The sequence below is a fragment of the Siminovitchia fortis genome (assembly GCF_003605365.2).
GTDB classification, from domain to species: Bacteria; Bacillota; Bacilli; order Bacillales; family Bacillaceae_C; genus Siminovitchia; species Siminovitchia fortis.
This window is the reverse complement of sequence record NZ_QYTU02000001.1, coordinates 113,552-228,123: the sequence shown is the minus strand read 5'-3', so window position 1 is coordinate 228,123 and position 114,572 is coordinate 113,552. Positions and strand designations below refer to the sequence as shown.

The following is a 114,572-nucleotide window of genomic DNA, read 5'->3' as shown; positions in this document are numbered from 1 at the left end:
TCTTCCCTATCAGGTGGCGGGGAAAACCGGTACAGCCGAAACATCCGTGATTCATGAAGGGCAGCAGCTTCATCATAAATGGTTTGCGGGTTATTTTCCATTCGATGACCCGCAATATGTGCTGGTTACTGTAAATATGGATGTGCCCGGCGATCAGGGCGGGGTCAATCCGCTGTTTGCAGATATTGTGCAAATGATTTATGGCCAAAAGCAAACCGAAGTTGATCACGCAGTGCCTTCCGGGTGAAAAATGGGTGCATGTTTTCCCTTGTCCATGATATTATAGGTTCAATGACGGGGGGGATTTTTAATGCCGATTGATTTTAAAGATGATAAATCACGCTCTTCTCTCCGTGCAAAACGGAGGAAAACGAATATTATTTTAAACACGCTTATTGCGGTAGTCATCATTTTGATTTTGCTTGTCGGTGGTTCCATTTTTTTCGGAGGAAGCGATACTGATAAAGAGCAGGCGGAAAGCAAGCCGAACACCGAGGAGGCAAAGCAAAATGATCAAACGTCTGATGAAAAGAACGTACAGACCGATGAAAATGAAGATGAGCCGGATGCCGAAGAAGATAAAGATGAAGAAGGAAAATTGGAAGAGTCGGAAAGCGATGAGCCGAATGTTGAGAAGGTCCTCGTCAATCCGGCTTGGAAACCGATTGGGACTGAGCAGGTGAACGGCCATCAATCTTCCTATAACATGGGAACAACCGACTGGAATGAAAAGCTTAAGGCTGCTGCCTATGCCGTAGATATTCCTGTTGACAACATGACGGCCTGGTGGGTCACAGGCGGAGATAATCCTGAAAATCAGGCCGAATTGACAGTATCCGCTAAGGGCAGCGATGAAACATACCGCGTCTATATCGAATGGGTAGACGGTGAAGGCTGGAAGCCTGTCGAAGTAAAAAAATTGATACAGAATGATAAAAGATAAAGACAAGGGAGTTTAAATAATAATGAAAATAGCAGTTATCGGGGCGATGGAAGAAGAGGTTGAGCTTCTTCGTGAAAAAATGGATGTCCAAATGACAGAAGTGATTGCTCATTGTGAGTATTTCATCGGAACGTTACACGATAAAGAAATCATCCTATCAAGATCAGGGATCGGAAAAGTAAATGCTGCCATGGCTGCAACCATTCTATTGGATCGATACAAACCTGATGCAGTGATCAATACAGGTTCTGCAGGTGGATATAATCCTGAACTCAAAATTGGCGATCTTGTCGTTTCAAGCGAAGTTCGCCATCATGATGTCGATGTGACTGCTTTCGGTTACAAATACGGCCAGGTTCCTCAGCTGCCGGAGGCTTTTAAGGCAGATGGAAAAATGATAGAAGTTGCCGAGACTGCAGCACGTTCGGTTGAAGGGGTCCAGGCGGTCAGGGGACTGATTGCCACTGGCGATACGTTTATGAGCGATCCAGAAAAAGTTGAATTTGTCCGCGGGAAATTCCCGAACATACAGGCAGTGGAAATGGAAGGGGCAGCGATTGCCCAAGTGGCCCATCAATTTGACATTCCATTTGTCGTCATCAGGTCCCTATCTGATATTGCCGGCCAGAAATCGGAGATCTCATTTGACAAATTCATTGAAACAGCCTCAGTCAACTCAGCAAACCTTGTCATGGAAATGATAAAGGGGCTGGAATAAGAAAAGCGGAAGGCGCGCAGCCTTAGGCGACAAGCACAAGACGAATTTTGATGAGGGAGCTTTTCAGCCACCACAGCAATTCGGCTTGATCCTTTCGCCGATGGCGCCTGGAGCTGGACATATCACATCATCATTCCTTATAAATGTTTCGTTCAAATTTTATACTTTCCTTACCTTAAATAATGGAAAGCCGAAGGGTCAGGGGGACACCTTCGGCTTTCCTTTTATTTAGTCATGCTGAGAAACTCTTCGACATCTTTTATACAAAGATCAACGCCGGCCTGCCAAAACTCTTCTTTCGTCAGATCCGCTCCCAGATGTTTTTTCGCCAGTTCTTCGACCGTCATTCTTCCGGTGTCTTTCAAAAGTGAAATGTACTTTTGTTCGTATTCTTTCCCTTCCTTCTTCGCATGGGCGTATATGCCGAGTGAAAATAAATACCCGAACGTATAAGGGAAATTATAGAAAGGGACATCCGTAATATAAAAATGAAGTTTGGCCCCCCAAAAATGCGGGTGATACAGTCCCAATGAATCCGCATAAGCTTCTTTCTGCGCAGCTTCCATCATTTCATTCAGTCTTGCGGTGCTCACCATTCCTTTTTTGCGCTCTTCATAAAAGCGTGTCTCAAAGAGGAAGCGGGAATGGATGTTCATGAGCAGGGCAATGGAATTTTGTATTTTGCTTTCAAGAAGCGCAAGCTTTTCCCCATCATCTTTGGCCAGTTCAAGCGCTGCATCTGCGACAAGCGTCTCTGCGAAAGTCGAGGCAGTTTCAGCTACATTCATTGCATAATGGCAATTTAAAGGATGGACATCTTTCATAGCATAAGTGTGGAAAGCATGCCCCAGTTCATGAGCAAGAGTTGAAACATTATCGTATGTGTCTGAGTACGTCATGAAAATTCTGGACTGATCGCTTAAGGGAAAAGATGTACAAAAGCCTCCCGGACGCTTTCCCGGCCGGTCTTCGGCTTCAATCCACCTGCCTTCGAATGCCTTTTCGGCAAAACGGGCAAGCTCGCTGCCAAACTCCCCGAAATGACGAATGATAAAGGAGGCGCCTTCCTGGTAGCTATACGCTTTTGCAGATTCTGTTACAGGAGCATCCAGGTCATACCAATTCAGTTTGTCAACTCCGAGCAGGCTCGCTTTTCTTTCAAGAAATTCAACAAAAGGTTTCTTGTTGTCAGAAATCACCTTCCACATAATGTCCAGCGTTTCTTTGCTCATCCGATTGTATTCCAATGCTTCTTTCAAAACATCATTCCAGCCGCGTTTTTTATAAACGGCCAAGCGAAATCCGGATAGGTGATTTAACGTGGCGGCAAGCAGTTCCGCTTTCTCACCCCAAGCTTTTTCCCATTCATCGAACACTCTTTTCCTTACTTGCCTGTCATGGCTTGATAACTTATTTTGGGCCTGGCCGACGGATAGATGGACTTCCTTGCCATTTTCTTTAAAAGGAATGTTCAGTTGGCTGACAATCGCATCATACATCTCTTCCCAGCCGTGAAAGCCGTCCACAGCCAAATCGTTGATGAGGGCCTCTTCTTCTTTTGACAGTTTCTCAGCCGCCTGCCTGCGTCTTTCATTTAAAACGAAATGCAGTTCCTTCAAATGATCCTGTTCAATCAGCCTCTGCCAAACGGAGTCATCAATTTGCACAAGGGCCTTATCGAGATGGGTCACTGCCGTATTGAATTTCGAAGCCAATGAGGTCACAATTCCCCTTAGTTCATTCGCTTTTACATCGCCCATATTTTGTGCCTGAAGGCATGATACGAATGATTCGGCTTGTTCAAGGCCCAAATCGGCCTTTTGAAATTTTTCCAATATAGCGGCTAACCCTGTATCTTTGCTGCTTGCAGCATCCCAGTCCTTTATGCTTTTTTCAAACGAATGAATGTCTTCTTCCACTTTCTCAAGATGAGCATGAAATTCTTTGGATGAACTGCCGCCAGGGAAAAAATCATCGAGATTCCAAGTCATTGAATATGTAATTGGCGTCAAAGGGATTCTCCTCCTTTAGAATTTCTTTTATTATATGATAATCATCCTGTTTTTCATAACAAAGCCTTATGAAAAGAACTATTTTGGCAAGACAAGCAATTGTCCTTTTTCCTCATCATATACATGTAACCAGCGGGTCATTACATCAGGGGGGTGAGGAATTGTCGGGAATTCTGACGGCTATCGGCTTGCTATTTAAAGAACTGGTCTTTCTTGTGTCATATGTAAAAAATAATGCATTTCCTCAGCCGCTTTCTCCGGAAGATGAGAAAAAGTACTTAATGAGAATGGCTGAAGGGGATGAAGAAGCACGAAACATATTGATTGAACATAATCTCCGGCTTGTCGCCCACATCGTAAAGAAGTTTGAAAATACGGGGGAAGACTCGGAAGACTTGATTTCCATCGGCACCATCGGACTGATCAAGGCCATTGAAAGTTATTCGTTCGGAAAAGGAACAAAACTTGCGACATATGCGGCCCGCTGCATAGAAAATGAGATTCTTATGCACTTGAGGGCGCTGAAAAAGACGCGCAAGGAGGTTTCTCTCCATGACCCCATCGGCCAGGATAAAGAAGGCAATGAGATCTCTTTGATCGATGTATTGAAATCCGATGCGGAGGATATTTTTGATACGATTCAACTGAATATGGAGCTGGAGAAAATCAAGGAATATATCGATGTATTGGATGAAAGGGAAAAGGAAGTGATCATCGGCAGATTCGGGCTGAATCTCGAAAAGGAACGGACACAGCGGGAAATAGCCAAAGAACTCGGCATTTCAAGAAGTTATGTTTCCCGGATTGAAAAGAGGGCTCTGATGAAAATGTTCCATGAATTTTACAGGGCTGAAAAAGACAAGATGAAAAATATGAAGGGCGGACAAAAAGGAGATTAAGAACAAAGGCGGAAGCGCCTGTTTATCGACGTACAGGCTGGAGCGCGTCTGACGAGATAAAGGAAACACGCGCAGCGGAGCGGAGCGATGTTGACTTATCGTAGGAAGAGCGTGAAGTCTGCTAGTCGATAGGCGCTGGCCGCCTTAAAGCGCCACGTCCTGTGGCGCCGGCGGCACTAGGACCTCCTTGTCCGTCGGAGCCGGACGCAGCTTTAAGTAACAAATAAGTTACTCACAATCTGAGCATTTTATAACACTTAATCACAAAAAAAGCAGGGGGAGGTATGGGATATTTGCCGGGAAACAATTACGGATGCATTCAATATGAATTGGAAGTGCAGCGGATGATTTATGAAGGCGGAGCTATTTTTCAGGATTACCTCTTAAAAGAAAAGAAGGCGGAAAAGAATATGGAGGATGAAAGGAAATAAATATTAGGAAAAAGCCAGTTTCGCGGCCAAAGCGAAACTGGCTTTCATTATACCTTTTTCAATGTAAATGTGCTGATCATGAGAAGTGATAGAACGAGAGTGATAAACAAGAATGAAAACGGTGGGAGGTAAGGGACTGCCAAGTAACTGAGAGTAAGCAGGCAGCCTGCTGCAGTAATGGGAAGCCCGGTAAAAAAGCCGTTATTCTCGGAAATATTGAACCTTGCAAGACGGAAAGCACCACAGCCTATATAAAATATTGTAAAAAAGACGCCCGGGAAACCAAACAAATTCAAAATTCCTTGGTATAATAACAAAGCAGGTGCTACACCGAAAGAGATAATATCACTCATGGAATCAAGCTGTTTTCCCAGCTCTGATTCGATTTGAAGCTTTCTTGCAGCCATTCCGTCAAAACGATCTGCCATTGCTGCCAAGAAAATAAGCAGGAGGCTTAAATGAAGCTGGCCCTGTATCCCGGCGACGATGGCGAATCCGCCCAGTCCCATGTTCACGAATGTCAGGACATTGGCCGTTTGAGCTTTCAATTTTTTTATGGTGTGATCGACGACATCGGACAGAAGCATAACACTCCTCCTTTTTGGTAAAATAGATATTTCTATATAATTATATGACTTCTTTTTCATAAAGTTAAGCATAAATTTTTAGTTTTGTTTGGGGGCAATGAGATTGAAAGCGGCTCTATATCGCTTTTTTATTGAACTAACGAATGGACCTTTTACATCGGCAGCAATAAGGAAATTTACAAATTCCCGGATGAGCAGGCCGTTCATCAAATCCTACGCTGCCTTCTATCAAATAAATAAGGAAGAGTTGGCAAAAGACATCCATGCATATCCAACTTTGCATTCCTTTTTTACAAGGCGCCTGAAAGAAGGGGCAAGAAAAGTCGATCATATACCGGACAGTGTCGCAAGCCCTGTGGACGGTATAATAGAAGATGCCGGTACCATTACGTCCGGCAGGGAAATCATTGCAAAGGGAAAGTCATATTCTATCGCTGAGATGCTTGGCGGCAAGCTTCAGGCTGAAAAGTATGAAGGCGGCACGTATATCATTATATACTTGAGCCCTTCCCATTATCACAGAATTCACAGCCCTGTGAGCGGAAGAGTGGTCAATTGCTACTCTTTGGGCAAAAGATCGTTTCCCGTCAACCGGCTTGGATTAAAATTCGGACGCTCCGTTTTGGCGAAAAACTATCGGGTGATCACTGAAATTTCTTCTGAGAAAACGACGGTAGCCCTGGTAAAAGTGGGAGCCATGCTCATTAATTCTGTCGTTGTTACGAACAGAAAGCATGAATGGAAAAAAGGAGAGGAAGCCGCCTATTTTTCCTTCGGATCCACGGTACTTCTTCTATTCCAAAAAGGGGCCTTTGTTCCAGGTGATCTTATGAAGCCGTCCTGTGAAATCCGGATGGGTGATCCGCTTGGACGGTTAACTGGAGGGAAATAAAAAGCACCTGGGACAGGTGCTTTATTGTCAACAGGAAATTTTTGAACGACGAGCCAATGAGCGTCTTTCTATTTCGGATTCCATCAGACTGATGAATTCGGGGCATAAATTCAATTTTTTTGCTTTAAAGTAAGTTTCAATCAATAATTCATCGGATAACCTTTTCATCAGCTTCACCTCCATGAAAAATTCACGTTCTAAAGCTTGGCGGTTTTGAATAAAATGATAGGTTCTTTTATTTGTAACTTCACTTTAGCAAAGAAAGCCCCGTGGAACAAGCGTTCCTTTATCCACAACATGCGGTGGATAACTTGTGGTTAATTTGTTTATAACAAGATGGAAACCGTTCGTTGATACCTTTTTTCGTGTTCATAAAGTTACCCACAATTTGGATGGGTGTTGGAATTTGTCGAAAAGTTTAGGCAATATATTTCTTCTTGTAATATTTTGAAACTCATTGGCAGATTTAATAAGATGGAAATATGATGAAATCATAATGGGGTGCACAAGTTGTTGAAACGATTTTTACCAAATGAGTATGTTAAAAGTATTTTTTCAATCAACCCGGCTGTTTTAAAAGAAAAGGGGATTAAAGGCATTATTACGGATTTGGATAACACGCTTGTCGAATGGGACCGCCCGTATGCCACCCCCGAACTGATTGATTGGCTGGAAGAGCTGAAGAACCATGACATGAAAGTGACGATTGTGTCGAATAATAATGAAAAAAGGGTAGGGGCCTTCTCCAATCCATTGAATATCCCGTTTATTCATAGAGCCAGAAAACCTTCAAGGAAAGCTTTTATGCGGGCCGTTAAAGAAATGGGTTTGTCACGCGAAGAGACTGTGATTATCGGGGACCAGCTGTTGACCGACGTATTCGGAGGGAAGCGGGCCGGATTTTATACGATTCTCGTTGTCCCGGTTGCCCAGTCAGACGGTTTTTTCACGCGCTTTAACCGGATGGTGGAAAGAAGGATCATGGCTTCGTTCAGACGCAAGGGTTTAATTAATTGGGAGGAATAAATGTGAACAATGAACATTGCATCGGCTGCGGTGCAGCCATCCAGACCGACAGGCCGGGCGAACTCGGGTATACTCCGCGTTCCGCGTTGGAAAAAGAAGAAATCATCTGCCAAAGATGCTTTCGGTTAAGACATTATAACGAGGTGCAGGATGTGGAGCTGTCGGATCAAAGCTTTCTCGATATCCTGCATGCGATCGGCAAGACAGAGAGCCTGATTGTCAAGATCATTGATATATTTGATTTCAACGGAAGCTGGATTCCCGGCCTTCAAAGATTTGTCGGCAAAAATCCGGTTCTTTTGGTCGGCAATAAAGTGGACCTTCTGCCAAAATCGACAAACAAAAATAAATTGTCCAACTGGATGAAAAAACAAGCGAAGGAATTGGGACTCAGCCCTTTGGATGTATTGCTTGCCAGTGCAGAGAAAGGCCACGGGATCCGGGAAGCGCTTGTTGAAATCGACCATCTGCGCCAGGGAAAAGATGTGTATGTTGTCGGCTGTACAAATGTGGGGAAGTCGACATTCATCAATCGCGTCATTAAGCTCGCTGCAGGCGGGAAGGATGTCATCACCACCTCGCATGTACCGGGCACAACATTGGATATGATTGAAATTCCGCTGGATGACGGAAAAAACTTGGTCGATACGCCCGGCATCATCAACCATCATCAAATGGCACACTATGTAAGTAAAAAAGATTTAAAAATCATCACGCCTAAAAAAGAAATCAAACCGCGTGTCTATCAATTAAATGAAAAACAGACACTATTCTTCGGAGGGCTTGCAAGGCTTGATTACATAAACGGTGGCCGAAGGTCTGTTGTTTGTTATTTGGCCAACAGCATCGATATCCACCGGACCAAGCTTGAAAAGGCGGACGGGCTGTATGAAAAGCACCTCGGCGAGATGCTGCAGCCGCCCGGAAAAGAGGAGCTTGATCATTTTCCGGAGCTCGTCAGGCACGAATTCAAATTAAAGGATGAGAAAATGGATATCGTCTTTTCGGGGTTGGGCTGGGTCACGCTGAAAGAGCCCGGAGCACAGGTTGCGGCGTATGCCCCAAAAGGCGTTTCGGTCTTATTAAGGCCTTCGCTTATTTAATATATAGACAGGATGATTGGATTGAAAAAACTATATGGCGTCATCGGGGATCCGATTGCCCACTCATTATCACCGGCCATGCATAATAAAGAATTTAAGGAGCTTGGAATAGATGCACACTACCATCCTTTCCGCATAGAAGGAAAGGATTTGAAAACCGCCGTAGAGGGAATGAAAGTGATAGGGATTGACGGCTTTAATGTCACGATCCCGCACAAAACAGCCATTATACCATTATTGGACAAAATCGACCCGCTTGCCGGGGCAATCGGTGCAGTCAACACAGTTGTCAGGGAAAATGGTTTTTTTGTCGGCTATAACACCGACGGCGCCGGGTTTGTGGAGTCTCTCAAGGAGGACTGGAAGAAGGATTTGGCTGGGGAACGTACCTTAATTATTGGTGCCGGTGGAGCGGCAAAGGCCATCTATTATACACTCTTATCCATCGGGGTTCAGCGGGTGGATATAGCTAATCGTACAATTCAAAAAGCAGAAGCTTTAATTTCAGGCCAGCCATATGATGCCGATTCAAAAGCACTGACATTAGAAGAGGCAGAAGCAAAGGTCGGGGAATACTCCCTGATCATACAGACGACTTCCATTGGGATGGCCCCCGAACTAAATAAAAGCCCCATTTCATTAAAAGGAATCAGTGCATCTGCTTTTGTTTCCGACATCATTTATAATCCGGCGGAATCACTGTTCCTTAAACAGGCACGACAAAAAGGGGCCAAAACACAAAACGGCCTTGGCATGCTCGTTTATCAAGGAGCGTTGGCTTTTGAAAAATGGACAAATGTAAAACCGGATGCCGCACGCATGAAACGGACTTTGACTAACATCTTGGGAGGATCGCCATGCTGACTGGAAAGCAAAAAAGATTTTTACGATCAAAAGCGCACCATCTCCAGCCTATTTTTCAAGTTGGAAAAGGCGGGGTAAACGAAAATATGATCAAACAGATTAAGGATGCTTTGGAAGCCCGGGAGCTGCTCAAAATAAGCATTCTCCAAAACTGTGACGAAGACAGGGAGACCGTGGCTGAGGAAATTGTCAGAGGTACTGATGGTGAACTTGTACAAATCATCGGAAGGATCATCGTTGTTTACAAGGAATCCCGCGAAAACAAACAAATCGAGCTTCCGTCGAAGGGCTGATCCGGATGAAAAGGAAAATAGGCATTTTGGGAGGGACGTTTGATCCTCCACATCTGGGGCATCTGATCATTGCAAACGAAGTACTCGATCGTTTGGGGCTTGATGAGGTAAGATTCATGCCTAATCATGAACCTCCACACAAAGAGCGGCACAGCGGGACGTCAGTGGAAAATCGCCTGGACATGCTGGAAAGGGCCATCGATGGGCATCCGAAATTCTCTATAGAAACAATAGAATTAAATCAGGACGGGCGCTCCTACACATATGATACGATGAAAACCGTAAGGGAGAAGAATCCGGATAATGACTATTTTTTTATTATCGGAGCCGATATGGTGGAATTTTTGCCCCACTGGTATAACATTGAAGAGTTGGTCAAGCTTGTTCAGTTCGTAGGCGCGAATCGCCCGAATTATAAGTTGGAAAGTCCCTATCCGGTTCAGTTTGTGGAAGTCCCCATGATTGAAATTTCTTCCTCCATGATCAGGGACCGGGTGAAAAAAAGGATGTCCATAAAATATTTATTGCCGGATCAGGTTATTCGTTATATAGAGGAGAATCATTTATATGAAACGTGAACAAGCTTTTACTATAGTCAATGAAAAAATAGCGGGGCCGCGATACGAACATACAATCAGAGTCGCGGATACGGCTGAAAAGCTTGCCGTCAAATATGGGGAGGATGTTGAAAAAACGGTCTTGGCTGCGATTTTTCACGATTATGCCAAACTGCTTCCTATAAATGAGTTGAAAAAAATCATTGCCGATTACAAGCTTGATTCCCGCTTATTGGACTACCATCCCGAACTGTGGCATGGCCCTGCAGGAGCTGTACTTGTCCGTGAAGAAATAGGAATAGACGACGAAGACATTTTCAATGCGATCCGCTACCACACAACCGGAAGGGCAGGCATGACGCTTCTGGAAAAAATCATTTATATTGCGGATTATATTGAACCGGGCAGGCAATTTGAAGGTCTTGATGAAGTCAGAATGCTTGCAGAAACAGATTTGGACGAAGCTTTGAAAAAATCTCTTGGCAATACGATTAAATTTTTAATCGACAAATCTGTCCCTGTTTTTCCTGATACATTTGAAGCGTATAACGATATGATTAAAAAATAAGGAGGAGTTAAAATTTGGATTCAAAAGCACTTTTAAAAACGGTGGTAAAAGCTGCCGATGACAAAAAAGCGGAAGATATCGTTGTCCTGAACATGCAGGGGGTTTCGCTCATTGCGGATTATTTTCTCATCTGCCACGGGACATCGGAAAAACAGGTGCAGGCGATTGCACGGGAAATGAAATCGGCTGCAGAGAAAACGGGCCTGGATGTCAAGAGGATAGAAGGCTTCGAGGAAGCGAGATGGGTTTTGATTGACATGGGCGATGTGATTGCCCACGTGTTCCATAGAGATGAAAGAAGTTATTACAATCTTGAGAGGCTTTGGGGAGATGCGCCGATTGAAAATATCCAAAAGGAATTGGCTCCGTGAGTTATGAACAGATGGCGTATGTATATGACCACTTGATGGCTGATGCGCCGTATGAGAGCTGGGTCCGGTATTTATGCGGGGAAACGGAGCGCTTTCAGGCACCCGGCAGCCGGGTGCTTGATTTAGGCTGCGGAACGGGAGAGCTGTCCATCCGCCTGATCAAGCGGGGATTCGATGTGACAGGAGTGGATATGTCAGAGGATATGCTGGCTGTTGCGGCTGAAAAAGCAGCTGAAGAAGGCGTGGTTTTTCCCTTATTCCAACAGGATATGAGCAAGCTCGGGGGATTGCCGGAATGCGACATTGCCACCATATTTTGCGACGCCCTCAATTACCTGTCAAAGCCCGAAGAAGTGAGGGACACCTTCCGTCATGTACACCGGCATTTGGCAGCGAACGGTATGTTTTTATTTGATGTTCATTCCATTTATCAGATGGAACAAATTTTTTCAAACCAGACATTTACGTGGAATGAGGATGAAATTGCCTATATATGGAACTCTTTTCCAGGAGAAGATCCCCATTCAATTGAGCATGATTTGACCTTTTTTGTTTTAGACGAAGAATCAGGACTGTATGGCCGGATCGATGAGTTTCACAAGCAGAGGACCTATCCGGTGAGTGATTATTTGGATTGGCTCCATGAAGCCGGATTTGATGTTCTTTCCGTCTCCGCAGATTTTAGCAGTGACCCTCCGGAAGAAACGTCGCGGCGCATCTTTTTCTCATGCAGAAAAAGATAGGGGGAGGAGTGTCACGTCCTCGAAAAAGCTTACGCTTTTTCTTCGTGCGATGTAATGCTGCCGTAGCTTTCCTTATCCTGTGGCTTCGGCGGCACTAGGACATCCAGTCCGTCGCCGCCGGCCCAGCTCCCCGCAGTTGCCGCAGCCCAACTGCAAGGTTTAAAAATTTTATAAAAAAACAGAAGGGATTTTGCTTTAAATATAGAATAAGTTATGAGTTGAATTTTTTCTGGATATGAAATGCTTCATCAGCAAATTTTTTATGTGTGGCACGGAAAAGTTTTTCAAACATCTCCCCTTTTTCCTGCTCCAATACAGCAATTCCTTCCCCTGTAATACCTCCTTTGACACAAACTTTCTCCTGCAAGGCGGGAAGGGTATAATGTTTTTGCTTTAAAAGCTCTCCCAGTCCGATCAGCATGTTTTCCGCAAGCATGGTTGCCGTATCTTCATCAATTTTCGTTTCTGAAGCAGCCGCCTCAATCAAGCTTCTTGTCAAAAAACTGATAAAAGCAGGACCGCAGCTTACAATATCCGACGAAACCCGAATAATGCTTTCGTTTATTTCAAGCGGGACGGATACTTTGGATAACATCTCCCACAATTTATCTTTCCAATGATTTTCACATTTATTTCCAAATGTAAACAAAGATACTCCTGCCAGAGCCCTGTTTGTGATGCTTGGAATGATCCTTGCACACGATGCATCAACCATTTCTTCCAGCCACGTCACCTGAATGGGGCTGGTGATCGACACAAGACATTTTTCCCGACTAAATAAAGCGGCTTTTTCTTTTATCAAAGAAATGATATCTAATGGCTTCACACAAATGAAAATAATGTCCGATTGCTTGATCACTTCATCCGGGCTGTTTTCCACCGTGATGCTCTTATAGATATGTTTAAGCCTGTCAGCTTTAGATTTTGTCCGATTTGTAACAATGAGATCCGAAGGAGAAACCGCTCCGCCAGTGATCAGGGCCTCTAGAAGAATGGTTCCCATGTTTCCTGTTCCTATAATTCCGACCTTCATGCTGTTCCCCCCTTCAACTTTTCTATTCCTGACAATGTATGCTTTAGCAATTAAAAATATTCATATGAGAAAGGCAGGCAAGTTGAAATGATTTGGCTGGAAAAACATAAAACGATATTAATTAGCGGTGTTGTGGCTGTACTCGCGGTTTTTCTTTTTATAAGCAAACCTAAAGATGAAATGGAGGCTAAGAATGCAGCGGCATTGCAGACAGTGATGGAGGAGAAGGCCGAAAAACCTATTGAAGAGGAGGAGGAGGTTGAAGCGGGACCCGTTTTTGTAGATGTAAAAGGGGCTGTTTCTCTTCCGGGGCTTTATGAGGCGAAAGAGGGCGACCGGGTTCTCGATGCCATCGAACACGCCGGAGGGCTATTGGAAACCGCCGATGAAAAGCAGATCAACTTTGCTCAAAAAGTGCACGATGAAATGGTCATTTATGTACCGGAAAAAGGTGAGACCATCGAGGATGCTCCACCCGTGATGGCAGCCCCTTCAAGCGGGCAGACAAATGGGAAAGTGAATATCAATCGCGCTGAGTTATCGGAGCTTGAGACCCTTCCGGGAATCGGTCCGGCAAAAGCACAGGCAATTATTGATTACAGGGAACAGCAGGGGCCTTTTAAAAAGGTGGAAGACATACAGAATGTATCAGGAATCGGTGAAAAAACATTTGAAAAACTGCAGGAGTCGATTTCTGTCAATTGACTGATGTGGAGATAAGCCGATAAACTAAAGAAAATGTCAAAAAAGGGAGCAGCTTATGGAAAGAATATCGTGGAAACAATATTTTATGGCTCAAAGCCATTTATTATCATTCCGAAGCACTTGTACGAGACTTACGGTCGGCGCCACCATTGTCAGGGATAACCGGATCATCGCAGGTGGATATAACGGATCGATCGCCGGCGGTGTCCATTGTATTGATGATGGGTGTTATGTCATTGACGGGCATTGCGTCAGGACGATCCATGCCGAAATGAACGCGATCATCCAATGTGCAAAATTTGGGGTTCCGACCGATGGAGCGGAAATTTACGTGACGCATTTCCCTTGCCTCCAGTGTACGAAAGGGATCATCCAGGCGGGAATCAAAGCAGTCTATTACGCAGAGGATTATAAAAATCATCCGCATGCAATCGAGCTGTTTGGGGAAGCCGGCGTCCATACGGAACAGGTGCCGCTCGACCGTGACATCTTTATGAAATTTGCCTATGCAAATGAATAAGAACGGTGCATGACGGTCCCATCACAATCAATCGAAAGGAGGAAAAAATGTCTGGAAAGTGGGTTTACATGGCGCTGGCAGCTTTTACCGGCGTCCTGCTTTCTTTTGAACTTCATTTGATTCCCATCCTCATATCATCATTAGGGATGATCAGGGTTATTCATCGTGAAAGCTTTAAATTGCTTACCCTTTACATTACATGTATGCTGTTTTTCTATTTTGTCAGTGAACGCGTGAAAACAGCAAACGTTTCCCAATACGAATCCCCTGCTAAAATTCAGGCGGTTGCTCTGACATTCAAAGAATATCCGCAAATTGACGGTAATCGGCTGAAAGCCGTTGCAATAACCCCGGATAAAGAAAAATTTATGCTCCTATATAAAATCCCTTCAGAAAACCAAAAAAATGACCTGATGCACAATCTGCGTTCCGGATTGACCTGTATCATGGACGGTCAATTGGTGCGGCCCGAAGCAAATCGAAATGAGCATGCTTTCAATTATGAACTATATTTAAAAAGAATGGATATCCACTGGATTTTCGAGCCGGACAGCATCACCGCCACCGATTGTCATTTAAACAAGGCATCTCCTGCAGGCGTTTTGCAAAATATGCGGGCATCAGGCATTCAGACGATTGAAAACAAATTTCCGGAAAAGCTCGCTTCATATGCGGCTGCACTTATTTTTGGTGAAAGATCGCTCATTTCGGAGGAGGCCGACCGTTCCTATAAACAGCTTGGAGTCGTGCATTTACTCGCCATATCCGGTCTTCATGTCGGCATTATTGCCGGGAGCGCCTTTTTTCTGTGCATAAGGTCAGGCATGACAAGAGAGTCTGTCTTTTGGACACTTTTCATTTTTCTGCCGGGATATGCAGTCCTAAGCGGCGGAAACCCTCCCGTCATCAGGGCAGTCATTATGGCCATCCTGCTTTTGTCCTCAAAAAAATGGCGTCTGCCGCTGTCCACATTGGATATTTTTTCGCTTAGTTTCATTTTATTCCTGATTTTTGACCCCTTGCTGATTTATCATATCGGTTTTCAGCTCTCCTACGCCGTCACCTTTGCTTTGACATTATCATCAGGTTACTTTTTCCGCAAAAATGAGCAAGCCCTTTGGCAAATGATAAACATATCGGTAGTTTCCATGCTATCTTCTTTACCTGTCCTCTCTTATCATTTTTATGAATTTTCTTTGATCAGCATTGCGGCAAATCTCCTTTTTGTCCCGTTTTATACACTTATACTTTTGCCCGCTGTTTTCATCCTTTTTGCCATCTCATTTACGGGCTCTCCAATTTTTAATATGGCTGCTGCGGTAGTCGACCGGGTTGTACAACTGTCGGAAAAAATAGCATCCGCAGCCGGCTCCTTGCCATTTTCAGTTATATTGACGGGAAAACCATCGACTTTGGGCATGATTTTCATTGTAAGCGGCATCCTTGCTTTTTTCGTTCTGAAGGAAAAAAGGATCCATCCACTGAAATGTGCGCTGCCCCTTATCTTCATTTTAATTTGCCATTCTGCCATCCAGAAGTATTCGGCTTATGGAGAAGTGGTTTTCATTGACGTGGGACAGGGCGACAGTATTTTGATCAAGCTTCCCTATAACCAAGGAATTTACATGATCGATACGGGCGGACAGCTCAGCTTCCCTGTTGCCGAATGGCAGGAAAGAAGGAAGCCGTTCAAGGTGGGAAGAGATACGCTGATTCCTTTTTTAAAAAGCAAAGGGATCAGCCGGATTGATAAACTGATTCTGACCCACAGTGATGCCGATCATATCGGAGCGGCCGATGAACTGATCGGAGAATTGGAGATAGGAGAAATATTAATCAGCCCAAATTCCTGGATAAAGCCGATCATGGCGGATGTCGTAAATAAAGCCTTCAAAGAAAAGATAGCAGTGAAAGAAGTAAAAGCTGGGTATGGGTGGGAAAACAAATCAGGATCATTTCATTTTATTTATCCATTTGATGATGAATATGAAGGGAATGATGATTCACTTGTCCTGTATGCATCGTTTGGGAGGATTGACTGGCTTTTTACCGGCGATTTGGAAAAAGGCGGAGAAGAGGAAGTACTATCAAGATACAGCCGGCTTGATATTGATGTCTTAAAGGTGGGGCATCATGGGAGCAGGGGCTCGTCCAGCGAGCCATTCATTCAAATGATAAAGCCTGAGTATGCGATCATTTCAGCGGGAAAATCGAACAGATATGGGCATCCCCATGCTGAGGTCCTGGAAATTTTAGAGGAAGAAAATATCCGAATATTCCGGACCGATGAGCACGGGGCGATTCACTATCGGTTTACATCCAAAGGGGGAACCTTTAAGACGGTGCTGCCATATGATAGTGAGAGAAATCCTTAAAGGAAAAAGAAGAAGCTTGCGAACCGCAAACTTCTTCTTTCTTGGAGTTAAAGAAAGTTTAAAATTTTACTGAATTTTCTCTTGAAACAAAGGTTACGTAATGTCCAGCTCCAGCGCCTAGCCTCGCAAGGATCAAGCTGCTTCCCTGTTCGCTTACGAACTGTTCCTCGGAAATCGTCTTGTTTGCCCGCGCTGAGCAAGGCGCTTGCGCTTTTCTTAATGAATAATTGCATGATTGCGGCAAGGCCGCTTTTCGATTACTTCCCAAGCACTTCGATTACTGTACCAATCACAAAAATGGCTGTGAAGAATACAAATGATACAACGAAGCCGACCCCGGAATCGATGGCATCATTGCGCTTGGACTGTACATTTTGTTCAAATTCGAATTCAGATTCTCTCACAACTACCCCTCCTATTTCCACTATAGTATAGATGAAGCCTTAAAAAAAATCCACTTTCCTTTTACCTCTGTTGACAAGAGTTGACACATATACTTTTATTGCTTGTGGTCAAACTATCCTTACGGCACGTTACTCCGCTTTTGGATAAGTGTCCTAGGCCTTATTCAGAAGCGTTCAATATAGATCAGGGGGCTTTTTCCTTCGGGTAAAGTCCCCATTGCCTCTTGTCAAAACTCTTCACTTTCCTTACGATGAATATATCCATGAAAGTTGGGAAAGTGAGAAGAATGTCGTATGAGTATAATGAAAAACATTAGAAACAAAACATTTTCGCCAATATACTTATTATACGGAAAAGAATCCTTTTTAATCAATGACGTTAAACAAAAACTGATGGCGAACGTGTTAACGAATGGCAGTGAAGAATTTAATTATTCAGCCTATGATCTTGAAGAAGTACCGGTGGAGCTTGCAATAGAAGATGCGGAGACTTACCCATTTTTAGGTGAAAAAAAACTGGTTATCGTACATAATCCTGTTTTTTTGACTGCTGTGAAGCAAAAGGAAAAGGTGGAGCATGATCTGAAAAGGCTGGAGAAATATGTAAGCGACCCCGCCCAATATACAGTAATGGTTTTCATTGCCGATTACGAAAAGCTGGATGAGAGGAAAAAAATCACTAAACTTCTCAAGAAGCAGGCGGAAATTTTGGAGGCCAAGCCGCTGAACGAGCCCCAGTTAAAAAATTGGATCAGGGAACGTGCTGCTTTCCATCATGCCGAAATAGAGGAACCGGCTGTCGATACATTAGTTTTCATGACAGGCAATGACTTGATGGCCCTTAATGAAGAACTGATAAAGCTGTCTCTGAATGCAGGCGAAAAAGGCTTGATAACCGAAGAAATGGTCAAAAGGCTTGTCTCACGATCTTTGGAACAGAATGTATTTGCTTTGACAGAGAGCGTCGTCAAGAGGGAAAGTGGTGAGGCCCTTCGCATCTATTTTGACCTGATGAAGCAAAACGAGGAGCCGATTAAAATACTCTCCCTTATTGCCGGACAGTTCAGGCTTATATATCAGGTGAAGGAATTGACAGGCCGGGGATACAGCCATAAACATGCCGCCGGCTTGCTGAAAGTGCATCCTTACCGGGTAAAATTGGCAGCAGGCCAAGCCCGTTCTTTTTCAAACGAAGAACTGAAGGCAATCATCGATTTGATTGCGGAATGCGACCTGAAATTAAAAAGTGGAGGACTGGATCGATCCGTTGCGGTGGAATTGCTGTTGATGAAGATCATGCAAGAAAAATAGAAAAACGACCTGTTGAAGGTCGTTTTTTGATTAAGCGCCAATTGCACTAAGTTTTTTAGCCAAGCGAGCTTTTTGGCGGTTGGCTGTATTTTTATGAATGATTCCTTTTGTGACAGCTTTGTCCAATTGCTTGACTGCATTTTTGAAAAGATCTTTCGCGTTTTCATCATTTTGTGCAGCAGCAGTTTCAAACTTTTTGACGGCTGTACGCATTGCTGATTTAAATGCTGCATTTTGTTCGTTTTTATATTCATTGATTTTTACACGTTTAATCGCAGATTTAATGTTTGGCATTTCGTTCACCTCCTGCAGACCATTCGATTTGCCCATTCGTTATCCAATAGAACAAGAGTATTTTACCAAACGGGCTTCAATATTGCAATATTAAATGATAATCCGTCTTGCCTTTGTGAATGAATCATCCCATGAACGGAGAAGATGAATGATAAGACGACCAGCGAGGAGGAATCTTGTACATTGAAAGATAATGAATTGGATTTAAGCCGGTATAACGTCAGGACTGATTTGGCAAAAGAAGCATTTGAAATGGCTGTCGGCCAATTGGAAAAAAAGGGGCAGCGTGAAGTAAACGGAGTCATGGTGGAAGAGCGGGATCGGGACGGGGTAAAAATCTCCTCTGTTAAAATAACCCCCGAAGGTGAGGAACAGATTGGAAAAAAGGCCGGGAATTATGTAACGGTTGAGGTGCAAGGGATCAGAAGCCAGGACACTGTCCTTCAGCAAAAGGTGCAGGAAATTTTTGCAGCGGAATTCAGCCGTTTTTTAATGGAGCTGGGCCTGCCAAAATCAGCGAGCTGTCTTGTTGTCGGCCTTGGCAACTGGAATGTAACACCTGATTCGCTTGGACCGAGAGTGTGTGAACACTTAATTATTACGAGGCACCTGTTTGAACTTGAGGTGCAGAATGTTGACGAGGGCTATAGGCCAGTCAGTTCCATTTCCCCTGGAGTGATGGGGATCACAGGAATTGAGACGAGCGATATCATTTTTGGGGTAGCCGAAAAATCAAAACCGGATTTTATTATAGCGATCGATGCGCTTGCATCCCGTTCTATTGAAAGGGTCAATTCAACCATCCAAATTTCAGATACCGGTATCCACCCGGGCTCAGGGGTCGGCAACAAAAGAAAGGAACTGAGCAAAGAGACGTTGGGGATACCGGTAATCTCCATTGGTGTGCCGACAGTGGTCGATGCCGTAACCATTACAAGCGATACGATTGATTATATTTTGAAGCACTTCGGAAGGGAAATGAAAGAATCGGGTCAGCCTTCAAGATCGCTGGCGCCGGCGGGCCTGACATTCGGCAAAAAGAAGAATCTTACGGAACAGGATTTGCCGGGCGAGGACCAAAGGAAAACATTCATGGGAATTGTCGGGATGCTGGATGATGAAGAAAAAAGAAGGCTGATCCACGAGGTACTGGCACCGCTTGGGCATAACCTGATGGTTACGCCAAAAGAGGTGGATGTATTTGTTGAAGACATGGCTAATCTGATTGCTGCAGGTTTAAACGCAGGGCTCCATACGTCTGTCGATAAAAAAGATGCCGGATTTAAAACCCGGTGATGGACTTCGGTGATGGACTTCCCGGTTCTATTAATGCTCTCACTTACATAAATAATTAATAGAGTAAGCTCCAGACGGAGGTGAGGCGGTTTGGTTAAGTTTATGTTGAAATTTCTGCTTTTGGCGCTTGTCCTGTTTGTGGGAGTCTTTATCGGCATGGAAAAAGCCCACCAGGGAATGCAGGGCATGAAAGGGTATGAAGATACGGCGCTTCCGCCTCCGGTCCATATAAGCGAGAGTGAGGATGGGAAAATCGAGGCTGCCTTTTTGGGGAATGAAATTGACCATGCAGAGGAATTTGCCAAGAAAAAGAAAGAACTGGAAGATATTGAAACTTACAATTTTTTCTCTTCCATGGGAAAAGCGCTGTCTTCATTTGTAAAAGAGACTGCGAAATTTTTGATAGATTTTATTATGAACCTTTTTAAGGGCTAAATGTTTGATTCACATGAAAAATTGCGCATATTCTTATATGTGCTTTTTTTTGTGAATTGAGAGTGGGGCTGATATAATCTAACCTAGTGGACATGTGCCTATCAACAGGAGTGAGAAAAATGAACCATACTGACAGACAGAAAAGACAAGAAAAAATCCGCAACTTTTCAATTATTGCCCACATCGACCATGGGAAATCCACTTTGGCTGACCGCATCCTTGAAAAGACAGAAGCCCTGTCCTCAAGGGAAATGAAGAACCAATTGCTGGATTCCATGGATCTGGAACGGGAGCGGGGCATAACAATAAAATTGAATGCAGTCCAATTGACATATAAGGCAAGGGATGGAGAGGAGTATATCTTTCATTTGATCGATACTCCGGGGCACGTCGATTTTACGTATGAAGTATCAAGAAGCCTGGCTGCCTGCGAAGGAGCCATCCTTGTTGTTGATGCTGCGCAGGGCATCGAAGCCCAGACACTTGCCAATGTATACCTGGCGCTGGACAATGACTTGGAAATTGTCCCTGTCATCAATAAAATCGACTTACCGGCAGCTGATCCTGAAAGGGTCCGGAAGGAAATTGAAGATGTCATCGGTTTGGATGCGTCAGATGCAGTGCTCGCCTCCGCAAAAGCGGGGATCGGGATTGAAGATATATTGGAGCAGATAGTCGAAAAAGTACCGGCGCCCGCAGGGGATTCCGAGGCTCCCTTGAAGGCCCTCATATTCGACTCGCTTTATGATGCCTACCGGGGAGTGATTGCTTCCATCCGGGTAATGGACGGCACAATCAAGGCCGGTGATAAAATCCGAATGATGGCAACAGGCAAGGAGTTTGAAGTGGCCGAGGTCGGCGTTCATGCGCCAAAGCCGATGCTCGTCGATGAATTGACTGTCGGGGATGTCGGCTTTGTGACCGCATCGATCAAAAACGTGGCTGACACGCGTGTGGGGGACACGATCACAGGCGCAGCGAATCCCGCGGATGAACCGCTTCCAGGTTACCGGAAAATGAATCCGATGGTTTTCTGCGGGCTTTATCCCATCGATTCGGCTAAATTCAACGATTTGAGAGAGGCCCTCGAAAAGCTTGAATTGAATGATTCGTCCCTCGAATACGAGGCGGAAACATCACAGGCGCTCGGCTTCGGATTTCGCTGCGGCTTCCTGGGCCTTTTGCATATGGAAATCATCCAGGAGCGGATCGAACGCGAATTTAAAATCGACTTGATCACCACTGCCCCCAGTGTAATATATAAGGTTTACATGAATGACGGGACGCAAGTTTCGGTTGATAACCCCGCCAATATGCCGGATGCGCAGAAAATAGACAGGGTCGAAGAGCCGTATGTAAAAGCATCGATGATGGTGCCGAATGATTATGTAGGGGCCGTCATGGAATTGGCACAGGAAAAGCGGGGGCATTTCGTAGATATGCAGTATCTGGATGAAATCAGGGTAAATGTCGTCTATGAAATTCCACTTGCAGAAATCGTCTATGACTTCTTTGACCTTTTAAAATCCAACACGAAGGGCTATGCTTCGTTTGACTACGAACCGATTGGCTACAAACCGTCCAATCTTGTGAAAATGGACATTTTGTTAAATGGAGAAAAGGTAGATGCCCTCAGCTTTATTGTCCATAAAGATTTTTCCTTCGAACGCGGAAAAGCCATTGTGGAAAAATTGAAAGAACTGATTCCGCGCCAACAGTTCGAGGTGCCTGTCCAGGCGGCAATCGGCCAGAAGATCGTCGCAAGGTCCACCATCAAGGCGATGCGGAAAAATGTTCTGGCGAAATGTTACGGTGGAGACATCTCCCGGAAACGGAAACTTCTTGAGAAGCAGAAAGAAGGGAAGAAACGGATGAAGCAAGTGGGATCCGTTGAGGTTCCGCAGGAAGCATTCATGGCTGTCTTAAGAATGAATGATTCCGGGTCTAAATAAGACGCAATCAGCCCAATTTTCGCCAATCAAGTTGAACAAGGTCGTGAAAAAAATGTATTCAGCCTATATCCATATACCTTTTTGTGAGCATATATGCCACTACTGCGATTTTAATAAATTTTTTATGCACGGCCAGCCGGTGGATGAATACCTCGGAATGCTGGAAAAAGAATTCGAATTATATAGAGACCGGTTTCCGGATATGAGACTGAACACTATATTTGTGGGCGGCGGTACGCCAACTGCCTTGAACGAAAGACAGCTGGACGCGCTTTGCTCCGCAATTCGAAAACACCTCCCTCTATCTGAAAATGGGGAATTCACTTTTGAAGCCAATCCCGGTGATCTTACCAAAGAAAAACTGGAAGTATTATCAAATTATGGCGTCAACAGACTCAGCTTTGGCGTCCAATCGTTCAATGATGAACTGTTAAAAAAAATAGGCCGGTCACACGAAGTGGAGGATGTCTACCGTTCTATCGACCAAGCCCGGCAGGCAGGATTTTCAAATATAAGCATCGATTTGATTTACGCATTGCCAGGCCAGGCGATGGAAGACTTTTCAGATACTCTCAAAAAGGCCATTGAACTGGATCTTCCGCATTATTCGGGTTATTCCCTCATTGTTGAGCCGAAGACGGTCTTTTATAATTTGTTGAGAAAGGGAAAGCTTAATTTGCCGGGGGAAGACCAGGAAGCGGCAATGTATGAAATATTAATCGAACAGATGGAAAAAAGCGGTTTGCAGCAATATGAAATAAGCAATTTTTCAAAACCGGGTTTCCAAAGCATCCATAACCTTGTTTATTGGAACAACGATGAATATTTTGGTTTTGGCGCCGGTTCCCATGGATATGTTAACGGTATACGGTACTCAAATTACGGGCCTTTGAAAAAATATATGGAGCCATTAGGGAAGGGCCTTCTCCCGATATTCGAAAAACATGAAGTGACGGATCGGGAAAAGATGGAAGAAGAGATGTTTCTCGGCTTAAGAAAAAGGACAGGAGTCAGCATTTCCCATTTCAAAAAGAAGTTTTCAATCAATCCAAAGGAATTATTCCAAAAGCAGATCGAGGATTTGAAATCTAAAGGCTGGGTTGAAGAGAAGAACGACAATATTCGACTGACTCACCAAGGCCTTTTTCTTGGAAATGAAGTGTTTCAAACGTTTCTTATTTAATCAAAAGCCACTTGTAAAACGAGTAATTATTCGTTGACATCAATGGGTCATTTTGTTACTTTTATATTAGATTTAGCACTCACTGGTACAGAGTGCTAACAGAGGTGATGAATGGTGCTTACAGATCGTCAACTACTCATACTGCAAGCCATTATTGATGATTTTATCAGGTCTGCCCAACCCATCGGCTCGGGGAAATTGTCGAAAAGGGAAGAAATAAATCTAAGTTCGGCAACGATCCGCAACGAAATGGCAGATTTGGAGGAGTACGGATACATTGAAAAAACCCATACTTCATCGGGGCGTATACCGTCTGAGAAGGGGTACAGGTATTACGTTGATCATCTATTGGCGCCGGAAATGCTCCGTGCCCACGAGAGACAGCTGATCCATTCCATCTTTGCAGAGAAGATTTATGAGCTCGAAGATATTGTACAGCGATCTGCCAGCGTTTTGTCAGAGCTGACAAACTACACCGCCATACTCCTTGGCCCTGCAGTCAAGGAAAACAAACTGAAGCGCATGCAAATTGTTCCGCTTTCCGGTGAAAAAGCGGTTGCCGTCATCATAACGGATACCGGCCATGTGGAAAACAAGATATTTTCCCTGCCGGAAAACTATGCGCCAGGAAATGTTGAGAAGCTCGTCAATATTTTGAATCAAAAGCTTGCCGGAGTGCCGATTTCGGAATTAAAGGCTAAAATTGAGTATGAAGTGGCAGAAATTTTGAGGCAGAATATCCATCAATACGATAAGCTGCTGAAGTCTATTTTAAAAACACTGGATATGCCGGGCAATGAAAAAATATTTTTCGGCGGAAAGACAAATATGTTAAATCAGCCGGAATTCCATAATATTAATAAAGTCCGGTCATTGATGAACATGATCGAAAAGGAAGAGGGGATCTATGAGCTTTTCAAGCATATTCCCCATGGGATACATGTAAAGATCGGAAAAGAAAATAAAAACATGGCCATGGAAGACTGCAGCCTTATAACCGCAACTTACTCCATTGGACAAGAGCCTGTCGGAACAATTGCCATTTTGGGACCCACCAGGATGGAATATTCCAGAGTGATCGGCCTGCTTGACTTTTTAAGCAGGGATATGAGCGAAGCATTAACAAAAATGTTTAACGAAAGTTAGGCGAAAAAGCTAGAATGGGAATTAGCGATTTGCTAATTTCCCTTCTTTATTGAAAAAAATCCGTCTGTACGTCGATGGACAGGCGCTTACGCTTTTCTTTTAAGGAGGTGAAGACATTGCACGAAGAATCTAAAGAAACGTTAAAGCCGGAAGATTTGAATCAAGAAGATACGGCAATAAATAATGATGTTAAGCCTGAAGACCAAAGCGGTCAAGAGAATGAACAAGCTGACAGCATCCAGTCTCCTTCAGATCGAGAAGATGAACGGGAACAAGAGCTGGCAAGTAAAATCAAGGAGCTCGAAGCACAGCTTGAAGAGAAAGAAAACCGCTATTTGCGTCTGCTTGCAGATTTTGATAATTTCCGCCGCCGTACCAAGCTTGAAAGGGAAGCGGATGAAAAATATAGAGCACAGCACTTGATCACGAATCTTCTTCCTGCAATTGATAACTTTGAAAGAGCCATGCAGATCGAACCTGATAATGAACAGACAAAAGCGCTGCTTGAAGGAGTTGGAATGGTTTATAGAAGCATCATTGAAGCTTTAAAGACCGAAGGTGCCGAGCAAATTGAGGCAGTTGGCAGCGAGTTCGATCCAAACCTTCACCAGGCGGTCATGCAGGCCGAGGAAGATGGAACAGAAGAAAATATCGTGTTGGAAGAATTCCAAAAAGGATATATATTGAAAGATCGAGTCATCAGACCAGCAATGGTCAAAGTGAGCAAATAGCCAGGTACATATTGTTAAGGAGGTTATGTGAGCATGAGCAAGATCATTGGTATTGACTTGGGAACGACAAACTCATGTGTGGCAGTGCTTGAAGGCGGGGAACCGAAAGTAATTCCAAATCCGGAAGGAAACCGTACATCCCCTTCGGTCATTGCTTTTAAAAATGGTGAGATTCAAGTTGGGGAGGTTGCGAAGCGCCAGGCCATCACCAACCCTAATACAGTCATATCCATCAAACGCCATATGGGTACGGATTATACGGAAGAGATTGAGGGGAAAAAATATACGCCCCAAGAATTATCGGCGATGATCCTTCAATATTTGAAATCATATGCCGAAGACTACCTGGGCGAAAAAGTGGAAAAAGCAGTCATCACTGTTCCGGCTTATTTCAACGACTCACAGCGTCAAGCTACGAAAGATGCCGGCAGAATTGCCGGCCTTGAAGTAGAAAGGATCATCAACGAACCGACCGCAGCGGCACTTGCATACGGACTGGAAAAAACAGATGAAGACCAGACGATTTTAGTATATGACCTGGGCGGCGGTACATTTGACGTTTCCATTCTTGAACTGGGCGACGGCGTATTTGAAGTGTTGGCGACAGCCGGAGATAACCGCTTGGGCGGAGATGACTTTGACCAGGTCATCATTGATTACCTTGTACAGGAATTTAAGAAGGACAACGGGATTGATCTTTCCCAGGATAAAATGGCTCTGCAAAGGTTGAAAGATGCTGCGGAAAAAGCGAAAAAAGATTTGTCTGGAGTTACGCAGACTCAAATTTCACTTCCGTTCATCACGGCTGGAGAGTCAGGACCGCTCCATCTTGAAGTGACGTTGACCCGGGCGAAATTCGAGGAAATGTCATCCGGACTTGTGGAAAAAACAATGGCTCCTACACGCCAGGCTATCAAAGATTCCGGAAAAACAGCCTCGGAGATTGATAAGGTCATCCTTGTCGGGGGTTCTACACGGATTCCGGCTGTTCAGGAAGCGATCCGCAAGGAAACTGGCAAAGATCCCCATAAAGGGGTGAATCCGGATGAAGTAGTGGCAATGGGTGCGGCCATTCAAGGCGGCGTATTGTCCGGAGACGTTAAAGATGTGGTGCTTCTTGACGTCACACCGCTATCACTTGGAATTGAAACAATGGGCGGTGTCTTCACTAAATTGATCGAAAGAAATACAACGATCCCGACATCCAAGCAGCAGGTATTCTCCACTGCCGCCGACAACCAGACAGCTGTTGATATTCATGTACTGCAGGGTGAGCGTCCGATGGCTGCAGACAACAAGACGCTCGGAAGGTTCCAATTGACTGATATTCCGCCCGCGCCCCGCGGCATTCCGCAAATCGAAGTTAAATTCGATATCGACAAAAACGGTATCGTGAACGTAAGCGCCAAAGACCTTGGAACCGGCAAAGAGCAGAACATCACAATCAAATCTTCTTCAGGCCTTTCAGAGGAAGAAGTTGAGCGAATGATCAAAGAAGCCGAGGAAAATGCGGAAAAAGACAAGAAGCGCCAAGAAGAAGTGGAACTTAGAAACGAAGCTGACCAGCTGATCTTTACAACAGAAAAAACTTTAAAAGAACTTGAGGGTAAAGTGGACGAAGCGGAGGCCAAGAAAGCAGAGGAAGCAAAAGATGCATTGAAGGCCGCAGTTGAGAAGAATGACACAGCTGAAATCCGTGAGAAGAAAGATGCCCTTCAAGAGATTGTCCAAAACCTTTCCGTCAAGCTGTATGAAGAAGCTGCGAAACAAGCGCAAGCCCAGCAGGGTGGCGGGGAAGAGGCAAATACCGCCGGAGACGACAACGTCGTTGATGCGGAATTTGAAGAAGTTAACGATGACAAAGAATCAAAATAAAAATGCTGCCAAAGTCAAAGCCCGCTGCACGGGCTTTGACTTTTATTTCATTATCCGGAATAAGCGTGTTTCTTCTTTCATTGTATAAGTCAAATATGGTAAAATGAACGCTATGTGAATAATTCGGGAGTGTGGAAACATGAGCAAAAGGGACTATTATGAAGTGCTTGGCGTATCGGAAAACGCTTCTAAAGATGAAATAAAAAAAGCCTATAGAAGGCTCTCAAAAAAATATCATCCGGATATAAACAAAGAACAGGGCTCTGACGAAAAGTTCAAGGAAATAACGGAAGCCTATGAAGTGTTAAGTGATGATCAAAAAAGAGCCCAGTACGACCAGTTCGGACACGAAGGACCCCAAGGCGGATTCGGCGGGTTTGGAGGCGGAGCGGATTTTGGCGGCTTCAGCGGATTTGAGGATATTTTCAGCACCTTCTTCGGGGGAGGCCGCAGGGATCCCAATGCGCCAAGGCAGGGGGCTGATTTACAGTATACGATGACACTCACTTTCGAAGAAGCCATCTTCGGAAAGGAGACTGTCATTGAAATCCCCAGGGAGGAAACATGTGACACTTGCAACGGATCAGGTGCAAAACCCGGGACAAATCCAGAAACCTGCCATCATTGCCACGGAACAGGCCAGTTGAACATTGAACAGGAAACACCATTCGGAAGGATCGTCAACAGGAGAGTTTGTCAGCATTGTCATGGAACGGGTAAAATCGTCAAAGAGAGATGCGGCACATGCCATGGGGAAGGAAAAGTAAAAAGAAGGAAAAAAATCAATGTCAAGATACCCAAAGGGATTGACGACGGCCAGCAGATGCGTGTGGCGGGCCAAGGGGAGCCGGGCGTAAATGGAGGCCCTCCCGGGGATCTCTTTATCGTCTTTCATGTAAGGCCGCATGAATTTTTTGAGCGGGACGGGGATGACATCTATTGTGAAATGCCGATTACTTTTGTCCAGGCTTCACTCGGTGATGAAATAGAAGTCCCGACACTCTATGGCAAAGTAAAGCTGAAAATACCTGCAGGCACCCAGACTGGAACGAGATTCAGGCTGCGTGACAAAGGTGTACAAAATGTACGTGGATTCGGAAAAGGCGATCAGCATGTACTCGTTAAAATTGTTACCCCGACGAAGCTGAACGAAAGGCAAAAAGAACTGCTCCGCGAGTTTGCGGAAATAAGCGGGAACGCGCCTGATGAACAGGACGAAAGCTTTTTTGGAAAAATGAAACGTGCTTTTAAAGGCGATTAAGAATGGAGCAGTCAAATGCATTGGACTGAAATCAGTATACTTACTGCAAATGAAGCGGTGGAACCGATCAGCCATATTTTATACGAGGCGGGCGTCAGCGGATTGGCCATCGAAGACCGGGCCGACTTTTTGCGGGTAAGGGAAAACCGGTTTGGGGAAATATATGAACTGGACCCCAATGACTTTCCTGAACAAGGAGTCATCATCAAAGCTTATCTTCCCAAAACTTCGAAACTAAATGAGACACTGGATAGAATCAAACAAAATATTTCAAACCTCAAAGAGTTTGGCATTGACATAGGAGAGAATAAAGTCAACCTTTCTGATGTCAAGGAAGAAGATTGGGCAACAGCCTGGAAAAAGTATTATCATCCTGTAAAAGTCTCAGACCGCTTTACAATTGTCCCGACATGGGAAGAATATACGCCGGAAGAGGATGAACTGATTATAGAACTTGACCCTGGCATGGCATTTGGAACTGGAACGCATCCGACAACGGCCATGTGCATACAGGCACTTGAAAAGACCGTGAAAAAGGGCGACACCATCATTGATGTGGGGACTGGTTCCGGGGTATTGAGCATAGCAGCCGCATTGCTCGGCGCAAAGGAAGTAAAAGCGCTGGACCTGGATGAGGTGGCTGTGGAAGCGGCGCGCCAAAATATTTCTCTGAATCATGTGGATGAAACAGTAACGGTTGAGCAGAATGACCTTTTAAACGGAATCACTGAACAAGCGGATGCCGTTGTTGCAAACATATTGGCTGAAGTGATCATTTCCTTTGCCGATGACGCCGCGAGAGCAGTTAAAAAGGGCGGCTTTTTCATAACCTCCGGCATTATTGAGCAAAAGTTTGATGATGTGAAGGTGGCGCTTCAAAAGGCAGGCTTTACAATTGAAGAAACGATTAAAATGAAAGATTGGGTCACATTTATTGTCAGGCGTTGAACTAGAGGTGAAGAAATGCAGCGGTATTTTATAAATGAGCCGTTTAATGGGCAGACAACGGCCGTTATTTCCGGTACAGATTTCCATCATATTACCCGCGTCATGAGAATGAAGCAGGGGGATCCCCTTTATGTGGTCTTTGGCAGTGGAGAGGCCGGAATAGGAATTATAGAAGGAATTCGTGATGCCAGCGTAGAAATCCGGATTGCGCAATGGGAGAAAAAATCAAATGAGCTCCCGGTTTACGTGACGATTGCGAGCGGGCTGCCCAAAGGGGATAAATGGGAGTGGATCATTCAAAAAGGGACGGAACTGGGCGCTTCACAATTTGTCCCTTTCATTGCTGCCCGCTCCGTTGTAAAATGGGAAGAGAAAAAAGCCCCGAGAAAGCTTGAGAGATGGAAAAAAATAGCGAAAGAGGCGGCAGAGCAATCCCATCGCCAAAAGCTTCCGGAAATTTCGCAGCCTTTTTCATTCAAACAGCTTCTTGCATTGGGGGACAAATTTGACCATAGGGCGGCTGCATATGAGGAAGCGGCGAAAAATGGAGAAAAAAGCGGCTTGGCACATATGCTTTCTTCCGCTGAACCCGATAGCCGTATTTTGTTGGTTTTCGGTCCGGAAGGCGGGTTTGAAGAAGAAGAAACGGAGCAGCTGCAAGCTCATGGTTTTGATTTGGTCGGGCTGGGCCCAAGGATTTTAAGGACGGAGACAGCTCCATTATATGCATTATCCGCTGTTTCCTATCATTTTGAATTAATGAGGTGATCTAATGTCTCTCGTGGCATTTCATACATTAGGCTGCAAAGTCAACCACTATGAAACGGAAGCCATTTGGCAGCTGTTTAAACAAAATGGATATGAACGGGTGGAATTCGAAGAGACCGCTGACGTTTATGTCATCAATACATGCACGGTCACCAATACAGGTGATAAAAAAAGCCGCCAGGTAATCCGCCGTGCGATTCGTAAAAACCCTGATGCCGTCATTTGCGTGACAGGGTGTTATGCCCAAACATCACCGGCGGAAATCATGGCGATTCCCGGTGTAGATGTCGTTGTCGGGACACAGGATCGGGTAAAAATGCTTGATTATATTGAGCAGTATAAGAAAGAACGCCAGCCGATCAATGGCGTAGGCAATATTATGAAAAATCGGGTGTATGAGGAATTGGATGTTCCGTCATTCACCGACCGTACGCGCGCTTCCCTGAAAATTCAGGAAGGCTGCAACAATTTCTGTACGTTCTGCATCATTCCTTGGGCGCGCGGACTCATGCGTTCCCGCGAACCGCAGGAAGTCATCCGCCAGGCACAGCAGCTTGTAGATGCAGGGTACAAAGAAATCGTGTTGACCGGCATTCATACAGGCGGTTACGGGGAAGACATGAAGGATTACAATCTGGCCGCTTTGCTCCGGGATTTGGAAGCAAACGTAAAAGGGTTGAAAAGACTCAGGATTTCTTCCATTGAAGCAAGCCAGTTAACAGATGAGGTCATTGATGTCATCGACAGATCCAATCTGGTTGTAAGGCATTTGCACATCCCGCTCCAATCCGGTTCAAATACCGTTTTGAAGAGAATGCGCCGCAAATATACAATGGAATTTTTCGCCGAGCGCCTGGAACTCTTAAAGAAAGCATTGCCTGATCTGGCGATCACCTCTGATGTTATCGTCGGGTTTCCTGGTGAAACAGAAGAAGAATTTATGGAGACGTACAATTTTGTAAAAGAACATAAATTTTCAGAGCTGCACGTTTTCCCTTATTCCATGAGAACGGGGACACCGGCAGCCAGAATGAAGGACCAGATCGATGAAAGTGTGAAGAATGAGCGCGTTCACCGCTTAATCGCGCTTTCCGATCAATTGGCAAAAGAATATGCCTCAAGATTTGAGGACGAGGTTCTTGAAGTCATTCCGGAGGAGCCGTTCAAGGATGATCCTGACAGCGGCTTATATGAAGGGTACACGGACAACTATTTAAAAGTTGTGTTCCAAGCGGCCGAAGAAATGGTCGGCAAGCTCGTCAAAGTCAAAATAACAAAAGCGGGATACCCATATTGCGAAGGGCAATTTGTTCGTGTAATGGATGAAGATGCCCCGGCTTCTATGGTAGTATAAATGAAACTGCAGCGATGGCTGCAGTTTTTTTCAACAATAAAAACCAGGAGAGGATATAAGATGATTCCAAATAATATGGCCCAGATGATAGATCATACTTTATTAAAACCTGAGGTGACAAAGGAACAGATCTTAGCTTTGTGTGAAGAAGCCAAAGGACATCAATTTGCCTCCGTTTGTGTCAATCCGGCTTGGATTGAAGATGCGGCAGCCCTTTTAAAAGGAACGGATGTCAAAGTTTGTACGGTCATCGGATTTCCGCTGGGAGCCTCTACTCCTGATGTAAAAGCATTTGAAACGAAAGACGCCATTGATAAGGGCGCGCAGGAAGTGGATATGGTGATCAATATCGGAGCATTGAAAAGCGGAAATCTGGCCCTTGTTGAAAACGATATCCGGGCTGTCACGGCTGCAGCGAAAGGGAAGGCGCTTGTCAAGGTGATCATTGAAACATGCCTATTATCTGATGAAGAGAAAAAGGTTGCCTGTAAAATTGCAAAGAAAGCCGGAGCCGATTTTGTTAAAACCTCGACGGGCTTTTCAAACGGGGGTGCAACAGAACGGGATGTGAAGCTCATGCGTGAAGCCGTCGGCAGCCAAATGGGAGTGAAGGCATCCGGAGGTGTCCGCTCACATGAGGACGCTGTAAAGATGATCAATGCCGGAGCAACCAGAATAGGGACAAGCTCTGGTCCAAAAATCGTCAATATGCAATGAATTGCCGAACGGAAAAATTGGGGCCGCGTTAATTGCCGGCCTCCATTTTCTTTAGTATACTATAAATGTAAACGCATTCATTCTTTTTAATAGAAGGGGGAGGCTTATGTATACATTTTTAGCAGGGATTGTCCTTTTAATACTAGGGTATTTTACCTATGGAAAATTTGTTGAAAAGGTTTTTGGTGTGAAAGAGGAACGGGCTACGCCTGCATATGTAAATGCTGATGGCGTGGACTATATTCCGATGAGCACCTCCAAGAACTCTTTGATTCAGCTTCTTAATATCGCCGGTACCGGTCCTGTTTTCGGTCCGATCATGGGGGCGCTTTACGGACCCGTGGCTTTTATCTGGATTGTAATCGGGGCCATTTTTGCCGGGGCTGTCCATGACTATCTGACCGGCATGATTTCCATCCGCAACCGCGGAGCTCATTTGCCTGAACTTGCCAGCAAGTTTTTAGGAAAAGTGATGAAGCATGTCGTCAATGCATTTGCGGTCTTGCTTCTTCTTTTGGTTGGTACTGTTTTTGTTTCAACACCGGCAAGCCTTCTTCATGTTTTAATGAATGGGAAGGTTGCGCTCGGGATAATTATCGCCGCCGTTTTCTTTTACTATATTTTGGCTACATTGATGCCTATTGATAAAATTATCGGGCGTCTTTATCCTTATTTCGGGGCGCTGCTTTTAATCAGTGCAGTTGGAGTGGGAATAGGGATGGTAGTAACAGGGGCACCAATCCCTGAACTGTCTTTGCAAAATTTCCATCCTGATCATTTGCCGGTTTTCCCATTAATCTTTTTCACGATTACTTGCGGAGCGCTCTCCGGCTTCCATGCAACACAAACACCGATCATTTCGCGTACGACACAGAAGGAAAAACAAGGCCGTAAAATTTTCTACGGTATGATGATTGCGGAAGCCATCATTGCAATGATCTGGGCCGCTGCAGGAATGAGCTTATTTGGCGGTTATGATGGGTTGAATGATGTATTGGCAGCCGGCGGTCCTGGTGCAGTTGTAAGTGAGGTTTCTGTTGCAATGCTCGGAGCGATTGGCGGTACGCTTGCTGTCCTCGGAGTTGTCGTTCTGCCGATTACCTCAGGGGACACAGCTTTCCGAAGTGCCCGCATGATCATTGCAGAATACTTTAATATTGCCCAGAAGAAATTCAGCAGCCGCTTGTGGATTGCTGTCCCGCTCTTTGCCATTTCGGTTGTGCTGACACAGATCGATTTTAACGTACTTTGGAGATATTTTAGCTGGGCAAACCAGTCGACTGCAGTCATTGCTTTGTTTGTAGGAGCGATGTATCTTTACGTGGCAAAGAAAAATTACTTTATTTCGCTGATTCCCGGGACATTTATGCTGATAATGGTCATCACATATATTTTAAATGCGCCAATCGGCTTTAATCTTCCAATGAATGTTTCTTGGATAGGCGGCTTTATCGGCTCCGCCATACTGGTGGCCCTCTTCTTTGCTGCAGCGAAGAAAAACCGTGCAAATAATCTTCCGCTTGAAGACGATATCTCTAATTGGAACAGGGTGGCGTAATGGGATGCTGCAGTCCGGAGTATCGCAAAGTGGTCAATGAAAAAGAAGAAAAGGTGAACGAAAAGGGGAGGGAGTCCCTTCCCCCTTATGTCAAGATTCTCAGTGTAGTCATCACTGCAGGCGCAGTTGCGATAGCTGTCATTTTATGATGTTATAAAAACTGTCTAGTAAAAATGCACGTGAATCGCCGCGTGCATTTTTGGGCATAAATTTTCAACGGTTTCATTGTTTCTTTTTATGAAGTTTCATAATGAATCGTCCAAACTGATTGGCAAATGGAAGCACAGCCGCTGAACAAATGATATTGAATATGACACTGGCATGGGCCAGCTGGGTTTCCGGATTTGAAGTCAGAGAGATGCTCCATTCGGCCAAATTAGATATGAACGGCAAAAAGGCCAGCACTCCGATAATATTCAGCCACAAATGTGCATAGGCAGTAAGCCGTGCTTCATTTCCCGCACCAATACCCGCTAATAGTGCTGTGGAACAGGTGCCGATATTGGACCCCATCATAATCAGGATGCCGGTTTCCAGGCTGAAAACGCCTGATCCGATAAAACTCATGGCAATGCCTGTCACAACGGTACTTGACTGGATGACAGCCGTCAGTATAACACCAATCATAAAAGCGGAAAACATACTCCCTTCCATGTGGCCGATCAAACTATGTACATGGCCGATGCTTGTTAAGGGACTGGACAGCCAGCCGAAGCCGTTCATAGAGGCAAAAATAATGCCGATTCCCATAAAAATAAATCCGGTGCTTCTAATTTTGACGCTTCGAAAGAACAGGCAGAAAGTACCGGCTGATAAAAGCGGAATGATGACGACAGATAAATCAAAGGACAGAATTTCTAAAGTGACGGTAGTCCCGATATTTGTTCCAAGCACAATGCCGATCGTCTGGGGAAATGTCAAAATCCTGGCGGATACAAGACCGACGGCAATGACTGTCACGGCTGAACTGCTTTGAAGGATGACTGTCATGAAGATGCCGGCGATCATGCTTTTTAACGGTGTGCTGGTTGCATTCCGGAGCCAGCGTTCAAGTGCGCTTCCCGATAAATTGAAGAGCCCGATTCTCATCCAGGTCATGCCGAGCAAGAAGCAGCCGGCCAATAAAAAAAATAAAAAAATGTAGAGCATGTCCTCACCCCTATTGAATGATATGGGATCAAACCCACGGACATGCGAAAAAATCAAATACCATGCTCAATCCGTTGACCTGAAATAAGTGTTATAATATAATTGCTAAGTACATGGATTTTGTTCCATTGGCATGTGATCGCTACGTTCGGAGGGAGGGAAAGTTAGATGTCAAAAACAGTAGTTCGCAAAAATGAATCTCTTGAGGATGCTCTTCGCCGTTTTAAACGTACTGTTTCCAAAACAGGGACCCTACAAGAATTTAGAAAACGCGAGTTTTATGAAAAACCAAGCGTTAGGCGCAAGAAAAAATCTGAAGCCGCAAGAAAACGCAAATAATAAGAGGGTGGACCAATGAGTCTTCTTGATCGATTAAACGAAGATATGAAGCAGGCGATGAAAAGCAAAGAAAAAGAAAAGCTCTCTGTCATTCGCATGCTCAAGGCTTCATTGCAAAACGAAGCAATCAAGCAGGGCCATAAGCAATTATCAGAAGATGAAGAGTTGACAGTCCTTTCTCGCGAAGTGAAGCAGCGTAAAGATTCCCTCCACGAATTTGAAAAAGCTGGACGTGAAGATCTCGCCCAGAAAATTAGAGAAGAACTTGAATTTGTTAGTAACTATATGCCGGAACAGCTGTCCGAAGAAGAAGTGGAAGAGCTCGTTCGAAAAGCGATTGCTGATACAGGAGCTTCAACCAAGGCTGATATGGGCAAAGTGATGGGTGCCTTGATGCCTAAAGTAAAAGGAAAAGCGGACGGAGCACTCGTCAGCAGGCTTGTCCAACGGCATCTGTCATAAACAGGAATGAAAGCCGGAAAGCTTACGCTTTCCGGCTTTGCTGTTGGGGACCGGTGTTACATAATATCTCTTTCCCGAGGAACCGTCCTGTTTGGACGCCCGACACGGCGTTCGAGCATTTCTTGAAAATTTCAGGTATAATTGGAAGGAGAAACTTTGAAACTTTTTCCCTTGCAAATCGTAATGTAAATGACGGGTTTTTGAAGGGAGGGGATATTGTTGAAAAGGATTTTTGCTTCAGTTTTTCTCATTTTGGCGGGGCTCATATTAATTCTTCCCGTTCAGGCCGAAGGCAAGGAAAAGAATGTATACGTCATCCCGATCAAAGATGATGTCGAAAAAGGCCTTTATGCTTTTTTGGACAGGGCCATCAATACGGCAGAGAAAGAAAATGCGGACCTGATCGTTTTTGATATGAACACTCCAGGAGGCGCAGTGGATGCCGCCCGTGATATTGGAAACAGGATTGCCAATGCGGATGTGAAAACGGTCACATTCGTAAATTCATGGGCCATTTCGGCAGGTTCGTATATAGCCCTTCATACAGATAAAATCTATATGACGCCAAATGCTGTCATGGGCGCAGCTGCCGTCATTGACCAGCAAGGCAACACTGCCGGTGAAAAAGCTGAGAGCATGTGGCTTGCTGCAATGGAAGCCGCCGCGAAAAGGAGTGACCGTGATCCCGAAATCGCCAAGGCGATGGCCAGCAAGAAAATTGATCTTCCTGATTTGAAAGAAAATGGGAAACTTTTGACACTTGAAGCCGACAAGGCGTTGAAGGTGGGCTATTCTGAGGGGACCGTCAACAATATGGATGAATTGCTCAAAGACCTGGGAATGGAGGATGCCAAGGTCCATACGATCAAGCCGGCTTTTGCCGAATCGCTTGCAAGGCTGATTACCAATCCTGTTGTTGTTCCGATTCTTTTGACAATTGCAAGCCTTGGGCTCGTACTTGAACTGTATACCCCTGGTTTCGGACTGCCGGGAGGAATGGGAATTTCCGCATTGCTGCTGTTCTTTTATGGGCACTATGTCGCAGGCTTTGCCGGATATGAATCCATTCTATTGTTTGTTTTCGGGCTCATACTGATTGCTGCGGAAGTTTTTGTTGCAGGTGGAATATTGGGAATCCTGGGAACAGCCGCGGTCATTGGCAGTATGCTGCTTGCGGGTGAAGACGTCATCCAAATGGGAATGTCCATTGTCACTGCCCTGGCACTAGCGTTCCTATTAATTATTATCATGTTAAAGGTGTTTGGTAAGAGAGTGAATATATTTAGGAAATTCATATTAACCGATTCGACGAATACAGAAAGCGGCTATGTCTCAAATGTAAACAGATTGGAATTAATCGGCCACGAAGGAGTAACAGTCACACCGTTAAGGCCATCCGGAACGGTCAAGATTGATGATGAACGACTTGATGTTGTTGCGGACGGCAGCTTTATCGAAAATAACACGAAAGTGAAAGTTGTGAAAGTCGAAGGATCACGAATAGTCGTTCGCCCTGTTTAATGAAAAAATTGAGGAGGAAACTGAATGCTTGGTGCTGAAACGCTGTTTTTATTGGTTATAATCGTAATAGCGATTATTGTTTTATCTGTTTTATTCACCTTTGTTCCGATTGGCCTGTGGATTTCCGCATTGGCCGCCGGTGTTAAGGTTGGTATTTTCACTTTGATTGGTATGAGGCTGAGAAGGGTTATTCCACGGCGTGTCGTTGAACCTTTGATCAAAGCACACAAAGCCGGGCTTCCGGTTGCAACAAACCAGCTTGAAAGCCATTATTTGGCAGGAGGTAATGTGGATCGTGTCGTGAATGCCCTGATTGCTGCCCAGCGGGCAAATATTGAATTGACATTTGAACGTGCCGCAGCCATCGACCTTGCCGGCCGTGATGTTCTCGAAGCGGTTCAGATGAGTGTTAACCCGAAGGTCATTGAAACGCCATTTATTGCAGGTGTGGCTATGGACGGAATTGAGGTTAAAGCAAAAGCAAGGATTACCGTACGTGCCAACATCGACAGGCTTGTCGGGGGAGCAGGGGAAGAAACTGTCATCGCCCGTGTCGGTGAAGGGGTTGTTTCCACAATCGGATCCAGTGACAACCATAAGAAAGTCCTTGAAAACCCTGATATGATTTCCCGCACAGTTTTGGCCAAGGGGCTGGATGCGGGGACTGCATTTGAAATTCTTTCGATCGACATCGCTGATGTGGATATCGGCAAAAACATTGGTGCCCAGCTGCAGACAGACCAGGCCGAAGCGGACAAGAAGATTGCTCAGGCGAAAGCCGAAGAAAGAAGGGCAATGGCTGTTGCCAGCGAACAGGAAATGAAGGCCCGCGTCGAAGAAATGAGAGCGAAAGTGGTAGAGGCGGAGGCGGAAGTACCGCTCGCCATGTCCGAAGCGCTCAAGTCTGGTAACCTTGGAGTCATGGATTATTTATCACTCCGCAACATTGATGCGGATACAGATATGCGTGATTCCATCGGAAGAATGACAAAGCCGAAGGATAATAATAAGCCGGAGTAAGTTTTGTGGCACAATGAAAGGGGGTAACTCCTTTGGAACAGTTTTTGCCGATTATAGTCATTGCTCTAATAAGTTTATTTGTAAATAGGGCAAGTGAGCAAAAAAAGCGGGCTGCCAATCATGAAAAGCCCAGCAGGCCAAATAAAAGACCGGCTCAGCCCAGGCAGCAGGAAAGGCCGGCCCCTCCTGCCAGCAAAAAGCCTGTCCAGGAAAAGCCGAAGCCTGTACTTGCGGAAAGGCCGCGCAGCTTAAGAGAGGCGGCAGAAATACTATTGTCTCAAATGCAGCCTCAGATTGAGGACAAGAAGACTGAGGCTGAAAACAAAATGGAGGAACTCAAAAAAGAGGCGGCAGCTTATAAGGAAAGGGCCCGTGAGCTGCATACAAAATCGGAAGCGGTCAAGGAAAACAAAGAACAGCCGCATATCGAACCTTTTTTCCAACAGAATGATATTGTCAAAGGTATCATCATGTCGGAAGTTCTCGGGCCTCCAAGGGCCAAAAGAAGATACGGCCGGTATTAAAATAAAGTGATGAAACCCCCTTTCAACTCATACATATGAGATGAAAGGGGGTTCTTTTTCATGGCGAAAAAATGGACACACCGATTTCGCAAGTGGGCGACAGAAAAAATGGAGCTGCCGCCCGATGTAATGATGGACCTCCCTCGCGTAACAATCATCGGTCAACTGCACATATATATCGAGAACCATAAGGGGCTTCTTGCATTCTCCGATGAGGAGGTGCGGCTGCTTCTTAAGCAGGGCCAGCTGCTTATAAAAGGGAACTCTTTCGTAATCAAAACAATCCTTCCGGAAGAAATTTTGCTGGAAGGAAAAATAAGTGAAGTCTTGTATTTGAAAGAATAGGAGTGGCACAAATGAAGAACCGTTGGATCACATTTCTGTCAGGAAGGGTACTGGTTAGAGCAGATGGACAAGGATTGGAGCTCCTGCTGAACAAAATGACGAGGGACGGAATTGCCATATGGAAAGTGAAACGGTTTAAGTCGGGTGCCATGCTTTTTTATATCCCGCTTCGAGACATACATAAATTAAGAAAGGCCGCACGCCGTTTTGAATGCCGGATTTCCTTCGTCCGCGGCGAAGGAGCCCCTTTTCTGTGGAAGAGATTGTTTAAAAACAGCGGGTTTTTAGTCGGGATGTTATCATTTATTATTTTAATCACCGTTCTTTCCAACATCACTTGGGGGATTGAGATAAAAGGGGCAAACCCGGAAACGGAACATAAAATCAGGAAGGAACTGACAAAAATAGGAGTCCAGATCGGTACTTCCCACTTTTTGAATCAGGATCTGGAAAAGATCCAGCGTGAATTGACCGAACGGGTTGATAATATTACATGGATTGGTGTTGAGTTGAAAGGGACAACCTTCCACTTTCAAGTAGTGGAAAAAACGGAACCCAAAAAACAGGAAACCCGTTCACCATCGCATCTTGTTGCAACCAAAAAGGCGGTGATAGAAAAGATGTTTGTGGAAAAAGGAAAACCGCTCGTTAAAGTGAATCAATTTGTTGAAAAGGGACAGATCCTTGTTTCCGGAACGATAGGCAATGATGAAGAAACAAAAACAATTCCTGCCCGTGGTGAAGTATGGGGTAAAACATGGTATCAAACACATGCGGAATTTCCGCTGCAGTCAACTTTTCAAGTTTTTAGCGGTGAGGAAAAAAGAACACATGCCTTAAAATTCGGCTCGTTTTCAGTGCCTGTATGGGGGTTCGGCAAGACAGGGTTCAAAAACTACGAGGTGGAAACCGAAGTTCATCCTGTCCGCTTTCTTGGATGGCAGCTGCCTTTAGCCTACGTTGAAAAAACGGCTAGAGCGACGGAGGAATATGAACGTTCACTTACAAAAAAAGAAGCCCGGGAGGCCGGAAGAGAACTGGCAAGAAGGGATCTGGCCAAAAATATTCCTGAAGACGCACGCATCGACGATGAGATTATTTTGCATGAAGAAGTGGAGAATGGTAAAGTTAAGCTGACAATCTATTTCCAAGTGATAGAAAATATTGCAAAAGAAAAACCGGTCACTCAAGGAGATTAACAAATGGCAGATGAATTTATAACAAATCAAATACAACTGGACGGCGATGATGAAGCTCCTGTCTTATTTGGAAATGGCGACAGCAACTTAAAAATGCTTGAAGACGAATTTGGCGTTAAAATTGTGACCCGCGGGGAAACACTGAATGTCACGGGTCCTCCTGAAGCGGCTGCTCTTGCAGAGGAAACGATTAAACAGCTGCTCGCTGTCATAAGGAGCGGCATACGAATCGGGCTCAGGGATACCGCCTATGCGGCCCAGACGGCGAAACAGGGAAAAATAGAGTATTTCTCTGAACTGTATGATGAGGAAATCACCCGCAATGCAAAAGGCAAAGCCATCCGGGTCAAAACGATTGGACAGCGCCATTATATAGAGGCTGTCCGGAAAAATGACCTGGTATTTGGCATTGGGCCCGCAGGTACGGGAAAAACATATCTTGCCGTCGTCATGGCTGTGGGAGCATTGAAAAGCGGCAAGATCAATAAGATCATATTGACCCGCCCGGCTGTTGAAGCTGGTGAAAGCCTTGGCTTTTTACCGGGAGATTTAAAAGAAAAAGTGGATCCTTACCTAAGGCCGCTTTATGACGCCCTCCATGATGTGTTGGGGGCTGAACATACCCAGAGGCTTATCGAAAGGGAAACAATCGAAATTGCACCCCTTGCCTATATGAGGGGGCGGACCCTTGATGATGCATTTGTTATCTTGGATGAAGCCCAAAATACTACCCACGCACAAATGAAAATGTTTTTAACAAGGCTTGGATTTGGATCCAAGATGGTCATAACCGGGGATTCAACCCAAGTGGACCTTCCGCCCGGAGTTAAATCCGGCCTTGCTACGGCCGAAGTCATCCTGCAGGGAGTAAAGGGCATTGCCTTTATTCACTTTGAAGAGGGTGACGTAGTCCGCCATCCTCTTGTAGGAAGGGTCATCAAAGCATATGCACAAAATGAAACAACCCCCGGGCGTTAAGTTCGGGGATTCTTTAATTTGAAGTATAATTAGGTAGTGCCTTTACTCTCCGAAACTGCTATATTTGACATAGGAATGCTTTTTTTTTCAAAAAAGGCGGTGGAGGGGAATTGATGTATTTTCAAAAATATATAAGGAATATACGGAAGATTCTTAGTTATAAGCTGTTTACGGGTCTTGTCTTTTCAGTGCTAGGCCTTTTATTATTTGCGATCCTTTACACGGACGTCAAGCCCGAAACCTATGACATGGAACTTTTTTCTGTCGCTGATAAAACGATCCGCTCCCCGAAAACGATCGAAGATGAAGAAAAGACCGCGGAAGAACGGAATAAAGCCGCGGAAGAAGTCGAAAATGTGTATGTACATAGAAAAGAGGTGGCCCAAAACAGGGTGCTTCTGCTTACGTCCATTTTTGATTTTGTAAATGAAGTGAATAAGGAGGAGTCAGCTAAAAAGAAAGAAGCGGAAGAAAGTAAAGCGGAAAAAGAGGGCTCCCAGCTGGCATCTTCCAAACTCGCATTGTTAAAATCGAAGCTCACGGCCGATGTAACCGAGGATGTGACTGAAACGATTTCAGATCAGACTCTTTTACAGCTGCTGGAAGCTGATCCATCTGAATTGGAAAAAGCAAGGAACATCCTGGTTAGCAATGTGGAAACGATCATGAATGGGAAAATCCGCGAGGATCAAGTGAACAATGTCAGTTCAGACCTTATCGGCAGAATCAAGTCGGCCGGCTTGGAAAAGAATGTGGAAAATGCCTCAATTGAACTTGGAAAATATGCCATAATCGCAAACGAAGTCTATGATCCCAAGCTTACTGAAGAAAGAAAGCAGCAAGCGATGAATGAAGTGGAACCTGTTAAAATATTACAGGGACAGATAGTCGTTCAGGAAGGTCATCTCATTGACAGAGATATTTACCGGCAGCTTGACACGCTTGGGCTTTTGAAAAGCAAGCCGACAATCAAGCCGTTTATTGGACTTGCCATCTTTGTGCTGCTCTTAATCGGTGCTTTATATATCCCTTTTACGAAACTGAATGAGCCTGAAGAAAAGAAGCAGAGCTATTTGCTGCTTTTGGGAATTGTCTTTGTAGGAGCTATTGTTCTGATGAAGATTATCAGCCTGATGGAGGGGCTTGAACAGTATGACATCGCCTATCTGTTTCCCGCTGCGATGGCTCCTATGCTGATCAGAGTCATGATCAATGAGCGCTTTGCCCTGCTCATGGCCATCATTTTGGCTGCATGCGGAAGCATCGTTTTCCATGACGGCATTTCGGGAACAATAGATGTTGAAATTGCGTTATACATTTTATTCAGCGGCCTTGCAGGAATCATGTTCCTGTCGGATAAAAGCGAACGCTTTAATTTGTTGCGTGCCGGCCTGCTCGTTGCCTTGGTCAATGTGCTGCTTATTTTCTTTCTGCAGTTTATCGGAAGCGGCCAGATTACCAATATGGAGTATTTATATTTTATTATTAATGGTGTGGTTTCCGGGATATTGTCCGCAGTTTTGACCATGGGGATCCTGCCTTTCCTTGAAGCCGGATTCGGTATATTATCAACAATGAGGCTGATTGAGTTGTCCAATCCGAATCATCCATTGTTAAAGAGGATTCTCATTGAGGCTCCAGGCACTTACCATCATAGCGTAATGGTGGCCAATTTAGCTGAGTCGGCATGCGAAGCCATCGGTGCCAACGGCCTGCTGGCGAGAGTTGCGGCCTATTACCATGATCTCGGAAAGACAAAAAGACCGCATTTTTTTATAGAGAATCAGATGAACATGGAAAACCCGCATGATAAGCTGCAGCCTGCAACAAGCAAAGATATCATTATTGCGCATGTTACGGACGGTGCCGCGGAATTGAAGAAGCATAAAATGCCGAAGGAAATCGTAGATGTTGCAAAACAGCATCATGGAACCACGCTGCTGAAGTTCTTTTATTACAAAGCAGCGGAAACATCGGATGATGTGGAAGAGTCGGATTACAGGTATCCCGGCCCGAAACCGCAATCAAAAGAAGCAGCCATCATCAGTCTGGCGGACTCCGTGGAGGCAGCGGTCCGTTCCTTGAACGAGCCGACACCCGAAGCAATCAGGTCGCTTGTCGACTCCATTGTCCAAGACCGGCTTTTGGATGGCCAATTGAATGAATGCGATATTACAATCAAACAATTGGAGACCATTAAATCAACATTTTGCGAAACGTTGAGCGGTATTTTTCACTCAAGGATTGAATATCCGGGAAATAAGGAGCAGAAGGTGATGTGAAGATGAATCTGGAAATTGACTTCATTGATGAAACAGATAGTGTGACAGAAGAACAATTAAGGTTATTGGAAGAGCTGTTAAAACTTGCGGCAGAAACGGAAAATGTCGAAGGGGGAAGTGAGCTTTCCGTCACCTTCGTTACCAATGAATCCATAAAGGAACTCAACATGGCGTACAGGGGGAAGGATTCCCCGACGGATGTCATTTCTTTTGCAATGGAAGAAATGGGAGAAGGGGAAACAGAAATAGCCGGTGTTGAAAATCTTCCCAGGATGTTGGGAGACATTGTCATTTCGATTGAAATGGCGGAAAAACAGGCGGAAGAATACGGCCATTCTTATTTGCGGGAGCTCGGATTTTTGACGGTGCATGGTTTTCTTCATCTTCTTGGGTATGATCATATGAATGATGAAGATGAAAAACGCATGTTCAAAAAACAAGAGGATATTTTGAAGAGTTATGGCTTGGAAAGATAAAAATCCATTCTCCTTTGGGCGGCTTGTCGATTCTTTCACCTATGCCATTCAGGGATTGTGGCACGCCGTTAAAACGGAAAAAAATTTTCAAATCCATTTAACCGCAGCCCTGATTGTCAGTATATGCGGTTTTACTTTCCGATTGAGCAAAGTGGAATGGCTTTTTATACTCATCTGTATTTTTGGGATGTTCTCCCTTGAACTGTTAAATTCAGCGATTGAAAAAACCATTGATCTCGTTACAGAGGAAATAAGGCCCTTGGCCAAGCAGGCAAAGGATATGGCGGCAGGGGCCGTCCTGATTTATGCCGTCATAACAGTGGTGATCGGGCTTATCATTTTCATACCGAAAATTGTGGAGCTGTTCCGGTGATGCTGATTCATTGGGCAGTTTTTGTTTTTATTTGAAACCCGATCCCCATTCGGATAAAATAATCTTACATCCTAAGAACAGGATGGACTTGTGGCAATTATCCAAAAATTTATTTAAAAAAAGATAACTTTTTTTATGAAAATGTAGTAAAATTAGAAGTAAGACATGAGGAGAATCATGACATGAAGGAACAATTGATGAAAGAAGCAATAAGCGCCAAGGAGAAAGCGTATGTTCCATACTCGAAATTTCCGGTTGGAGCTGCACTGTTAACGAAGGACGGAACGATTTATCACGGATGCAATATTGAGAATGCTTCCTATGGGCTGACAAATTGTGCTGAGAGAACTGCAATATTTAAAGCGCTTTCAGAAGGTGAAAAAGCTTTTGACATGCTTGCCGTTACAGCTGATTCCGAACGCCCGGTGCCTCCGTGCGGAGCATGCAGACAGGTTATTGCAGAGCATTGTCCAAAAGACATGAAAGTCATCTTGACCAACAGCAAAGGGGATGTGCAGGAGTTTACAGTGGGGGATCTGCTCCCGTTTGCTTTTATGGCGGGTGATATGCATGAATGAAATGGCCGGAGGCGAAAGGGAATTCAAATCGGGTTTCATCTCCATCATCGGAAGGCCGAATGTAGGAAAATCAACCTTTTTAAACAGGGTGATTGGCCAAAAGATAGCGATCATGAGCGATAAACCGCAAACGACCAGAAACAAGGTTCAGGGTGTTTTGACAACTGATGATGCGCAGATGGTTTTCATAGACACCCCGGGTATCCATAAACCGAAACATAAGCTTGGAGATTTTATGATCAAGCTTGCAATCAATACATTCAGGGAAGTCGATCTCATACTGTTCATGATCAATGCTGAAGAAGGGTATGGACGCGGTGATGAATTTATCATCGAGCAATTGAAGAATGTAAAAACTCCGGTATTTCTGGTCATCAATAAAATCGATCAGATACATCCTGATCAGTTGATTGTCTTAATTGAGCAATATAAGGATATGTACCCGTTCAAGGAAATCATTCCGATTTCAGCGTTGGAAGGGAATAATGTCGAGCGGCTTATTCAGCAGATCCAAGAGTGTTTGCCTGAAGGTCCCCAATATTACCCTTCCGATCAGGTGACCGACCATCCGGAAAGGTTCATTGTATCCGAATTGATCCGTGAAAAGGCACTTCATCTTACACGGGAGGAAGTGCCGCATTCAATCGCTGTTGTCATCGATCAGATGAAGCAGGAAGAGAATAAGGATCTTATCCATGTCATGGCGACGATCGTTGTAGAACGTGATTCCCAGAAAGGGATTGTGATTGGAAAACAAGGGAAAATGCTGAAGGAAATCGGGCAGCGTGCCCGGCGGGATATTGAGAACCTTCTTGGGTCCAAGGTTTTTCTCGAACTATGGGTCAAGGTTCAAAAGGACTGGAGGAACAAGTCTACCTACTTAAGGGATTTTGGTTTTAGAGACGACGAATATTAATTGGCTGGTTTAGCAAATTTTACGCAGAATCTTTCTGGGGCTTATAGACAAACATATTCATACAACCATCATAAAGAAAGGCGGGTTTCAAATGTATGAGTTTACTTGGAAAGTTTTTAAGAAGACGGGGAACATTGATATTTACCTGCTTCTCAAGGAACTGGAGAAAGAAGAACACATGATGAATACTCTGCCGATTGCCGACAAGCCCAATGTGATCGATTATCCCGTTTCATGACCGATTCATTTGCTTTTTTTTGAACACCCGATGCAGTATGATACTGTAAAAGGGGTAAGCGATATGTTGGAAAAATTTGAAGGCATTGTAATCAGAACAACGGATTATGGTGAATCACATAAAATAACAGCCATATACAGCAGGGAAGCGGGAAAGATTTCCGCGATGGCAAGAGGAGCCAAAAAAACGAACAGCCGTCTTGCCGCAGTTTCCCAGCTGTTTACATACGGTTATTTTTTAATTCAGACTGGACGCGGCCTTGGCACCATGCAGCAGGGAGAGATCATTTCGCCTTTAAGGGGCTTGAAAGAGGATATTTTTAAGACCGCCTATGCTTCCTATGTAGTTGAGATGGTTGACAGAAGCACCCAGGATAACGAACCAAACCCATATTTATTTGAATTGCTGCATCAATCGCTGAATTATATAAGCGAGGATTATGATCCGGGTATCATCACCCATATTTTTGAAATGAAAATGCTTCAGGTTCTTGGGCTCTATCCGGAAATGAAGAAATGCTCAATATGCGGTGCGACTGAAGGCAGCTTTGGCTTTTCCATCAAAGAAAACGGACTGATTTGCCACCGCTGCCTTGAAAGGGATCCGCATTATTTGCCTATGAGCCAAAATGCGATTAAACTTCTCCGTTTATTTTATTATTTTGACTTGAATCGTCTTGGCACCATTTCAGTCAAGCCGGAGACGAAAAAAGAGCTGAAAAGAGCGATTGATATGTATTACGATGAGTATTCCGGGCTCCATATCAAGTCCAAGCGTTTTTTGGATCAGATGGATTCATTGAAGGACAAGCTGTAAGGCAGAGGTTGACAACCGGCTTCGTTTCGATTATTTTTATTCATAGTACTATAATATATCCTGCTAAGACGGAAAGTAGTAACTGTATCATTCCATTTCAGCGAACCCGGGAAGGTGCAAGCCGGGCATGGTAACTGCAGTGAAGGCAGTCCCGAGCGGGAGACTTAAAGTGGCCGTTTTTACGGCAAATAGGGTGGAACCGCGGGTTAACTCTCGTCCCTATGCTGATGTGAGCATAGGGACGGGAGTTTTTTATTTTACTGAAAGGATGAATGATATGAATATACAGGAAATGATTTTGACTTTGCAAAAGCATTGGTCTGATTACGGCTGTATTTTAATGCAGGCGTATGACGTGGAAAAAGGAGCAGGTACGATGAGCCCCTATACATTTTTGAGGGCAATCGGTCCCGAGCCGTGGAATGTGGCTTATGTAGAACCGTCCAGAAGACCGGCGGACGGCAGGTACGGAGAAAATCCGAACAGGCTATACCAGCATCATCAATTTCAGGTGATTATGAAGCCTTCGCCGGAAAATATTCAGGAAATGTATTTGGATTCTCTAAGAAAGCTTGGGATTGAGCCGCTTGAGCATGATATCCGCTTTGTAGAAGATAACTGGGAGAACCCGTCTTTGGGATGCGCCGGCCTTGGTTGGGAAGTATGGCTGGATGGAATGGAAATCACCCAGTTTACGTACTTCCAGCAGGTGGGCGGTTTGGAGTGCAAACCGGTTTCGGTTGAATTGACATATGGCATTGAACGTCTTGCCTCTTATATTCAGGAAAAAGACAATGTCTTTGATTTGGAATGGACGGATGGATTTACAATCAGGGATATTTTTTATCAACCTGAATATGAACATTCGAAATATGCTTTTGAAACTTCTGACCAGGACCTGCTTTTCACTTTATTCAGCAAGTATGAAAAAGAAGCAAAAAGGCAGATGGATCTTGGACTTGTACACCCGGCTTATGACTATATTTTGAAATGCTCCCACGTCTTTAATCTTTTGGATGCAAAAGGAGCGATTTCAGTAACGGAAAGGACAGCCTATATTTCCAGGATGAGAAATATGGCTCGTCATGTGGCAAAGACTTTTTATGATGAAAGGGAAAAATTAGGTTTTCCGATTTTACAGCACGAGAAGGAGGAATGCAGCCATGAATAAACGTGATTTATTGCTTGAAATCGGTTTGGAAGAAATGCCGGCGAGGTTTATACACGGTTCCATTCAGCAGTTGGAGGAAAAGATCCGAAACTGGCTGGATGAAAATGGAATTGAGCACGGCCGCCTGTATCCTTTTTCCACGCCAAGAAGATTGGCTGTACTTGTAAAAGATGTAGCGGAAGCACAGCAGGATACGGAAGAGGAAGCAAAGGGGCCGGCGAAGAAAATTGCACAGGATGAAAACGGCAACTGGTCAAAAGCGGCCCTGGGCTTCAGCCGCTCGCAGGGAATGTCTCCGGATGACATTTATTTCAAGGAGATTAAAGGAGTTGAATACGCCCATATTAAACGATTTATAAAAGGGGAAAAGACAATTGACCTGCTTGCGCAGCTCCAAAAACTGGTGGAGGGCATGCATTTTCCAAACAGCATGAAATGGGGAAGTCATCAGCTCCGTTACATCCGTCCGATCAGGTGGCTTGTTGCTTTATTTGGCAATGAAGTGATCCCATTCACTGTTGCCGGAATTTCTGCCGGGACGATGACGAAGGGACACCGCTTTTTGGGAAAAGATATTTCGATCAATCATCCTGAAGATTACGAAAAGGCCCTTAAATCCCAATTTGTCATCGCGAATGAAGAGACCAGAAAGCAGAAAATAGCAGCGCAGATAGCGGATTTGGAAAAAGAAAACGGGTGGGTTGTTCCTGCCGAGAATGATTTGCTCGAGGAAGTCACAAATCTTGTGGAATATCCAGCTGCCTTTTATGGGAAATTTGATGAGAAATTTCTGGCTCTTCCGGAAGAAGTGCTTATTACTTCAATGAAAACCCATCAACGCTATTTTCCTGTGAAGGACTCAACAGGGAATCTGCTTCCATATTTTGTTTCAGTCAGAAATGGCGACAAAAGCCATATTGATACTGTGGCAAAAGGGAATGAGAAGGTATTGCGCGCAAGATTGGCTGACGCGGAATTCTTTTTTGAAGAGGATCAAAAGCTTGAAATCCAAGATGCTTTGAAAAAACTTGAATCCATTATTTATCATAAGAAAATCGGTACATTGGCTCAAAAAGTCAACAGAGTTCAAAAAATCACCCAACAATTAAGCAGCCTTCTGGGGTTGTCAGAAGATGAAAAACAATTGGCTGACAGGGCTGCCGAAATCTGCAAATTCGACCTTGTTACAAACATGGTGGATGAATTTCCGGAGCTGCAGGGCGTGATGGGTGAAAAGTATGCCCTTCAGAAAGGAGAAAATGAAGAAGTCGCCAAAGCTGTCAACGAACATTATAAACCGCGCCATGCCCAGGATGGCATTCCTGAATCCCTTACCGGAGCAATTGTCGGAGTAGCCGATAAAATGGATACAATTGTAACGGCTTTTGCTGTTGGCCTGATCCCGACAGGTTCACATGATCCATATGCTTTACGCCGAAATGCAACTGGTGTTGTCAACATATTGAAAGGGATGAATTGGAACATCTCCCTGGAAGAACTTCTCCACTGTGTCATTGAAATTACCAAAGAGGATGTAAACATAGAAACAGAAGAATTGGCGGAAAGTCTCGTTCAGTTTTTTAAACTGCGGATCAAGCATCTTCTTCAGGAAGAAAACATCCGTTATGACATAATTGAGGCGGTAATGGGCGGAGAACTAAATGGCATCCCTGACATCATTGGCCGGGCCGGCACCCTGGACGAACATAAAGATGAAGGAGATTTCAAAGAAACGATTGAATCATTGGCCCGTGTAATGAACATTGCCCGGAAAGCGGAAGATGATTGCGAAGTGAATGCGGCTTTACTTGAAAATAAGGAGGAAAAACAGCTTTATCAGGAATATCAAAAAGTGCTCAATATATTTAAATCTGAAAATAACCCTGAAGGCCGTTTTACAGCACTTAAAAACCTGTCACCGATGATTTCTGCCTATTTTGATCATACAATGGTCATGGCGGAAGACGGCAAAATTAGAAAAAATCGGCTTGCGCAAATGAAAAGGCTCTCTGATTTGATTGGAAGCTTTGCCATAATGAATGAAATTCAGGTGAAATAAACTATGTACCTTTTATGGATGAGATTCTCTTTAACGGTTAAATAGTATATACTAATTCTAATAAGTATGTCTCATTTCATGTCCATAGGTGGTGAGCACGATCGAACTCAGCAAAAGACAGGATAGAATATTGGAAATCGTCAAGGAAAACGGCCCGATCACGGGAGAGCACATCGCAGAGAAACTGAACCTCACACGGGCTACTTTGCGTCCGGATCTAGCCATTTTGACAATGGCCGGGTATTTGGATGCAAGACCAAGAGTGGGATACTTTTATACAGGGAAAACCGGAACACAGTTGTTGGCCGAAAGCATGAAGAAGCTGACAGTCAAAGATTTTCAGTCAATCCCTGTAGTCGTCAATGAAAATGTTTCTGTTTATGATGCCATTGTCACTATTTTCCTGGAAGACGTCGGAACCGTATTTGTAACAGATGACAAGCATCATCTGGCGGGGGTATTATCCAGGAAAGACTTATTAAGGGCAAGCCTTGGCAAGCAGGAGTTATCAACATTGCCGGTTAACATCATTATGACAAGGATGCCCAATATTACGATGTGTGAGAAGGATGATTTGTTGATTGACGTTGCTAAAAAGTTGATCGATACACAGATTGATGCAGTTCCCGTGGTAAAAAAGACGGATTCTGGTTATGAAGTAATAGGCAGGCTTACGAAAACGAATATAACAAAAGCGTTTGTGGCGCTTGCAGAGCAAGAAGGTTAGTTGACATGACGGGAGATGATAATCATGACGGAACCGATGATATATGTAGTGTCAGACTCCGTGGGCGAGACTGCCGAACTTGTTACAAAAGCGGCATTAAGCCAATTTTCCGGGCCGAATGCCGCGATTAAACGCATTCCTTATGTTGAGGAGCCGGAAAATATCGATGAAGTCATTTCATTGGCAAAGATGAACAACGGAATCATTATCTTTACATTGGTCAAACCGGAAATAAGAGATTATTTGGTTGATAGAGCACGGGAATCCAACGTTCATGCCATCGATGTTCTGGGGCCGTTAATGAGGACATTTGAGGAAACGTTTGACAAGAAACCGCTGAACGAGCCGGGTCTCGTACGCAAGCTTGATGCGGACTATTTCAAAAGAGTGGAAGCAATTGAATTTGCTGTTAAATACGATGACGGGCGGGACCCAAGGGGGCTGCTCAGGGCGGATATAATATTAGTCGGGGTCTCCAGGACATCCAAAACACCGCTGTCGCAATACCTCGCCCATAAGAGATATAAAGTGGCAAACGTTCCTGTCGTACCTGAGGTGGACCCGCCGGAGGAATTATTCAAAATAGATCCGGATAAATGCATAGGCTTAAAAATCAGTGCGGAAAAGCTCTATGAAATCCGCCGGGAAAGATTGCTGACATTGGGGCTTGATGATAATGCCATTTATGCGAATATTGAAAGGATCCGCCGTGAAATTGAGTATTTTGACAGGATTGCCGAGAAAATCGGATGCCGCATTATTGATGTAACAAATAAAGCGGTTGAAGAAACGGCCAATATCATTATCAACTTTAAATTAAATAGCCATTGAGCGCTTACGCAGCGCTCTTTTTCGTGATAATTTTTTTCAATCCCTTTCACTGGGCAAATTCGGCAAAATACGCTATAATAAAAATTTGCGTTTATGGAAATTAAAAGGGTTAGAGTTACGGGTAAAGGAATACAATATTTATTGTGATTATATTTAACCCTGTCATCCAATTTTAAAAAAGGGATTAAAAATAAGAAGGAATCTGCGGAGGGATGCAGAATAAATAATTATGCCCATAAAAAAAGGGTGATATTTGTCGACGCGGATGCCTGTCCTGTAAAAGAAGAAATTTCTCAAATCGCGAAAGACCTGAAGCTGGAAGTGTTTTTTATTGCTTCATATTATCATAAGCCTTCCACTGTCAAAGAAGGTGACAATTGGACTTTTGTCGATCCGGACAGGGAAGCCTGCGACCTTTATATCCTGAACCATGCTAAAAGGGGAGATATCCTGGTTACACAAGATATAGGGCTCGCAAGCCTCGCGCTTCAAAAAGGTGTTTATGTCTTTTCACCCAGGGGAACGGAATACAAGGAAGAAACAATAGATACGGCGCTTGATTTTCGGTATTTAGCTGCAAAAGACAGGGAACGGGGGAAATTTTGGAAAGGGCCTAAGCCGTTTAAAGATGAAGACCGTCATCGATTTCTTGCAGTTTTCGATAATTTTTGTCGAAAAATGTTAATTAGTGAATAAAAAGTTATAGATGGGGATGTTTACAAGTGGCTGCAAGGATCCCAGAGGAAAAGATAAGCGAACTCAGGCAGTCTGTGGACATTGTCGATATTATCAATGAATATGTCCAGTTGAAAAAACAGGGAAGAAATTATTTTGGATTATGCCCTTTTCACAGCGAAAATACTCCTTCATTTTCCGTGGCACCTGAAAAGCAGATATATCATTGTTTTGGCTGCGGGGCCGGCGGAAATGTATTTAATTTTCTAATGGATGCCGAAGGCATCACTTTCCAGGAAGCAGCCGCCATTGTAGCCGATAAAGGGGGCATCCCCCTTCAGATCCAGAACACGGATAAAAGGCAAGATGACGGCTATCCTTCAGAGCACCAAAGAATGATTGACGCCCATGAGCTGTTGGGTAAACTATATCATCATTTATTGCTGAATACAAAAGAAGGAGCAGGTGCGCTTCAGTATCTTCTATCGCGTGGGTTTTCAACCGAGGGTATTAGAAAGTTCAAAATTGGCTATTCTTTGCCTGAATGGGATTTGGCCGTGAAATATTTAACCAAACGCGGTTTCGCGGAAGAAGAGCTGGAAAAGGCAGGACTGATTGTAAAAAAAGAAAATGGCGACGGCTTTTTCGATCGGTTTCGCAACAGGGTCATGTTTCCCTTGCTTGATGCAAAAGGCAGGACCATCGCTTTTTCGGCACGAGCTGTGGAAAATGATGATTCACCTAAATATTTAAATACCCCGGAAACAGCCATTTTTAATAAAAGCTCGCTTCTATACAATTACAATGGAGCACGCAGTGAAATCAGGAGACAGGGATATGCGGTCTTGTTTGAAGGATTCGCCGATGTCATATCCGCTGATCAGGCCAATGTGAAAAATGGCGTCGCAGTCATGGGGACATCCTTGACGAATGAACATATTCGTCTGCTGCGAAGGCTGACAGACACAATCATCCTATGTTTTGATTCGGACCAGGCGGGGATTGAGGCCTCTAACCGTGCCGGCTCATTGCTTGTTGAACAAGGAATGGAAGTAAAAGCGGCTATGCTCCCAAAGGGAACGGATCCCGATGACTATATCCGAAAATACGGGGCTGAAAAATTCCGGGCGGATGTAATAGGGAATGCACTGGCATGGACAGCTTTTAAACTTCATTATTACAGATTCGGAAAAAACCTGCAAAATGAAGGAGAAAAGCTGAAGTATATAGAAGAAGTCATGAATGAATTGAGCAAGCTGGGCAATCCCATTGAAAGGGAGCTGTATACCCGGCAGCTGGCTGAGGAATTCTCACTTTCACTGGAAGTGCTTGAGGACCAGCAAAAGAAGCTTGTTCAGGCGGAAGGGAAAAAGCAGCAGAAGCAAACCGGCGGGTTTGCCCAAGTCCCGAAAAAGAGACAAAGTGTGCTGCCGGCCCATTTGACAGCGGAAAGGATGCTGCTGGCCAGGATGCTTCGGGACGAGGAAGCTGCCTATCGAATTATGGAAATGCTTGGAAATCAGCCGTTTTACTATGATGAACACCAGGCAATTATCACTTATTTATTAAGTTATTACGCTGCAGGGAACGATCCGGATCCATTGCTTTTTCTGGATCATCTTCCTGATAAAAAGCTGCGGGCCGTTGTCACCGAAATCGAAATGATGGCGGTGGACAGCGAAGACAGTGAGCAGGAATTAAAAGATTGCGTCAATTATGTGTTGAATCATGCAAAATTGTTAATGATAAAAGAAAAACAATCGGAACAAAGAGAGGCGGAGCGAAGCAATAATGTCCAGCGGGCATTGGAAATTGCTCAGGAAATCATTTCTCTCCGTAATTCATTAAGTATTTAACCGGGTGCGCAAATGTTTGGAAGGAGGGGGACGTATGGCTGAAAAAGCACGTTCCAACGTATCAGAAAATGAACTAACCCTCGAGCAGGCAAAAGAGTCGTTGCTTGAACAAGGAAAGAAGCGGGGGACTTTGACATATGAACGCATTGCAAGCAATCTTGCCCATTTCGATCTGGATTCCGATCAAATGGATGAGTTTTACGAAATGCTGAGCCATCACGGGGTTGAGGTGCTCGAGGAAGACAGTGGTGAGGATGAAGATCCGGATGTGGATGAAATTGAAAAAGAAGACGAAGAAGAATTTGATTTAAATGATTTAAGCGTTCCTCCCGGAGTTAAAATAAACGACCCTGTCCGCATGTATCTAAAAGAGATCGGCAGGGTGGATCTTTTATCTGCCGAAGAGGAAGTGGAGCTGGCCGAGCGGATCGAACAAGGGGACGAAGAAGCGAAGAAAAGGCTGGCGGAAGCCAACTTGCGGCTTGTAGTCAGTATTGCCAAGAGGTATGTGGGACGCGGGATGCTGTTTCTAGATTTAATACAGGAAGGCAACATGGGATTGATTAAAGCGGTAGAGAAATTTGACCATAGGAAAGGTTTCAAATTCAGTACGTATGCTACATGGTGGATAAGGCAGGCCATAACACGCGCCATAGCAGACCAGGCAAGGACAATACGGATCCCTGTCCATATGGTTGAAACCATCAATAAATTGATCAGGGTTCAGCGTCAGCTGCTCCAGGATCTCGGCCGCGAACCTACACCGGAAGAAATTGCGGAAGAAATGGATCTGACGCCTGATAAAGTCAGGGAGATCTTAAAAATTGCCCAGGAACCCGTTTCCCTTGAAACGCCGATCGGCGAAGAAGATGACTCTCATCTTGGGGACTTCATCGAAGACCAGGAAGCCACTTCTCCATCCGATCATGCGGCTTACGAATTGCTAAAAGAACAGCTCGAAGATGTTCTTGACACATTGACCGACAGAGAGGAAAATGTACTCCGCCTCCGTTTCGGTCTTGATGACGGACGCACCCGGACATTGGAAGAAGTCGGCAAAGTCTTCGGTGTGACACGCGAGCGGATTAGACAAATCGAAGCAAAAGCACTAAGAAAGCTGAGACATCCAAGCAGAAGCAAACGTTTGAAAGATTTTCTCGAATAAATTAAGATACAATGCGCCTCCCGCAAATCCCGGGGGCTTTTTTTATTTAAATTTGAGACTTATTTTACTGAATCCATTTTGCTTTTGCAAACCGGGATTTTGGCTCCTTTTGTCGATAGATTTAAAAGAGCTAAATATTATTATTTAAAAATAATGTTTATCTCTCTATATATACTGATTATATGTCATAAAAGATATATTGAAATAGAAAAATTTATTTTAAAATAATATATGCTTGAGAGGGAAAAGAAAAACAGGATATAATATAAAATGAAAGCGGATACAGAAGGCAGGAGGAGGGTAAAATGAATTTTGACTTAACTTCTGAACAAAGTATGATCAGGCGGACAATCAGGGAATTTGCCCGTGAAGAAGTTGCCCCTGGAGCCATAGAACGGGACAGGAACAGCGAATTTCCGAAGGAAGTATTTAAAAAGCTTGCCGATTTGGGGATGATGGGGCTGCCGTTTCCGGAGGAATACGGGGGTGCGGGAGCGGATACCGTAAGTTTTGCGATTGTAACAGAGGAATTAAGCCGGGTGTGCGCTTCGACCGGCATCACCTATTCTGCCCATATATCGCTTGGAGGCGCTCCTCTTTATATGTTTGGGACAGAGGAGCAGAAGAAAAAATATTTAATCCCCATTTGCAGGGGTGATTCTTTGGGGGCATTTGGATTGACAGAACCGAATGCCGGCTCCGATGCGGGAGGGACACAGACAACAGCGGTTCCAGAAGGAGATCACTATATTATTAACGGGAATAAATGCTTCATTACGAATGCTTCGTACGCCAGGCACGTGGCGCTGACGGCCATTACAGGAAGAAAGAATGGAGAAAAGCAAATAAGTGCAATAATTGTTCCCACCGATGCGGAAGGGTTCACTATTATCAATCAATATGAGAAGATGGGATTGCATGCATCGGACACGACTGAGCTTGTTCTGGAAAATGTGAAAGTCGGCAAAGACCATTTGCTGGGAAAAGAAGGGGAAGGCTTTAAACAGTTTCTTAAAACGCTTGACGGCGGAAGAATCGGAATTGGGGCCATGGCTGTCGGAATAGCCCAAGGGGCCTACGATAAGGCCTTGCAGTATGTAAAAGAACGCAAGCAGTTTGGAAGGACCCTGTCCCAGTTTCAGGCTACACAATTCAAAATAGCGGATATGGCAATGAAAATTGAAGCGGCACGGAATATGGTATACAAAGCAGCGTGGCTGAAGGATCAAGGCAGGCCGTTTGCCAAAGAAGCATCCATGTGCAAGTTATTTGCTTCGGAAGTATGCATGGAGATCACAGATGAAGCAGTCCAGCTTCACGGCGGGTATGGCTATATGCGCGAATACGAAGTGGAGCGGATGATGAGGGATGCAAAATTATTGGAAATCGGAGAAGGCACGTCTGAAGTGCAGCGTATGGTTATTGCCAGAGAAGTAGGGTGTTATTAAGTGAAAAGCGCCATTTATATGTCCAAATATCGAAAAAAGTAAAAACTCGGCTGAAAGACTTTCCCTTCCGCTCATTTTCGAGTAGAATGTAGATGTTTGCATAATTTATATTTATCAACTGTTTATTACATAAGGAGGGTAAGTCATGAAACGCAATCCGCTTGTTCCGTATTATTTAATTATGGTTATAGGCCTTGTACTCGTTTTTTTCCTTGGAATTAAAGGAATTGGAGATGCTAAAGAAATCGCAAAAGAAAAAGAAGGCGGCGATCAAGAGCAAGCCGAAGAATTCGATCCGGAGCAATACGCCCAAGGAACATGTATTTCATGTCACGGGGAAAATTTGGAGGGATCAGGTTCCATTCCAAGCCTTCATGGTACAGGACTATCCAAGGACGAAATAGCTGACATTCTTGCCAACGGTAAAGGCAACATGCCTGCCGGATTGGTGCCTGCTGACAATATAGATCAGATGGCGGAATGGATAGCAAACCTGAAATAACTTATTATAAAGTTCTTTGCTAAAAGGCAAAGAACTTTTTTTATAAAGAGGGTGCAGTATCATATGAACGAGAACCAATTGTCAAAACGCCTTCATTGTGTCGCCTCCTATATAAAAAAAGGAATGAAAATAGCGGATATCGGCTCAGACCATGCCTATTTACCATGCTACTCCGTTAAACAAGGCGCAGCTTCTTTCGCGGTGGCGGGGGAAATTGCGGAAGGCCCATTTCAATCGGCCAAAGAGCAGGTTGAAAAAGTCCGCCTGGGCCATCTGATTGATGTAAGGAAAGGCGACGGTTTGGAAGTGGTGCAGCCGGGAGAAGTGGACTGCATCGTCATAGCAGGCATGGGAGGTCCGTTGATAACCCAGATCTTGGATAAAGACAAAGAAAAGCTGGCTGGCGTTTCAAGGCTTATTCTGCAGCCAAACATTGGAGCCGAACATATCAGGCGCTGGTTATTGCAAAATGAATGGGAACTGATAGACGAACAAATTTTGGAGGAAGACGGAAAAATTTATGAAGTGCTTGCTGCTGAGCGGGGAACTCCATACAAACCGTATAATGAGAGTGAATTGTTTCTGGGGCCTTTTTTGCTTAAAAAGAAGAATGCGGTCTTTGTCAAAAAATGGTCTTCCGAGCTTAAGGGGTGGCAAAACATATTAAACAGCATGGATAAAGCAAAGGATCGGCCGGAGACGGAGGAGAAGAAGCGGGAGTTGTTGAAAAAAATTGCAATTGTTGAGGAGGCATTGAGTTGAAATGAAAAAAGTGAACGGCTTTCAAGTCATTGAAATGTTAGAACAGTTAGCCCCCAAAAAATTTGCAATGGAAGGGGATCCGATCGGTTTGTTGGTCGGCACATTAAACAAAAAAATTTCCACGGTGATGACGGCCCTTGACGTATTGGAAAATGTTGTGGACGAAGCGATTGAAAAGAATGCGGAGCTGATCATTGCCCATCACCCTGTCATTTTTCGCCCATTAAAAAGAATCGCACTAGACGAACCGGGGGCGAAATTGATTGAAAAGCTGATCAAGCATGATATTGCCGTCTATGCAGCACACACTAACCTGGACGTTGCCAAAGGCGGGGTAAATGATATGCTTGCAGAGGCCCTGCAATTGAAAGACACCTCTGTGCTCGTGCCTACATATGAAGAAAAAATGAAAAAGCTTGCCGTCTTTGTCCCGGTAGAGCAGGCCAGCCAAGTTTTGGCAGCGCTTGGAGAAGCCGGGGCCGGCTTTATCGGGGAATACAGCCATTGTTCCTTTTCAACAATGGGTACGGGCAGATTTTTGCCGGGAAGCGAAGCGAACCCTTTTATCGGTGAAAAAGGCAAAATGGAGGAAGTTTCGGAGATTAAGATCGAAACGATTTATCCGGAGTCCATAGAGAGAAAAGTTGTCTCGGCAATGATAAAGGCCCATCCTTACGAGGAGCCGGCATATGATCTTTACCCGCTTAGCCTCAAGGGAGAAGAGCTTGGACTTGGACGAATCGGCGAGCTTGCCGAAGAAATGACGCTCCGAGAGTTTGCCGCCCATGTGAAGGAAGCGCTTGATGTTCATGGCGTCCGGGTGATAGGCGACTTTAAGGCCAAGGTGAAAAAAATCGCTGTGCTCGGAGGGGACGGCAACAAGTATTATCAGCATGCCAAGAGGAAAGGCGCAGATGTTTATGTGACGGGTGACTTTTATTATCATACCGGACACGATGCGATGAATATCGGTTTAAATATCGTGGACCCGGGACATCATGTGGAAAAGGTGATGAAAAAAGGGCTTGCCAATTTGCTTGGACAACGGGCAAAGGAACTGGGGTATGATGTCACTTTCATTCCTTCCGAACCGGATACTGATCCGTTCAAGTTTGTTTAAGAAAAGCCAGGACACCTTATCCGGTGTTCCTGGCCTTTTGATTTTAGTTTATATTCAGTTTCGGTTTTCTTATTTTCGGCAAGATCTTCGTTAACGGTACTTTATTTTCACGGGTCCAAGTCTCAGGATCAAGCGGGTTGAACTGCTCGAGGAAAGCGGTGACTTCCTTGACAATCGGCGTTGGTGTGGATGCTCCGGCTGTTACCGCCACTGTTTCCGCACCTTTCAGCCATTCAATATCTATTTCCGAAACGTCTCCCACTCTATATGCCTTTGTTCCCGCAATCTCCTCTGAGACCTGGGCAAGCCGGTTGGAATTGTTGCTCATCGGGTCTCCAACAACTATCAATACGTCTGCTTCACCGGCCTGTTCTGCCACAGCTTCCTGGCGGACCTGCGTAGCGAGACAGATTTCTTTATGTTTTTCGGCATGCGGGTATTTTTCCTGGACCTTTTCCATAATTTGTGCCACATCCCACTGGCTCATGGTTGTCTGGTTCGTCACAATGATTTTATCATTGTTGATATCGAGTTTTTCGACATCCTCCAATGATTCCACAAGATGCACGATATGAGGAGCGACCCCCACAGCTCCTTCCGGCTCAGGGTGCCCTTTTTTCCCGATGTAAATGATGTCATATCCCTCACGCTCTTTTTCCCTGATCAAGTCGTGAGTTTTGGTGACATCCGGACAGGTTGCATCTATAGTGGTCAATCCTTTTTTCTTCGCCAGTTCCCGTACTTCCGGGGAAACGCCGTGAGCAGTGAAAATGACAGTTCCTTTATCAACTTTCTCCAGTATCGACTTTCTGTCCGGGCCGTCAAGTGTAATGATTCCGTCCTCGGCAAATGCGTCCGTCACATGTTTGTTGTGAACAATCATGCCCAAAATATAGATTGGACGCGGCAGCGTCTTGTCCAAAGCGGCATTACGTGCTATGACCATTGCATCAACTACGCCGTAGCAATATCCGCGGGGTGAGATTTTAATAATTTGCATGTATATCCTCCTGACTATTGCCAGGCAAAAGCCTGAAACATTATGCCTCTAATATCATTATATAGAACTGTTGGCGAAAAAGCCAACAGCCGTTCCAGGTTTGAACGGCTGATCAACACTATATATACAGCTTTGGCACTGATTCTCCTTTTTGGGCTGTGCTCATTTCATTCGAAGATTCCTGTTCGTGTTCCCCCGATTCGATCAAGGGCCTGCTTGAGCTTTCTAATTCTTTCTCCTCTTTTTCATTATCATCGGGACTGTCTTTAAAGCCTTTATACAGTTTCCACATCGCGGGAAGGTTACGGATTAGAGGGCCATATTGCTGAACCATCGGCCCGATTTGCTGGGCAGTCCTTAACACTTGCTGAGTGTTGTTTAAGAATGATTGGATGCCTCCGGGGTTGGTCAGTCCCTGTAAAAAAGAACCTCCGCCTGCTTGGGGAGCCCTTGCAAACATTCCTGCTGCAGATCTTCCCGCTTGTGCAGGAACTTGGCGTTGAAACAAACGGGATAACAAGCCGCCCCGGTCCATGCCTTGAGCAGGCGGCATTCCTGGCGGACCGAATAACCCCCCGCCTCCTTGAGGACCGGGAGGCCTGAACAACCCCGCGCCCCCCTGCGGGCCACGTGGCCCGAACAATCCCATGGGCGGTCTGCCGAAATTACTTGGCTGCACGATAATACCTCCTTTCTTTTTCATCTATTCTGACAGGGTATGCACAAGACCAAATTATGTCCTGTTAGGCAAAATATCCGAAACCGTCGCCATTGTTGTAGTTGGTGTATGAATCAATTATAATAAAAGCTTAGCAGGGGATAGCCCTTATGAGCCTTGCGCCAATCGATGGCACAAGCCTGCAAGGCGCTTGCGCTTTTCTAAAAAAGGAGTGAGCCAATGGCTGTTTACAGTTTTGAAGAATACCGATTCAAGCCATATATTCATAAGGCATTAGGCCAGCTGGGTTTCCGGGAACCTACAATGATTCAAAGAAAAATGATCCCGCTTATTTTAAAAGGGCAGAGCGCCATCGGACAATCACAGACCGGATCAGGGAAAACACATGCGTATCTGCTGCCCATTATTCAAAGGATTGATCCCTTACAGCGCCAAGTTCAAGCAGTGATTTTTGCTCCTACAAGGGAGTTGGCAAGCCAGATTTATCAGGAGGCTTTAAAAATCACTGAAGCCAATGAAGGCGAAGAGATTTCCGTGCGAAAATTTACAGGCGGAACGGACAAACAGCGTACGATCGAAAAGTTGAAACAGCAGCCGCATATCGTGATCGGCACTCCCGGCCGGATCCACGACCTTGTAAGGGAGCAGGCTTTATTTGTCCATAATGCTTCTGTTCTCGTTATTGATGAAGCTGATCTATTGTTTGATATGGGCTTTATTCATGACGTGGACCAAATTGCAGGCAGAATGCCGGAAGACCTTGAAATGTATGTCTTCTCTGCTACAATACCGGAGAAGCTGAAACCTTTTTTGAAAAAATATATGGAGAATCCAATATTTGAGCATGCAACACCAAACCGGCTGGCAGCCGAGCAGATTGAACACGTACTCGTTCCTTTGGGGAGCAGGAATAAAATCGGCCTTCTAGGTCAAATACTTCGATCCATCAATCCCTACCTGGCCATCGTTTTTGTGAATACGAAGCAGATGGCTGACCAGGCAGCCAATCAATTAGCCGGGCAAGGGTTAAAAATCGGAAGAATCCATGGAGGTTTGACTCCGCGTGAACGGAAGCGAATGATGAAACAAGTCCGTGACCTGGAATATCAATACATCATTGCGACTGATCTGGCTGCTAGAGGCATTGACATCCCGGGGGTAAGCCACATTATCAACTATGAGCTTCCGAAAGATTTGGATTTTTATATTCACCGTGCCGGCCGGACTGCGAGAGCTGGCAATCAAGGTGTTTCATATACAATATATGAGCCGTCTGATGAAGATGCGATTGTTCGGCTTGAGAAAATGGGAATTCAATTTGGCCATCAGGATGTGCGTGATGAAGAGTGGGTTGATCTTCCTGACCGAAACCGGCGAAAAAACAGGATGCAGCTGAAAGAAAAAGAAAGCGGCACCTCCAAAATTCATGTACGGAAGCCGAAAAAGGTGAAACCGGGATACAAAAAGAAAATGGCCGCCGAAATTGAAAAATTAAAAAGAAGAGAACGCCGTCTTCAAAGAAATAAAAAGAAATAATGGCCGATCAATGGAGAGGATGAGGAAGGTTGTTAAAAATAGGATCTCATGTATCGATGAACGGAAAGAAAATGCTTCTTGGATCAAGTGAGGAGGCAGTCTCATATGGTGCCAATGCCATGATGATTTATACAGGGGCACCTCAAAATACGAGAAGGAAGAAGATTGAGGAGCTGAACATCGATGCCGGTACACTGCATATGAAGGAAAACGGCATCGATGATCTGATTGTGCATGCTCCCTATATCATAAATATTGGCAATACGGTCAATCCCGCTACTTTCGAGCTTGGGGTCAATTTCCTTCGGTCGGAAATCGAAAGGACGGCTGCGTTAGGTGCCAAACAAATTGTCCTTCACCCCGGTGCCCACGTAGGTGAAGGAGCCGACAAAGGAATTAACAAAATCATTGAAGGGCTTAATGAAGTATTGACAACAGACCAAGATGTGCAAATAGCCCTTGAAACAATGGCCGGCAAAGGCTCGGAGTGCGGCCGTTCGTTTGAAGAGCTGGCACAGATTATTGACGGTGTGACACATAACGAAAAGCTGTCAGTATGCTTTGATACATGTCACACCCATGATGCAGGCTATGATATTGAGAATGACTTTGATGGTGTTTTGGAAGAGTTTGACCGCTTGATAGGCATTGACAGAATCAAGGTCGTTCACGTAAATGACAGCAAGAATGAGCGCGGTGCCCGGAAAGACCGTCACGAAAATATCGGATTTGGGCATATCGGTTTTGATGCCCTGGACTATATTATCCATCACCCGCAGCTTTTGGAAGTACCAAAAATATTGGAAACTCCTTATGTAGGAGCAGATAAGAAAAATAAAAAGGCACCTTATAAACATGAAATCGACATGATCAAAGGCCGGAAATTTGATGGAGATCTACTGGATAAAATTACCGGAGAATTGACTGTAAAGTAATGGACAAGCCTGCAAAAGCGGGCTTTTTTCCCTTTCCTGGAGACTATTTGGTGAATTGGATAAATAAATGATTGATTTCCTTGGCTGTTTTCGGTCCTGTAATTTTTGCGATTTCCCGGATAATCTTTGACCGCACATTATCATCAAACAAATCGAAATTTTTTCCACGCAAATAAGCTGCAATTTTTTCAGCCTGGCGCGCTGTCAGTTGAATGTTAAATTCACCGGCATATTTCATCAAATCCTTCCCTGTAATCATATTCATTTTATAATTCACCATATTTTTGATCATTTTCACTTTAAAAACCTCCTTTACCAATACTTATGTGGGATGTCTGTCTGCTGTGCCTTGAAAAAAGGTTTCAGCCATTTACAAAAATGAAAAGTTCCTGTATACTTTTTATTTGTAAATAGGAATGATTCCTATTGGTAAAGGAATGGATAATCAATGATTAGTGAAAAAGTCATAGAAATAAAAAACATCAGTTTTCAGTACGATCGGGAAATTGTGCTGAATCAAATACATTTAACTGTCCCAAAAGGGTCCTTTTTGGGCATAGTTGGCCCGAATGGCTCCGGAAAATCAACACTTCTGAAGCTCATACTCGGCTTATTGCGCCCTGACGAGGGAGAGATTTTATTATTCGGTGAAAAGCAATCGAAATTCAGGCAATGGGAACGCATAGGCTTTGTTTCTCAAAAAGCGAATTCCTTCAATACCGGCTTTCCGGCAACTGTGTTTGAAGTTGTAGCCAGCGGGTTGACAGGCAAACTCGGCTTGTTCCGATTCCTTCGTCCCAAACACAAAAGGGAAATTATTCAGGCAATCGAACAGGTCGGGATGAAAGAATTTATGTATAGGAAAATTGGCGAGCTTTCCGGGGGGCAGCAGCAGCGTGTTTTTATCGCCAGGGCAATCGTTTCCCGCCCTGAAATCCTTATACTTGATGAACCGACTGTAGGCGTGGATGCAAAGAATGTCCAATCTTTTTACAAAATCCTTAAATCTTTGAAGGAACAACGCGGAATCACCCTACTGATGGTTTCCCATGATATCGATGCATTGTTAAGCGAGGCCGATCATGTCGTCTACTTAAACAAGCGGGTACAGTTTTACGGAGATACAGATGAATATAAAAGTATAAGAGGCGAAAGGTTTTCCCTGGTTGACCAGCACGGTTCTTAGATTAATAAAGGTGGATGTTGATTTTGATTGCAGCGATATATGAATATGAATTTTTGCAAAATACTTTTATTACCGGGCTTTTGATCGGATTGATTGCACCATTGCTCGGGACATTTTTGGTCGTGCGAAGGCTTTCCCTTATCGCCGATGCCTTGAGCCATGTCACGCTGTCCGGAATTGCAGCAAGCCTTTATCTCAGTAAAACGACTGCTTTGTTCGCAGGATTCAATCCGCTTTTTTTCGGCATGGGATTTTCCGTAATCGGCTCGATATTGATTGAACGTCTCCGGACTGTCTATTCGCATTACCAGGAGCTGGCCATCCCGATCATCCTGTCGGGTGGTATTGGGGTCGGAGTCATTTTTATTTCCCTTGCTGATGGATTTAACACGGAATTGCTGAACTATTTATTCGGGAGCGTCAGCGCGGTGTCCAGGACGGATTTATGGGTCATTGCCGCTATAAGCATTTTTGTAATGAGCATTGTGATTTTTCTTTACAAGGAATTATTTTTGCTGTCTTTCGATGAAGAACATGCCAAGGCTTCCGGTATTCCATCCAAAGTGATCCATTTTATTTTTATTATCATGATTGCACTTGTCATTGCCGCTTCCATGCGCATTGTCGGGATATTGCTTGTTTCGGCATTGATGACTTTGCCGGTTGCTGCCGGGATGAGGGTCGCAGGAGGTTTTAAAAAGACCATCTTTATTTCGATCCTGTTTGGTGAAACGGCCGTAATCGGGGGACTGGTCAGCGCCTATTACCTTGACCTTGCGCCCGGAGGAACGATTGTTGTCATTTCTATCGCCATATTGCTTGCAGCTATTCTTTATAAGCGCATCTATCATAAAGTACAGCTGAAATTTCATTGAGGTGATATCATGCATATTGCTGAAGCCATCCAAATGGTAAAAGACAGCGGGTATAAATTGACGGATAAAAGGGAGCAGATGCTTGGCATATTTGCCGGCAATAATAAATATTTGACTGCAAAAGAAATTTTGGAATTGATGCAGGGGATTTATCCGAGGGTAAGTTTTGATACAATTTACCGTAATTTGTCCCTGTTTTTGGAACTCGGCATCCTTGAAGCAACAGAGCTTGCAGGAGAGAAGCACTTCCGCTATACGTGCGGGAAAGGCGAGGGGCATCACCATCATTTCATTTGTTTGAAATGCGGGCGCTCCAAAACGATTGATGCATGCCCGATGGCTTATGTTACAGAAGATCTGCAGGGGTATGATATAGCGGATCATAAATTTGAAATATACGGCAAATGTCCAAAATGCAAAAAAGAAGCCGCAAGTTAGGCTTCTTTTCTGATTTTGTTTCCAAACACATTCTCAACCCATTTCTCAGCTTCGTGCCAATTGTGGACCCTGATGACATCTTTAGGGGCGGGTTTCCGGTTATATGGGGTATCGAATAAAATGACGGGAATACTGAGCTCTTCTGAAATAGCGACGGCATTATCATGCTTATCCTCAAAAAATAGTTCAACGCCATGCTTCTTTGCAGTGGAGACCTTATCATGTGTTCCAATCAATTCTATATGGTCGAATTTTAGTTCATGCTGCCGGAACCAGGATTCAGTAACATCATACAGTGCATTTCCTCTTGCGCTGATAAAATACAGCTCGTGCTCGTTACTCCATTTTTGAAGAACCCGCCTTGCACCGGCTGCAATCGGAGATTCCGCATATATTTTAGGTTCAGTACTCATAAACCATTGATATAATGCCTCTTCAGGAATATCCAGGCATTTATTGAGTTCGTATTCTGTCAGGTCATCCAATGTAATGTTCAGGTTAAATGATTCATTTATGAATGGTACTAGCGACGTAGGGCATGTTACTGTCCCGTCAATATCAATGCCGAACCTTCTATGCATACAAAATGACTCCTTTACTGTTTTGTAAAAAAAACTGTTACAATATATTGTAACATACATTCCTCATTCTATAAGAGCATGCAAAAAGCACGGTCTTTTTGACCGCGCTTTTGCATTAAACTTTTTGCTTCTCGGCTTCTTTTCTTTCTTCCTCTTGCTTTTTAAAGTATTCTTCAGCCATTATATCGATTTCTTTTTTGAGTTCTTCAACCATTGTTTCTTCAGGAACTTTGCGGACAGTTTTCCCTTTTTTGAAGAGGAGCCCTTCACCGCGTGCTCCCGCAATTCCGATATCGGCTTCGCGCGCTTCCCCGGGTCCGTTAACGGCACAGCCAAGGACTGATATTTTCAGCGGCGCTTTGATTTTTTGGATATATTCTTCCACTTCGTTCGCGATGCTGATCAAGTCAATTTCAATCCGTCCGCATGTCGGGCAGGAGACGAGTGTTGCGGCATTGGAAATGAGGCCGAAATCCTTCAGCAGTTCCCTTGCCACTTTGACTTCTTCAACAGGGTCGGCACTTAATGAAATTCTCATCGTATTGCCAATGCCTCTGCTTAGAATGGCACCAAGGCCGGCAGCGCTTTTTACTGTTCCTGCAAATAATGTTCCGCTTTCCGTAATCCCCAGATGGAGCGGATAGTCGAAAGCCATGGCTGCTTTTTCATATGCTTCGATAGCCAAATTCACATCGGAAGCCTTTAAAGAAACGATAATATCGTGAAAATCGAGTTCTTCAAGTATTTTAATATGATGCAGTGCACTTTCCACCATACCGTCGGCTGTAGGGTAGCCGTATTTATTTAAAATATGCCTTTCCAAGCTTCCGGCATTGACGCCAATCCGGATTGGTATCCCTTTTTCTTTCGCCGCTTTTACAACAGCTTCAACTTTTTCCCTTTTTCCGATGTTGCCAGGATTGATCCGGATTTTATCAGCACCGCCTTCGATCGCTTTTAATGCAAGGCGGTAATCGAAATGAATATCGACAACCAATGGAATATTGATTCTTTTCTTGATTTCAGAAATAGCATTTGCCGCTCTTTCGTCAGGGCAGGCCACCCGTACGATTTGGCATCCCGCTTCTTCAAGTCGCGCAATTTCTTTTACTGTCGCGTCCACATCATGTGTCTTTGATGTTGTCATGCTTTGGATGATGACTTCATTGCTGCCGCCAATCGTCAAGTTTCCCACTTTTACGGGGCGTGTTTTGGAACGATGTATGATTGTACCCAAAGGTCATTCTCTCCTTTATAAAATATAGAGGCACCTGCCTCTATTTTTAAATCAATACAGGTATCTCACCCTGTTTATTGTATCAATCTTTGCTTAGTATTGACAATAGATTGGCTGTATTTTAGCCACCCTGCCGGCTATAGACAGGAAATTTATATTTCTTATTGGTTTGTATTTCATCAGGCTTCACGCCATTATTCAATTCCTGAAAGTCTTTAATCAGCTGATCGATCGGGACAGGAAGGGGGCCATCATGAATTGATTCCGCTATTGAAATGACTGTATCGCCGGACTCCGCCTTTTTTTCTTTATAGGGCATTGTATTGATCTGTTCCGGGCCGGTGGAACCGTTCATTTCAGATGCTGCAGTGGCAGCTTGGTCAATTGGTAATGTCCCAATTTTTAAATCGTAATAAATGCTGTACATAAAAACGGCGACTGTAATAATTGCTGCGACCTTTTTCAAAATAGATCCCGCCTCTTTATTAAGATGTCCCATATATATGAGACCGAGACGGGCTTTATTCATTGGTCAGTTCTTTTTTTGGGCTTTGGAATAGCTTGAATGGCGGCCAACATAATTCCAGCAACAATTACCAGAGCCAACAGGAAGAAATAAGTCTCCTCAAATTTAAAGAGATGAAGCAAGCTAAAGATGACTATCGGAAGCGTGGCGCTGCATGCTGTCAGTCTCCAGCTCTGCCGATAGGGAAGCTTTCTTCCCAGCCGCTTTGCAATCGGCTCGCCAATACCGGCCAAAATGGTGATGGCCAAAAAAAGAAGGCCGGCATTGAAAATGTATGTGGTAATGACAATAACGATGGTCACCAGGCCTTTTGATCCGGCATCTGAAACAGTTTCTCCATAGTCACTCATTAAATCCTGCCGGAAGATCATATTGTAGAAACCGCCCAGCGATAAGAAGAGTGCTAGAATAAATACATGCTGGATTGACTTGCCGATTGTCAAAAACCTGTATTTAGCAATTTCTTTTGGTGAATACAAGCTTTTGAAAAAAATAGACATGAGTGAAACTTTTCTCAAAACTTTCACGTCCTTCATTGCGTATACTATTTATTTTCGTTCTTCCATTGAATGGATTCAAGCTTTTGAGGAAAGTTTGACAAAAAAGTCGAAAATAGGTTTATATAACACCTTCTTAGCGTATAAAACATTATGTACACGAAAAAAGGGGATACGGATATATGGATATACTTTATTGGTCGATTATTTCTATCGCGATCGTTTTGGCTTTTGTTGGACTTGTCTACCCGGTTATTCCCAGCGTTCTCCTGTTATTGGGCGCATTTCTTTTGTACGGGGTCTTTTATTCTTTCTCGCCGCTGAACTTTCTTTTCTGGACTGTTCAAATTTTGCTTGTAGCCCTGATTTTCATTGCGGATTATCTGGCAAATCTCCTCGGAGTAAAAAAGTTTGGCGGTTCAAAGGCAGGGGTATGGGGAAGTACTATCGGCCTTCTCTTGGGACCGTTTGTTATTCCGGTTGCCGGCATTTTGATTGGCCCATTCATCGGGGCAGTGGCAGGGGAAATATTGGTTAACCGCACGAAATTCCGGCCCGCAGTCAACATTGGCGTAGGGTCTGTACTTGGGTTCATCGGAAGTGTCATAACGAAAGCGGTCATTCAGCTTTTTATGGTTGGATATTTCCTTTTCCTGGTGTTAAAATAGGCAAGCATAAAATTTGAATGCGATATCAATATTTGATAATCTAATGGTGGAATACGATTGAATCGTTCAATGATTCAAAAAAATTACATAGGAGGAGATTTAATCATGGCATACGAATTACCACAGTTACCATACGCTTACGATGCGTTGGAGCCACACATCGATAAGGAAACGATGAATATTCACCACACAAAGCACCACAACACATACGTTACAAACCTGAATAAAGCTGTAGAAGGCAGCGAATTGGCCAATAAGCCTGTTGAAGAATTGATTGCTGACCTTGATTCTGTTCCAGAGTCAATCAGAACAGCGGTACGCAACAATGGAGGCGGCCACGCGAACCACTCTTTATTCTGGAAACTGCTTTCCCCGCAAGGCGGAGGGGAGCCAAGCGGAGACTTGAAAGATGCCATTGAAAGCAAATTCGGCAGCTTCGATAAATTCAAAGAAGAATTTGAAGCAGCAGGTGCAGGCCGTTTCGGTTCTGGATGGGCTTGGCTGATCGTCAATAACGGCGAATTGGAAATCACAAGCACACCTAACCAGGACAGCCCGATCATGGAAGGCAAAAAGCCTATTTTGGGCCTTGATGTTTGGGAGCATGCTTACTATCTTAAATATCAAAACCGCCGTCCTGATTACATGAAAGCATTCTGGAATGTAGTCAACTGGAACGAAGTGCAAAAGCTTTATAACGAAGCTAAATAATTGCTGCGATGATGAAAACGAATCGCCCGCATGAAGCGGGTGATTCGTTTTTTTATTCAAAATTCGGGGAGCGAGCCTTCTCCAGCGATTTTCTTGTGCTTGTCGCCTAAAGCTGCGCGCCTTTCGCTTTTCCTGTTGTCCAGCTCCAGGCGCCATCGGCTCGAGGTCATGAGCCAATCGCTGATGAAGGCAAACTCCGCCTTCTTCAGCGCTCGTCTTATGCTTGTCGCCGCTAAGCAGGCGCCTTCCGCTTTTCCTAGTATAAAACATTTCCTTTCACAAAAAATAGTTTGTGTAAAGGAGTTCTGTCATGGTAAAAAAATTATTGGGAAAAGTGGAAGTGGAAAAGGACCTGGCGTTGCTCCTCCTTATTGGCGGCCTTTATTCGCTGAGCATTGCCTTGTCCAACACGTTTGTAAATATTTATTTATGGAAACAGTCGGGGAAATTTATGGATTTGGCCCTTTACAACTTAGCGATTGTTTTTTTTCAGCCATTAACATTCATATTGGCAGGCAGATGGGCGAAAAAAATTGACAGAGTGATTGTGCTGCGAATTGGCGTTGCATTTTTGGCGCTCTTTTTTTTGGTTGTATTATTTTTGGGAGAAAAAGCGCAGGCTCATCTGATTATTTTGGGGAGTCTGCTCGGAATAGGCTATGGTTTTTATTGGCTTGCATTCAATGTGCTCACATTCGAAATTACTGAACCGGAAACGCGTGATTTTTTCAATGGCTTTCTTGGAACGCTCACATCAGCCGGAGGGGTGATCGGCCCCATATCTGCCGGCTTCCTGATTACCAGGTTCGCCTCCAACATTGGCTACACCATCATCTTCGCCATTTCCCTGATATTGTTTGCCATGGCGGTCATCATCAGTTTCTTCATTAAAAGAAGACCGGCAAACGGGGTTTACTGTTTCGGAAGAGTTGTAAAAGAAAGGAAAAACAATCAAAACTGGAAATATATTACGAATGCACATTTTTTACAGGGATTCAGGGATGGGACGTTCATTTTTATCATATCTGTATTTGTTTTTATTTCCACAGGAAGTGAGCTTGCGCTAGGTACGTTTGGTTTGATCAACTCAGGGATTTCGTTTATCGCCTATTGGCATGCGGGACGTTTGATAAAAAAAGACAGAAGAAAAAAAGCCATGCTTTTGGGGGGGCTCCTTCTGTATTTGTCTCTTTTCCTGATCGTTTTTGAAATGACCTATCCGCGTTTGCTTATCTATGCGGGTGCCATAGCGATCGCTTATCCGATTATGCTCGTTCCATACTTTTCCATGACGTATGATGTCATTGGTAAAAGCTGGAAAGCGGCTGAAATGAGGATTGAGTATATCGTAGTGAAAGAATTATTCTTAAATTCGGGCCGGGTCGTTTCAATATTGTCTTTCATTGCGGCCATCCTGTTTTTCGATGAACAAAAAAGCATTCCCATACTATTGCTGATCATTGGTACCGGACACGGATTGGCGGCTTTGCTGCTTCAAAAAGTGAAAGTCACCCTTTCTCCATAAAATACACCATCTTTTTTCCAAACATTGTAGAAAATAAAAGTTTTTTCTTTTACAATATAAGATACGGATAAGGGAGAAAGGGCTGGAGAAATTGAATAACAATAAGGAAAAGAAGAAGAAAAACCATGTTCCCTTCAGAATGAACATGCTGTTTTTTATTGTCTTTTTGTTATTTTCGCTGTTGATTCTCCGTCTCGGAGTAATTCAGATTGTATACGGTGAAGATGCGAAACGGGAAGTTGAGAGGACGGAGGACATTACCGTCAACAAATCAGTGCCAAGGGGTAAAATTTATGACCGGAAACACAGGCTTGTAGTGGATAACGAGCCGAAAAAGGCAATAACATATACCGTTCCGAATCAATTTGACCAAAAGGAAACACTGAAAACAGCCAAGGAATTGGCCAAGCTGATTCATAAAGATACAGACAAAATCACGGAAAGGGACAAGATCGACTACTGGCTTATGACCCACCCGGACGAAGCTGCCAAAAAGGTCAGCAAGGCTGAACTTGAGAAATACAAAGATAAAAATGATGAATTATATAAGCTTCAACGGGATCGGGTGACAAAAGAAGAAATTGCCAGCCTCACAAAAGAAGACCTTGAAGTACTGGCAATATATCGAGAGTTTACAGGTGGATATGCCCTTACCCAGCAAATTGTTAAAAATGAAGATGTTTCAACAGAGGAATACGCCCAGGTAAGTGAAAGGCTTGCAGAACTTCCGGGTGTTGACACAACGACTGACTGGGAACGGAAATATACCTATGACGATACATTGAGATCGATCTTAGGCAATGTAAGCAACGGCCTGCCGAGTGAAAAAATGGATTATTACATGTCACGGGGCTACAGCAGGAATGACAGGGTAGGAAAAAGTTATATCGAACTTCAATATGAGGATGTACTTCGCGGCCAAAAAGAAAAAGTCAAAAACATTACCCGTTCGGGCTCTGTCATTGAATCAAAAGTCCTCCATGAAGGGCAGCGCGGGAAAGATCTCGTTTTGACTGTTGATATGGAGCTTCAGCGCGAAGTAGACAAAATTATTGAGGAAGAACTGCGCAAAACGAAAATGCGGGGAGGGACGGGCCTCCTTGACCGGGCCTTTGTCACATTGATGGACCCGTATACGGGCGAAATACTCGCGATGTCCGGAAAGCAATATGCTTATGATGAAGAAGAGGGAAGGTACAAGTTCAGCGATTTCGCTTCTGGGAACTTTACCACGTCATACGTAGTGGGATCGTCAGTCAAGGGGGCAACAGTTCTCACAGGGTATATGACTGGAGTAAACACCCCTGGAAAAACTATATTGGATGAACCCATTATCATTAAAGGGTCAAAACCTAAAAGTTCCCATTTTAATCGAGGTGGATATATTTATCTCAATGATCATACTGCTTTAGTCCGTTCTTCAAACGTGTATATGTATAAGACGGCTATTGCCATTGGTGACGGCCAGTACAGAAGAGGGCAATCACTGATCATCGATAAAGAAAAAGCATTTCGGGAAATGCGGGAACATTTCAGCCAGTTTGGCCTTGGAATCCGTACCGGATTAGATCTGCCTGGAGAACAGATTGGCTTTCGGGGTTCTGTCGAAGAGGCCCATGGAGGTAACGTCCTCGACTTTGCCATCGGCCAGTATGATTCCTATACACCGCTTCAACTGGCCCAATATGTATCGACTATCGCCAACGGCGGGTATCGGATGCAGCCGCATATCGTGAAGGAAATCAGGGAACCTTCGGACGGAAAAGAAGAGTTGGGACCGCTCGCCCAGGAAGTGCAGCCGAAAGTATTGAATCGGATTAACGCACAGGATTCCTGGATTCAAAGAGTGCAGGGTGCGTTCTGGGGTGTTTTCCATGAAGCGAACGGGACAGGACGGGCCTTTGCAAGCGAACCGTATCGCCCGGCCGGAAAAACGGGAACGGCAGAAACCGTGGACAGAGGAACCGGCGTCTGGAACCTTTCACTTATAGCTTTTGCTCCATATGAAAACCCCGAGGTGGCAATGTCCATCGTTGTACCTTCTGCTTACGTAAAAGGCGGTTCTCCGAACAATATCAATACTGATATCGGAAAACGGGTGTTAAAAGCCTATTTTGACTTAAAAAATAAAAAAGATGGCGCAGCTTCAGAAGAAACAAATGAAGATGCAGAAGAATAAAGATAAAGCAGGCTCTTTGGAGCCTGCTTTACTCTTTCTCAGGAAGATTTCCTGTGATTGTTTCGGCAATTTCCTGCAGCCCCATTTCGCTTGTAAGCTCATAATCGCCGATTTGAATGGATTGCTGCCATTTCTTTTTGGCCAGATAATCATTGAATTCATTCGCATCTTCAATGATTTCGGCCTTTTCCATCTGCCTGCCCACTTCTTTTGAAGTCATGCCATCGTTAATATTTAAATGCATGACTTTTACAACAGAATTGTCCGGCTTTGCCGCTTTTTCCTTTTTCAGGTCTTCATATTTTTGTTTCCATTCCTTGGCATCCTGCTCAAGGCGACTGTAATCTTCCTGTTTTACCTCGACATAGCCTTCCTTAGGAGGAGCTGCCGCTTCACTCTTCGGGTCAAGGCTTTTGATTCCGAAAAGAATAACTGCAATCACAAGCAATACGGAAGCCACCTGTCTTGTAACACGCCTGTCCATCATATCGTCCTCCCGGAGGCAGACCTGCTGGAATCGATGATTTTTCGGACAGTTTCCGGGGGAAGGGAAGACTGCTTGGAGATCCGCTGCAAATCAATCCCCTGCTGATGCAATGCCAGCACCTGGTTTTTTAAGACTTCGTGGACAACCGGGCTGTCCTTTTCCAATTGGTTATGTGATGGGTGGACGATATGCTTTTCGAGAAGCAGCTCCTCCTCAAGCAGCCCGACCCTTTTTTTCAGATTATGGGAGTCCTGTAAAAGGGTCATGGATAATTCTTCAAGCTCCGCCTCCAGCTCGCTTGTCTTATCTTTCTGAAAAAAGGAAATGATGAAAAGCAGCAAAGATGATGATAATAAAATGATAATGGCTATATTCATAGTTCACCTCGGAAAAAGTTTACATTTCCTTTATAACACAAAGGGGATATTTCAGCCATGCCCGGGGATTCGTTTTCGTGTATTTACTGTTACAAATTTCAAGTTTGCCAATACATTTTTGGCAAATACAGACTGGCATTTCATTTAAAATAATGATATTATATAAAAGTCCTAAGAATAGTGAGAATGCCATGAAGTTTGGAGGGATAGACATGCGTGTAAATATTACATTGGCTTGCACTGAGTGCAATGATCGCAATTATATTTCAACAAAAAACAAACGTAATAATGCTGACCGCCTTGAGCTTAAAAAATACTGCCCAAGAGAAAAAAGGGTTACACTGCATCGTGAAACAAAATAATGACAAAAAGAGCCAGGACACTGAACAAACGGTGGAACTGGCTTTTTTATATAAAAATTTCCGAGGTGCAATGAAGTGGATAAACAATCGTTCAGGAAGAATATGAGCAGCCAGCTGCAGGCAATGGACCGGATGACATATGAACAGTTCTCTTTTATGATAGGTACTTCATTTATCGAAACAGATGTGTGGAAAAACAGCCGGACGATCGGTTTAACAGTTTCGCGTTTTCCGGAAGTTGATACGTGGCAGCTGATCCGCAAAGGCTGGGAACAGGGGAAAAGGATTGTAGTCCCAAAGTGCATACCGGCTACGAAAGGAATGTCCTTCCGGAAAATATCCGCATTTACACAATTGGAAAATTCGTTTTTCGGCTTGTTTGAGCCAATTGAGTCCCAGACGGAAGAAGTTCCAAAAAGTGAGATTGACTTATTGGTCGTACCAGGACTTGTTTACAGCAGGAACGGCTATCGCATCGGCTTTGGCGGCGGATATTACGACCGTTTCCTGGAAGGCTTCCGGGGGAGGACTGTTTCACTTGCTTTTTGCAGACAATTGAACGGAAATATCCCAGTTGAAGAACACGACATTCCAGTAGATAAAATCGTCACTGAAAAAGGCCTGATTGACTGCAAAAGTAACTAAGCGGAATGCATAAAGCCTCCTCACTTTCGAACAATAAGGGAAGGAGGAGTTGCGAAATGAAAAAATTCATCTCAACCGTTATACTGCCGCTTGCTGCGATGACCATGCTTTACAAGTGGAGGTATAAACTTTTAAACATGATTCTTGGTAACGATACGATCAGGAGGATGAGCGTCAGGGCTGCCATGGGTATCCCGGGTGTGCGCTTCCGCCTGATCAGCAGGGCGTTCAGGAGCTGAAAAGACCTCAGGTGAGGTCTTTTTTCTTTACCTTCTACTGATTCCTTTACATTTCCTTTTGCGTTTCGCTATAGTAGAATCACAGCAATATAGCGATATGTGCGAGAAAAGCAGGGAAGGGGAAAAATTTTGACGGAACGTGAGCGGTATTTATTCTGGAAGCTGGTCAATTATTTTATAATAGATCTCGATTACAGGCTTGTTCACATTGATAGAGAGGAAAATGAAATCTGGCTGGAGACCGTCCGCCATAAAAAAGTCGATGTTGTCAGGATTTTGGCGGAGGACACTGACTGGGCCAACTGGTTGAAACGGGATATAATTCAAACGGGCCTGAAGGCGGAAGGGATCCGGAAACAACTGATGAAAAGGGATTTCAATGTACTGAATATTTATGTGTCAGGGCATGCACCGGTTGACGATTATGAATTTGTCATTCAGCAACCCCATGACGTCGAAAACGGCAAAACACATATCCGGACTTTGTTGATGGCAGAAGAGACATTGGATGAATCGCTTGTCCAAATCAACGAAACCTTTGACAGTCCTTTTCAAATCCAGGCAAGTGAATTTTATGATCTATCTCTTACAGATGAATTAAGGCAATCGGCCATTCAAAAAGCTAAAAACCGGGAACGGGAGGAAAGGGAGCTTTTTGAGCATGGGAAACCTTTTTTCACCTATTTGTTCATAGCAGTGCAAGTTTTGATGTTTCTTATTGTGGAAATCAATGGAGGCAGCACAAATGTAGAAACCCTTATTCAATATGGTGCGAAATTTAATCCGCTCATATTGGCGGGTGAGTGGTGGAGATTTTTTACACCGATCTTTTTACATATCGGATTATTGCACCTGCTGATGAATACACTGGCATTGTATTATTTGGGAACAGCCGTTGAAAGGATTTTTGGGCGCTTCCGCTTTTTATGGATATACTTATTCTCCGGTTTTGCAGGTTCGGTTGCGAGCTTCGTATTCACGAGTAACCTGTCCGCCGGGGCAAGCGGGGCCATTTTCGGTTGTTTTGGAGCTCTCCTATATATGGGTGTGATCAATACAAAGCTTTTCTTCAGGACAATCGGCATGAATGTCATCGTTGTGATTATCATCAACCTGATCTTCGGCTTCACCGTTCCCGGCATTGACAATGCCGGCCACATCGGCGGGCTGATCGGGGGCTTTCTTGCTACCGGCATTGTCCATTTCCCCGGGAAAAGAAAATGGGGCCTGCAATCCATCTTCCTGCTTGCTGCTGCGGCTGCAGTTTATTTCATGTTACATTTGGGTTATCACAATGACCGTCCTGATGCTGTAAATGCCAGGGCCCAGGATCAAATTGAAAGCGGTGAGTATGAAGCGGCGTATGATACACTTTCAAAGTTTATATCCGAAGGCAAAGGGGATGCCGTCAGTTATTTTCAACTGGCCTATGCCGAAATCCAACTTCAAAAATATGACGATGCCAGAAAGCATTTGGAAAAAGCGGTTGAATTGGAGCCCGGCTTTCATGAAGCGCATTTCAATTTGGCATTGATTTATTTTGAACAAGGGGATACGAAAAAAGCAAAAGAGCATGCTTCAAAGGCAGAAAAAATATCAGATCAGGAAAAATACCGGGATTTTTTAAAGAAGATAGAATAATTGTATAAAGGTGATGAAATGGACTCGGTCTACGATGTACAGCAATTGTTAAAAAAGTTCGGCACTTATGTTTATATCGGGGACAGGCTGGCTGATCTGGAGATGATGGAAGCGGAAATCAGGGAATTATTCGCTGAACACTTGATTTCGCAGGAAGACTTCCAACAGTCCGTTCTGCTGCTTAGAAAGGAAAAGAACCAAATACACAGAAGACCGGAAGAATGAATGGGCAACTTTTTACTAAAATGTCACCTCAATCGGAAAAATGAACGAAGCTTTTTTGAGGTTTATTACGTCTAAAGTAAGGGTATAGTGCATACGCTGACTCTATGTATGGATGCTCTGTCCGAACGGCAGCAAGTTGATTTTTTACAAGAAACATATTATGATATTTCTTAGCGCTATCATGGTATTTCAATAAATTGGTAAATTAAGCACCATATAGCAAGCGGGAGGTAGGGCATTGAAGAGATTCAAGATTGAAAAAATTTCTCTACCGGTTTTAGCGGCTGTCATGCTTTGGATCAAGACATACGTCGTTTATAAAACAAGCTTCAACATTAAAATCGAAAATGTCATGCAGGAACTCATTCTGTTCATTAATCCTTTGAGCTTTTTGCTGTTCGCGTTCGGGATCGCGCTCTTCTTTAATTCGGAGAAAAATAGAAATCGCTATGTGATCATCACGAGCTTCATAATGGGGTTCATCCTTTATGCAAATGTGGTGTTTTACCGTTTCTTTACCGACTTTATTACATTGCCGGTACTATTCCAGACAAGCAACTTTGCCGATCTCGGAGATAGTGCATTAACGGAAATACATTGGTACGATATCGTTTACTTCATAGATATCATCCTATTGTTTTTGTTTATCAAATATAAACGGAAATACAAGGAATTTGTACCTGTAAAGAAAGTGAAACGCCGTGCGTATTTCCTTGTTGCAGCAGCTTTGCTTTTTCTGAATATCGGACTGGCAGAAACGGAACGTCCCCAGCTTCTGACAAGGACATTTGACAGGGAAATGCTTGTGAAAAACCTCGGCACATATAATTATCATTTATATGATATTTTTCTCCAGTCTAAATCATCCGCACAGCGGGCAATGGCTGACGGCAGTGAACTGGTCGACATTGATAACTATGTAAGGGCCAACTATGTAAAGCCTGATAAAGATATGTTCGGAATTGCGGAAGACAGGAACTTAATTGTTGTCACGCTTGAGTCGCTGCAAAATTTTGTCATTAATAACGACGTGTACGGTGAGGAAATAACTCCGTTTTTGAATGATTTTATCAACGACAGTTATTACTTCGATCAATTCTATCATCAGACCGGGCAAGGAAAAACTTCGGATTCGGAGTTTCTGATTGAAAACTCCTTATATCCGCTAAGCCGCGGGGCAGTTTTCTTTACACACTCGGGAAACGAGATGGATTCCCTCGCAAAGAACTTGGGAGACAGAGGGTACTTTACGTCTGCCATGCATGCCAATAATAAAAGTTTCTGGAACCGGGATATTATGTACAAAGCCATCGGGTACGATCATTTTTATTCCGCGTCGGACTACAATATCACCCCTGACATTTCGGTTGGATGGGGAATGAAAGATATACCATTCTTTGAACAGTCAGTGGACCTGATGAAAGAAATGCCGGAACCTTTTTATACGAAAATGATCACATTGACAAATCATCATCCATTCAGATTGGATGATGAAGACAAGTTCATTGATGAATATGATTCAAAAAGCGGCACCTTGAATCGATACTTCCAGACTGTCAGATATATGGATGAAGCGGTCAAACAGTTCATCCAAAAGCTGAAAGACGAAGGGTTGTATGACAATTCCATCATCGTCATGTATGGCGATCATTACGGAATCTCGGAAAATCATAATGAAGCGATGGCACAGTATTTGGGCAAAGAGGTGACTCCTTTCGTCAGTGCCCAGCTCCAGCAGGTGCCGTTGATCATCCATATTCCGGGCGTGACCGATCAGGGGAAAGGGAAAGTGATATCAAAGGTAGGCGGCCAAATTGACCTTAAGCCGACGATATTACACTTGCTTGGAATGGATACGAAAAAATCCATCCAATTCGGTGAAGACCTGTTCTCTGATGATCATCGGGATTTTGCAGTTTTCCGTGATGGCCGTTTTGTTACAAAAGATTATGTATACGCCGATAATACGTGCTATTCAAAAGAGACAGAAGAGCCAACAGAAGCCTCTTTCTGTGAACAGTATAAAGAAAAGGCAAGATTGGAGCTCGGATATTCGGATAAAATCATATACGGTGATTTGCTGAGATTTTATGAGTCATCCGATTACAGAAGCGACAATATGGATTAAAGAAAAGCTCCCATTCGGGAGCTTTGTTATATAGATTTAGATGAGGAAAGCAGGAACCGTACGGTTCCTGCTTTTTGGGCAAGTTATTCCGGAAAACCTGATTTGATGAAAGTCATGACTGAGAAGAAGCCAAACACTGCCACAGTACCGAATGAAAAAATCAATCCCAATACGTTTCTGTTTTTTAATGCGCCGATTAAAGCGAAAATGCCAAGAATGGCAACTAAGCCAAATATGATTGCTGTTCCCATTTATAAAATCTCCCTTCCGATATATTAAGGAATAAAAAGACTATGTATGAAAATATACGGCTCTTCCATATTTTATAGTTTTTTTGCCTGTTTGTCGAGTTTCAAAAGTGACACTTCTTTGACTTATAATATAGCTTACCCTTATTTGACTCTTTTACCCATTTTCCATAGCTCACTTCTATATTTTAATGGTAAACTTAATTAGAAATGAAGTGAAAGGAGCATGCAAATGAAGTGGAAACAAATACCCCTCGGACCGCTGCAGACAAATTGCTACCTGCTTTTTGACGAAGAAAAACAGTGTATCGTCATTGACCCGGGTGCCAATGGCGAAGGTTTGATCGAATACATTGAACAGGAAGGACTTAAACCTTTGGCGATATGTCTCACTCATGCGCATTTTGACCATATTGGGGCAGTGGAAGATGTACGGAACCATTGGAATATTCCCGTATACATACATGAAAATGAAAAAGAGTGGCTGCTGGATCCTTCTCTGAACGGCTCCGCTCGTCACCCGATGCAGCCGATCGCAGGAAAGCCTGCAGATCACTTTATTCAGGAGGAAGGCACTTTATCCATCGGGCCGTTTACAATGCAAATACTGGAAACCCCCGGGCATTCACCGGGAAGCGTTTCCTACTATTTAAAAGATATAGAAACTGTATTTTCAGGGGATGCCCTTTTTAACGGAGGAATCGGAAGAACAGATTTGCTTGGCGGTGACCACGCCACACTGATCGACAGCATCCATAGTAAACTGCTGACATTGCCGGACCACACAATCGTCCTTCCGGGGCACGGGCTCTCAACTACTATTGAGGATGAGAGAACAAGCAATCCTTATCTATAAAAACAAAGAAAGCTTCCGGATTTTTACGGAAGCTTTCTTTGTTCTTGTTTAGGAAATTATAAAACGCTTAAGTTGTCGATAACTCATTATCTTTTTGTGCTACGTCCGGCTCCAGCGCCTAGCGACTAGCAGACTTCACGCTTCTTCCTACGATAAGTCAACATCGCTCCGCTGTGCTGCGCGTGTTTCCTTTATCTCGTCAGAAGCGCTCCAGTCTGTACGTCGCTAAACAGGCGCTTGCGCCTTTGTTCTTACGACAGTCCGCCGCCAGGCGGCATGAGGAACAGGGTATAGTATGTAAAACCAGCAAAGAATACAGTGAGGTATGCACCAAACACATACATATACATACGTTCTGTCAGGTTCAAGTAGCCAAGCAAAACAAAGAATCCTGTTTGGCCAAGAAAGAGTAAAGCGGTTTTATCCATTCCACCAAGGTAAAACATAACAGTAAAAATTCCAGTCCAAAAACCTAGTACTCTGTACATGCGATCCATAAAGAATCCCTCCTTTGCAGCATGTATTCCATCAAGTTCTTATTATAATGGAAAAACAGTAAAAATGTAAATATATTCGCGGTCCCGATTGTGTCCAATGCGTGATAAAACGAAAGGGTTATTTCATATATTACCCCATTTTCCTTCGTTTAAAAAATTTTTATTTTTTAGCAGGAAAATGACTGACTGTGTCGAATACATCATAATAAGAACTTAAAAGGTGGTGTTACATGATACATGACAATTGAAAGAACAGCCGATTTGCTGATTTCAGAGGCAGTACGGCTAAACGCTTCCGATATCCACATCATTCCGCGCCGTCAGGATTACCTCGTTAAGCTCCGTGTCCACGGGCAGCTGGGCCACTATGGAACCCTTCCGCCAATCGCAGGAGAAAGACTTATATCACATTTGAAATTCATGGCCTCGATGGATATTGGAGAAAGAAGAAAGCCTCAGAGCGGGTCCTGGCAAACACATACCCGCAATACTTTCGTGGCGCTTCGAATCTCCACACTGCCATCCACACTCTCCAAAGAAAGCCTGGTTATTAGAATCTTCCCGCAAAATCACTCTTTTTTCCTTGAAAAAATGTCCCTATTTCCCAAAAGCATGCTGCGGCTTATTTCAATGATGTCCCATTCACACGGGATGCTCATTTTCACAGGCCCGACAGGATCCGGAAAAACCTCGACCATCTATTCACTCGCGGAGTATTGTGCATCCGAGTTGAACCGCAATATTATTACATTGGAGGATCCGGTAGAAAGGCAGAGCGACCAGTTTTTGCAGATGCAGGTCAATGAAAAAGCCGGCATCACGTATCAAGCAGGATTAAAGGCAGTACTGCGCCATGATCCTGACATGATTTTTGTTGGAGAGATAAGGGATGCCGAAACGGCTGAGATCGCTGTGCGGGCAGCGATGACCGGACACCTCGTCCTGACAAGCATGCATACACGAAACGCTGAGGGCGCCGTGTACCGGCTTCTGGAATTCGGAATAAAGCCATTGGAAATTGAACAAACCTTGATAGGGGTCACAGCCCAGCGGCTCGTCTCTTTGCTATGCCCTTTTTGCGGAGACAAATGTTCGAAATATTGTGCCGGGGCCCATAAGATTAAACGGGCAGCTGTTTTTGAGATATTGGAAGGGGAGCGGCTGGAAAGGATTATTCGAATGACTTGGGGATCCACAGGCCCAAAAGACGCCGACTATGTCTACTCATTAAAAAGATTAATCAGAAAGGGGATTGCGCTTGGATATATCTCTCATGAAGAATATCGCCGGTGGATTTTTCAGGAAAGAGAAGAAGCTGAACCTGAAAGATCAAGGTTTTTTTCTGACGAAAATCAGTGAAATGCTTGGTAAGGGTTTCACATTGGGAGAATCTCTTGATTTCCTGGGGCGCACGAATGAAGGGCGTATGGTGATGTTTCAGTCCATGACATACGCCTTACAGTCGGGCCAGCCGATTTACGAAGTATTTTATAAGGAAGGTTTTGACCATCAGACATGCACACAGCTTTATTTCGCCGAAAGGCACGGTTTTCTGGTCACTGCATTGAAAGAATCAGGAGAGTATCTCCTGCGCAAAGATGAGCAGCGCAGAAAACTGATCCGTCTATTGCAATATCCCATCATACTCGCAGCCGTTTTAATCATCGTTAGTATTCTTCTGCAAACTCTTCTTTTACCGCGATTTCAAATGTTCTATGACTCCGTGGGATACAAGCCGAACATCATCCTTCAATTATTTCTTCATATGATGCAGACTCTGCCTCTTTATGCCTTGTCCGTGATTTGTGCAGCCCTTCTCGGGAGCGCTCTTTTTTTCAGGTTGCTGTATAAAAGATCCGCTTTGGAAAGAGCCGTGTTCTTTTCCGGACTTCCGGGCGTCCGAACCTACTACAGGCTTTATCAAACAACCTTTCTGGCAAGGGAATGGAGCTTCTTATTAAAAAGCGGGTTTTCCATCAACGAGATTATCCAAATCATGCTAAAGCAGGATTTCCATCCGTTATTAAAAGAGTCCGCAGTTGAAATAAGAGAGATGCTTACTTTCGGATATTCATTCTCGGAGGCTGTTTCACACCTCGGATTTGTGGAAGAGGAGCTGATGGTCATTGTTGCCCATGGAGAGAAAAATGGGAAGCTTGATGCTGAACTGATGTTTTACAGCCAATTTTGTCTGCAAAGGCTTGAAGAAAAAATCATGAAAGCGTTTTTGGTCATCCAGCCTATTGTTTTCGCTTTGATCGGCTTGGTTGTCATTGCCATTTACCTTTCGATTTTTCTTCCGATGTTTGAAGTCATTGATTCTATATGAAAAAGGAGAGTGTTTTTTGGATGAAAAATTTAATATGGAAAAACGAAAAAGGTTTTACTCTTATAGAAATGATGGTCGTCCTCCTTGTCATTACGGTATTGCTTCTGATCGCCCTGCCGAACATTACGAAACATAGCTCCAATATCAATAAAAAAGGCTGCGACGGACTTAAACAGATGGTGCAGGGACAGGTGGAGGCTTATCGGATGGACAACAAAGAAATTCCCACTGTGCAGCAATTAAAAACAGAGGGATATTTAAAAAATGAAGATTTGAAATGCCCGAACGGCAAATCCCTTTCAATTGATACCACTACCGGAGAGGTAAAAGAGGTGTCGAATTAGAATGGCACTGGGCATCCTGCGTTCAAACAGGGGTTTCACATTATTGGAATCTTTAATTGTCCTGACTGTTGTCTCAGCCGTCCTTCTCTTCGGGATCATCACTGTGAATCCTGCAATGGAATGGATGCAAAAAAGGATGTTCGTTTCCCAGCTGAAGGCAGATCTCTACCATGCCCATTCCCATGCTATCAATAGGAAGGAAAGGGTATCCGTCAGTTTTTCAAAGGGGGACAACCGATATTCTGCCACAGGTGAGTCCAGCGGGGTACTTTTCATAAGGGACGTTCCGCACCCTGTCAAAATTACAGGGGGCTCGTTGAGCCAGCTTCGGTTTCACATCACCCCTGACGGAACGATCAATCATTTCGGCGTCGTGAACTTCGTTCTGGACGATCATCCGATTGATCTCACTTTTCATATCGGAAGGGGGAGGTTTGTTGTTAAGGAATGAGGATGGCTTCACCTTTTTGGAGGGTATTGTTGCGCTTGGCCTTCTATTGCTTGTCATTTCCTCCTTTTTTCCGCTCATGTCGAACATGCTCGGCCATTTAAAGGAGGGGAAAAAAGAGATGACGGCCTACAGACTGATGTACGAACATGCCGAAAGGCACGCGGCCGGCGGTACAATGGGGAGTGCCCGTATTATTTTGCATGATACCGTATTCGACCTAAACATAGAAGAGAACGAAAAAGGAGATTGGAAAGTGTGTGTCGGCTATGAGGAAAAAACTCACTGTGTTGACTGAGCAATCGGGATTTACTCTTTTGGAAGCCATTTTTTCGATATTCATCATCACTGTGATTATGTCACTTTTACCACTCATGTACCATTGGTTTTCGGCAATTGACCGTTCGTTGTCCCCGGAGGAAGATTTTGAATGGAATATCTTCCTCATTCAGCTAAGGGATGAGCTTCGCACAGCCGACAGCTTTAGAAGTGGTTCAAAAGAAAGAATCTACCTTTTGAAGAACAGGATTTCTATAAAATATGAGCGGCACAGCTGGAATATTAGGAGACAGGTGGAGGATAAGGGGCATGAGGTTGTTTTGCAAAATGTGAGAAAGTTCGAAGTGAAGGAAGAAGCACCCATGCTTGCCATCCATGTTGAATTTTTAAACGGAACAAAAGAAGAAGCAAGATTTCTGATGCCGCCAAGAGAGGAGGGGTCAACATTTTCAGTGAACGCGGTTCCGTACTACCCATCACATTGATCATCATTCTGGTGGCGGTATTCGCTGTCGGCCGTGCAGCAGAGTCCTACGTATCGCAATATAGTTACGTAAATGAGATACGGGAGTTTTATAAAAAGGAGATCCGGCGGCAGCTCGTCACGGGAAAACAGGCAGCAATCGAAAATCGCATGCTTAAGGAGAATTCGGAGCCCGCGGCGGAGGAAGGGATGAAAGATCAGGCAGACCGGCAGGATGGGGAGAACACGCTTTTCGGGAAGGAAGAAACAGGGAGTGATCTGGCAGAGGAAGGGCTTGTGCCCGGATCTCAAATAGAGCCGTAAGGGTTCAATTTAATCTGTTTTGGACATACTTCACTTAATGAAGGGATGTGTGAAGATGTCAACGGATGATTATGTGAAATATATGGCCAAGACACTGATCCAGCGTTTGGAAACACCGAAATCCGAAAGAAGGAAGCAGAGGTATGAACGCAAACAGATGAAAGCACCATTCCTGTTTAATTGGTTTGGAATGGTGCCCTTTTCACTGTTGATATCGTTTAAAAAAAGCAGACGGATGATTCGGGGAAAATTAAGCCGGCAATGAATTTAAGTAGAAGATCCCTCCGTTTAATATATCCACATGAACGGAAGGGCTATACTGTTCTTTCAATGCTTTTTTCTCTATAAAATAAGTTTCCGGCTTTTCTTCCACGCCTTCATAGAAATGATCCAACAGCCGTGAATCTTCCTCCCATCTTTTCATGGCGGCATCTGCCCAAGGGTGATCCTTGCTTTGCACTTCGCTTGTCAAATACGACTCAATTCTTTTCAGGCCGCTGACAGGCATGATGATCGGGGAAATAGTAAAACAATAGTCCGGTATTTTGGGCGAAAGTACAATACTGTTCATTTTTTCGTCAAACGATTCAATCAGATTTCCATTGATTAAATTGAGGCCGAAAGATCTGAAAACATCTTTCTTTCTGTCGGAGCAGTATGATATTTTCATATTTACATTAAGCCATGGATGGAGCGCAACGTTTTGTCCTGTCTGCATCACGGGCCTTTCGTAAAGGCGGATATACGCCGCCAATTTTCTTGCGGTTTCAAAGAGCTGATGAAGCCGCGGCGCGCCGAAATGGACGAATTCCCCTTTCACATCCGGCGGTGCTTTTTCCTGGTCCGTAATGAAAGTGACCTTCATCGGGTTCGGAATACCGCCTGTTTTTTCGAGATATGTCCAATAAAAGGGGCGGTTCATCAGTTCTTTATCCATTTCAACCGTCAGCTGTACAGTCAGAAATCCTTGGCCGTTTTCCTCGATTGTACAGCCGGTTGCCATAAAAAACTGTTCAAGATATTGATGTATTTCCCGTTGAAGCATCTGCTGCATCTTCCTTTCTTATCGTATCGGCAAATTCAATCATTGCTGCGAGATTGGCCATTTTCACTTTCATTTCTCCCTCTGACCTCGAAGTTTTGAAAATATCCATCATATGCTCCTCAATGCTTCCGCCGTCCAACTTGGCCAAAATGTCATCAAGCTCTCCCACAACCCGTTCAAACAGCTTTATTTTGTTCGTAAGTAAGTTTACAATATGCTCTTCAATTGTGTTTTTTACAGCGAAATTATAAATATGGACATCGTCTTTCTGCCCAAGGCGATGAACGCGACCGATCCGCTGTTCCAGCCTCATGGGATTCCAGGGCAAGTCGTAGTTGATGACATGGCTGCAAAACTGGAGGTTGATTCCCTCGCCGCCTGCCTCTGTTGCTATAAGCACTTGCACTTGGTTCTTGAATAAATCCCTCATCCAGTCTTTTTTGCTTCGTTTAAAACCGCCGCGAAAGGGGACGGACTTTATCCCGTGCTGCTGAAGGAACCACTGCAGATATAATTGTGTTGCTCTATATTCGGTAAAAATGATCACTTTATCATCAATTTTTTTGATCAATTCCAAGGCTTTTTCCGCTTTGGAATTTCGAGTGACCGCATCGATCTTTTGCTGAATCAATTGTATGCATTTCATGTATTGGGCTGACGGATTTTCTTTTTGCAGCATGTTTTTTAAAGTGAAAAAAACGGCTTCCCTGCTGCTGCATGCTTCCCGCTGGAGCGTCATGATCGAAAATGCAGGCATGGGGATATCAGTTTGGCGCAGAAGGCCGATGGATTCATACAGATCCTTTTCCTCATTGTTGAAATGAATCGGAATCGTCTCGACATGGCGCTTGGTCCATTCAATGCCGGTATCAACCCTCCTGTTCCGGATCATCACTTTATTTACCAGGCTCTTTAAATGTTCATTTTCTTTGGCTGACAGCCTTTTATTTTTATACTTCTCCAAAAAGCTTGATTGGCTTCCAAGATGGCCCGGCTTTAACAAAGAGACAAGGTAAAAGATTTCTTCGATTTTATTCTGGATGGGCGTTGCCGTCAGCAAAAGGCAAAATTTCTTTTTAAGAGACTGCACAAACTCATAATTTTTTGTTCTATGGTTCTTCAGTTTATGCGCTTCGTCAATAATGATCAGGTCAAAGGCCTGCTCGGCGATGATTTCCTTATGGGGGCTCCTTTTCGCTGTGTCAATGGATGACACTACACAGTCATATCGTTCCCAGACATAACTTTTTGTGGCTGCAACGGCATGTATGTGAAATTTTGAATTCAATTCAAAGGTCCATTGGGAAACGAGGGATGCGGGCACCAGAATCAGGGCTCTTTTTACCAATCCCCTGATCATGTATTCTTTTAATACCAGTCCGGCTTCGATGGTTTTGCCGAGCCCCACTTCATCTGCCAATATGGCTTTTCCATTCATGTCCTCTATCACTCTTGCAGCAGTTTCTTTCTGATGAGGCAGAAGGGTTAATTCCGGCAGGTGCTTTGGTGCCACGAGCCCTTCGAAATCGGGAACAAGAAGATGCTTTTCTGCTGTCAAAGACAGATTAAACAGCTTTTGGTCCGCCCATGGCCCGTCCTTTTCAAACCGGTCCAAAAAACCGGGCATCCAATTCCGGTTGAAGTTGACTGTAACAGACATGATAGAACCTCCCGAAGATTTATCAGAAAAAATTTGAAAAGTATGGCAAAGAATGATACGATACAAGTGACAGAAAGCCATGAAAGCCATATACATATTTTTTAGTATAACCATTCTTGAAAAGAATATAGGCGAATGAAGGCAAGAGGAGAGACTGTGACATAAAACAGCGCCGAAGGAGCAAGCAAATCCCGCGAATCTCTCAGGCAAAAAGACTCTTGTCCGACGCAGCTCTGGAGAGTGTTCCACGCAGTGGAGCCACCAAAGGGGAAAGCCGGAACGCACCCGGTCAAACTTTCAGGTGCCAAGACAGAGAAACCTTTTACGGGGCTTTTCTGTCTTTTTTTATGCCCTTATACTGCACAGCAGCAAACTAAAATCCAAGGAGGAATGTAAAAACAATGTCCGAATTAAAGAAGACCCCATTATATCCTTTGTATAAAGAATATGGGGCCAAGACAATCGATTTTGGCGGTTGGGACATGCCGGTCCAATTTTCCGGCATTAAAGAAGAGCATGAGGCAGTAAGAAAGAATGCCGGTATTTTCGATGTATCCCATATGGGTGAAATCATTGTCAAGGGGAAAAACAGTCTCGACTTTCTGCAAAAAATGATGACGAACGATTTTTCCAGGCTTAAAGACGGAGGCGCCCTCTATACGGCGATGTGTTATGAAAATGGCGGTGTGGTTGATGATCTGCTTGTATACAAGCTGAGTGAAGAAGAATATTTCCTCGTCGTCAACGCTGCAAATACCGAAAAAGACTATGAATGGTTAAAGCAACATGCACCTGAAGGCGTCAGCGTTGAAAATGTTTCGGACCAATATGCATTGATCGCCATCCAGGGTCCGAAAGCCCAGTCAATCCTGCAGAAGCTTTCGAAAAATACAAATTTGGATGACATCGGTTTTTTCAAATTCAGGCATGATGTGGAACTGGACGGTGCCCATGCATTGGTTTCCCGTACGGGATATACAGGCGAGGATGGATTCGAGATCTATTGCCAAGCGGATGATGCGGAGAAATTGTGGAGAACCCTTTTAGAAATAGGCAAGGATGAAGGGCTTGTACCGTGCGGTTTGGGAGCCAGGGATACACTGCGGTTTGAAGCGGCGCTTCCATTGTACGGACAGGAACTTTCACCTGAAATCACACCATTGGAAGCGGGAATTGGTTTTGCCGTCAAGTTGAATAAAGAGGCCGATTTTATCGGCAAAGAGGCTTTGAAAAGGCAAAAGGAACAAGGTGTGGAAAGAAGGATTGCAGGAGTTGAAATGATCGACCGGGGGATCCCGAGAAACGGCTACAGGGTTTTTTCGGGCGATAAGGAAATTGGCTATGTCACCTCCGGAACACAATCTCCCACATTGAAGAAAAATATCGGCCTTGTTTTAATCGGCGCTGACTATAATGAAGAGGGAAATGAAGTGGAAATAGAAGTTCGTAAAAAACGCCTGAAAGCAAAAATCATTCAGACACCGTTTTATAAGCGCCCAAAAAAGTAGGATGGAGGAGAATGGAACATGATCAAACATCGTTATCTGCCCATGACAGAGCAGGATAAAAAAGAGATGCTGGAGGCGATCGGAGCGGATTCAATTGATGAGCTGTTTTCCGATATTCCGGAAAAGGTCCGGTTCAAAGGCGAATACAATATAAAACAAGCAAAATCAGAAACGGCATTAATGAAAGAGCTTGCAGGACTTGCAGCCCAAAATGCCGATTTGATAAACAATACAAGCTTCCTTGGGGCAGGGGTATACGATCACTATATCCCGGTAATTGTAGACCATGTAATATCCCGGTCGGAATTTTATACAGCCTATACTCCGTACCAGCCGGAAATTTCTCAGGGTGAACTGCAGGCTATCTTTGAATTCCAGACAATGATTTGTGAACTTACCGGAATGGACGTGGCCAATTCTTCGATGTACGACGGCGGCACTGCTCTTGCCGAAGCGGCGATGCTGAGCGCCGGGCATACAAGACGCAAAAAAGTGCTTGTATCGCAAACCGTGCATCCCGAATCCCGGGAAGTATTGAAAACTTATGCTAAGGGTCAGCATATCGACGTGGTTGAAATCCCGTACAAGGATGGCTTGACAGACATGGAAGCCTTGAAGTCCGAACTCGACAAAGACGTTGCTGCTGTCGTTGTCCAATATCCGAATTTTTTTGGTCTCATTGAGCCATTGAAGGACATTGAACCGCTTGTACATGATGTAAAAGCGCAATTCGTCGTATCCAGCAATCCTCTGGCGCTCGGCATTCTTGCCTCTCCGGGAAGCCTTGGCGCAGATATTGTCATAGGTGATGCCCAGCCATTTGGGATACCGGCAGCATTTGGCGGACCGCATTGCGGATATTTTGCCGTATCGAAAAAATTGATGAGAAAAGTACCGGGAAGACTGGTGGGCCAAACAGTGGACGAGGAAGGAAAAAGAGGTTTTGTTTTGACGCTGCAGGCACGGGAGCAGCACATCCGCAGAGACAAGGCCACTTCCAATATTTGCTCGAACCAGGCGCTGAACGCGTTGGCCGCATCTGTGGCGATGACCGCATTAGGAAAAAAAGGCGTCAAAGAGATGTCCGCCCAAAATATTCAGAAAACGCATTATGCGAAAGAAGCTTTCAGGAAAAAAGGATTTGACCTTCCTCTGGATGGGTATCACTTCAACGAATTCGTTGTGAAGCTTAACAAACCGGTTCATGAGGTGAATGAAAGCCTTCTTGAAAAAGGCATCATCGGCGGTTATGATCTGGGGCGCGATTATCCGGAGCTTGAAAACCATATGCTTATTGCAGTAACAGAGCTGCGGACAAAAGAAGAGATCGATCAATTTATTACAGAATTGGGGGATCATCAATGAGTGAAGTGGTTATGCCGTTAATATTTGAAAAATCCACACCCGGGCGTATAGGGTACAGTCTGCCCGGCCTCGACGTTCCTGAAGCCGATATTGAGCAATGCATTCCATCAGGATATTTGAGGGAAGAGGAACCTGATTTGCCCGAGGTTTCCGAATTGGATATCATGAGGCATTATACCGAGCTGTCGACCCATAATCATGGAATTGACTCAGGATTTTATCCGCTCGGTTCATGTACGATGAAATACAATCCAAAGATCAATGAAGCTGTCGCCCGCTTTCCGGGCTTTGCCCACATACACCCGCTTCAGCCTGAGTCATCTGTACAGGGTGCTTTGGAACTGATGTATGATTTGCAGGAACATTTGAAAGAAATTACGGGTATGGACGAAGTCACTCTGCAAACCGCTGCAGGAGCCCATGGTGAGTGGACCGGCCTCATGATGATCAGGGCTTTCCATGAAGCGAACGGTGATACGGACAGGACAAAGGTCATCGTACCGGATTCCGCTCACGGAACCAATCCGGCATCAGCCACTGTCGCAGGGCTTGAAACCATAACGGTCCGCTCCGGAGAAGACGGACTCGTCGACTTGGAGCATCTTAAGTCGCTTGTCGGGCCGGATACGGCAGCATTGATGCTGACGAATCCAAATACCCTCGGCTTGTTTGAGGAACAAATTCTCGAAATGGCAGAAATCGTTCATGGAGCCGGGGGCAAGCTTTATTATGACGGTGCCAATCTGAATGCGGTCATGTCAAAAGCCCGTCCCGGCGACATGGGCTTTGATGTTGTCCATTTGAACCTTCATAAAACTTTCACCGGTCCGCATGGGGGCGGCGGGCCCGGATCAGGCCCGGTCGGCGTGAAAAAAGATTTGATTCCATTTCTTCCAAAGCCGGTCATCACCAAAAAAGATGATCAGTTTATCATCGACTATGACAGGCCGAACGCCATCGGAAGGGTAAAGCCGTTTTACGGAAACTTCGGCATTAATGTGAGGGCTTATACCTACATTCGTTCAATGGGTCCCGACGGGCTTAAAGCCGTAACGGAATATGCCGTTTTGAATGCGAACTATATGATGAGAAAACTTGCTCCATATTACGATTTGCCGTATGACACGCACTGTAAGCATGAATTTGTGCTAAGCGGATCCCGCCAGAAAAAACTTGGGGTCAGAACATTGGACATCGCCAAGCGCCTGCTTGATTTCGGCTACCATCCGCCAACCATTTATTTCCCGCTCAATGTGGAAGAGTGCATGATGTTCGAGCCGACCGAGACAGAATCGAAAGAAACGCTGGACGGATTTATCGATGCGATGATCCAAATTGCCAAGGAAGCCGAAGAAAATCCTGAAATTGTCCAGGAAGCACCCCACAGTACAATCGTTAAAAGAATGGATGAAACACAGGCGGCCAGAAAGCCGGTTCTGCGTTATAGTAAAGAATAAAGAGAACAGCCTCTTCATGATCGAAGAGGCTGTTTCCATTTTTCTTTTTATTTGCTTTTTATTTTTCCGGTCCATTGTTTAAATCCGCCCTGCAAATGATAGAGCTGGCGGTAACCTTTCCTGTACAGCTGCTGGGCAGCCCTGCCGCTTCGCAAACCGCTTTGGCAATATAAATAAACAGGTTTATCTTTCCTGATCTCTTTCATTCTCATTTTTAATTGAGACATGGGGATATTGCGCGCGCCAAGTATATGCCCTCCCTCATATTCTTTTTGCTCCCGGACATCAATCAGCTGCGCTTTTCTATATCCGGCTCGGAAGTCATCTTGGTTGAGCGTCTTTAAAATTTTTTTCTGCTGAAAATAATTATACAAGGAAAATACAATAACAGCCCCCAAAATAATAAGCAGTGTATAAAGCAATGACAATGTAAAAGCCCCTTTCTAGTATATACCCTAATTCTATTATATTCGGCACAGTACAATGAATCAAAGGTTTTCTCCGTACTTTCCCCTTGGAAAAATGAAGGCCGGAAGGGTCCATACGGCATGTATAATCCGGTTAATCTGTCAATTAAAGAAAAAGTCTAAAATTGTTGAAAAAAATCGGTTTATGGGAGAATTTCCTGCGATCGCTTTGTTTTGCTTTCAAATCCTCGCATTTGGAGATTTGACAAATCGTTATCAATTATTTCTGAAAACACAACATATAGTATAGTTATTTTAAATAAAAATCAATATATTGTGTTTAAGGATTGATTTTCGGGATATAAATATGGTAACTTATCAATGACAGATACATACAAACAGTAAACATTCTTCAAATCGTTTTTATAAAGGAGTTGGCAAAATGTCTGTTGCATTTACAAAAAAACCGAGCTTAAACATAGAGAGGCTCAATGAAGACATCCAATTATTCAAACATGTACATCCGATTACACCCGACATGAAACTCACCCAAAAAGGCGTTTCACGGCTTGTCATGATTGACCGATATGCATATAAGGATACGGAAAAAATCACTCTGTCTGTCGGTGACTTCGTCGTTTTGACCATAAAAGAAGATCCTAAATTTCCGGCAAGAGGGCTCGGATTCATCAAATCAATCGACTGGGAAGAAAAAAATGCTGAAGTTATCGTCGAGGAAGAATTCCTTACTGCGCTGGAAGACGAGAAAGAGAGGGAAACAGGAGTCATTGTCCGCCCGCTCGACATCATTGAGAAGCCGCTAGAAGTCTTTTATGAGCAGATTGCCAAAAGAAATGCAACAGGCCTTGCTTCAGTTGAAAAAACGGAAGAGAAGAGACAGGAATGGTTTCAGAAATTCTATGAAGAGCTTGTCAATTTGAATTTTGTTCCGGCCGGCAGGGTGCTCTATGGAGCCGGTGCAGGAACCGACGTTACTTATTTTAACTGCTATGTTATGCCTTTTGTGGCGGATTCACGCGAAGGCATCTCTGAGCACAGAAAACAAGTGATGGAAATTATGAGCCGCGGCGGGGGCGTCGGTACGAACGGTTCCACTTTACGTCCGCGCAATACACTTGCACGGGGCGTCAATGGTAAGTCATCAGGCTCCGTATCCTGGCTCGACGATATTGCAAAGCTTACGCATCTGGTCGAACAGGGCGGATCCCGCCGCGGAGCCCAAATGATCATGCTCGCGTCCTGGCATCCGGATATCGTGGAATTCATCATTTCCAAAATGCAGAATCCAAGAATTTTGCGCTTTTTAATCGAGAATACAAACGATCCAATCATCAAAAAGCATGCAAAGGATAAACTGAAATTTACTCCGTTGACGCAGGCGGAAGAAGCGATGTACCAGGGAGTGCTTAATTACCGGACAATGCCGGGATATGGCGGATTCAGCGAAGAAATATTCCGCAACGCAGAAGAGAAGCTGAAGGAAGGCGGCACATACTCCGTCCATAATCCTGAATTTTTAACTGGAGCCAATATTTCTGTCTGCATTACGAAGGAATTCATGGACGCTGTCGAAAATGACGGTGAGTACGAGCTTTGCTTCCCTGATGTTGAAAATTACAGCGAAGAAGAAATGAAGGCGTATAATGAGAAATGGCATGAAGTCGGCGATGTGCGTGAATGGAAAAAGCTTGGCTACAAAGTCAGGACTTATAGAAAGATCAAAGCGAAAGAGCTTTGGAATCTCATCAATATTTGCGCGACCTATTCTGCTGAGCCCGGAATATTCTTTATTGACAATGCCAATGAAATGACAAATGCGAGAAGCTACGGCCAAAAAGTTGTGGCAACTAACCCATGCGGCGAACAGCCGCTGGCCCCATATTCCGTATGTAATCTTGCAGCCGTCAATTTGGCCCGGATGGCCGACCGTGAAAATAAGACAGTCGACTTTGAACGATTAAAGCAAACGGTCAAGGTAGGCGTCCGGATGCAGGATAATGTCATAGATGCAACGCCGTATTTTCTCGAAGAAAATAAAAAGCAGGCACTTGGAGAGCGCCGTGTCGGCCTTGGTGTCATGGGATTGGCGGATCTGCTTATTTACTGCGAGAAAGAATACGGTTCGCAGGAAGGCAATGAGCTCGTTGACAAAGTGTTTGAAGTGATCGCTACAACTGCCTATCGCGAATCGGTGGAACTCGCAAAAGAAAAGGGAAGTTTCCCGTTTTTAAATGGGAAAAACGAGGATGAGACAGCGAAACTTCGTGAAGCATTCACCCAAACCGGCTACATGAAGGGCATGCCGGAAGATATCCATGAAGCAATCAAGAAACACGGAATCCGGAATTCACATCTGTTGACAGTGGCGCCAACTGGTTCCACAGGAACGATGATCGGGTGTTCAACAGGACTTGAACCATATTTCTCCTTCACTTATTACAGAAGCGGAAGACTCGGAAAATTTATCGAAGTCAAGGCTGATATTGTACAGGATTACCTGAAGGAGCATCCAGAGGCGGAAGAGGACAGCCTGCCGCATTGGTTTGTAACAGCAATGGAACTGTCTCCTGAAGCCCACGCTGATGTACAGTGTGTCATCCAGAGATGGATTGACAGCTCCATCTCAAAAACGGTCAATGCGCCGAAAGGATACTCAGTGGAACAAGTGGAAGCAGTATACGAACGTTTGTACAAAGGCGGGGCAAAAGGCGGTACGGTCTATGTAGACGGAAGCCGGGATTCACAGGTCCTTACATTAAAAGCAGAAGAAAATACTTCAGAAGAAGAAAAAGACGAGAAACAGGCTGACCGTCCTGTCGTCCTGGTCGATACAATCCAGGACCTCAGGTCCACCAGCGTTACAATCGGTTCTGAGCTCGGAAATACATGCCCTGTCTGCCGAAAAGGACAAGTTAAAGAAATCGGCGGATGCAATACATGTGATAATTGCAATGCACAGTTGAAATGCGGGATTTAAACAAAGGCGCAAGCGCCTGTTTATCGACGTACAGACTGAAATGCGGAAGACGGCCGTTTAGGGGCGACAAGCGCTGGAGGGCAAACCTGTGAAGTCGTTCTTTGACTTCATTGGTTTGACCGAAGCGACCTCGAGCCCCTGCCGTCTGAAGCTAGACACTGGAGCGCTTCTGACGAGATAAAGGAAACACGGCGACGAAGGCAGGCTCAAGCAGCGACGTCCTGTCGCTTCGCCTGCACTAGCACACCCTGTGCGTCGGAGCCGATGTTGACTTATCGTAGGAAAGCTACTACTTGAGATGGCCTCGTGTGATGCTTCCTCGAGTTGGCGTCGTGCAGCTTTGCGACGAGGTGAGCCAAACATCCTCGAATAAGCTACGCCGCAGGAGCACATTAAGCGTGAAGTCTGCTAGTCGATAGGCGCTGGAGCCGGACGATGCATTAAGTGACAAATAAGTTACTCACAACCTAACGGAAAAGCTGGCCGATAAACGGCCGGCTTTTTTCTGCTAAAGCGTTCTTAATATATGCCCTTCCTTAATATCAATATAGAGACAACACGAGGAAGGGCGGCACAAAAAATGGAAATTGACGGCGTATTCTCCGGCGGAGGAATCAAAGGGGTCGCTTTGATCGGGGCATATGAAGTGTTGGAGGAGAGGGGCTTAACCTTTAAAAGGTTGGCCGGAACGAGTGCAGGGGCCATCATCGCATCTTTGATTGCTGCCGGGTATACCAGCAAAGAGATGGCGGACATGATGAAGGAAATGGAGATGGATGATTTCCTGGACCAGAGGAAAACGTTTTTGCCATTTCATCTGGCAAGATGGCTGTTGCTCTATTTCAGAATGGGGTTGTATCGTGGAGATCTGCTGGAGGAATGGCTCGGCAAGATGTTGGCAAAGAAAGGGATTTATACGTTTAAAGACTTGCCGCCTGAAACACTGAGAGTCATTGCCAGTGATTTGTCAACAGGGAGGATGCTTGTTCTGCCGGATGACCTGGAGCAATACGGCATACCGAAGGAAAATTATCCGGTCGCGCGTGCCATTCGGATGAGCTGCAGCATCCCGTATTTTTTTGAACCGGTCAAACTGCGCTCACTCAGCGGTACCAATATCATCGTGGATGGGGGTATATTGAGCAATTTTCCAATCTGGCTTTTTCAAAAGGAAAATCAGAAGCAATTGAGGCCTGTTATTGGCATTAAATTGAGCCACCGTATGGAACAGCAGCCAAAACGAACGATTAATAATGGCCTGCAGCTATTTGAAGCATTGTTTCATACGATGAAAGATGCTCATGACGCAAAATATATTTCGAGAAAACATGAACAAAATATTATTTTTATTCCAACAGAAGAAACATTTGCTGCGGAATTTACTATAAACGAGGAAAAAAAAGAAGCCCTTTTGAGAAAAGGGCGGGCAAGGGCTGAGCAGTTCTTAAAATCATGGACATATTAGTATCCCACTTGGCAGACAGATTAAAATATGGCTCTGTCTTTTTTCTTGCTTTTCTTTCCCTCTATTACAGTCAAGTGGGCAGTCGACCGTCTGCGAAGCGGTCGATTTCGAAAATGGTTGCTTGTTTGCGATGCGGACTTTCGTTTTTTCGCCCGCATTTTGGATTGTTTCGCTGCTCTCGCAAACGCATTTTTCTCTCTGCCGCCTTGGGATCTATTTGTCCAAATCCGGTAGATGATAAATACGAAAGCAACAGCCGCTCCCATAAATAAGATCTGTTTAAATAAACCAACAGGGTTATTTATTAAGTAGGAGCCGAGTCCAATTGCAGCAAAAATGAAAATTCCGCTTATGATCCAATTCCGTGCTTTCAAGAGCGCCACCTCCTCGGGAATAGTGGATATCTTTCCCAAAAAGAACATCCTTTATACATAATCAGTTTTGAGATTTAAGTGAAATGGTCCTCACTTTCCTTTTCCACCAGAAACTATGTTTTAAACGGGGGAAGAGCGTCTTTGCTCGCCTGAGCGGCTGTTTGCCGCTTTTGTTTGATAATTGTACCCTGGACGTTAATCACCCAGGGTTAAATGAACGTATTTATAATATGTCTTTCATTGAAAATTCGAATCTCCGTAAAGCTTCTGAGTAAGTATCTAACTATATTTTACTAAATAAATGTAAATATCACCAGACAAAAAAGCTTTATGAAACAAATTAGACATAAAGGACATGCTATGGATGAGGTGGTTATCATGGAAGAAAAAAATTATTATGCGGTTCCGCTTATCACAATGGCAGTGGTCACAGGGTTTATTGCAGGGGTTTTTGGAAGTCTGTTAGGCTACACAGTATATTACTTGAATTTTACTGAGATTACTCCTGGAGTCATTCTTGCTCCCTGGAACGGCGGTTGGAAGGACGGCTGGGCAGGAATACTGCTGGCCGCTTTATTATATGGACTTGTTTCCATCTTGGCAGCGCTTCTTTATTATGGGACGTTAAGAAAAAGAAAATCATTTTGGTGGGGTGCTGCTTACGGGGTTATATTGTTTCTGTTTGTTTTTTTTGTCCTGTATCCGTTGTTTCCCGGAACGAAGTCATTATTAAAATATGATATCAATTCAATATTGACTGGACTATGCGCTTATATATTGTATGGGGTTTTTATCGGATATTCAATATCCTACGAATACGAGGAATTTATTTATTTAAAGCAGCTGAAGCTGAAACAATGACGAGGTTTATTCATGTTTTTTCCATTCTTTTATGTTAAACTGTTTATGCCAGAATAATCCTATTTTTTCTAGCCTTCAGAAGCCCTGTTTCAAAGGGAAAGAGCTTATATTCAGGGAGAGAATAATAATGAATAAAATTGAAAAAATACGGCGGTATTTCACTGAACTCGACATTGACGGACTTTTAATCTCAAGCCCGTATAATCGCAGGTACGCAACAAATTTTACGGGCACGGCGGGAGCTGCCCTGATTACAAGTGATGCCGCGTATTTCATTACCGATTTCAGGTATACCAGACAGGCGGAAACCCAGGCCAAAGGATATGAGGTGATCCGGCATAGCGGTTCAATCATTGAGGAAATAGCTGAAAAAGCGGAAAAGCACGGAATTGAAAAGCTTGGTTTTGAACAGGATTATGTGACTTATTCTGAATGGATGAAGTTTCAGGAAGGCCTGCAGGCCGAATTGGTGCCGGTGTCTGACCTGATCGAAGAACTGCGCATGATAAAGACGGAAAGCGAAATTGCTGTTATCAAAGAAGCGGCGGATATTGCGGATGCGGCTTTTAAGCATATTCTTGACTATATCAAGCCGGGAACCCGTGAAATTGAAATCGCCAACGAACTTGAATTTTTCATGAGGAAATGCGGGGCAACCTCTTCTTCTTTTGATATCATTGTCGCTTCCGGTTCAAGATCCGCGCTGCCCCATGGTGTGGCAAGTGAAAAGGTGATCGAATCGGGTGATTTTGTCACTTTGGATTACGGCGCGCTGCATAAAGGGTATGTATCAGATATTACCCGGACAGTGGCTGTTGGAGAGCCTTCCGAACGGCTCAAAGAGATTTATCAAATCGTTCTTGAGGCACAAATGGAAGCAGTGGAGAAAATAAAACCGGGCATGACGGGAATTGAAGCGGATGCGATTGCAAGGGACCTGATTTCCGAACATGGCTATGGTGAATACTTTGGCCACTCTTTGGGCCATGGAATCGGCCTTGAGGTTCATGAAGGGCCGGGACTGTCCCCCCGGTCGGAGACGAAGCTGGTGCCGGGCATGACGGTAACTGTCGAGCCGGGTATCTATCTGCCCGATTTGGGCGGGGTCCGGATTGAGGATGACATTTTGATCACCGATTCCGGCAGCGAGAGGCTGACGCACTCAACAAAAGAATTGCTTATTTTATAATTTGCATTGGGAGGCAGTAAGATGATTTCGGTAAATGATTTTAAAACAGGATTGACAATTGAGGTTGACGGCGGGATATGGAGGGTTCTTGAGTTCCAGCATGTCAAGCCGGGAAAAGGAGCTGCATTTGTCCGCTCCAAGCTGCGGAATCTCCGTACAGGGGCCATCGCTGAAAAGACATTCCGTGCGGGAGAGAAAGTGAATAAAGCGCAAATTGACAATAAAAAGATGCAATATTTATATTCAAGCGGAGACCAGTATGTCTTTATGGATCAGCAGACATATGAACAAATCGAGCTTCCTGCCTCGCAGATTGAACATGAATTGAACTTTTTGCTGGAAAACATGGAAGTCCATATCATCATGTTCAACGGTGAAACACTTGGGATCGAATTGCCAAATACGGTAAACCTTAAGGTAACCGCAACGGAACCGGGAATCAAAGGGGATACCGCTTCCGGAGGCTCCAAGCCGGCTACGATGGAAACCGGGCTTGTTGTCCAGGTGCCATTCTTTGTAAACGAAGGGGATACATTGGTCATCAATACTTCCGATGGTTCCTATGTTTCAAGGGCATAATCGCATTAGCTCCAGCCGCGGGTCATCCCGCGGTTTTTGATGGTTTTAAAAAGGTGGGAATAAGCTTGGACGGAATTTTAAAAAAACAGAGGATGCCTTATATCTGTACGCCCTTAACCGGGAAGAACAAAGAGGAAATCATGGATGAGATTGATCTGGTTTTGCCTGAAAAACCGGATATGCTCGAATGGAGAGCGGATTTTTTACATAAATTGGATGACCTTCCGTACGTCTTCTCCGTTCTCGAAGGAATCGCCGAAAAAAGCGATTTGCCGCTTCTTTTTACCATCCGTTCGATTCATGAGGGCGGCCAGCAGATTTCTTTGTCGGAAGAGCAGAAAGTGAAGCTGATTAGTGAAGTTTGCAAAAATGATGCCATCAGCTTGGTTGATTACGAAGTTTCCAGTGATTCTGCCAACATAAAGGAATTGAGACGGGTTTCACAAAAACATGGTAAACAATTGATTCTATCTTATCATAATTTCAATTGTACACCTTCTGAAGAAGAAATAATGAAAAAACTGTTCCTTGCCGAATTTTATGGTGCGGATATTGCCAAGGCGGCCGTCATGCCCGAAACGAAAGATGATGTTTTGAGGCTGCTTCAGCTTACGAACAATGCCGGCAAGGCATTAGATATACCCCTGATTATGATGTCTATGGGGAGCCTTGGCGCTATCAGCAGGATCATTGGCTGGTCGTATGGCTCCATTCTTACATTCGGCTCGGGAGTGAAGGAATCGGCTCCCGGCCAAATTCCGGTCAGGAGGCTTAGACAATTGATTGCCATGTTGAAGGAAGATATGGCTGCAGAATAGGGCGTGTCTAAAACATCAGGCGAAAGAAAGTGCTTTTGTTTTCTTTCGCCTGATGTTGTTTTTTAATCTTGTAAAATTAGGGCTCGTTTTAGTCGGAGGTTGAATTTGAATATATGTCAACTATTTTCTCCGCAACTTCTTCCGGTGATAGATTGTCTGTCAATATGTGGAAATGATGATTATTGTACAAAAGCTTTCGCTCCGAATATAATTCCTTTATCTCGTTTAAATCGCGCCCCTGCAAAACCGGACGGGTTTCAACAAGCTGTTCAAAGCGGTTTTTCCAGGCTTCCCAGGATATATCCAAAAAGATGACAACAGTATTTGCCAGGCATGTTTTCCTTGTCTCTTCGTTTATAAATGCCCCCCCTCCGAGAGAGATCACTTGCCCCTTCCCGCTTGTTTTTAATTCAATGATATTTTTTTCATATGTACGAAAGGCTTTTTCACCATGCTTCTTAAAAATCTCTGTCGCTGTCATTCCAAATTTTTTTTCGATCTCCTGGTCGATATCTATAAAACTCCGGTTCAATTTTTTTGCGGCAAGTTCACCCGCCGTCGTTTTTCCTGCCCCCATAAATCCGATCAGAACAACACTTTTTTTATCAGAATCTTTTCCCATGAAAATGTGCACCTGCTTTTCATTAAACTTAATACTACTATATCACGTTAAGTGAGAGATACGCTTGATCAATTTTTATAAGAGGATGTTCAAAAGTCACCAAATGATAAGCTGCGAATCTCTTCGTTGGCTTGTTTCTCCGCTACTCATGTATTTAAAAGCATACATTCCGCTGCTCGAAACTGCGCCGCCTCGACCTTCTTGCTTCTAATTTGGCAACTTTTGAACACGCACTATAAAGGGTTCCCCCGGCGTTTCTTTGCCATCCGTAAAAGCGGCTGGTCATAATTGAAGCCTGGCCGAATACATATTAGGTAGAAAAGAAGTGTGGGAGAGGGTCGCATTGGAAAATATCATTCGCATCCTGCCAACTGAGATCTCCAAACTAATCAATGTCCTGCCCGATGAAACGAAAGATGGGATAGAAGAGATCCGTCTCCGGGTCAACCGGCAGGTGGAAGTGACTGCAAGGGAAGTGACAAGCTGCCTGCCTTATCTGTTTACACAAAGCGATGCGGAGCAGCTGATCAGCAATTTGGCCGGCCACTCTTTTTATACGTTGGATGAAGAATTGAGAAGAGGCTATATCACGATTGAAGGCGGACACCGGATCGGGCTTGCCGGAAAAGCCATATTGGAAGAAGGCAGGGTAAAGGCCCTGAGGCATTTGGCTTCTTTTAATATAAGGGTCGCCAGGGAAAAAATCGGGGCGGCTGAGCGTTTCATCCCTTTTATATATAACGGGGGATGGAAGCATACAATGATCATCGGACCTCCCCAGACAGGGAAAACAACATTGCTGCGGGACCTTGCGAGAATCGTATCCACCGGCTGCCCAAAAAACCGGATTCCTGCCATGAAAGCGGGAATTGTCGATGAAAGGTCCGAAATAGCCGGTTGTATGCACGGAATACCTCAATTGCAGTTTGGAACACGGGTTGATGTGCTTGATGCTTGTCCGAAAGCAGAAGGGATGATGATGATGATCAGGGCGCTGAGCCCCGACGTACTTATTGTGGACGAGATTGGCCGCAGGGAAGATAAGGAAGCCATCATGGAAGCAGTCAATGCCGGTATTACCTTAATGATGACAACCCATGGAAATGGCTTGGAAGAAATAATAAAACGGCCATTGCTAAGGGAAATCATTGAGCAGCAGGTCTTTCAGCGCTTTATTGAATTATCGCGGAATGATGGCCCTGGCACCGTCGTTTCCATTAAGGACCAAAACGGACAAGTTGTGAGCGCCCATGTTTAAACTGATCGGAGCCCTGCTCATCATCGGAACGACAACATGGGCCGGATTTGAAGCCTCGAGCCATTTGACCCGCAGGCCGAAACAGCTGCGCATCATTAAAGACTCCTTGCGGGCATTGGATGCAGAAATCATGTACAGCCATACGCCCCTTGGGGAAGCTGCAAAAAAAATATCTTTGCAGATGCCTGAACCGGCTGCACGCTTATATGAAATTTTTTCCGAAAAGCTTTCCAAAACGGATGCAGTAGTCAAGTCTGCATGGAAGGAAAGTCTCGATGAGATATGGCATGACACGGACATGAAAGCTGGAGAATATGAAATCCTGATGCAGTTTGGGGAAAGTCTTGGACGGCATGACCGGTACACCCAGCAAAAACAAATATTGCTTGCTGTCACCCATCTTGACAGGGAAGAGTCTGAAGCAAGGGAGAAGCAGAAGAAATACGAAAAAATCATGAAAAGCCTGGGCGTTTTATCCGGACTGTTGTTTATTATCCTGCTTTTTTAAAGGATGGGAGGTTAGATGATGGGCATTGATGTGGACGTGATTTTCAAAATAGCGGGAGTCGGCATCGTTGTTGCTTTTCTGCATACAATTCTTGACCAGGTCGGGAAAAAGGAATATGCCCAATGGGTCACTTTGTTCGGGTTTATCTATATTTTGTTCATGGTCGTCACAATTGTCGATGGCCTTTTTCAAAAAATAAGATCGGTCTTCTTATTTCAATGACGGGAGGGAGCGGCCATTGCCATACTGCAAATAGCGGGCATCGCCCTCATCGCCACTTTCTTGGCCCTTATCATCAAAGAGCAGAAGCCGACATTCGCTTTTTTGCTGATCCTGTTCACGGGATGCGCCATTTTTTTATTTCTTGTCGACCAGATACATGGAATCATTTCGACCATTGAAATTTTGGCTGCAAATGCAGGCATCAATACGATGTATGTAAAAACAATACTAAAAATAATCGGGATTGCCTATATTGCTGAATTCGCTTCACATATAAGCAAAGATGCCGGAATGGGAGCCATGGCGGCAAAAGTTGAATTGGCAGGGAAAATACTCATCCTGGCTTTGGCTGTCCCCATTTTGACTGTTCTGATTGACACCATCATCAACATGATGCCGGTCAGGTAACAGCGTGATATGCGAAAGGGGAAGAGTATGCGGAAAACAATCCAGCTGTTCTTATTCTGCTTCGTCATTTTCACAGGCGTCTCCGCCCAGGCAGAACAGGAGGAAAAATCATCAAATGATATCATCACAGAAATGGTGGATGAACAGATCGAAACGCTGGGAATTGAGGAACTAAGCGGATTTTGGGAAGGCATCATGGATGAATATGGGGGATATTTGCCTGAAAGCCAGAGGGGGACGCTTCTTGAATTTTTAAAGGGAGAGAAGTCCTTTTCCATAAAGGAGTGGTTTCGGGGCATCGCGGCATTTGCTTTTCAGGAGCTGACAATGAATGGAAAGCTTCTCGGAACACTATTGCTTTTGACAACCTTCAGTGCATTTTTGCAATCGCTGCACACTGCATTTGAGAAAGGTTCCGTATCCAAAGTTGCCTATGCGGTTGTATTTATGGTCCTTATTATCATTGCCCTCAACAGTTTCCGGGTCACGGCAGACTATGCGGTGGCGGCAATTGAATCGATGTCACAGTTCATTTATGCTCTGATTCCGCTCATTCTCGCATTGATCTCCTCCTCGGGCGGCGTTACTTCTGCTGCATTTTTTCACCCTGTGTTGATCTTTTTGATCCAGACGAGCGGTCTCCTCATACAAACCGTTGTATTGCCTCTTTTGTTTATGGCTTTGCTTTTGGGGATTGTCAGCGCGTTAAATGAAAATTATAAGGTGACGAAGCTGTCCAACTTGTTAAAAAAAGCGGGCATAGGCATTCTTGGCGCATTCATGGCCGTGCTTCTGGGCGTTATTTCCATTCAGGGGACGGCAACGGCAGTTACAGACGGTGTCGCGATCAGAACTGCAAAATATGTTACCGGCAATTTTGTGCCGGTCGTGGGAAGAATGTTTACGGATGCAGCAGATACTGTATTGACTGCTTCCGTACTGATAAAAAATACAGTCGGTTTGGCCGGGGTCGCCATCATCCTGATGATTGCCGCTTTTCCTTCGGTGAAAATACTGATCATTGTTTTTGTCTATAAGCTTGCAGGTGCATTGCTTCAGCCTGTCGGCGACGGTCCCATTATTAATTGTCTTGATGCGATCAGCAAATGCATGATGTATGTTTTTGCGTCATTGGCAATTGTTTCTTTTATGTTTTTCCTGTGCATAACCATTGTCATTACATCAGGGAACGTTACTATGATGATTCGCTGATAGGGGGGAGCTTCGTGCAGATAATTTCGGAATGGGTAATCAATATCGTCATTTTTATTTTGCTGGCAATGATTGTGGACATGCTCCTTCCGGATTCGGCGATGAAAAAATATGTGAAGCTGGTTGTGGGGCTGCTGTTGATCTCCATTGTCGTAACACCCATATTTAAATTTCTGTCCAATGATTTTGATAAGGCCCTGGATTCATTTTTAAACAGTCAGAGTAATCCGGGCATTGCTTTGGAAAAAACAGCTGAGGAAAAAAAAAGAGAAATAGAAACATCACAGCATGCATATATATTAGAGCAAATGGCTGTCCAACTTAAAGAGAAAGCTGAAAAGGAGATGATTGAAAGTCATGGCATGACCATAACCGATATCGATATATCAAGTACTTCTTCTCCCGCGCAGGATCCGGAAAGCGTTTTAGAGTCTATTAAAAAAATAACGGTCCATATCGAGCCTATGTCGAAAAAAGAGTTGGTGGCCGAGGTGGAGCAAGTTTCAATCCAGATTAAGGACCCGCCGGGTAATGATAAAGCCGGCCGGGATGAAAAGATCAGGTCCACGCTCGCGAGCGAATGGGACGTGCCAGAATCGAAAATAGAATTGGTGGCGAAGGGAGGAACCGGTGATCCATGAGTAAAAATAACGGTCCTCTTGATTGGTTGAAAAGTTTATGGACAGAAGGCACTAAGGGAGATCCTTCACAAAAGAAAAACAATAAATTGTTTTACGTTCTCATTCTTGTGCTTGTGGGTGCGGCTTTAATGATCATCTCCGATTTATGGAAAACGGGGGAAGAAAAAGACTCAATAGCAGCGATGAAAGAACTGGAAGCCGGTGCTGATGATGAAGAAGCTTTTGGGAGAAAAAAGGATTCCGAAAACGGCATGAAAGAATTGGAAAATCAATATGAAAATCAATTGAAAGAAGCTCTTGAGCAAATAGTGGGCGTACATGATGTGACCGTTATTGTAAATGTGGAGGCTACCGAAAAAACAGTCTTGGAAAAAAACCTGACATTAAAAAATCAAACAACAGTGGAAGAAGACAAAGAGGGCGGAACTAGAAAAATAGAAGATCAATCAACTGAGGAGCAGCTTGTTCTGATCAAGGAAGGGGACAAAGAGGTTCCGTTTGTTCTCGAAACGAGAAAGCCGGAAGTTAAAGGTGTCCTTGTGGTAGCCGGCGGAGCCGAAAATATTCAGGTAAAAAAATGGATTGTAGAGGCGGTAACAAGAGGTCTTGAGGTTCCAAGTCATAAAGTGGCTGTCATGCCGAAAAAGTCAAAGGGGGATTCATAATGCTTTTGAAAAAACAGACAGTTTGGCTCCTGACCATGCTGAGCCTTGTCGTGGTACTGTCCGTATATTATGTCACATCCGATCCGGCCAAGAATGACTTGGCAACTGGTGGAAAAGAACAGGCTGCGGATGATATGGCAGCCAGTGATAAAGACATGAAGGTGATCACTGAGGCATCGGGAGACGAGGCCTTTGAGGCTGTCCGGCTGGAAGTCCAGGATAAACGAAGCAAGGAAATAGCAGATTTAACGGCTCAAGTAGCTTCTCCCGATTTGACTGCCGAGGAGAAAAATGAACTATATACAAAAATGCAGGATCTGCAAGCAATGGAAACAAAGGAGAAGACTTTAGAAAGCCTCATCAAGTCTCTTGGATACGATGATGCATTGGTCCGGACGGAAAATGATGAAATGCTCATTACGGTTAAAGCCAAAGAGCATTCCCGGGCAGATGCAGCCCGTATCCTTCAGGTGGTCAGGGAGGAAGTCGGTACACATACAGTTGCCACAGTCGAGTTTCAAACGAAATAGGAAATTGGCGGAGGGGAGGATTCCTGTCCGTCTTTCTTTTTGGCCTTGCCGTCTTGCTGAGCTTGTCGCCCCTAATCGGCCGCCCTTCGCTTTTTCTATTGATTTTTACTATTTATTTCTGTATATTAACCCTGTCGTCGTTGAATTTATATATCTTGTTATATTATGATATTAAGAGCTACTCATAATTTTTAAGGGGTGTCGTGTATGCTGAAGATTCAGGAAATCCGCGAAATTATAAAACTTATTGATCAATCAGACATTGAGGAGTTTGTCTATAAACATGATGGCTCAAAAATCGAATTGAAAAAAAGAGTAAACAGACCTGTTGAGGAGACGGTTCGCTATGTGACAGAGCAGGTTCAGGCACCGCAGCCTGTAATCCGCCAGGAAGCCGCACCTGAAGTGCCTGCGGTGGAAGCACCGGCAGCCGAAGCGACACCGGCACAGGAAGCTGAAAAAAGCAACTTACATAAAATCGTTTCACCGATGGTGGGAACTTTTTATCAGGCTCCCTCTCCCGACAGCGATCCATATGTGAAAGTTGGTTCAGAAGTCACTTCGGATTCCATCGTTTGCATTGTTGAAGCGATGAAGCTGTTCAATGAGATTGAAGCGGAAGTTGAAGGGAAAATAGCGGAAATACTTGTGAAGGATGGAGAGCTTGTAGAATATGGCCAGCCGCTATTTTTAGTTGAGCCCAAGTAAGGAGCGAAATACATGATCAAAAAACTTTTAATTGCAAACAGGGGAGAAATTGCCGTCCGTATCATACGTGCCTGTATGGAGCTGGACATAGAAACAGTCGCTGTTTATTCCGAAGCCGATAAAGAGGCGCTGCACGTGCAGTTGGCGGATGAAGCCTATTGCATCGGGCCTACAGCTTCCAAAGACAGCTATTTGAACTCGGCCAATGTCATCAGTGTAGCCAAACTGACGGAATGTGACGCCATTCACCCCGGCTATGGGTTTTTGGCGGAAAATGCGGATTTTGCAGAGCTTTGCCGCGAGTGCAATATCATATTTGTCGGTCCCAGCCCGGAAGCCATAACGAAAATGGGAACGAAGGATGTGGCCCGTTCAACGATGAAAGCTGCCGGTGTGCCGATTGTACCCGGATCGGACGGAATTGTTGAAACAATGGATGAAGCAAAGAAAATAGCCGGGGAAATCGGATATCCCGTGATCATCAAAGCCACAGCAGGCGGCGGGGGCCGCGGAATCCGTGTGGCCAAAACGGAAGAAGAGCTGATCAAAGGAATTGAAATCACCCAGCAGGAGGCTGCTGTCGCATTCGGAAACCCAGGGGTGTATATTGAAAAATATATCGATGATTTCCGCCATGTTGAAATCCAGGTGCTGGCTGATACCCATGGAAACACTATCCATTTGGGAGAGAGGGACTGTTCCATCCAGCGGAGGCTCCAAAAGCTGCTGGAAGAAACTCCGTCGCCCGCGCTGACACCGGAAATGCGGGAAAAAATGGGGCAGGCAGCTGTAAAGGCGGCAGAAGCGGTTGATTATACCGGTGCGGGAACAGTGGAGTTTATTTTTGACCACAGAAATCAGGAATTTTACTTCATGGAAATGAACACGCGAATTCAGGTAGAGCATCCCGTTACCGAAATGGTGACAGGGATTGACCTAATAAAAGAGCAGATCTATATTGCATCAGGCAAAGAGCTGTCCGTGAAACAGGAAGAAATCGAATTTAACGGCTGGTCTATTGAATGCCGGATCAACGCTGAAAACCCTGAAAAAGGCTTTATGCCTTCAGCAGGGAAAATAGAGATGTACCTGCCCCCGGGAGGCATGGGAGTACGTGTGGATTCAGGTGTATACCCTGGTTATACGATCCCGCCTTACTACGACTCCATGATTGCCAAACTGATCACCTACGGTTCCACAAGGGAAGAAGCCATTGCGAGAATGAAACGTGCGCTTGAGGAGTTCATCATCGAAGGGGTTTACACGACGATTCCTTTCCACCTGCAGCTTCTTGAAAATGAAACGTTTGTAGGCGGAGATTTCAACACAAAGTTCCTGGAACTGCATCCTGTCATGAATAAAAAATAAACCGGAGGTGCTTTTAATGGAAGAAAAATTAACCATGCTTGAAATGACGCAGGAAAACGGCCAAGATTATGGCAAGATTGAAATAGCCCCTGAAGTGATTGAAGTAATTGCCGGTATTGCCGCTTCTGAAGTGGAAGGCGTCGCCCAAATGAGGGGCAACTTTGCATCCGGAGTTGTTGAAAGGCTTGGAAAGAAAAACCACGGAAAAGGAATCCGGGTGGAACTTTCGGAAGAAGGAATCATTGTCGATGTATTTTGTCTGATGAATTTCGGCGTCTCCATTCCGGCCGTCGCCCAAAAAGTGCAGGACAATATCCGCCAGGCATTGCTCAACATGACGGCACTTGAAGTTGAAGAAGTGAATATTCATATTGTTGGTGTGACATTCGATCAAGGCAAACAGGAATCTGAAGAAGAATTTGAGACGGAATAGACCAGGCCAAAGGTGAAACCCCTTTGGCATTTTTAAATGGTGGACCGAATGCTTGTTTTTCTTCTTGTGTGGTAAACTAAGAAAAACCCAAAGGGCACCAAATGCCTATATTAAAGGAGCTTTTTTGATAATGAAAAGAAGAGAAGCGCGCGAAAAAGCTTTACAGGCTTTATTTCAAATAGATATGAGCGGCATTCCTCCCGAAGAGGCTCTGGAGAATGTACTGCAGGAAGGACAATCCGATGGCTTTTTGCAGGATTTGATTATTGGTACTGCCGCCAATTTAAAAGAAATTGACGAAGAAATCAGCCGCTGTCTGAAAAAGTGGTCCATTGACCGCCTTGGCAAGGTTGACTTGAATGTACTTCGGATCGGCACGTATGAATTGAAATTTACCGAAGTTCCTCCAAATGTGGCCATCAATGAAGCGATTGAAGTGGCAAAAACATTCGGAGATGAAAAATCGGGACAGTTTGTAAATGGAATATTATCGAAAATCAAAGGAGAAGAGTAGAAAAGGAGGGCCAACAATGACAGCCGAGTTGATCGACGGGAAAAAAATATCGCAGGAAATTAGAAAAGGGCTTGAAAAAGAAGTAGCTGAATTGACAGCCAAAGGAATGAAACCTGGACTTGCGGTCATTTTGGTAGGGGATAATCCTGCCTCAAGAACCTATGTGACATCCAAACAAAAAAGCTGCAGGGCCATCGGAATGGAATCAGTATTGATTGAATATCCCGCTGATGTCAGTGAAAAAGAGCTCCTTGACAAAATTACGGAATTGAATGCTGATGACAGCATTCATGGGATATTGGTCCAGCTCCCGATCCCTCCGCACATTTCGGAAACAAAAGTCATAGAAACCATTTCCCCGGAAAAAGATGTTGATGGCTTCCATCCCATTAACATTGGAAAAATGATGACCGGCCAAGATACATTTTTGCCATGTACCCCATTTGGTGTCATGGAAATGCTAAAATACATTGGAATCAACCCTGAAGGCAAGCATGCTGTCATCATCGGCAGAAGCAATATCGTGGGGAAACCGATGGGGCAATTGCTGTTGAATGAAAATGCCACGGTCACATATTGTCACTCAAGAACAAGTGATTTGCAGTCTTTTACAAAACAGGCAGATATATTGGTTGCTGCCGTCGGGAGAGCGAAAATGGTCAAAGCGGAACATATTAAACAAGGTGCAGTGATCATAGATGTCGGCATGAATAAAGATGAGCATGGCAAATTATGCGGAGATGTGGACTTTGAAGACGTAAAAGACAAGGCAGCTTATTTAACGCCTGTTCCCGGCGGGGTTGGCCCGATGACAATCACAATGCTGTTGTACAATACAGTGAAATCGGCACAAAATCGTTTAAATGATCGCAATGGCAATTAAATAATAGTAGAATATAAGGTGAACTGGTAGAAAAGCTGTCAGCTATAACAAAGGGACAGCTTTTTTGTTGAATCGCGAAAGGCGGCAGTTTGGATATGAGAAAACCGCAATATTTGACGGTAAAAGCTTTAACAAAATACATAAAAAGAAAATTCGATGCAGATCCCCACTTGGAGCAGGTGTATGTAAAGGGAGAAGTCTCCAACTTTAAAAGGCACTCAAGCGGGCATATGTATTTTACATTGAAAGATGAAGATGCCAGGATCATGGCCGTCATGTTTGCCAGGTTTTCTTCCGGAATGAAGTTTATCCCTGAAAATGGCATGCACGTTCTTCTCAGAGGGAACGTAAGTGTCTATGAAATGAGCGGCCAATATCAAATCTATGTGCAGGAGATGCTGCCCGATGGAATAGGCGAGCTTTTTCTTGCTTTTGAGCAGTTGAAAGAAAAACTTGGAAAAGAGGGGCTGTTTTCACAGGAATCCAAGAAGCCCATACCGGCGTTTCCAAAGGTGATCGGCATTATCACATCCCCGACAGGTGCAGCAATACGGGATATTATCACCACGATCAAACGCCGCTATCCTTTGGGAAAGATACTGGTCATCCCTGCCCTGGTACAGGGGAAAAATGCTTCAAAGTCGATAGCGGATGCAATCCAAAGAGCAAATGCAGAGACCGTCGCCGATGTTTTGATAGTCGGACGCGGCGGAGGGTCCATGGAAGAGCTATGGGCATTTAATGAAGAGATTGTGGCCAGGGCTATTTTTCAATCCGGCATCCCTGTCATCTCGGCTGTCGGCCATGAAACAGATGTGACAATAGCGGACTTTGTTGCCGATCTCAGGGCTGCTACTCCGACAGCGGCAGCCGAATTGGCAGTCCCTCACATTGAAGATCTCATGGAGCAGCTTCTGCAGCGCAAAACCCGGCTTTACCAAGCCATGGGAACTATCATCAAAACAAGGCGCAATCAATTGAATTACATGGAGCAGTCATATATTTTGAGGAACCCGCACAAGCTGTATGAGCAAAAATGGCAGCTGCTTGATCAGAGGAAGGAAACTCTTAACGCAGCGCATAACCATATTATTTTACATAAGAACAGCCGTTATGCAGAGCTGCGGGACAGACTCGCAAGAAACCATCCTTCTGCTCTCGTGGAAGTGAATAGGGAAAGGGCTGCAAGAGCTGAAAAGAGGCTCCAGCAGGAAATGCGTGCGGCCATAAGAGCGAAAATCACTGAGTTTATGGGAAAAACGGCTACGCTTGATGCGCTTAATCCATTAAGTATACTTCGCAGAGGTTTCAATATAGCGCATACGGAAGAAGGAAAACTGGTCAAAAGTGTCCGGCAGGCAGAAATCGGAGATCCATTGATGTTGACACTGGCGGATGGAAGATTATATTGTACAATCGATAACAAAGAAGAGGGTGCGAAAGAATGAGCGGGAAACTGACTTTTGAGGAAGCCCTTGAGCAGCTTGAAATGATCATAAAAAGGCTGGAAGAAGGGGACATTCCATTGGAAGAAGCGCTTGAAATATATCAAAAGGGGATGGAGCTGTCCAAAGCCTGCCATGATAAGCTAAAATATGCCGAGGAAAAATTGACGAAAGTTTTAACAGAGAACGGTGAAGAGGAATTCCATGTCAGTGAGGAGGATCAAGCTTGACGGATACTTTAAATATCTTCATGGAAAAACACAAGGAAATTTTAAACAAAGAATTGAAGAATCGCATCTCCAAGCTCGATACTCCGCCCAAATTGAAGGAAGCAATGGCATATTCCCTTGATGCCGGAGGAAAAAGGATCAGGCCGCTTCTTCTTTTTGCAGTGATAGACTCATTCGGAAAAGATACGGCTGCCGGTCTGTCAACGGCTGCTGCCTTGGAAATGATCCATACTTATTCATTGATTCATGATGATCTGCCGAGTATGGATAATGACGATGTTAGAAGGGGAAAGCTGACAAACCATAAAGTGTTCGGTGAAGGGATGGCTATTTTGGCAGGCGATGGACTCCTGACATTCGCCTTCCAGTTAATCTCCGGGGATCAATATTTGCAAGACGGGCAAAAGGTGGAGCTGCTCCATTTACTGTCCAAATGTGCAGGGCCGGAAGGTATGGTCGCAGGCCAGGTTGCAGATATGGAAGGTGAAAATAAAGAACTCGGCATAGATGAACTGGAATATATCCATACACATAAAACCGGCAAGCTTTTGACGTTCAGTGTTCTCGCAGGAGCCACCATAGGCGGTGCAGACCGCAGGCAGATGGAAAGTTTTGAACAGTTTTCGCACCATTTGGGGCTGAGTTTTCAAATCAGTGATGACATTCTGGATGTGACTGGGGATGAGGAGCTGATGGGAAAGCCGGTAGGAAGTGACACCGGGAGACATAAAAGCACATACCCGTCGGTACTTACACTTAAAGGTGCCAAGGAGCATCTTTCCCTCCACATAAAAGAGGCGAAGAAAGCACTTGGCCAAACAAATTTAAATACTGAAATACTGAGTCGAATCACCGACCTGATAGCCGACCGCACCCATTAATACTAATGTTTGTGTTGAAACACCGGTTATGATATAATTTTACGCAGATTATCGGATGGTGCAGTATTCTAGTCGGCCTACCGGTTCTGAAGGTGAGCCTAAAAATTCACTAAAGGGCACATCGATGAAGTTCCTTGTTCCGGCTTGAGGAGCCCAGCCTTGGGTCGGAGCTGGGAGTAAAGGTATAAGGGCGATCCGCAAAGGCATGTGGGCGTAGACCCTTTTACCGCGGAGGCTTCGCTTTGTTCGGCTGGCTTAAATGCATTGCTCGAAAGCGAAGTATAGACCTGCAACGTGATGAAGGGCATCACTAGCAGCGTAGCCTGCCTTGAGTGAAACATGAGGGGATTATGGTTATAAGAAGGCGGCCCGGTTGGCCATCGGTGCTGTTTTCTTCAGCCCATATGAAATCAGTTTTGCAAAAGAGGCTAGGAACCAGGTTAAAGGC

The 114,572-nt window shown here is 44.4% G+C and carries 130 protein-coding genes and 1 riboswitch (1 of these 131 cut by a window edge); of the genes, 107 read left to right on the top strand and 23 right to left on the bottom strand.

Annotated features, from left to right (window positions below; all coding sequences use genetic code 11):
* The 3 genes from D4N35_RS01255 to mtnN form a co-directional block, all read left to right on the top strand.
* A protein-coding gene (locus tag D4N35_RS01255; RefSeq protein WP_328591052.1) for a peptidoglycan D,D-transpeptidase FtsI family protein crosses the window boundary here: on the top strand, nt 1–247 show its end. The gene continues 1,616 nt to the left of window position 1, outside the view; only the last 247 of its 1,863 coding nucleotides appear in the window; the start codon falls outside the window, past its left edge; the stop codon is at nt 245–247.
* A gap of 63 nt (nt 248–310) precedes the next feature.
* Nucleotides 311–943, top strand: a complete 633-nt coding sequence (locus D4N35_RS01250; protein WP_120068701.1) for a DUF1510 family protein — start codon at nt 311–313, stop codon at nt 941–943.
* A gap of 22 nt (nt 944–965) precedes the next feature.
* Nucleotides 966–1,661 (top strand): 5'-methylthioadenosine/S-adenosylhomocysteine nucleosidase, encoded by a 696-nt coding sequence (mtnN, locus tag D4N35_RS01245; RefSeq protein ID WP_120068698.1) that lies wholly within the window; start codon nt 966–968, stop codon nt 1,659–1,661.
* A gap of 224 nt (nt 1,662–1,885) precedes the next feature.
* Here the strand turns inward: mtnN and D4N35_RS01240 are convergent, their stop codons facing one another.
* Nucleotides 1,886–3,673, bottom strand: coding sequence for a M3 family oligoendopeptidase (locus D4N35_RS01240; protein WP_120068695.1), 1,788 nt, complete (start codon nt 3,671–3,673; stop codon nt 1,886–1,888).
* Between the two features lie 161 nt (nt 3,674–3,834).
* Between D4N35_RS01240 and sigK the strand changes: the two genes are divergently transcribed.
* Nucleotides 3,835–4,572 (top strand): RNA polymerase sporulation sigma factor SigK, encoded by a 738-nt coding sequence (gene sigK / locus D4N35_RS01235; RefSeq protein ID WP_120068692.1) that lies wholly within the window; start codon nt 3,835–3,837, stop codon nt 4,570–4,572.
* Between the two features lie 284 nt (nt 4,573–4,856).
* Nucleotides 4,857–5,003 (top strand): hypothetical protein, encoded by a 147-nt coding sequence (locus D4N35_RS17970; RefSeq protein WP_164876248.1) that lies wholly within the window; start codon nt 4,857–4,859, stop codon nt 5,001–5,003.
* Nucleotides 5,004–5,050: 47 nt separating this feature from the next.
* On the opposite strand, the gene pssA is transcribed toward D4N35_RS17970, so the two are convergent.
* Nucleotides 5,051–5,590 carry a CDP-diacylglycerol--serine O-phosphatidyltransferase gene (gene pssA, locus D4N35_RS01230; protein WP_120068689.1) on the bottom strand — a complete coding sequence of 180 codons (540 nt, stop codon included), beginning with the start codon at nt 5,588–5,590 and terminating at the stop codon, nt 5,051–5,053.
* Between the two features lie 97 nt (nt 5,591–5,687).
* On the opposite strand from pssA, the gene D4N35_RS01225 reads away from it, so the two are divergent.
* Entirely contained in the window at nt 5,688–6,482 is a 795-nt protein-coding gene (locus D4N35_RS01225) for a phosphatidylserine decarboxylase (RefSeq protein WP_430722753.1), read from the top strand.
* Between the two features lie 27 nt (nt 6,483–6,509).
* Here the strand turns inward: D4N35_RS01225 and D4N35_RS01220 are convergent, their stop codons facing one another.
* Nucleotides 6,510–6,650, bottom strand: a complete 141-nt coding sequence (locus D4N35_RS01220; protein ID WP_120068684.1) for a sporulation histidine kinase inhibitor Sda — start codon at nt 6,648–6,650, stop codon at nt 6,510–6,512.
* A gap of 342 nt (nt 6,651–6,992) precedes the next feature.
* Between D4N35_RS01220 and D4N35_RS01215 the strand changes: the two genes are divergently transcribed.
* The 8 genes from D4N35_RS01215 to D4N35_RS01180 are packed head-to-tail and all read left to right on the top strand — an operon-like array spanning nt 6,993 to nt 12,007.
* Nucleotides 6,993–7,508, top strand: coding sequence for a YqeG family HAD IIIA-type phosphatase (locus tag D4N35_RS01215; RefSeq protein WP_120068681.1), 516 nt, complete (start codon nt 6,993–6,995; stop codon nt 7,506–7,508).
* A gap of 2 nt (nt 7,509–7,510) precedes the next feature.
* Nucleotides 7,511–8,611 carry a ribosome biogenesis GTPase YqeH gene (gene yqeH / locus D4N35_RS01210; RefSeq protein ID WP_120068677.1) on the top strand — a complete coding sequence of 367 codons (1,101 nt, stop codon included), beginning with the start codon at nt 7,511–7,513 and terminating at the stop codon, nt 8,609–8,611.
* A 21-nt stretch (nt 8,612–8,632) separates the two neighbouring features.
* A complete protein-coding gene (gene aroE / locus D4N35_RS01205; protein ID WP_120068674.1) occupies nt 8,633–9,475 on the top strand; it encodes a shikimate dehydrogenase in 843 nt (280 codons plus the stop codon).
* Nucleotides 9,469–9,768 (top strand): ribosome assembly RNA-binding protein YhbY, encoded by a 300-nt coding sequence (gene yhbY, locus D4N35_RS01200; protein WP_120068671.1) that lies wholly within the window; start codon nt 9,469–9,471, stop codon nt 9,766–9,768. The genes aroE and yhbY overlap by 7 nt, the downstream gene beginning before the upstream one ends.
* A 5-nt stretch (nt 9,769–9,773) precedes the next feature.
* Nucleotides 9,774–10,346: a nicotinate-nucleotide adenylyltransferase gene (locus D4N35_RS01195; protein WP_120068668.1), complete on the top strand. Its 573-nt coding sequence runs from the start codon at nt 9,774–9,776 to the stop codon at nt 10,344–10,346.
* Nucleotides 10,336–10,893 carry a bis(5'-nucleosyl)-tetraphosphatase (symmetrical) YqeK gene (gene yqeK / locus D4N35_RS01190; RefSeq protein WP_120068665.1) on the top strand — a complete coding sequence of 186 codons (558 nt, stop codon included), beginning with the start codon at nt 10,336–10,338 and terminating at the stop codon, nt 10,891–10,893. Before D4N35_RS01195 ends, yqeK begins: the two co-directional genes overlap by 11 nt.
* Before the next feature lie 14 nt (nt 10,894–10,907).
* Nucleotides 10,908–11,264: a ribosome silencing factor gene (gene rsfS / locus D4N35_RS01185; RefSeq protein ID WP_120068661.1), complete on the top strand. Its 357-nt coding sequence runs from the start codon at nt 10,908–10,910 to the stop codon at nt 11,262–11,264.
* On the top strand, nt 11,261–12,007 hold the full coding sequence (locus tag D4N35_RS01180; protein ID WP_120068658.1) for a class I SAM-dependent DNA methyltransferase: 747 nt from the start codon (nt 11,261–11,263) through the stop codon (nt 12,005–12,007). The genes rsfS and D4N35_RS01180 overlap by 4 nt, the downstream gene beginning before the upstream one ends.
* A 211-nt stretch (nt 12,008–12,218) precedes the next feature.
* Here D4N35_RS01180 and comER read toward each other — a convergent pair whose 3' ends face one another.
* Nucleotides 12,219–13,076, bottom strand: a complete 858-nt coding sequence (gene comER / locus D4N35_RS01175; protein WP_260842226.1) for a late competence protein ComER — start codon at nt 13,074–13,076, stop codon at nt 12,219–12,221.
* Between the two features lie 51 nt (nt 13,077–13,127).
* On the opposite strand from comER, the gene D4N35_RS01170 reads away from it, so the two are divergent.
* The 3 genes from D4N35_RS01170 to D4N35_RS01160 are packed head-to-tail and all read left to right on the top strand — an operon-like array spanning nt 13,128 to nt 16,640.
* The gene (locus tag D4N35_RS01170; RefSeq protein WP_120068652.1) at nt 13,128–13,745 is read left to right on the top strand and encodes a helix-hairpin-helix domain-containing protein; all 618 of its coding nucleotides are present in this window, start codon (nt 13,128–13,130) and stop codon (nt 13,743–13,745) included.
* A 55-nt stretch (nt 13,746–13,800) separates the two neighbouring features.
* Nucleotides 13,801–14,265: a ComE operon protein 2 gene (locus D4N35_RS01165; RefSeq protein ID WP_120068649.1), complete on the top strand. Its 465-nt coding sequence runs from the start codon at nt 13,801–13,803 to the stop codon at nt 14,263–14,265.
* Nucleotides 14,266–14,312: 47 nt separating this feature from the next.
* The gene (locus tag D4N35_RS01160; protein ID WP_120068645.1) at nt 14,313–16,640 is read left to right on the top strand and encodes a DNA internalization-related competence protein ComEC/Rec2; all 2,328 of its coding nucleotides are present in this window, start codon (nt 14,313–14,315) and stop codon (nt 16,638–16,640) included.
* Nucleotides 16,641–16,897: 257 nt separating this feature from the next.
* On the opposite strand, the gene D4N35_RS01155 is transcribed toward D4N35_RS01160, so the two are convergent.
* Entirely contained in the window at nt 16,898–17,044 is a 147-nt protein-coding gene (locus D4N35_RS01155) for a YqzM family protein (protein ID WP_120068641.1), read from the bottom strand.
* A 294-nt stretch (nt 17,045–17,338) separates the two neighbouring features.
* On the opposite strand from D4N35_RS01155, the gene holA reads away from it, so the two are divergent.
* Nucleotides 17,339–18,355: a DNA polymerase III subunit delta gene (gene holA, locus D4N35_RS01150; RefSeq protein ID WP_120068637.1), complete on the top strand. Its 1,017-nt coding sequence runs from the start codon at nt 17,339–17,341 to the stop codon at nt 18,353–18,355.
* Nucleotides 18,356–18,385: 30 nt separating this feature from the next.
* Here the strand turns inward: holA and rpsT are convergent, their stop codons facing one another.
* A complete protein-coding gene (gene rpsT / locus D4N35_RS01145; protein WP_120068633.1) occupies nt 18,386–18,649 on the bottom strand; it encodes a 30S ribosomal protein S20 in 264 nt (87 codons plus the stop codon).
* Nucleotides 18,650–18,793: 144 nt separating this feature from the next.
* Between rpsT and gpr the strand changes: the two genes are divergently transcribed.
* The 14 genes from gpr (at nt 18,794) to D4N35_RS17965 (ending at nt 34,022) form a co-directional block, all read left to right on the top strand.
* Nucleotides 18,794–19,945: a GPR endopeptidase gene (gene gpr, locus D4N35_RS01140; RefSeq protein ID WP_430722754.1), complete on the top strand. Its 1,152-nt coding sequence runs from the start codon at nt 18,794–18,796 to the stop codon at nt 19,943–19,945.
* A 90-nt stretch (nt 19,946–20,035) separates the two neighbouring features.
* Nucleotides 20,036–20,380, top strand: a complete 345-nt coding sequence (locus D4N35_RS01135) for a DUF3679 domain-containing protein (protein ID WP_120068627.1) — start codon at nt 20,036–20,038, stop codon at nt 20,378–20,380.
* 119 nt (nt 20,381–20,499) lie between these two features.
* On the top strand, nt 20,500–22,332 hold the full coding sequence (gene lepA, locus D4N35_RS01130; protein WP_120068624.1) for a translation elongation factor 4: 1,833 nt from the start codon (nt 20,500–20,502) through the stop codon (nt 22,330–22,332).
* Nucleotides 22,333–22,384: 52 nt separating this feature from the next.
* Nucleotides 22,385–23,515, top strand: a complete 1,131-nt coding sequence (gene hemW / locus D4N35_RS01125) for a radical SAM family heme chaperone HemW (protein ID WP_120068995.1) — start codon at nt 22,385–22,387, stop codon at nt 23,513–23,515.
* A gap of 114 nt (nt 23,516–23,629) precedes the next feature.
* The gene (gene hrcA, locus D4N35_RS01120; RefSeq protein WP_120068993.1) at nt 23,630–24,661 is read left to right on the top strand and encodes a heat-inducible transcriptional repressor HrcA; all 1,032 of its coding nucleotides are present in this window, start codon (nt 23,630–23,632) and stop codon (nt 24,659–24,661) included.
* Between the two features lie 116 nt (nt 24,662–24,777).
* Nucleotides 24,778–25,392, top strand: a complete 615-nt coding sequence (grpE, locus tag D4N35_RS01115) for a nucleotide exchange factor GrpE (RefSeq protein ID WP_120068621.1) — start codon at nt 24,778–24,780, stop codon at nt 25,390–25,392.
* Nucleotides 25,393–25,425: 33 nt separating this feature from the next.
* Nucleotides 25,426–27,267: a molecular chaperone DnaK gene (gene dnaK / locus D4N35_RS01110; protein WP_120068618.1), complete on the top strand. Its 1,842-nt coding sequence runs from the start codon at nt 25,426–25,428 to the stop codon at nt 27,265–27,267.
* Between the two features lie 139 nt (nt 27,268–27,406).
* Complete coding sequence (gene dnaJ, locus D4N35_RS01105; protein ID WP_120068615.1) at nt 27,407–28,528, top strand: molecular chaperone DnaJ; 1,122 nt, start codon at nt 27,407–27,409, stop codon at nt 28,526–28,528.
* Nucleotides 28,529–28,543: 15 nt separating this feature from the next.
* Entirely contained in the window at nt 28,544–29,476 is a 933-nt protein-coding gene (gene prmA, locus D4N35_RS01100; RefSeq protein ID WP_120068613.1) for a 50S ribosomal protein L11 methyltransferase, read from the top strand.
* Between the two features lie 15 nt (nt 29,477–29,491).
* Nucleotides 29,492–30,244 carry a 16S rRNA (uracil(1498)-N(3))-methyltransferase gene (locus D4N35_RS01095; protein ID WP_120068610.1) on the top strand — a complete coding sequence of 251 codons (753 nt, stop codon included), beginning with the start codon at nt 29,492–29,494 and terminating at the stop codon, nt 30,242–30,244.
* Nucleotides 30,245–30,248: 4 nt separating this feature from the next.
* The gene (gene mtaB, locus D4N35_RS01090) at nt 30,249–31,598 is read left to right on the top strand and encodes a tRNA (N(6)-L-threonylcarbamoyladenosine(37)-C(2))-methylthiotransferase MtaB (RefSeq protein ID WP_120068607.1); all 1,350 of its coding nucleotides are present in this window, start codon (nt 30,249–30,251) and stop codon (nt 31,596–31,598) included.
* Nucleotides 31,599–31,658: 60 nt separating this feature from the next.
* Nucleotides 31,659–32,315 (top strand): deoxyribose-phosphate aldolase, encoded by a 657-nt coding sequence (deoC, locus tag D4N35_RS01085; protein WP_430722755.1) that lies wholly within the window; start codon nt 31,659–31,661, stop codon nt 32,313–32,315.
* Nucleotides 32,316–32,421: 106 nt separating this feature from the next.
* Complete coding sequence (locus D4N35_RS01080; RefSeq protein WP_120068604.1) at nt 32,422–33,873, top strand: carbon starvation CstA family protein; 1,452 nt, start codon at nt 32,422–32,424, stop codon at nt 33,871–33,873.
* Nucleotides 33,873–34,022, top strand: a complete 150-nt coding sequence (locus D4N35_RS17965) for a hypothetical protein (protein ID WP_164876247.1) — start codon at nt 33,873–33,875, stop codon at nt 34,020–34,022. The genes D4N35_RS01080 and D4N35_RS17965 overlap by 1 nt, the downstream gene beginning before the upstream one ends.
* A 73-nt stretch (nt 34,023–34,095) precedes the next feature.
* On the opposite strand, the gene D4N35_RS01075 is transcribed toward D4N35_RS17965, so the two are convergent.
* On the bottom strand, nt 34,096–35,022 hold the full coding sequence (locus tag D4N35_RS01075; protein ID WP_120068601.1) for a Na/Pi symporter: 927 nt from the start codon (nt 35,020–35,022) through the stop codon (nt 34,096–34,098).
* A 168-nt stretch (nt 35,023–35,190) separates the two neighbouring features.
* Here D4N35_RS01075 and rpsU point away from each other — a divergent pair, with 168 nt between their 5' ends.
* The 26 genes from rpsU (at nt 35,191) to D4N35_RS00945 (ending at nt 59,405) form a co-directional block, all read left to right on the top strand.
* Nucleotides 35,191–35,361 carry a 30S ribosomal protein S21 gene (gene rpsU / locus D4N35_RS01070; protein WP_120068597.1) on the top strand — a complete coding sequence of 57 codons (171 nt, stop codon included), beginning with the start codon at nt 35,191–35,193 and terminating at the stop codon, nt 35,359–35,361.
* A gap of 15 nt (nt 35,362–35,376) precedes the next feature.
* A complete protein-coding gene (locus D4N35_RS01065) occupies nt 35,377–35,823 on the top strand; it encodes a GatB/YqeY domain-containing protein (protein WP_120068594.1) in 447 nt (148 codons plus the stop codon).
* A gap of 219 nt (nt 35,824–36,042) precedes the next feature.
* Nucleotides 36,043–37,344: an NfeD family protein gene (locus D4N35_RS01060; protein WP_120068591.1), complete on the top strand. Its 1,302-nt coding sequence runs from the start codon at nt 36,043–36,045 to the stop codon at nt 37,342–37,344.
* Between the two features lie 24 nt (nt 37,345–37,368).
* Nucleotides 37,369–38,364: a flotillin-like protein FloA gene (floA, locus tag D4N35_RS01055; RefSeq protein ID WP_120068588.1), complete on the top strand. Its 996-nt coding sequence runs from the start codon at nt 37,369–37,371 to the stop codon at nt 38,362–38,364.
* Between the two features lie 32 nt (nt 38,365–38,396).
* Complete coding sequence (locus D4N35_RS01050) at nt 38,397–38,888, top strand: YqfB family membrane protein (protein ID WP_120068586.1); 492 nt, start codon at nt 38,397–38,399, stop codon at nt 38,886–38,888.
* A gap of 60 nt (nt 38,889–38,948) precedes the next feature.
* Nucleotides 38,949–39,233, top strand: coding sequence for a sporulation protein YqfC (gene yqfC, locus D4N35_RS01045; RefSeq protein ID WP_120068583.1), 285 nt, complete (start codon nt 38,949–38,951; stop codon nt 39,231–39,233).
* 11 nt (nt 39,234–39,244) lie between these two features.
* The gene (yqfD, locus tag D4N35_RS01040) at nt 39,245–40,432 is read left to right on the top strand and encodes a sporulation protein YqfD (protein ID WP_120068580.1); all 1,188 of its coding nucleotides are present in this window, start codon (nt 39,245–39,247) and stop codon (nt 40,430–40,432) included.
* A gap of 3 nt (nt 40,433–40,435) precedes the next feature.
* Complete coding sequence (locus tag D4N35_RS01035) at nt 40,436–41,410, top strand: PhoH family protein (RefSeq protein ID WP_120068576.1); 975 nt, start codon at nt 40,436–40,438, stop codon at nt 41,408–41,410.
* 113 nt (nt 41,411–41,523) lie between these two features.
* Nucleotides 41,524–43,692: an HD family phosphohydrolase gene (locus D4N35_RS01030; protein ID WP_120068573.1), complete on the top strand. Its 2,169-nt coding sequence runs from the start codon at nt 41,524–41,526 to the stop codon at nt 43,690–43,692.
* 2 nt (nt 43,693–43,694) lie between these two features.
* Nucleotides 43,695–44,168: an rRNA maturation RNase YbeY gene (gene ybeY, locus D4N35_RS01025; protein ID WP_120068570.1), complete on the top strand. Its 474-nt coding sequence runs from the start codon at nt 43,695–43,697 to the stop codon at nt 44,166–44,168.
* Nucleotides 44,152–44,541, top strand: a complete 390-nt coding sequence (locus D4N35_RS01020) for a diacylglycerol kinase family protein (protein WP_120068566.1) — start codon at nt 44,152–44,154, stop codon at nt 44,539–44,541. Before ybeY ends, D4N35_RS01020 begins: the two co-directional genes overlap by 17 nt.
* Before the next feature lie 107 nt (nt 44,542–44,648).
* A complete protein-coding gene (locus D4N35_RS01015; protein ID WP_268920373.1) occupies nt 44,649–45,119 on the top strand; it encodes a cytidine deaminase in 471 nt (156 codons plus the stop codon).
* 1 nt (nt 45,120) lies between these two features.
* Entirely contained in the window at nt 45,121–46,035 is a 915-nt protein-coding gene (gene era / locus D4N35_RS01010) for a GTPase Era (RefSeq protein ID WP_120068986.1), read from the top strand.
* A 91-nt stretch (nt 46,036–46,126) separates the two neighbouring features.
* Nucleotides 46,127–46,273 carry a YqzL family protein gene (locus tag D4N35_RS01005; RefSeq protein WP_120068560.1) on the top strand — a complete coding sequence of 49 codons (147 nt, stop codon included), beginning with the start codon at nt 46,127–46,129 and terminating at the stop codon, nt 46,271–46,273.
* Nucleotides 46,274–46,336: 63 nt separating this feature from the next.
* On the top strand, nt 46,337–47,089 hold the full coding sequence (recO, locus tag D4N35_RS01000; protein ID WP_120068558.1) for a DNA repair protein RecO: 753 nt from the start codon (nt 46,337–46,339) through the stop codon (nt 47,087–47,089).
* A 277-nt stretch (nt 47,090–47,366) separates the two neighbouring features.
* Nucleotides 47,367–48,260 carry a glycine--tRNA ligase subunit alpha gene (glyQ, locus tag D4N35_RS00995; protein ID WP_120068984.1) on the top strand — a complete coding sequence of 298 codons (894 nt, stop codon included), beginning with the start codon at nt 47,367–47,369 and terminating at the stop codon, nt 48,258–48,260.
* A complete protein-coding gene (gene glyS / locus D4N35_RS00990) occupies nt 48,253–50,319 on the top strand; it encodes a glycine--tRNA ligase subunit beta (protein WP_120068555.1) in 2,067 nt (688 codons plus the stop codon). Before glyQ ends, glyS begins: the two co-directional genes overlap by 8 nt.
* An 88-nt stretch (nt 50,320–50,407) precedes the next feature.
* The gene (gene ccpN, locus D4N35_RS00985) at nt 50,408–51,046 is read left to right on the top strand and encodes a transcriptional regulator CcpN (protein ID WP_120068552.1); all 639 of its coding nucleotides are present in this window, start codon (nt 50,408–50,410) and stop codon (nt 51,044–51,046) included.
* A 24-nt stretch (nt 51,047–51,070) separates the two neighbouring features.
* Nucleotides 51,071–51,877: a pyruvate, water dikinase regulatory protein gene (locus D4N35_RS00980; protein ID WP_186306425.1), complete on the top strand. Its 807-nt coding sequence runs from the start codon at nt 51,071–51,073 to the stop codon at nt 51,875–51,877.
* Nucleotides 51,878–52,123: 246 nt separating this feature from the next.
* Nucleotides 52,124–52,573 carry a YaiI/YqxD family protein gene (locus tag D4N35_RS00975; protein ID WP_235870247.1) on the top strand — a complete coding sequence of 150 codons (450 nt, stop codon included), beginning with the start codon at nt 52,124–52,126 and terminating at the stop codon, nt 52,571–52,573.
* Between the two features lie 26 nt (nt 52,574–52,599).
* Nucleotides 52,600–54,408, top strand: coding sequence for a DNA primase (gene dnaG / locus D4N35_RS00970; RefSeq protein ID WP_120068547.1), 1,809 nt, complete (start codon nt 52,600–52,602; stop codon nt 54,406–54,408).
* A 34-nt stretch (nt 54,409–54,442) separates the two neighbouring features.
* Nucleotides 54,443–55,573, top strand: a complete 1,131-nt coding sequence (gene rpoD / locus D4N35_RS00965) for an RNA polymerase sigma factor RpoD (protein WP_120068544.1) — start codon at nt 54,443–54,445, stop codon at nt 55,571–55,573.
* Between the two features lie 305 nt (nt 55,574–55,878).
* Nucleotides 55,879–57,021, top strand: a complete 1,143-nt coding sequence (locus D4N35_RS00960) for an acyl-CoA dehydrogenase (RefSeq protein ID WP_120068540.1) — start codon at nt 55,879–55,881, stop codon at nt 57,019–57,021.
* Between the two features lie 145 nt (nt 57,022–57,166).
* Nucleotides 57,167–57,523, top strand: a complete 357-nt coding sequence (cccA, locus tag D4N35_RS00955; RefSeq protein ID WP_120068537.1) for a cytochrome c550 — start codon at nt 57,167–57,169, stop codon at nt 57,521–57,523.
* 63 nt (nt 57,524–57,586) lie between these two features.
* A complete protein-coding gene (locus tag D4N35_RS00950) occupies nt 57,587–58,285 on the top strand; it encodes a tRNA (adenine(22)-N(1))-methyltransferase (protein ID WP_120068535.1) in 699 nt (232 codons plus the stop codon).
* A gap of 1 nt (nt 58,286) precedes the next feature.
* The gene (locus D4N35_RS00945) at nt 58,287–59,405 is read left to right on the top strand and encodes a Nif3-like dinuclear metal center hexameric protein (RefSeq protein ID WP_120068532.1); all 1,119 of its coding nucleotides are present in this window, start codon (nt 58,287–58,289) and stop codon (nt 59,403–59,405) included.
* Between the two features lie 43 nt (nt 59,406–59,448).
* Here the strand turns inward: D4N35_RS00945 and D4N35_RS00940 are convergent, their stop codons facing one another.
* Nucleotides 59,449–60,405 (bottom strand): 4-hydroxy-3-methylbut-2-enyl diphosphate reductase, encoded by a 957-nt coding sequence (locus D4N35_RS00940; protein ID WP_120068530.1) that lies wholly within the window; start codon nt 60,403–60,405, stop codon nt 59,449–59,451.
* Between the two features lie 118 nt (nt 60,406–60,523).
* Nucleotides 60,524–61,084 carry a VrrA/YqfQ family protein gene (gene vrrA, locus D4N35_RS00935; protein WP_390614502.1) on the bottom strand — a complete coding sequence of 187 codons (561 nt, stop codon included), beginning with the start codon at nt 61,082–61,084 and terminating at the stop codon, nt 60,524–60,526.
* 219 nt (nt 61,085–61,303) lie between these two features.
* On the opposite strand from vrrA, the gene D4N35_RS00930 reads away from it, so the two are divergent.
* Nucleotides 61,304–62,620 carry a DEAD/DEAH box helicase gene (locus D4N35_RS00930; RefSeq protein WP_120068527.1) on the top strand — a complete coding sequence of 439 codons (1,317 nt, stop codon included), beginning with the start codon at nt 61,304–61,306 and terminating at the stop codon, nt 62,618–62,620.
* Between the two features lie 29 nt (nt 62,621–62,649).
* Nucleotides 62,650–63,555 (top strand): deoxyribonuclease IV, encoded by a 906-nt coding sequence (locus tag D4N35_RS00925; RefSeq protein WP_120068525.1) that lies wholly within the window; start codon nt 62,650–62,652, stop codon nt 63,553–63,555.
* Between the two features lie 43 nt (nt 63,556–63,598).
* Here D4N35_RS00925 and D4N35_RS00920 read toward each other — a convergent pair whose 3' ends face one another.
* On the bottom strand, nt 63,599–63,847 hold the full coding sequence (locus D4N35_RS00920; protein WP_430722760.1) for a DUF2624 domain-containing protein: 249 nt from the start codon (nt 63,845–63,847) through the stop codon (nt 63,599–63,601).
* A gap of 156 nt (nt 63,848–64,003) precedes the next feature.
* Here D4N35_RS00920 and D4N35_RS00915 point away from each other — a divergent pair, with 156 nt between their 5' ends.
* The 3 genes from D4N35_RS00915 to D4N35_RS00905 are packed head-to-tail and all read left to right on the top strand — an operon-like array spanning nt 64,004 to nt 66,054.
* On the top strand, nt 64,004–64,741 hold the full coding sequence (locus D4N35_RS00915; protein ID WP_120068519.1) for a metal ABC transporter ATP-binding protein: 738 nt from the start codon (nt 64,004–64,006) through the stop codon (nt 64,739–64,741).
* Nucleotides 64,742–64,764: 23 nt separating this feature from the next.
* A complete protein-coding gene (locus D4N35_RS00910) occupies nt 64,765–65,616 on the top strand; it encodes a metal ABC transporter permease (protein ID WP_120068975.1) in 852 nt (283 codons plus the stop codon).
* 9 nt (nt 65,617–65,625) lie between these two features.
* Complete coding sequence (locus D4N35_RS00905; RefSeq protein WP_120068517.1) at nt 65,626–66,054, top strand: Fur family transcriptional regulator; 429 nt, start codon at nt 65,626–65,628, stop codon at nt 66,052–66,054.
* Here D4N35_RS00905 and D4N35_RS00900 read toward each other — a convergent pair.
* The 4 genes from D4N35_RS00900 to D4N35_RS00885 form a co-directional block, all read right to left on the bottom strand.
* Entirely contained in the window at nt 66,051–66,635 is a 585-nt protein-coding gene (locus D4N35_RS00900) for a 5' nucleotidase, NT5C type (protein WP_120068514.1), read from the bottom strand. The two genes, D4N35_RS00905 and D4N35_RS00900, sit on opposite strands and share 4 nt — an antisense overlap.
* 115 nt (nt 66,636–66,750) lie before the next feature.
* A complete protein-coding gene (gene ispG, locus D4N35_RS00895; RefSeq protein ID WP_208646256.1) occupies nt 66,751–67,863 on the bottom strand; it encodes a flavodoxin-dependent (E)-4-hydroxy-3-methylbut-2-enyl-diphosphate synthase in 1,113 nt (370 codons plus the stop codon).
* 130 nt (nt 67,864–67,993) lie between these two features.
* Entirely contained in the window at nt 67,994–68,338 is a 345-nt protein-coding gene (gene yqfZ / locus D4N35_RS00890) for a protein YqfZ (RefSeq protein ID WP_128205389.1), read from the bottom strand.
* Between the two features lie 59 nt (nt 68,339–68,397).
* Nucleotides 68,398–68,916: a DUF1189 family protein gene (locus D4N35_RS00885; RefSeq protein WP_164876245.1), complete on the bottom strand. Its 519-nt coding sequence runs from the start codon at nt 68,914–68,916 to the stop codon at nt 68,398–68,400.
* A gap of 161 nt (nt 68,917–69,077) precedes the next feature.
* Between D4N35_RS00885 and D4N35_RS00880 the strand changes: the two genes are divergently transcribed.
* From D4N35_RS00880 to D4N35_RS00865, 4 genes are all read left to right on the top strand, one after another.
* Nucleotides 69,078–69,563 (top strand): DUF456 domain-containing protein, encoded by a 486-nt coding sequence (locus D4N35_RS00880; RefSeq protein WP_120068503.1) that lies wholly within the window; start codon nt 69,078–69,080, stop codon nt 69,561–69,563.
* Between the two features lie 105 nt (nt 69,564–69,668).
* Nucleotides 69,669–70,274, top strand: a complete 606-nt coding sequence (gene sodA / locus D4N35_RS00875) for a superoxide dismutase SodA (RefSeq protein WP_120068500.1) — start codon at nt 69,669–69,671, stop codon at nt 70,272–70,274.
* A gap of 310 nt (nt 70,275–70,584) precedes the next feature.
* Nucleotides 70,585–71,799: an MFS transporter gene (locus D4N35_RS00870; protein WP_120068498.1), complete on the top strand. Its 1,215-nt coding sequence runs from the start codon at nt 70,585–70,587 to the stop codon at nt 71,797–71,799.
* Between the two features lie 139 nt (nt 71,800–71,938).
* Nucleotides 71,939–73,978 (top strand): peptidoglycan D,D-transpeptidase FtsI family protein, encoded by a 2,040-nt coding sequence (locus D4N35_RS00865; RefSeq protein WP_235870253.1) that lies wholly within the window; start codon nt 71,939–71,941, stop codon nt 73,976–73,978.
* 28 nt (nt 73,979–74,006) lie between these two features.
* On the opposite strand, the gene D4N35_RS00860 is transcribed toward D4N35_RS00865, so the two are convergent.
* Complete coding sequence (locus D4N35_RS00860; protein ID WP_120068493.1) at nt 74,007–74,465, bottom strand: endolytic transglycosylase MltG; 459 nt, start codon at nt 74,463–74,465, stop codon at nt 74,007–74,009.
* A complete protein-coding gene (locus D4N35_RS00855; protein WP_120068490.1) occupies nt 74,462–74,842 on the bottom strand; it encodes a hypothetical protein in 381 nt (126 codons plus the stop codon). Before D4N35_RS00855 ends, D4N35_RS00860 begins: the two co-directional genes overlap by 4 nt.
* Nucleotides 74,843–75,054: 212 nt before the next feature.
* On the opposite strand from D4N35_RS00855, the gene rpmG reads away from it, so the two are divergent.
* From rpmG to D4N35_RS00825, 6 genes are all read left to right on the top strand, one after another.
* Nucleotides 75,055–75,204 (top strand): 50S ribosomal protein L33, encoded by a 150-nt coding sequence (rpmG, locus tag D4N35_RS00850; RefSeq protein ID WP_018705928.1) that lies wholly within the window; start codon nt 75,055–75,057, stop codon nt 75,202–75,204.
* Between the two features lie 75 nt (nt 75,205–75,279).
* Nucleotides 75,280–75,849: a 5-formyltetrahydrofolate cyclo-ligase gene (locus D4N35_RS00845; RefSeq protein WP_186306427.1), complete on the top strand. Its 570-nt coding sequence runs from the start codon at nt 75,280–75,282 to the stop codon at nt 75,847–75,849.
* A 56-nt stretch (nt 75,850–75,905) separates the two neighbouring features.
* Complete coding sequence (yqgO, locus tag D4N35_RS00840) at nt 75,906–76,088, top strand: protein YqgO (RefSeq protein WP_120068484.1); 183 nt, start codon at nt 75,906–75,908, stop codon at nt 76,086–76,088.
* A 129-nt stretch (nt 76,089–76,217) separates the two neighbouring features.
* Nucleotides 76,218–77,729, top strand: coding sequence for a rhomboid family protein (locus tag D4N35_RS00835; protein WP_120068482.1), 1,512 nt, complete (start codon nt 76,218–76,220; stop codon nt 77,727–77,729).
* Nucleotides 77,730–77,747: 18 nt separating this feature from the next.
* Nucleotides 77,748–77,954, top strand: coding sequence for a YqgQ family protein (locus D4N35_RS00830; protein ID WP_120068971.1), 207 nt, complete (start codon nt 77,748–77,750; stop codon nt 77,952–77,954).
* Nucleotides 77,955–78,192: 238 nt separating this feature from the next.
* The gene (locus tag D4N35_RS00825) at nt 78,193–80,082 is read left to right on the top strand and encodes an LTA synthase family protein (RefSeq protein ID WP_208646252.1); all 1,890 of its coding nucleotides are present in this window, start codon (nt 78,193–78,195) and stop codon (nt 80,080–80,082) included.
* Between the two features lie 83 nt (nt 80,083–80,165).
* Here D4N35_RS00825 and D4N35_RS00820 read toward each other — a convergent pair whose 3' ends face one another.
* The gene (locus tag D4N35_RS00820; protein WP_120068479.1) at nt 80,166–80,333 is read right to left on the bottom strand and encodes a DUF2759 domain-containing protein; all 168 of its coding nucleotides are present in this window, start codon (nt 80,331–80,333) and stop codon (nt 80,166–80,168) included.
* A gap of 229 nt (nt 80,334–80,562) precedes the next feature.
* Between D4N35_RS00820 and D4N35_RS00815 the strand changes: the two genes are divergently transcribed.
* Nucleotides 80,563–81,186, top strand: a complete 624-nt coding sequence (locus D4N35_RS00815) for an MBL fold metallo-hydrolase (protein ID WP_120068475.1) — start codon at nt 80,563–80,565, stop codon at nt 81,184–81,186.
* A gap of 251 nt (nt 81,187–81,437) precedes the next feature.
* On the opposite strand, the gene D4N35_RS00810 is transcribed toward D4N35_RS00815, so the two are convergent.
* Complete coding sequence (locus D4N35_RS00810; protein ID WP_120068472.1) at nt 81,438–81,683, bottom strand: DUF2626 domain-containing protein; 246 nt, start codon at nt 81,681–81,683, stop codon at nt 81,438–81,440.
* A gap of 237 nt (nt 81,684–81,920) precedes the next feature.
* Between D4N35_RS00810 and comGA the strand changes: the two genes are divergently transcribed.
* Genes comGA through D4N35_RS00770 form a run of 8 tightly spaced genes read left to right on the top strand, consistent with a single transcriptional unit; the run spans nt 81,921 to nt 86,135 of the window.
* A complete protein-coding gene (gene comGA, locus D4N35_RS00805; RefSeq protein WP_120068469.1) occupies nt 81,921–83,042 on the top strand; it encodes a competence type IV pilus ATPase ComGA in 1,122 nt (373 codons plus the stop codon).
* A complete protein-coding gene (gene comGB, locus D4N35_RS00800) occupies nt 82,957–84,012 on the top strand; it encodes a competence type IV pilus assembly protein ComGB (protein WP_120068466.1) in 1,056 nt (351 codons plus the stop codon). Before comGA ends, comGB begins: the two co-directional genes overlap by 86 nt.
* 20 nt (nt 84,013–84,032) lie before the next feature.
* Nucleotides 84,033–84,356 carry a competence type IV pilus major pilin ComGC gene (gene comGC / locus D4N35_RS00795; RefSeq protein WP_120068464.1) on the top strand — a complete coding sequence of 108 codons (324 nt, stop codon included), beginning with the start codon at nt 84,033–84,035 and terminating at the stop codon, nt 84,354–84,356.
* 1 nt (nt 84,357) lies between these two features.
* Nucleotides 84,358–84,807 carry a competence type IV pilus minor pilin ComGD gene (gene comGD / locus D4N35_RS00790; protein WP_120068461.1) on the top strand — a complete coding sequence of 150 codons (450 nt, stop codon included), beginning with the start codon at nt 84,358–84,360 and terminating at the stop codon, nt 84,805–84,807.
* Nucleotides 84,794–85,102 carry a hypothetical protein gene (locus D4N35_RS00785; protein WP_120068458.1) on the top strand — a complete coding sequence of 103 codons (309 nt, stop codon included), beginning with the start codon at nt 84,794–84,796 and terminating at the stop codon, nt 85,100–85,102. The genes comGD and D4N35_RS00785 overlap by 14 nt, the downstream gene beginning before the upstream one ends.
* On the top strand, nt 85,074–85,568 hold the full coding sequence (gene comGF / locus D4N35_RS00780) for a competence type IV pilus minor pilin ComGF (protein ID WP_120068454.1): 495 nt from the start codon (nt 85,074–85,076) through the stop codon (nt 85,566–85,568). Before D4N35_RS00785 ends, comGF begins: the two co-directional genes overlap by 29 nt.
* 11 nt (nt 85,569–85,579) lie before the next feature.
* Nucleotides 85,580–85,870, top strand: a complete 291-nt coding sequence (locus tag D4N35_RS00775) for a hypothetical protein (protein WP_128205388.1) — start codon at nt 85,580–85,582, stop codon at nt 85,868–85,870.
* Nucleotides 85,871–85,925: 55 nt separating this feature from the next.
* Complete coding sequence (locus tag D4N35_RS00770; protein ID WP_120068449.1) at nt 85,926–86,135, top strand: YqzE family protein; 210 nt, start codon at nt 85,926–85,928, stop codon at nt 86,133–86,135.
* Here D4N35_RS00770 and D4N35_RS00765 read toward each other — a convergent pair.
* On the bottom strand, nt 86,121–86,915 hold the full coding sequence (locus D4N35_RS00765; protein WP_120068446.1) for a YqhG family protein: 795 nt from the start codon (nt 86,913–86,915) through the stop codon (nt 86,121–86,123). The two genes, D4N35_RS00770 and D4N35_RS00765, sit on opposite strands and share 15 nt — an antisense overlap.
* Nucleotides 86,884–88,575, bottom strand: coding sequence for a DEAD/DEAH box helicase (locus D4N35_RS00760; RefSeq protein ID WP_120068443.1), 1,692 nt, complete (start codon nt 88,573–88,575; stop codon nt 86,884–86,886). The genes D4N35_RS00765 and D4N35_RS00760 overlap by 32 nt, the downstream gene beginning before the upstream one ends.
* Nucleotides 88,576–88,710: 135 nt before the next feature.
* Nucleotides 88,711–88,803: riboswitch (glycine riboswitch) on the top strand.
* 173 nt (nt 88,804–88,976) lie between these two features.
* Here D4N35_RS00760 and gcvT point away from each other — a divergent pair.
* The 3 genes from gcvT to gcvPB are packed head-to-tail and all read left to right on the top strand — an operon-like array spanning nt 88,977 to nt 92,905.
* Nucleotides 88,977–90,083, top strand: a complete 1,107-nt coding sequence (gene gcvT / locus D4N35_RS00755; RefSeq protein WP_120068440.1) for a glycine cleavage system aminomethyltransferase GcvT — start codon at nt 88,977–88,979, stop codon at nt 90,081–90,083.
* Between the two features lie 21 nt (nt 90,084–90,104).
* A complete protein-coding gene (gene gcvPA / locus D4N35_RS00750) occupies nt 90,105–91,448 on the top strand; it encodes an aminomethyl-transferring glycine dehydrogenase subunit GcvPA (protein ID WP_120068965.1) in 1,344 nt (447 codons plus the stop codon).
* A complete protein-coding gene (gcvPB, locus tag D4N35_RS00745; protein WP_120068438.1) occupies nt 91,445–92,905 on the top strand; it encodes an aminomethyl-transferring glycine dehydrogenase subunit GcvPB in 1,461 nt (486 codons plus the stop codon). Before gcvPA ends, gcvPB begins: the two co-directional genes overlap by 4 nt.
* 47 nt (nt 92,906–92,952) lie before the next feature.
* On the opposite strand, the gene D4N35_RS00740 is transcribed toward gcvPB, so the two are convergent.
* Nucleotides 92,953–93,333, bottom strand: a complete 381-nt coding sequence (locus D4N35_RS00740) for a rhodanese-like domain-containing protein (protein ID WP_120068435.1) — start codon at nt 93,331–93,333, stop codon at nt 92,953–92,955.
* 421 nt (nt 93,334–93,754) lie between these two features.
* Between D4N35_RS00740 and D4N35_RS00735 the strand changes: the two genes are divergently transcribed.
* Together D4N35_RS00735 and D4N35_RS00730 are read left to right on the top strand one after the other, a co-directional pair.
* Nucleotides 93,755–96,310 (top strand): vitamin B12-dependent ribonucleotide reductase, encoded by a 2,556-nt coding sequence (locus tag D4N35_RS00735; protein ID WP_120068432.1) that lies wholly within the window; start codon nt 93,755–93,757, stop codon nt 96,308–96,310.
* Between the two features lie 580 nt (nt 96,311–96,890).
* A complete protein-coding gene (locus D4N35_RS00730) occupies nt 96,891–97,775 on the top strand; it encodes a patatin-like phospholipase family protein (protein WP_120068428.1) in 885 nt (294 codons plus the stop codon).
* A gap of 20 nt (nt 97,776–97,795) precedes the next feature.
* On the opposite strand, the gene D4N35_RS00725 is transcribed toward D4N35_RS00730, so the two are convergent.
* Entirely contained in the window at nt 97,796–98,149 is a 354-nt protein-coding gene (locus tag D4N35_RS00725; protein ID WP_120068425.1) for an SA1362 family protein, read from the bottom strand.
* A 378-nt stretch (nt 98,150–98,527) separates the two neighbouring features.
* Between D4N35_RS00725 and D4N35_RS00720 the strand changes: the two genes are divergently transcribed.
* The 4 genes from D4N35_RS00720 to aroD all read left to right on the top strand — a co-directional run bounded on the left by D4N35_RS00720 (nt 98,528) and on the right by aroD (nt 101,596).
* Nucleotides 98,528–99,010, top strand: a complete 483-nt coding sequence (locus D4N35_RS00720; protein WP_120068422.1) for a YqhR family membrane protein — start codon at nt 98,528–98,530, stop codon at nt 99,008–99,010.
* A gap of 127 nt (nt 99,011–99,137) precedes the next feature.
* Nucleotides 99,138–100,199, top strand: a complete 1,062-nt coding sequence (locus D4N35_RS00715; protein ID WP_120068420.1) for a M24 family metallopeptidase — start codon at nt 99,138–99,140, stop codon at nt 100,197–100,199.
* 21 nt (nt 100,200–100,220) lie between these two features.
* Complete coding sequence (gene efp / locus D4N35_RS00710) at nt 100,221–100,778, top strand: elongation factor P (RefSeq protein ID WP_120068417.1); 558 nt, start codon at nt 100,221–100,223, stop codon at nt 100,776–100,778.
* 65 nt (nt 100,779–100,843) lie between these two features.
* On the top strand, nt 100,844–101,596 hold the full coding sequence (aroD, locus tag D4N35_RS00705) for a type I 3-dehydroquinate dehydratase (RefSeq protein WP_120068414.1): 753 nt from the start codon (nt 100,844–100,846) through the stop codon (nt 101,594–101,596).
* An 88-nt stretch (nt 101,597–101,684) separates the two neighbouring features.
* Here the strand turns inward: aroD and D4N35_RS00700 are convergent, their stop codons facing one another.
* Nucleotides 101,685–102,218 (bottom strand): shikimate kinase, encoded by a 534-nt coding sequence (locus D4N35_RS00700; RefSeq protein WP_120068412.1) that lies wholly within the window; start codon nt 102,216–102,218, stop codon nt 101,685–101,687.
* A 343-nt stretch (nt 102,219–102,561) separates the two neighbouring features.
* On the opposite strand from D4N35_RS00700, the gene spoIIIAA reads away from it, so the two are divergent.
* From spoIIIAA to D4N35_RS00620, 16 genes are all read left to right on the top strand, one after another.
* Nucleotides 102,562–103,476 (top strand): stage III sporulation protein AA, encoded by a 915-nt coding sequence (gene spoIIIAA / locus D4N35_RS00695; RefSeq protein ID WP_120068409.1) that lies wholly within the window; start codon nt 102,562–102,564, stop codon nt 103,474–103,476.
* The gene (gene spoIIIAB / locus D4N35_RS00690; RefSeq protein WP_120068406.1) at nt 103,469–103,984 is read left to right on the top strand and encodes a stage III sporulation protein SpoIIIAB; all 516 of its coding nucleotides are present in this window, start codon (nt 103,469–103,471) and stop codon (nt 103,982–103,984) included. Before spoIIIAA ends, spoIIIAB begins: the two co-directional genes overlap by 8 nt.
* Nucleotides 103,985–104,002: 18 nt before the next feature.
* A complete protein-coding gene (gene spoIIIAC, locus D4N35_RS00685; protein ID WP_018705962.1) occupies nt 104,003–104,206 on the top strand; it encodes a stage III sporulation protein AC in 204 nt (67 codons plus the stop codon).
* Nucleotides 104,207–104,230: 24 nt separating this feature from the next.
* A complete protein-coding gene (gene spoIIIAD, locus D4N35_RS00680; protein ID WP_120068402.1) occupies nt 104,231–104,614 on the top strand; it encodes a stage III sporulation protein AD in 384 nt (127 codons plus the stop codon).
* A 27-nt stretch (nt 104,615–104,641) separates the two neighbouring features.
* Nucleotides 104,642–105,826: a stage III sporulation protein AE gene (gene spoIIIAE / locus D4N35_RS00675; RefSeq protein ID WP_120068400.1), complete on the top strand. Its 1,185-nt coding sequence runs from the start codon at nt 104,642–104,644 to the stop codon at nt 105,824–105,826.
* 14 nt (nt 105,827–105,840) lie between these two features.
* Nucleotides 105,841–106,467 (top strand): stage III sporulation protein AF, encoded by a 627-nt coding sequence (spoIIIAF, locus tag D4N35_RS00670; RefSeq protein WP_164876244.1) that lies wholly within the window; start codon nt 105,841–105,843, stop codon nt 106,465–106,467.
* A complete protein-coding gene (gene spoIIIAG / locus D4N35_RS00665; protein WP_120068393.1) occupies nt 106,464–107,132 on the top strand; it encodes a stage III sporulation protein AG in 669 nt (222 codons plus the stop codon). The genes spoIIIAF and spoIIIAG overlap by 4 nt, the downstream gene beginning before the upstream one ends.
* On the top strand, nt 107,132–107,662 hold the full coding sequence (locus D4N35_RS00660) for a SpoIIIAH-like family protein (RefSeq protein WP_120068390.1): 531 nt from the start codon (nt 107,132–107,134) through the stop codon (nt 107,660–107,662). Before spoIIIAG ends, D4N35_RS00660 begins: the two co-directional genes overlap by 1 nt.
* 207 nt (nt 107,663–107,869) lie before the next feature.
* A complete protein-coding gene (gene accB, locus D4N35_RS00655; protein WP_120068388.1) occupies nt 107,870–108,370 on the top strand; it encodes an acetyl-CoA carboxylase biotin carboxyl carrier protein in 501 nt (166 codons plus the stop codon).
* A 12-nt stretch (nt 108,371–108,382) separates the two neighbouring features.
* A complete protein-coding gene (accC, locus tag D4N35_RS00650; RefSeq protein WP_120068386.1) occupies nt 108,383–109,738 on the top strand; it encodes an acetyl-CoA carboxylase biotin carboxylase subunit in 1,356 nt (451 codons plus the stop codon).
* A 16-nt stretch (nt 109,739–109,754) separates the two neighbouring features.
* Nucleotides 109,755–110,171 carry an Asp23/Gls24 family envelope stress response protein gene (locus D4N35_RS00645; RefSeq protein ID WP_164876243.1) on the top strand — a complete coding sequence of 139 codons (417 nt, stop codon included), beginning with the start codon at nt 109,755–109,757 and terminating at the stop codon, nt 110,169–110,171.
* Nucleotides 110,172–110,301: 130 nt separating this feature from the next.
* Nucleotides 110,302–110,685, top strand: coding sequence for a transcription antitermination factor NusB (gene nusB, locus D4N35_RS00640; RefSeq protein WP_120068383.1), 384 nt, complete (start codon nt 110,302–110,304; stop codon nt 110,683–110,685).
* Nucleotides 110,686–110,701: 16 nt separating this feature from the next.
* Nucleotides 110,702–111,568 carry a bifunctional methylenetetrahydrofolate dehydrogenase/methenyltetrahydrofolate cyclohydrolase FolD gene (gene folD, locus D4N35_RS00635; protein WP_120068380.1) on the top strand — a complete coding sequence of 289 codons (867 nt, stop codon included), beginning with the start codon at nt 110,702–110,704 and terminating at the stop codon, nt 111,566–111,568.
* 95 nt (nt 111,569–111,663) lie between these two features.
* On the top strand, nt 111,664–113,016 hold the full coding sequence (gene xseA, locus D4N35_RS00630; protein WP_120068377.1) for an exodeoxyribonuclease VII large subunit: 1,353 nt from the start codon (nt 111,664–111,666) through the stop codon (nt 113,014–113,016).
* Entirely contained in the window at nt 113,013–113,243 is a 231-nt protein-coding gene (locus tag D4N35_RS00625) for an exodeoxyribonuclease VII small subunit (protein WP_120068374.1), read from the top strand. The genes xseA and D4N35_RS00625 overlap by 4 nt, the downstream gene beginning before the upstream one ends.
* On the top strand, nt 113,240–114,124 hold the full coding sequence (locus D4N35_RS00620) for a polyprenyl synthetase family protein (protein WP_164876242.1): 885 nt from the start codon (nt 113,240–113,242) through the stop codon (nt 114,122–114,124). Before D4N35_RS00625 ends, D4N35_RS00620 begins: the two co-directional genes overlap by 4 nt.
* Nucleotides 114,125–114,572 lie beyond the last annotated feature (448 nt).

Bases quoted from the DNA above. Each gene is read 5' to 3' on its own strand.
- hemW (WP_120068995.1), top strand. From the start codon at position 22,385: ATGTATTCAGCCTATATCCATATACCTTTTTGTGAGCATATATGCCAC.
- rpoD (WP_120068544.1), top strand. From the start codon at position 54,443: ATGGCTGAAAAAGCACGTTCCAACGTATCAGAAAATGAACTAACCCTC.
- D4N35_RS00905 (WP_120068517.1), top strand. From the start codon at position 65,626: ATGCATATTGCTGAAGCCATCCAAATGGTAAAAGACAGCGGGTATAAA.
- dnaK (WP_120068618.1), top strand. From the start codon at position 25,426: ATGAGCAAGATCATTGGTATTGACTTGGGAACGACAAACTCATGTGTG.
- accB (WP_120068388.1), top strand. From the start codon at position 107,870: ATGCTGAAGATTCAGGAAATCCGCGAAATTATAAAACTTATTGATCAA.
- yqfC (WP_120068583.1), top strand. From the start codon at position 38,949: ATGGCGAAAAAATGGACACACCGATTTCGCAAGTGGGCGACAGAAAAA.
- D4N35_RS00870 (WP_120068498.1), top strand. From the start codon at position 70,585: ATGGTAAAAAAATTATTGGGAAAAGTGGAAGTGGAAAAGGACCTGGCG.
- nusB (WP_120068383.1), top strand. From the start codon at position 110,302: ATGAAAAGAAGAGAAGCGCGCGAAAAAGCTTTACAGGCTTTATTTCAA.
- D4N35_RS00735 (WP_120068432.1), top strand. From the start codon at position 93,755: ATGTCTGTTGCATTTACAAAAAAACCGAGCTTAAACATAGAGAGGCTC.
- folD (WP_120068380.1), top strand. From the start codon at position 110,702: ATGACAGCCGAGTTGATCGACGGGAAAAAAATATCGCAGGAAATTAGA.
- D4N35_RS17965 (WP_164876247.1), top strand. From the start codon at position 33,873: ATGGGATGCTGCAGTCCGGAGTATCGCAAAGTGGTCAATGAAAAAGAA.
- glyS (WP_120068555.1), top strand. From the start codon at position 48,253: ATGAATAAACGTGATTTATTGCTTGAAATCGGTTTGGAAGAAATGCCG.
- D4N35_RS01160 (WP_120068645.1), top strand. From the start codon at position 14,313: ATGTCTGGAAAGTGGGTTTACATGGCGCTGGCAGCTTTTACCGGCGTC.
- yhbY (WP_120068671.1), top strand. From the start codon at position 9,469: ATGCTGACTGGAAAGCAAAAAAGATTTTTACGATCAAAAGCGCACCAT.
- D4N35_RS00930 (WP_120068527.1), top strand. From the start codon at position 61,304: ATGGCTGTTTACAGTTTTGAAGAATACCGATTCAAGCCATATATTCAT.
- rpmG (WP_018705928.1), top strand. From the start codon at position 75,055: ATGCGTGTAAATATTACATTGGCTTGCACTGAGTGCAATGATCGCAAT.
- recO (WP_120068558.1), top strand. From the start codon at position 46,337: ATGTTGGAAAAATTTGAAGGCATTGTAATCAGAACAACGGATTATGGT.
- D4N35_RS00715 (WP_120068420.1), top strand. From the start codon at position 99,138: ATGAATAAAATTGAAAAAATACGGCGGTATTTCACTGAACTCGACATT.
- cccA (WP_120068537.1), top strand. From the start codon at position 57,167: ATGAAACGCAATCCGCTTGTTCCGTATTATTTAATTATGGTTATAGGC.
- D4N35_RS00880 (WP_120068503.1), top strand. From the start codon at position 69,078: ATGGATATACTTTATTGGTCGATTATTTCTATCGCGATCGTTTTGGCT.
- comGA (WP_120068469.1), top strand. From the start codon at position 81,921: ATGACAATTGAAAGAACAGCCGATTTGCTGATTTCAGAGGCAGTACGG.
- D4N35_RS00720 (WP_120068422.1), top strand. From the start codon at position 98,528: ATGGAAGAAAAAAATTATTATGCGGTTCCGCTTATCACAATGGCAGTG.
- D4N35_RS00855 (WP_120068490.1), bottom strand. From the start codon at position 74,842: ATGAATATAGCCATTATCATTTTATTATCATCATCTTTGCTGCTTTTC.
- spoIIIAG (WP_120068393.1), top strand. From the start codon at position 106,464: ATGAGTAAAAATAACGGTCCTCTTGATTGGTTGAAAAGTTTATGGACA.
- D4N35_RS01195 (WP_120068668.1), top strand. From the start codon at position 9,774: ATGAAAAGGAAAATAGGCATTTTGGGAGGGACGTTTGATCCTCCACAT.
- mtnN (WP_120068698.1), top strand. From the start codon at position 966: ATGAAAATAGCAGTTATCGGGGCGATGGAAGAAGAGGTTGAGCTTCTT.
- deoC (WP_430722755.1), top strand. From the start codon at position 31,659: ATGATTCCAAATAATATGGCCCAGATGATAGATCATACTTTATTAAAA.
- D4N35_RS00940 (WP_120068530.1), bottom strand. From the start codon at position 60,405: ATGCAAATTATTAAAATCTCACCCCGCGGATATTGCTACGGCGTAGTT.
- D4N35_RS00700 (WP_120068412.1), bottom strand. From the start codon at position 102,218: ATGGGAAAAGATTCTGATAAAAAAAGTGTTGTTCTGATCGGATTTATG.
- gcvT (WP_120068440.1), top strand. From the start codon at position 88,977: ATGTCCGAATTAAAGAAGACCCCATTATATCCTTTGTATAAAGAATAT.
- D4N35_RS00865 (WP_235870253.1), top strand. From the start codon at position 71,939: ATGAACATGCTGTTTTTTATTGTCTTTTTGTTATTTTCGCTGTTGATT.
- floA (WP_120068588.1), top strand. From the start codon at position 37,369: ATGCTTGGTGCTGAAACGCTGTTTTTATTGGTTATAATCGTAATAGCG.
- D4N35_RS00815 (WP_120068475.1), top strand. From the start codon at position 80,563: ATGAAGTGGAAACAAATACCCCTCGGACCGCTGCAGACAAATTGCTAC.
- D4N35_RS00960 (WP_120068540.1), top strand. From the start codon at position 55,879: ATGAATTTTGACTTAACTTCTGAACAAAGTATGATCAGGCGGACAATC.
- D4N35_RS00915 (WP_120068519.1), top strand. From the start codon at position 64,004: ATGATTAGTGAAAAAGTCATAGAAATAAAAAACATCAGTTTTCAGTAC.
- pssA (WP_120068689.1), bottom strand. From the start codon at position 5,590: ATGCTTCTGTCCGATGTCGTCGATCACACCATAAAAAAATTGAAAGCT.
- yqfD (WP_120068580.1), top strand. From the start codon at position 39,245: ATGAAGAACCGTTGGATCACATTTCTGTCAGGAAGGGTACTGGTTAGA.
- mtaB (WP_120068607.1), top strand. From the start codon at position 30,249: ATGTCTCTCGTGGCATTTCATACATTAGGCTGCAAAGTCAACCACTAT.
- comGC (WP_120068464.1), top strand. From the start codon at position 84,033: ATGAAAAATTTAATATGGAAAAACGAAAAAGGTTTTACTCTTATAGAA.
- D4N35_RS01220 (WP_120068684.1), bottom strand. From the start codon at position 6,650: ATGAAAAGGTTATCCGATGAATTATTGATTGAAACTTACTTTAAAGCA.
- holA (WP_120068637.1), top strand. From the start codon at position 17,339: ATGAGTATAATGAAAAACATTAGAAACAAAACATTTTCGCCAATATAC.
- D4N35_RS00830 (WP_120068971.1), top strand. From the start codon at position 77,748: ATGGACTCGGTCTACGATGTACAGCAATTGTTAAAAAAGTTCGGCACT.
- efp (WP_120068417.1), top strand. From the start codon at position 100,221: ATGATTTCGGTAAATGATTTTAAAACAGGATTGACAATTGAGGTTGAC.
- D4N35_RS00860 (WP_120068493.1), bottom strand. From the start codon at position 74,465: ATGATGGACAGGCGTGTTACAAGACAGGTGGCTTCCGTATTGCTTGTG.
- gcvPB (WP_120068438.1), top strand. From the start codon at position 91,445: ATGAGTGAAGTGGTTATGCCGTTAATATTTGAAAAATCCACACCCGGG.
- spoIIIAE (WP_120068400.1), top strand. From the start codon at position 104,642: ATGCGGAAAACAATCCAGCTGTTCTTATTCTGCTTCGTCATTTTCACA.
- D4N35_RS00920 (WP_430722760.1), bottom strand. From the start codon at position 63,847: ATGATCAAAAATATGGTGAATTATAAAATGAATATGATTACAGGGAAG.
- D4N35_RS00980 (WP_186306425.1), top strand. From the start codon at position 51,071: ATGACGGAACCGATGATATATGTAGTGTCAGACTCCGTGGGCGAGACT.
- gpr (WP_430722754.1), top strand. From the start codon at position 18,794: ATGAATGATAAGACGACCAGCGAGGAGGAATCTTGTACATTGAAAGAT.
- D4N35_RS00730 (WP_120068428.1), top strand. From the start codon at position 96,891: ATGGAAATTGACGGCGTATTCTCCGGCGGAGGAATCAAAGGGGTCGCT.
- D4N35_RS00660 (WP_120068390.1), top strand. From the start codon at position 107,132: ATGCTTTTGAAAAAACAGACAGTTTGGCTCCTGACCATGCTGAGCCTT.
- D4N35_RS00820 (WP_120068479.1), bottom strand. From the start codon at position 80,333: ATGGGAACAGCAATCATATTTGGCTTAGTTGCCATTCTTGGCATTTTC.
- dnaJ (WP_120068615.1), top strand. From the start codon at position 27,407: ATGAGCAAAAGGGACTATTATGAAGTGCTTGGCGTATCGGAAAACGCT.
- glyQ (WP_120068984.1), top strand. From the start codon at position 47,367: ATGAATATACAGGAAATGATTTTGACTTTGCAAAAGCATTGGTCTGAT.
- rpsU (WP_120068597.1), top strand. From the start codon at position 35,191: ATGTCAAAAACAGTAGTTCGCAAAAATGAATCTCTTGAGGATGCTCTT.
- D4N35_RS00810 (WP_120068472.1), bottom strand. From the start codon at position 81,683: ATGGATCGCATGTACAGAGTACTAGGTTTTTGGACTGGAATTTTTACT.
- accC (WP_120068386.1), top strand. From the start codon at position 108,383: ATGATCAAAAAACTTTTAATTGCAAACAGGGGAGAAATTGCCGTCCGT.
- D4N35_RS01035 (WP_120068576.1), top strand. From the start codon at position 40,436: ATGGCAGATGAATTTATAACAAATCAAATACAACTGGACGGCGATGAT.
- yqgO (WP_120068484.1), top strand. From the start codon at position 75,906: ATGAAAAAATTCATCTCAACCGTTATACTGCCGCTTGCTGCGATGACC.
- D4N35_RS00900 (WP_120068514.1), bottom strand. From the start codon at position 66,635: ATGCATAGAAGGTTCGGCATTGATATTGACGGGACAGTAACATGCCCT.
- D4N35_RS00625 (WP_120068374.1), top strand. From the start codon at position 113,013: ATGAGCGGGAAACTGACTTTTGAGGAAGCCCTTGAGCAGCTTGAAATG.
- comGD (WP_120068461.1), top strand. From the start codon at position 84,358: ATGGCACTGGGCATCCTGCGTTCAAACAGGGGTTTCACATTATTGGAA.
- sodA (WP_120068500.1), top strand. From the start codon at position 69,669: ATGGCATACGAATTACCACAGTTACCATACGCTTACGATGCGTTGGAG.
- D4N35_RS01065 (WP_120068594.1), top strand. From the start codon at position 35,377: ATGAGTCTTCTTGATCGATTAAACGAAGATATGAAGCAGGCGATGAAA.
- D4N35_RS01030 (WP_120068573.1), top strand. From the start codon at position 41,524: ATGTATTTTCAAAAATATATAAGGAATATACGGAAGATTCTTAGTTAT.
- lepA (WP_120068624.1), top strand. From the start codon at position 20,500: ATGAACCATACTGACAGACAGAAAAGACAAGAAAAAATCCGCAACTTT.
- rpsT (WP_120068633.1), bottom strand. From the start codon at position 18,649: ATGCCAAACATTAAATCTGCGATTAAACGTGTAAAAATCAATGAATAT.
- D4N35_RS00760 (WP_120068443.1), bottom strand. From the start codon at position 88,575: ATGTCTGTTACAGTCAACTTCAACCGGAATTGGATGCCCGGTTTTTTG.
- spoIIIAB (WP_120068406.1), top strand. From the start codon at position 103,469: ATGTTTAAACTGATCGGAGCCCTGCTCATCATCGGAACGACAACATGG.
- comGF (WP_120068454.1), top strand. From the start codon at position 85,074: ATGAGGAAAAAACTCACTGTGTTGACTGAGCAATCGGGATTTACTCTT.
- D4N35_RS01020 (WP_120068566.1), top strand. From the start codon at position 44,152: ATGGCTTGGAAAGATAAAAATCCATTCTCCTTTGGGCGGCTTGTCGAT.
- D4N35_RS00765 (WP_120068446.1), bottom strand. From the start codon at position 86,915: ATGCTTCAACGGGAAATACATCAATATCTTGAACAGTTTTTTATGGCA.
- D4N35_RS00645 (WP_164876243.1), top strand. From the start codon at position 109,755: ATGGAAGAAAAATTAACCATGCTTGAAATGACGCAGGAAAACGGCCAA.
- comGB (WP_120068466.1), top strand. From the start codon at position 82,957: ATGAAGAATATCGCCGGTGGATTTTTCAGGAAAGAGAAGAAGCTGAAC.
- D4N35_RS01095 (WP_120068610.1), top strand. From the start codon at position 29,492: ATGCAGCGGTATTTTATAAATGAGCCGTTTAATGGGCAGACAACGGCC.
- yqeK (WP_120068665.1), top strand. From the start codon at position 10,336: ATGAAACGTGAACAAGCTTTTACTATAGTCAATGAAAAAATAGCGGGG.
- D4N35_RS17970 (WP_164876248.1), top strand. From the start codon at position 4,857: ATGGGATATTTGCCGGGAAACAATTACGGATGCATTCAATATGAATTG.
- D4N35_RS00770 (WP_120068449.1), top strand. From the start codon at position 85,926: ATGTCAACGGATGATTATGTGAAATATATGGCCAAGACACTGATCCAG.
- D4N35_RS01170 (WP_120068652.1), top strand. From the start codon at position 13,128: ATGATTTGGCTGGAAAAACATAAAACGATATTAATTAGCGGTGTTGTG.
- D4N35_RS01225 (WP_430722753.1), top strand. From the start codon at position 5,688: ATGAGATTGAAAGCGGCTCTATATCGCTTTTTTATTGAACTAACGAAT.
- D4N35_RS01250 (WP_120068701.1), top strand. From the start codon at position 311: ATGCCGATTGATTTTAAAGATGATAAATCACGCTCTTCTCTCCGTGCA.
- ybeY (WP_120068570.1), top strand. From the start codon at position 43,695: ATGAATCTGGAAATTGACTTCATTGATGAAACAGATAGTGTGACAGAA.
- spoIIIAC (WP_018705962.1), top strand. From the start codon at position 104,003: ATGGGCATTGATGTGGACGTGATTTTCAAAATAGCGGGAGTCGGCATC.
- D4N35_RS01075 (WP_120068601.1), bottom strand. From the start codon at position 35,022: ATGCTCTACATTTTTTTATTTTTTTTATTGGCCGGCTGCTTCTTGCTC.
- D4N35_RS01005 (WP_120068560.1), top strand. From the start codon at position 46,127: ATGTATGAGTTTACTTGGAAAGTTTTTAAGAAGACGGGGAACATTGAT.
- xseA (WP_120068377.1), top strand. From the start codon at position 111,664: ATGAGAAAACCGCAATATTTGACGGTAAAAGCTTTAACAAAATACATA.
- D4N35_RS01165 (WP_120068649.1), top strand. From the start codon at position 13,801: ATGGAAAGAATATCGTGGAAACAATATTTTATGGCTCAAAGCCATTTA.
- D4N35_RS00945 (WP_120068532.1), top strand. From the start codon at position 58,287: ATGAAAAAAGTGAACGGCTTTCAAGTCATTGAAATGTTAGAACAGTTA.
- era (WP_120068986.1), top strand. From the start codon at position 45,121: ATGGCCGGAGGCGAAAGGGAATTCAAATCGGGTTTCATCTCCATCATC.
- D4N35_RS00950 (WP_120068535.1), top strand. From the start codon at position 57,587: ATGAACGAGAACCAATTGTCAAAACGCCTTCATTGTGTCGCCTCCTAT.
- prmA (WP_120068613.1), top strand. From the start codon at position 28,544: ATGCATTGGACTGAAATCAGTATACTTACTGCAAATGAAGCGGTGGAA.
- D4N35_RS01080 (WP_120068604.1), top strand. From the start codon at position 32,422: ATGTATACATTTTTAGCAGGGATTGTCCTTTTAATACTAGGGTATTTT.